This is a genomic window from Pontibacter sp. YIM B11418 (genome assembly GCF_059278805.1).
On the sequence record NZ_JCAEMH010000006.1, the window covers coordinates 115,343 to 229,701 of the forward strand.

Consider the following 114,359-nt stretch of genomic DNA (forward strand, 5'->3'; position numbering starts at 1 on the left):
CGCATTCGTTGGGCGAGGTGCAGGTAACGGCGCATCGCAGCGGCGAATACCTGCAGCGCACCGCGACCACAGCCACCAAAATGGAAGCACCCATCAAATCGGTGCCGCAATCGGTGCAGGTGGTGTCGCGCCGCGCCCTGGACCAACTGCAGGTGCTGCGCCTGGAGGACGCTATGCGCAATGTAAGTGGCGTGAGCATGGAGACAGGCTTTGGTGGTCGTTCTGATGTCTTTCAAATCCGGGGTTTCCGTACCGATATGCAAAGCGTGTTCAAAAACGGTTTCCGCAATACAGTGCGCACCTACCGCGAAAGCGCCAACATCCAGCAGATCGAAGTGATGAAAGGCCCGGCCTCTGTGCTGTACGGCGTGAGCGACCCGGGTGGCATGGTGAACATCTCCACCAAAAAACCAACCGCCCATACCTTCCAGGATATCCAGATCACGTCCAATAATTTCGGCCTGGTAAGACCCGCCATCGACCTGGGTGGTGCCTTCAACGAGAGCAAAACGTTTAAATACAGACTGAACGCCGCTTACGAGCGTGCCGACAGCTACCGCGACTTCGTGAAGACCAAGCGTATTTTCGTGGCCCCGGCCATCACTTACGATTTCTCTGACAAGACATCCCTGACGGTAGAGACCGAGTTCCTGAACCACGACCAGCCATCTGACCGCGGTATCTTCTCTGTTAACAGCCAGATTGCGCCTGTGCCAAGAAGCCGTGTGGTGATTGAGCCTAGTAACACGGGTGAGTTTACTAACCGCATGGCGCAGTACAACCTGCAGCACAAATTCTCGGAGGCGCTGAGCTTCCGTCATGCGTTTAACTACAACTACGCAACCGAAACCCGCGACGTAGTGGAGCAGACCACCGTTCTGAAAGACGGCTCTTTCCGCATCAATCGTCAGCACCAGGACCAGGACACCTACGACCGCAACATCGCTACCCAGAATGAGCTGTACGCCAACTTTAACACGGGCGCACTGATAGAGCACAAGGCCGTGGGAGGTATAGAGATTTCGCGTTCGATATTCGACATCTGGGTGAAACGTGCTCCTTACGACGTGTTCGACATTCTGAATCCACAGTATAACCCCAAACCAAAGGATTATTCGCTGCTCGCTTACTCACAGGACTACCAGGACCGTGTAGATGTGCTGGGCTTCTACCTGCAGGACTTCATCACGATCAACCAGCGCCTGAAGGTGTTGCTCGGCGGTCGCTACGACTTCTGGGAACAGGAGAAAGAGAACCGCATGAAAGAGGAGACAACCAGGCAAAGTAACAAGGCCTTTAACCCAAGACTGGGTGTGCTGTATGAGGTATACGGACCGGTTTCGGTATACGCCAACTACTCCAAGGGCTTCCAGCCAGGTATAGGACAGACGCTGGAGGGCGAAGCCTTTAAACCGATCACTTCAGTGCAGTATGAAGCCGGTACAAAAATCGGTTTGCTGAATGATCGTGTGAACCTGACGGCTGCTTACTTTGATATCACGCGCCAGAATGTGGTGGTGCCCCACCCGACACAGAGCGGCGCCAGTGTGCAGCTAGGCGAGGTGCAGAGCAAAGGTATAGAAACCGATATCACAGGGGAGGTGCTGCCTGGCCTGAATGTGATCGCCACTTATACCTATACCGACGCCCGCGTAACGAAGGATGCGCTGAGTGCAGAAGATCCAAAACGCACCGTAGGACGCCGCTTCAGAGGCGTGGGGTATAACAACAGCAGCCTTTGGACAACCTATGAGTTACAGGATGGCTTTTTGAAGGGTCTGGGCATTGGTGGTGGCTTTACTTATGTGGAAGATCGCCCGGTAGATGACGCCAACAGCTTTATGCTGCCAGGCTACACCCGCTACGATGCGACCATGTTTTACAACAGCAAACGCTTCCATGCGGCCCTGAACGTGAAGAACCTGACCAACGTGAAGTACTACGAAGGCTCACAGTCCGTAACCGTGATTATGCCGGGTGCGCCTACTACAGTGCAGGGTACAGTAGGAGTTAGATTTTAAGAAAGCGAATCAGAGATAAATAGTATCGGCGGCATTGTCCTGACAGGGGCGGTGTCGCCGATTTCAAGTTAAGGTATATGCGCAAAATCCTTCTTCAGTTACACCTCTGGGTCGGCCTGACAGCGGGCGCCGTGCTAGCCTTTATGGGCTTGACGGGCTCACTCTATGTGTTTCAGCCCGAACTGACAGTGGCGCTATACCCTGAGCATTACAAAAGCTCCAATCCGGAAGCTATACCTGTGGAGGTACGCCTTGTCGTAAAGAAAGCTGAAGAGCAGTTCGGGGGCCAGGTGACCAATATCTTTTTTCCGGTGCGCGAACTGGAGAACTACATTGTCAAGGTAAAGGGCAATAAGCAGTTTCAATTTTTCGACGCGGCAACCGGCAACTATATTGGTCAGCTTGAGAAGCGGCGCGGTGCAATGGACACCGTGCTGGACCTGCACCGTCACCTGGCCATGGGCGAGGCCGGCGCAATGATTACACGTATAAGTGCTTTGTTTCTGGCCTTTGTGCTGCTCTCGACGGGGCTATACCTGTGGATGCCACGTAAAACACAGAACCTCAGGGATAAACTGCGCCTCAAGCCCAATGCCTCATTCAAACGACGTAATTTCGACCTGCACAATGTCTTTGGGTTTTACTTTAGCATACCGTTATTTCTGGCCGCCATAACAGGAGCGTATTTTGGCTTTCAGGAGCAGACACAGGCGGTAGTAGATAAGCTGACGCTAGCCAAAGAACCGACACCTTACGTCAAAGCGCTGCGGTCGTCTTATCAGGAGGGAGCGGCGGCGCTCACTGTGTACGAGGCACTCGACCGGATGGACGCGCTATACCCTGGCTACGTCCCGCGCACCCTTGTCATGGCCCCCGATAGTGCGGCAACGCTCAACCTGACCTACCTGGCATCATCCGAACTGGAGGCTGGTCCGCAGTACCGCCCGATGGTATACCTGGACCAGTATACCGGCGACATCGTGTATGATTACAATCCGCACACGGCTCCAATAGGCACAAAGCTGACCCGCAACTGGTTCGTGCCGACGCACTTCGGGGAAATTGGAGGTTGGATGACGCGTATACTCTGGTTCTTTCTGGGCCTGGTGCCCGTCACGTTGTGGGTGACAGGCATTGTAATGTGGTGGGGCAAAAGCAAAAAGAAGAGAAAAGTCCACGTCAAGGTGAAGGAAGGAATAATCGCTGGAAAAATTTAAACGTGCTAACAGCTGATATATCTTTAAATTCTACAAGCAAAAGTGTACTTTTGCGGCGCTATGGTATAGTATGTTCTATGTCGCTTTCGTAAAATGGCGATATAGTACATAAAGCGTCGCAATATTGAACATTAATTGTTTACGATATGTTAGTGGCACAACCGGGTAGATGAGTATCCGGAGGTGTAAATTGTAGCTTACCGTTGATTTAGGAGAGATAAAAAACTAACTATGAAGGAAGCATCCGAAATGCTTGACCTAGTGCTGTTGGTAGATGACGACGATACCACGAATTATCTGAACAAGCGCCTGTTGACCGACATGAAAGTAGCCAGAGAAATTCTGGTACTGAAGAACGGTAGAGAAGCAATCGATTATCTGAGCAAAGCCTGTGGCGAGAAGCCTGACCAGGCTTTTAAATGCCCTGACCTTATTTTTCTGGATATCAAAATGCCCATGATGGATGGCTTTGAGTTTCTGGAGGAATATCAGCGCAAAGGCCTGGATGCCGGCGACCATGTGATCATTCTGATGTTGACCTCCTCAGCAAGCTTTTATGACCTGGAGCGCATCAAAAGCTTCAAGAAAGTGAAAAAACATTTCTCTAAGGCGCTTACCAACCACGATGTAAGAGAGATACTGGCCGAGTTTTTCCAGAAACGAAAAAAATAGTGGAATCCATACGTTAAACAACAAAGCCTGTACGCCGCAAGGTATACAGGCTTTGTTGTTTATTCATTCTCCTCTGATTCGGTTACCACTTCGCTGGCCGGCCACGAAAACACGAAGCGGGCACCACGCCCTTCTGACTCAACCCATACATCACTCCGCTTTTCCTCGAGTATGCGTTTCACGATGGCAAGACCCAGGCCCGAACTGTCGGAGCGTGTCAGGTTGTGGCCCAGCGATTCGTATTTGCTAAAGATCTGCTCCTGGTCTTCGGGGGCTATGCCCGGGCCATTGTCCTGCACTGTAAACAAGATATGGTCAGCTTCGAAGCTATACGCTATTTCAATTACGGCCTCCTCGGGTCTGTCGTGATACTTCACCGCGTTGCCAAGCAGGTTGCTGAAAATCTGGTAAAAGTAGATCTCCTGGGTATAGAGGGTCGGCATATCATCCGGCAGTATTATTCTGAAAGACGCCGGTATAAAGAGCGACTCCAGCACTTTTTGCAGTACAACCCGCACGGATACGATCTGCCGGTGCAGACTGTGGTGACCGGCAAGCGAATAGGCCAGTATACCTGTAATCAATTTGTCCATCTTGCTGGCCTGCTCCCGCAACATCGGTAGGAGAGAAGCTGCGTCTTCGTTATTTCCGGTTTGCAGACTGTTCTCCAGAAAATTGATAATGCCGCCGATGTTTTGCAGGGGCGACCGCAGATCGTGCGAAACGGTATGCGCAAAGGCGTCCAGGTCTGCGTTCACTTTCTGGAGCTCCAGGTTGCGGCGTTCCCGTTCTTCTGAAAGCGTCTGTATCTCGAAGTTGGAATGCTGGAGTTGCAGGTTCAGCCTCCTGATTTCCTGTAGTTGCTGCTCTGCCTCCAGGTTGCGCAGCCGCAGCTTTTCGAGCAGTTCGAGCTGCTGCATGTTCTGCTTTTTGATCTCCGCATACGGCGATATACCTTCTTCATCGTTAAATTCCTGCAACCAGACTTCTTTCAGACTCTTGGTCACGACAGGCGACTGTGTAGGTATACGCTTGCGGAGGGTCACGGCAGTGCCCTGTTCATGCTCGGTCTTTATCTCAAAAAAGTCGACGAGCTTGCGGGAGTTGACGATGCCCATGCCACGGGTTGCGGTGCTACTGGCATACCTGGCCCGGTCATAAATCTGGTCAAGGTTTCCGATGCCGCGCCCGCGGTCCGAAACCCTGGCTTCCAGGTAATTGTGGCCGCTCTCCTGCACAATGCCAAACTGAATGGTGCCATTGCCTACATGCTCCACCACGTTGCGGCAGATTTCTGACACGGCCGTTGCAAACTTGGTTTGGTTAGCCTGCGCCATACCTGTTTTTTCAGACAGTTGCATAGCGCGCCTGTAAGCCAGCACCACATCCAGCTCGTTTGCAATGTTTATTTTGAGAAGACTCCTGGGCATGGACTAAGGTTTAGCTTTGCATACAAGTACGAGCGTGTCATCTGTCTGGCGGCTGTGGTCTTTGTAAAGAACAGCCGCGATGGTGGTGGGCGAGTGGCGGTGCAGATTCGGGTAGCGGCTCAGGTCCCAGCGCGATTTCAGTCCGTCGCTGTGCACTATGAGCACCTTGTTACGGTTCCAGTCCAGGCTTTGGTTGTTGAAAGTGCCCGGCACGTTATGGCCGAGTATGCCATTGTAGGAAATCACATTCTTGTAAGACAAACTACCCAGCGAACTTTCCATTGAGAAAAGTTTGCCGGCAATGTTGCCAATGCCACAGTACGTGAATTTGTTTTGCGTGATGTCGATGCTGGCGGCAAAGCCTACTGCGCCCCGGGTACGGCGAATGCCATTGTGGATGACTTGCAATGCCTGAGCCGGATCAGGTATAGGATTTTCACAAAAGGTTTTGACAGCAAGTTGTGCTGCTTCCTGTGCGTGCGTACCATGCCCAAGGCCATCGAGGGCAAGCAGGTAAGCGCCCCGTTCGTGGTGAATGACGGCATAGCCGTCGCCACAGTCCACCTCTTTTGGCTTGGGTACCATGACACTGCCAATTTCGTAGCGTCGTGCCGAAGGTATAGACTTAGCCGACTTGTATACCCGGGTCACGATGACTGTGCCTACCTGCGGCTGTGAGTAAAGATCGAAAACATCCGACTGCCGCCTGATTGCTCCGAGCCCTTCGCCGGCGGAGCCGAAGGTCGATACACCATCTTCCAGCATGCGTTCAGGATCAGCCATACCGGGCCCGTTGTCGAGACTGATGATCTCGATTCCTTTGATGGGTTTTCCGATGGCTTTCACCAGCAGCTCTCCACCCTGTGTTGTATGCTTCTCCAGGTTGGTTAGCATTTCCGAAACAATGATATTCACTTTGCCCACAGCTCCCTCCGACAAGGCGAAGCTCTCGGCAAGGCGCGTAATATCTTTTTTTGTGAGGCTGGCGTAGCTCCGGTCGGGTACTGCGAAGCGGTAATGTTGGTTAACGTCCATTTTTCCAGTGGATGACAGTAACGGTCGTGCCTTCTCCCGGATTACTTTTGAGGTCGAATTCGTTGACTAGTCGCTTGGCGCCGGGCAGACCAAGACCAAGGCTCCTGCCAGTAGAGAAGCCATCGCGCATGGCCATGGCGACATCCGGTATACCTGGGCCTTCGTCTTTGAAGGTTAGTCTTACGCCTGTTTTGGCATTATAGCTGATAATTTCGAGTATTACTTTGCCGCCGCTGGCATACTTGAGCATGTTACGCACGAGTTCGCTGGCTGCCGTAATCAGCTTGGTCTGGTTTACCAGACTCATACCTATACGGGTGCTAAATTCGCGCACGCGGTTGCGGAACGGTACCACATCCTGTTCGCGCACGATCTCCATCGTGTCCTTAGTCATTACGATCATCCTGGTCTTCCTCCTCGTCGTCGTCTAGTTCCAGGTTATCGCCTAGTTTAGTGTTAAGTAATTCCATGCCCTTTTCTACATTCAGAGCAGTGTATACACCTTGCAGCGTCAGGCCGAGCTCCACAAGTGTAATAGCCACAGCGGGCTGCATTCCTACTACCACGGTTTCGGCATCCATAATGCGCGACATAGAGGCAATGTTGCCTAAAATGCGGCCCATAAATGAATCGACGATGCTTACCGTGGAAATATCAATCAGTACGCCCCGTGCCCCGGTCTGACTTACCATGTTGATCAGGTCGTTCTCCAGCGTCAGGGCTAATCTGTCGTAAAGGTCAATCTGAATGGTAACCAGCAGAAAAGGCCCCATTTTTAAAATCGGTATCCTCTCCATCATTCTAGCGCATTAGTTTCGGACCCTTGTGACGCTCTGTGCGACGCACCTCCAGATTAGTCATGCTAAAGGCGAGATGCAGTGCACTGGCCAGGCTGGCCTTGGTTTTGATGTTGGACAGGTCAATGCCCAAATGCACGATTGTTTGTGCAATTTCAGCCCGGATACCGCTGATAATACACTCGGCACCCATCAGGCGGGTAGCGCTTACCGTTTTGATCAGGTGCTGTGCTACCAGTGAGTCCACGGCAGGTACACCAGATATGTCCAGAATAGCAATGTTGCTGCCTGTGTTCACGATCTCTTGCAGCAGGTTTTCCATCACAACCTGGGTGCGGGCACTGTCCAGCGTGCCGATGATAGGAAGGGCAAGTATACCGTCCCACACCCGGATCACCGGCGTAGATATCTCGCTGATCTCATCGGTCTGTCGCAAAATCACTTCTTCACGTCCTTTGATGAAAGTTTCGAAGGTGAGGATGCTCAGGTTGTCGAGCAGGGTGTTGAGCTGCATGATTTCCCGGTAGAGCATGCTTGTGTCGTCTTGTCGTTGCTCAACCAATACCTCAATCACAGACTGCTTCAGGCTCAGTACATACGCGCCGGTTTCGCGCGGGCTGAAACCTTGCCTGGCTCTGGTGATGGAGATGTCTCGGAGTGTATCCGTTACCTGCTCAAAATCAGTGTCATAGATGTTGTCGTAATTGCCTTTGGAAACAGCTCGGAGCAGGCCGTCCAGCATCTCTCTCGATTGACGCTGCAATTCATCAGTTGTCATGAGGTCATCACGGAGCGAGGCGTCAGACAACTGATTTTGCATCCACTTTTCGAGGATGCGCTCTTTGTTTTTTTCTAGTACTTGTGCTGTTGTGTTCATGGTAGGGCAAAACGTAGCTTATGGACGTATGGTTTAGACGCTGCGTAAATTTTACATCGCAGAAAGGATTCTGGTGTAGGATACATGCTAAGTTAGGTATAATAATTGCAATTGAAGCATGCATCCCGTATTACGGCTTACGTATACACAATTATTTTTTGTGAAGACTCAAGGACTTTCGGAAATGAGAAACCTGTTGTTTAGTACTACTTTGTTGTTGCTCTCACTGCTGTCGGCCTGTAGCCCTGCCACGAGTATTCAGTCTGAGCCCGCTCCCGGTTTTACGCTGGCAACCTACCGTCAGTTTGCCTTTATGGAGGTGGATTCTGACGTAGAGAATATGGGCCCGGATTACGAGGGGCATGTGCATTTTCTGAAGCAGGAGCTTGTCCGTCAGTTGGAGCAGCGTGGTCTGAAGCAGGCTCCGTCTGTGGACGAAGCAGATCTGCTGATCAACCTGGGCATTGTGGTGGACAGGAAGGTGCAGACAAGGGAAACGAATATTATAACGGATCCGCCCCGCTACATTGGGCAGCGCCGCTATACCTGGAAGAGCGAAGAAGTGGAAGTGGGGCACTATAGCGTAGGCACGGTGTCGGTGCACCTGGTAGACCCAGTGCAGAACGAGTTGATGTGGCAAGGCACGGCAGAGCGTATCATTTCGGACAAACATGAAAAACTGCGCGAGCAAATAGCGAAAGGTATAGAACGGCTGGTGGAGGAGATGCCGTCGTGAACAAAGTGCCCGCCTTTCATTAAAAAAGGGCCTTTACATTAGTTGGGGAGCGAAGTAAGCGGGGTGCAAAAAAAGCAGCATAGCAGCTGGAAATGCTGTTTATGACAAAAAAAATTGAGATTGAGTTATGCTGAGAATGGCAGTTGAAATTACTTTAATTTTTTTCTAGTTTCATGAAAATGGTTCACCAGTTGAGCTGTCATTGTATCTCTAAATCCAATTTTACAATACACTTCATTCTCCTTATAATTAATTTTATTTATGACTTGATCACGTCTTAGAGATCTGAGAAAACCATTTTCATAAACAGTTACTGATTGGAATGGAGAATCTTTTTCTAATTTCTTCATTGACTCAACTTCTTTTGTCACAAATTCAAGATCGGTCGTGTCATGATTGTATTCGATTTCAATCATATGATTTAGTTTAGCACCTTCTACTACCAATTGGGTACCAAGTGGCATATCTTTTTTCGGTGGAGGGCCTTCTCCCATTTTACCAACTTTAATTAAAGATTTAACATCTTTTAACTGAGGGCTTTCTTTTATTATATCTATTGCTAAGCTAAAATCGTTTGTGCTCCCATAAAGAAATCTTGATGAGCTCTGAACTTGTAAATAATTAAAGAACTCGATATGCTCGTCCTTAAGCAAAATGGGCCTTCCTAATAATTGATCGACTAACTGTGAATTGCTTGAATTCCGATATTCTGCATAATATGACTCACATACAAATCCGATAACAATTCTGCTAGAAATAGGGAAGTATACTTCTATCCCTCTTGATTTTAATCCTCTTTCACCATATGGTATAGTATTGTTAAAGACTACAGGGTTATCTGAAATCCATAAGTCACTTTGCTTAGCTACAAATAAATGAATAACCTTCGATTGCAATGAAGTAATCATGTCATCCACATCTATCATACGCATTAAGCTAATGAGTTTAGCTTCATCACTGCTTGGCTTTGGAAGCTGCTCAGTTGACCATCCTCGCTCTGTAATTTCATCTATCAACTGTTCATGCAGATCAATTATAGATGTGCGCATCATTTTTGTACGACAAATTTGAAAAGCGACTGCTTTGAAGAGCTTTTGAAGCTCTTGTTCATTTAGAATTGTAACAGATTTATTAGATATAATTTTGCTGCAGATATGTTTTAATTGGCTATCATTCTCATCAAAAAAATCTTCAAAATTTAAGCTAAAATCATCTGTTGTTACTGTATTGAAATTATTCTCACAACCAGCATCTACTATAGATGAGAGGTACGATTTGCAATTTAACTTGTCGAAAACATGAATTTGCTTGTACTTTTCTTTATAGCTGAAGTTTCTCAATATTGATTGAGGAACATAATGATGCTTTTTCGACTGGGACATTTTGTAAGATATTATATCTCAATATAGTTTTAATTATTTAAATCTCAACGATCTTAACATTTCTAAGCTTGTTCTGTCTTTTTTTAAGCTCTCATACTTAATGAAATGCGCTTCAGATGAGCAAGCGCATATTCAGGTTGAAGGATGCTTGGGAGTTGATATAAGACACAATAGGGTTTTACTCTATCCGATTTGATGCTTAATGAGAAATATAAAAAAAAGGCCTCTACTTTTACAGTAAAGGCCTTTTCTCAGTCGGAGTGGCGGGATTCGAACCCACGACCTCCAGCACCCCATGCTGGCGCGATACCAGGCTACGCTACACCCCGAAAACTTTCGCAACTTAGCAAAAACGTTGTTTCATAGCAAGACCAGGCCTGCATCTATACCTTAAATTATTTACAGGTATAATGCCCGGTTAGGTTAACTAGTTTAGGACAAATTACTTGTCGTATACCTTATGAAACAGCAACCGCAGCACGAACCCGATCACCAGCAGGCCAAGCCCGGAAAGCATTACCTGAAGCGGTAATGACACCGACATGGCCAGGCAGCCGATAAGGCCCAGCACAGGTATAAGCTTGCCGTAGATCTGCTCCGAGTTTGGTTGCTTTAATGCCGCGATGTTGGTGATGCTGTAGTAGAGCAAAATAGTGAAAGAGGCGGAACGCAGGATAAATTCGAAGGAACCCGCCAGAACAAGCAGCAGAACGATTGCACCCGTTACGAGGATGCCTACATGCGGTACCCTGAAACGCCGGTGTACCTGCTCGAACACAGGCGGCAGATCGTGGCGTCTTCCCATGGCCAGCATCATGCGGCTGATCCCCAAAATTTGACTCAGGAGCACTCCAAGCATGGCGGTAGACGCACCAATCGTGATCACAGTGCGGATAGCGGGCGTGCTCAACGCAGCTGCTACCACCTGCAAAGGCGATCTGCTGTCGGCCATCTGCTCCGTGCCAATCACGCCAACCGCTACGAGCGAAACGGCCGCATACAGCACAATGGCCGAAACGATGGTGATGATGACCGCACGGGGAATCGTTTTATGGGGTTCGCGTACTTCCTCTGCCAGCGTAGCAATACGGGCATACCCGGTAAAAGCGAAAAACAGCAAAGCCGCAGCCTCGGCTATACCTGCCATACCAAAGGGCGCAAAGGGCTGAAAGTTCTCCTGTTTGATAGCAGGTATACCGCTGAACACCAGGTATAGCAGCGAGACAAGCGTAAGCGCTACAATAATGAGATTGAGCATGCCGGCTTTTTTGATGCCGAAGTAATTGGCCACCGTAAGCAAAAGCACAGCCATTACTGAAAGGACCAATGGAGAAAAGACAGGTATAAGCTGGTAGAAGTAGCTCCCGAAACCAATGGCAACCACACCCGCTGCGGAGAGTTTACTGATCAGAAACATCCAGCCCGCCGAGAAGCCGAGCGTGGGATTCAGTAACCGGTAGCCATACTCATAAGTGCCTCCGGAGTGCGGGTATACGGCAGCCAATTGTGCGGACGACAGCGCATTGAAGGCCGCAATCATACCTGCAAATAGTAACCCGATTAAAAAGGCCGGACCCGCCAGACCAGCCGCCACGCCGGTCACGACAAATATGCCTGCCCCGATTATGGCGCCCAGGCCAACGCCCACCGCATCTTTTAAAGTAAGTACACGGAGCAGTTCGTGTTGCTGCGTTTTCGGTCTCTCCATTTTCGTCTATAGTTTTGATACCATCCGGTACTCTGGAGTCATCATCCAAAGATATAGAAATACCGACAAGTCAGGCAGGGAGGAGGAAAATTGCATGAATCAGGGCATAAAAAAAGCCCTACATTGCTGTAAGGCTTCTTGATGTGCACCCGAGAGGATTCGAACCCCTAACCCTCGGAGCCGAAATCCGATATTCTATCCAATTGAACTACGGGTGCTTACCGTGTTGCAAAAATAGAAACAATGCGCTAAAAAGGAAATTTTAGTGGCGATAATTATAATGCTGAAAGGTATAACGAACAGGTATAAATGGATAATGGACTCTTAATTGCTTCATCCCTAAAACAATAAGCAGATTTCGGGAGTTAGTAAATAATATTTCAAATCAAGCAAACGAAATCAGGAAGCTATGGAAAAAGTGTATACGGCAGAGGTTACTGCCACCGGAGGCCGTCGCGGTCATGTAGTGTCATCAGATGGTGTGATTGATATGCCACTCTCGTTGCCCGAAGGATTGGGAGGGGAGAAGGGGAAGTCTAACCCCGAGCAGCTGTTCGCTGCAGGGTATGCCGCCTGTTTTCAGAGTGCACTACTGTTGGTAGCCGGTAAGCAACATATCCGGCTAAATCCGGAGTCTACTGTAAAGGCACATGTGGATCTGCTCAAGTCTGAAAACGGTAAATACGGGTTGGGCGTGAAATTGGAGGTGCACCTGCAGGGACTCGACAAAGAAAAAGCGGAGCAGTTGGTCAATGAAGCGCATGAGGTGTGCCCATACTCCATCGGCACGCGGGGCAACATTAATGTAGAGCTGGAAGTTGTGTAAACCTGCAACAGGTATAAAGCAAAAGGGGCTGCCATCACTGGCAGCCCCTTTTGCTTTTATGATGTGTGCTGGGATTAAGCTCCTACTTCAGCTAATACCTGCTTCACTTTCTCGGCAGCTTCTTTCAGCGCTACGGCAGAGTATACCTTCAGGCCGGACTCGTCGATGATGCGGGCGCCTTCTTCTGCGTTAGTTCCCTGCAGACGAACGATGATCGGCACCTTGATGTCACCGATGTTCTTATAAGCCTCTACCACACCATTGGCAACACGGTCGCAACGAACGATACCGCCGAAGATGTTGATCAGGATAGCCTTCACGTTCGGGTCTTTCAGGATGATGCGGAAACCAGCTTCAACTGTCTGTGCGTTTGCTCCACCCCCTACGTCCAGGAAGTTAGCAGGCTCGCCGCCAGAAAGCTTAATGATGTCCATGGTAGCCATCGCAAGACCGGCACCGTTTACCATACAGCCTACGTTGCCGTCCAGCTTCACGTAGTTCAGGTTCGACGCGCTTGCCTCTACTTCCAACGGATCTTCTTCCGCAGTGTCGCGCAGGGCAGCCAGGTTTTTGTGACGGAACAGGGCGTTGTCGTCCAGATCCACTTTGGCGTCTACTGCCAGAATTTTGTTGTCTGAAGTTTTCAGAACCGGGTTGATCTCGAACATGGAAGAGTCAGTCTCCACATAGGCTCTGTAAAGGTTAGAGATAAACTTCACCATCTCCTTGAAAGCCTCGCCCTGCAGACCGAATGCGAACGCAATTTTGTTCGCCTGAAACGGACGCAGCCCTACAGCCGGGTCGATCCACTCTTTGATGATCTTCTCAGGTGTTTTCTCAGCCACTTCCTCAATGTCCATACCACCTTCAGTAGATGCCATGATCACGTTGCGGCCTTTGGCGCGGTCCAGCAGGATGCTCAGGTAATATTCCTTAGGGTCGGATTCGCCAGGATAGTATACGTCCTGCGCTACCAGTACTTTCTGCACCAGTTTGCCTTCAGGACCAGTCTGGTGCGTTACCAGCGTCATGCCCAGGATGTCGTTAGCGATCTGCTTCACCTGATCCAGGTTTTTAGCCAGCTTCACGCCACCGCCTTTACCACGGCCACCCGCATGAATTTGCGCTTTGATCACGTGCCAGCCTGTGCCGGTTTCTTCGGTCAGTTTCATAGCCGCTTTTACAGCCTGGTCTGGCGTTTCCGCCACGATGCCTTCCTGTATGCGAACGCCGTAGCTTTTCAGAATCTCTTTAGCCTGATATTCGTGTATGTTCATGCTTTCAGTTTTATTGGACGCACGAAAGTAAGCCTTTATCGGCTTAAATTCAAGAAATAGGTTTTTAAAATATTGGCGATTCGCTGCCTGCCGTCTGCCACGGCCAGTGTTTCTTCTCAGATTGGGCATTCGCTCACCAGCGTGCAGGGAAAGTAACTGTAAAACATCGATTGCAGAAAGTGTACGTAATACGTACGTTATAACTGAACTTATAAAAAAGCGGACTATGGCCTCAAAAAGCTCATTTGCCAAACGTGTGGCGCTGGCCGCTTTCATTGTGCTGCTGATTGCCTCTGGGTTTTACCTGCTGGCTGCGGCAGCTTACTTTTTTCTGTTGGTTTTTGCCGGCATCCTCATGGCCGTGCTGTTTTGCGGACTCACCGACTGGGTGGTGCGGCATCTGGGCCTGAAGCGCTGGCTGGCTTTACTGCTGGTAACGCTGCTGGTCTTTGGCCTGCTGATAGGGTCTTTTTTGCTGGTGGCACCTACTATTTATGAACAGGGCGACCAGATGCGCGAAAAGATTCCGCAAGCATTCAGCAGTCTGAAAGAATGGCTGAGTCAGTACAACTGGGGCCAACGGCTGGTAGAGGAGCTGCCTGAAGACTACAAGCGCATGATGCCCGAGCAAAGGGAGATCCTGCAGCGTCTTTCGGGTGCTTTTTCCTCTACGCTCAGTGTTCTGGCCGATTTTTTCATTGTGGTGATCACGGCGCTCTTTTTTGCGGCAAACCCGACGCTTTATACCCACGGCTTCGTGAAGCTGTTCCCTGAACGCCGGCGCACCCGCATGCTGGAAGTGCTGCACGCCTGCTACTATACCTTGAAAATGTGGCTGCTGGGGATGCTGTCGGCCATGGCGATCATTGGTGTCAGCACGGCCATTGCATACAGGATTATCGGCCTGCCACTGGCGCTCGCACTGGGTCTGATCTCCTTTTTCCTGGCCTTTATACCTAACATCGGGCCCTGGCTGGCTGGTATACCTGCCGTACTAATCGGACTGACGGTAAGCCCCGATATGGCGCTACTGGTCATCATTGTCTACGGGGGCATACAAATGGTGGAGACATACGCCATCACACCCATTATCTTCCAGAAAACGGTGGATCTGCCCCCTGCCTTGCTGCTCTTTTTTCAGGTATTGTTGGGTATACTGCAGGGCGGATTAGGCCTGCTGATGTCGGCCCCCATACTGGCTGTACTGATTGTGGTGATTAACGAACTGTATGTAAAAGACGTGCTGGAAAATCAGAAGAGGGCAGAAGACGATATGGGGAAGGAAAGTGTAACTACAGAGGTTGAGAGTTGATCTTGCAGATAAGCGCCCCGGGGCGGGCTTGATTTTTAATCGCTCTTTGTTAGCATGGAGCGTTCGGCAAACAAATCCCTGATCTACACATATTGCTCTCAAGGTAACAACGCTACAAGTCTTTGCGCAGCTACTAAAACCACATTCCCAGTATGGTTTTTTCTTAGGTATAAGATTCCGCGACTTTACCTCAGCTTGCAATGGCTTCACCAAATTAACCAAAAGCTTGATGCTCTAATCGAACAACGATCTCGTACATCTTATAGTGGTAACGATAGAAAGGTTACAGATCTGAAAATGAATGGTTTGTGTTTGAAAATGGAAGGTATATGACAAAACTATAGTTTTAATAACAAGGACATGAAAAGGTACTTCTACTCGTCCAAAAACGTAATATTTACGCTCCTCCTGATATGCATCGCCTGTAACAAAGAAGAAGATTCTGTTTCCCCTGACATTCCAACCCAACTCATCGCCCCAGTTGCACGTGCCGGTAATGATACAACCATGTATCGTCCCTATAAAGAATACATTTTAAACGGCAGTGCCAGTACAGATGCGGATTCTAATATTGTCTCCTATCAATGGCGATTAATGACAGGGCCTTCCGCTGTCAACATCAAGCAACACTTCTCTGATGTCAAGGCGTATGCACGTGAGCTTACGGAAGCTGGCAATTATGATTTTGAGTTGACTGTGACCGATGCCGATAAACTGACTGCAAAAGATACGGTGACTGTTACCATCATTGTTCCGACAGAAGTACCAGCTTGCTCTAATCCAAAAGAATTCATTTTCAAAGATCTTGTCTGGGACTATTCCTGGATCATGGAGATCGATATTTACAATTTCTATTCAAACCTTCCGGCCAACAGCCAGATTCAAAGGATCTACATAAAAAGAGACAGTTCTGAGGAATGGGAACCCGTTGTATACCTGGCTGAGTCATCCGGTTATAGCTTGCACACATGGGATTATGGGAATGGCGTATTCGCTATTTACCCAAGTCAGAATATGGAAGATGATACCCCGGACGTGAAAATTGAGTACTGCAACTAGACACGCCTAACGCCAGGCATTTTTGTTTTAACAGAAGCTACTGAGCCTGGCCCGGAGCTGAGGGAACTGCTAAATTTTGGACGGCAGGTACCTCACTTATACCTTTTGTTTTGTAGCTTTGACACATCATTCATTGTCAAACACATTACCGCCAGATCGTGCTGCAAGTCGTTAACGTTCACAAGAAATACGGTTCATTGGAAGTGCTCAAAGGGATAGACCTGACCATCCATGCCGGCGAAGTTGTTTCCATTGTAGGCGCTTCGGGCGCTGGCAAAAGCACACTGCTGCACATTCTAGGTACGCTTGACTCGGCCGATACCGGCGACGTGCTGTTTGATGATAAGAACATTTCCCGCCTGAATGCGTCTGAACTGGCACGCTTTCGTAATCGGCACATCGGCTTCATTTTCCAGTTCCACAACTTACTGCCTGAGTTCACAGCCCTCGAAAACGCCTGCCTGCCCGGTTTCCTGGCCGGTCGCCCGGAGATTGAGGTAACCGAGCGGGCAGCCGAATTGCTCAGCATGCTCAACCTGGGTCACCGCATGCACCACAAGCCTTCGGAGATGTCGGGTGGAGAACAGCAGCGCACGGCCGTGGCACGCGCCCTGATCAACTCCCCGCGCATCATTTTCGCTGACGAACCCAGCGGTAACCTCGACTCCAAAAATGCCCAGGAACTGCACGAAATCTTCTTCAAGCTGCGCGACGAGTTCAACCAGACCTTCGTGATCGTAACCCACAATGAACAGCTGGCCACCATGGCGGATCGCAAGCTGGTCATGAAAGACGGTCTGATCGTGCAGGAGGTTAGAGCCTAGGCTATACCTATACCTATTGTTCCTTGGCTATACCTGGCCCACTTTTGGCTGGCTATTCAGCTATGTCTGCTTCCGAGGCCTCTTCTTTGTTTCATACCCATACCTCCATTGTAATTTTCACGTACAATATATCCCCCCTTTGCCTTTTTGTGCTAAATGGAAGGCAATTGCGAGGGGAAACATATTTTTCTGAAATTAATTTATAAACATCTGATAATCAGGTATTTATAATGCATATTTTTTGTGATTTTTTGCACCATTTCAGGAGCAGGTATGTTTGATATATGTACTAAAACATGAAAACTAACTAGATATGAGTCAAGTGAATAAAGAGACAAAAGTGGAGAGGAAGCCGAAGGTAGAAAGCTATGATATAGCGAAATCTGATGAGACGCTTCACTTAGCTGTTGACCTGGCTAAGTTTATAAAAGAGAACAGGTTATATCAAAATATACAAGGTAAAGAGTACGTAAACGTGGAAGGCTGGCAGTATGCCGGTTCCCGTCTGGGTATCTTGCCGGTGGTGGAGCATGTGGTCAACATCAGCACCGATGACGAGATCAAATACCAGGCTAAGGTGAACCTGCTCGACCTGCGCAGTCAGCAGGTGGTGGGTGCCGGCTTTGCGATCTGCTCCAACAAAGAGCAGGGCAAGAAGTACTACCAGGAGTTCGCGATCGCCTCCATGGCGCAGACCCGTGCCATTGGTAAGGCGTACCGCAACATTCTGGCCTGGATTATCCGCGCGGCTGGTTACGAGCCAACTCCGGTAGAGGAAATGGACTACGCAGGCAATGATTCGTCTGCCAAGCCAGCTGTTCCTACCGAGAAGAAGGCAACCATGAAGGCTGCCCCTGCCACAGCAGCTGCTGAAGCCGCTGCCGCAGACGCTGAACCTACTCCAGGCGTACGCTACGCATCGGCCAAGCAGAAAGAGGAGATTATCCGTCTGCTGAACAACCCGGTGATCACGCGCCAGGAAAAGACCAAGATGCTGCTCAACATCAACCGATTTGACGAAGAGCGTGCTGCACAGGCGATCGAGAAACTGAAAAAGGTGATCGAGGACCGTGAAGATGGGCAGTCTGCTGCCGCCTAATTAGAACAATCTACCAGTAAAAGCCTGCCTCCTTAGAGGCAGGCTTTTTTGTTTTCCTACACTACTAGTCTCCGGTATCGGATTCGGGATGCCTTATAAAATTCATTTGGAGGGATATGGTAGGTGTTTGAAGCAGTTAATGAAACGTTTTTTTAAAATATAGTTAAATATATATATTTGCCGATATTATTCATTTTAATTTTAAGATCTTATGAAAGCAAAATTACTTTTAACTTTTGCCTGCTGCCTGATGATGCAGTGTGCGTTCGCTCAGAAGAAAGCCTATGAACAGGGCGATCTATTTATTCATGCAGGAACATCGCTGGGCTATTATGGTTATGGGTTTACAGGCAACCGCTCAGGTGCGTTTATCCCGGTGACAGCCTCCATCGAGAAAGGAATTCACGAAAGTATAAGTGTAGGCCCTTACGTTGGCTATGCTAGCTGGAAGTACAGCAACTACGGTTATGACTACAAATGGAACTTCACCTCAGTAGGAGCCAGGGCTACTTACCACGCTGTTCCTCTAATAAACGAAGCCTTGGGGGCGAGTATCAACGAAGAGAAGCTGGACCTGTACGGTACGCTGCTGGTGGGACTCGAATTCAGGACTTTTTCCGGAGACGAGGACTTTCAGGGCTCATATGCTAACTCCACAAACTTTTTTATCGGACCGGTACTGGGCGTAAAGTATAAGTTCAACGAGACAATAGGTGTTTACTTTGAAGGTGGCCGCGGCGCATTCGGCTTTGGTACATTGGGAGTGTCGATAAACCTGTAATTGATTTGCCACAGCAAAAAAGCCTTCCGGAACTGACTCCGGAAGGCTTTTTTATGCCCTCTAGCCTTCGCATTATTCTCCTGCCATCGCTACGCCGGGAGTTTTTCTGATGCACGATTGTCCTTTCCGTCCTTTCAGGCAGGTATAGGATACAGGTCTAGCGCTTAATCAGCTCTTTCGAATTCTTTCCCAAACACCAGATCAGGACTCCTCACTCGCCATGGAAATGAAGGTATGTGGAGCGAAAAATTCTGACTTCTGTCTTCTATACTTTATCTTCGCTATACGAACCCCAAACTCCCTTGCAAGACATCCACCACATATTGCGCACCTATTGGGGCTATGACCAGTTCAGGCCCTTGCAGGAGGATATTATCCAATCTGTGCTGGCGGGGCAGGACACGTTGGCTCTGCTGCCGACGGGTGGGGGTAAGTCGATCTGCTTCCAGGTGCCGGCCATGGCCATGGAGGGGATTTGCCTGGTGATCACACCGCTAATCGCCCTGATGAAGGACCAGGTCGAGCAGCTCAAAAAACGTGGTATACCTGCCGTAGCCATTTTTTCAGGTATGAACCGCCGCGAGATCGATATTGCCATGGACAACTGCGTGTATGGCAACGTCAAGTTCCTATACCTGTCACCGGAGCGGCTGCAGACCGAGTTGTTTCAGGAGCGGGTGAAACGCATGAAAGTGAGTTTGCTGGCCGTAGACGAAGCGCACTGTATCTCGCAATGGGGCTACGATTTCCGTCCGCCATACCTGGAACTGGCTGCCCTGCGCGAAGCACTGCCGGCTATACCTGTACTGGCCCTCACGGCCACAGCCACGGAGCAGGTGCGCATCGATATACAGGAGAAGTTGGCTTTCAAAAAGCAAAACGTCTTTGTCAAAAGCTTTGCCCGGGCTAATCTTTCTTATTCATGCCTCTATACCGAAGACAAAGTGGGCCGCCTGCTTGAGATCCTGAACCGTATGCCGGGACAATCTATTGTGTATGTGCGCAGTCGCCGGCAGACGGTGGAGATAGCCCGTTTCCTGCAGAGCCGGCGTATACCTGCAGCAGCCTACCATGCGGGGCTTAAATTTGAAGAACGCAACAAAACACAGCAGGCCTGGATTGAGGATAAGGTACGAGTGATCGTGGCAACCAATGCCTTCGGGATGGGCATCGACAAGCCCGATGTGCGGCTGGTCGTGCACCTCGATCTGCCCGAAAGTCTGGAAGCTTATTACCAAGAGGCAGGCCGTGCCGGTCGCGATGAAAAGTACGCTTACGCTACCCTGCTTTACGGCCCCAGCGATACCAAAGACCTGCTGCAGAAAGTAAAGGAGGCACATCCACCGCTGGAGCTGATCCGGCGGGTATACCAGTGCCTGGCCAATTACTACCAGATTGCGGTGGGCAGCGGCTTCATGGGCAGCTTCGATTTCGACCTGGCCGCATTTTCAAAGAACTACAAGCTGTCTGCTCTCGAAACCCACCACGCCATCAAACGGCTGGAAGGGGAAGGCTATGTGCAGCTAAACGAAGCCTATTACAGTCCGTCGCGGCTATACCTGTTGCTTGAGAACATGGCGCTTTATGAGTTTCAGGTGGCCAATGCCGAGCACGACGCCCTGTTGCGTCTGATTTTGCGGATGTATGGTGGCGAGGCCTTTACAGGTTTTGTGAAGATATCGGAACGTAAACTGGCTGAGCAACTCAAGAAGCCGGAGCAGGAAGTGCGCCGCAAGCTCGAGTATCTGCACAAGCTGCAGGTGCTGGTATACGAACCACAGCACGACGCACCGCAGCTGGTCTTCACTTCTCCACGTCTGGATGCCGCCAACTTGCCGCTCAACCACAAAAAGCTGGAACAGCTGCGCGACCGTGCCCTGAAGCAAGCCAAAGAAATGGTGCATTACGTCGAGACCACGAACCGTTGCCGTACACAGTTATTGCTGGAGTACTTCGCCGAAATCAGTGACAAAAGTTGCCGCATCTGCGACTACTGTCTGACGCAGCGCAAAAAGGAGCGGGAAGGGCAGGAGCAGAAAGCCTTGCGACAGCAACTGCTACTGGCAGTACAGACCAAAAATCTGTTGCCGAAGGAGCTCGTGCAGCAGTTCGAAGCCAAGCATGTTGAAACCGTGACGGAAATGTTACGCGAACTGGTGGACACCGGCATTGTGAAGTACGCCGAGAGCGGCAAGCTATACCTGGCAAAAGAACAGGTATAACCTACCAGTGTTTTGCGTATGACTCTATATGTGGTTTACAAAAAACATCCTCTTTTTCAGCTCCAGGGTATACGGCCATCAGGACTTTCTCACGAGCAATGCCCTGGAAAGCATAGCAGCCGTTACCTTGCAAAATATTACAGACTTCGAGCAAGGGCGGCAGCTGGGAAATGAAATAAAGGCCTAAGCTATACCTATACCTATACCTGGTTATACCTTCGCTACAAATCAACCAGCACTTACACGATCAGCTGCATTCTTTAGGCAGACTCGTTCTTTCTGCCTGTAACAGGTCTAAGGTTCTTGCCTGAAGGGGGACACTTCAACTTGTTTTGAACATATTCTAATCCAATAATATCCTGCTTTCCATCAGCTACAGTTTCATGTTAGCTTGCAGATGAATACCCTACATCGCCAGTAGGTATGATTTCACCAAAAACCGGCTTTAAACTTTGACTAAACGATTTAAAAATGATACTTTTTTTGGTGAAATTATGTTGTTGTTAGTAGAGAAACCCTGTAAGTTTCGGGAATGATCAACTCAAGTGGTCATCGGTGATTTCTTGCAGGAGGAGCATCTTTCACATTACGGGCGAGATAGAGATAGACGGTATGTAGGGAAATTTAACAGGAAATTTGTGCCCAGAAATGAAATATTGACCTTTGAAACAATTGCTGCCTTTGAAAGAAAAATAAACCACGATACACGGCCCTATGATCCGGGCCTTCAGCTCCTGCCGGGACGCATGGAGGAGAGGCACCAAAATGTTGATTCAAAGCTGGGGATTCCAGCCTTGCGGAGAAATTTTAACCTGATCTACCTCCTGCTCGACGGCCTGCACGATATCCGGCTTGATGACAAACACCGCTGGCTGATGCCAAATGATCTGGTTATCGTTCCGGCCAACGTACTCTATGCTTCTGCCAATATAAAGGAATGCAAAGGCTACTGTATAGAGTTTACAACGACGTTTCTAGAGCCGGTTGTTCAGGGTGCCTTGTCAGAGCAATTCCCTTTCTTCGACCTGGAAGCCGAGCACGTTATCAGCCTCACCGCCAACGAAAGCAACCTCGTGCAGCGTTCCTTCGAGAACATTCTGGAGGTGCATAGTGGCCACTCCAGGGAGAAAACGCAACTGCTCCGCGACTATGTTCACATTTTACTGTTGCTCATCCGCGATTGCTACAAAGCCAGGTATACCGTTTACATTAAAGAGAAAGCGACCCGTGCCGTGCAATTGACAAGCGCCTACAAGCACCTGGTCGATGAGCACTTCCGCGATATGCACGAGGTGCAGCAGTATGCCAGCCTGCTCAACATCACGCCTAAGCACCTGTCCGATGTTGTGAAGAGCACCACCGGCAAGCCACCCCACGAAATGATCCACAACCGGCTGCTGCAGGAGGCCCGCACACTGCTTAGCAACACAGCAATGAGCATGGCTGAGATTGCCTATACGCTCCATTTTGAGGATCAATCTCACTTCAGTCACTTCATGAAACGCAAGACCGGTCAGACACCATTGGAAATAAGAAAGAGCTTCTAGTCTGTACAAATTATTCCGGAATACATACAATACTTCTTGCAGTAAGTGATTTAATTTTAGGTTGTTATAATCACACTAAACACTTACTACAATGAAAGAGAATACAATTCAACGAAAAAGAGGCCGTCCGGAAAGAGTAGAGGATTTTGCGCACCACGTGCTGGATGACCTGAGTGCTGCAGAGCGGGTGAGAATGTCTTTCCTGGGCAGCCAACTGGGGCTATTTAAAGCAATGGCCAACGCCGGGCCCATGACGGTGGGCCAGATAGCCCGAAACTCCGGAGCCAGCATCAAACTGGTGAAGCATTGGGCCGACAGCCTGGCCGCAGACGGTTACCTGGTGCACGAGGAAGAGGCTGATACCTTCTGCCTCCCCGAACCACACGCCACCGCCATGACCGACCCCACCAGTCCTTACTATGTAGGAAACCGCTTTATGAAAGCAAACGGCAACCAGCTCATCAAACCGATGGAATTGACGCACGTGCTGCCTGCTAACTATGTAAAACTACGAAGCCTGCTGCCTTCCGATGTGTCCGGACGTTTTTTCAGTGAGGAATACCTGTCCAGTCTGCTGCACAGCTGGATACCGGGTATAGAGGGGCTCGCAGCGAAACTTGAATCCGGTATACTGGTAGCAGATCTGGGCAGTGGTCGCCACGGAGCTTCTACGCTGGTAATGGCAGGTCTCTTCCCTAATTCGACCTTCCTTGGATTCGACAGGTATGTTTCCTCTGTGGAGCGGGCCAACCTGCTGGCCAAAGAAAAGCACATACCGAACGCGCACTTTGAATGCGCTACAGATGAGCACGTGTACGCCTACCAATACGACCTGATCACCCTGATCGAGAGCGCGCACCACATGGGGGAAAATTTGCAGGACCTACTGACCGAATGCCGCCAGGTGCTTAAAACGGATGGAGTACTGGTAATTGCAGAAGCAAAAGACGGTAGCATCGTCAGCGAAGAGCAGTACCAGCGCCTGCGCTCTACCAGGGTTGTACCGACAGTGGCAGAGCACGTTTACCGGGTAGAGCGCGGCATTGACGGACACGAGCACGAACTGCAGAAAGCGGCTACTGCAGCTGGCTTTTCAGTTTTCCGCAGAGTGGCCGAAACCTGGTACGACAAGGTATACGAGTTGCGCCCTTAACTTGCGGGGAGGCTACAGTTTCACTTCAACGGTTTCCTGCCGCTTGTCATGGTCCAGGGCCTGGTTGTGCCGGAACACCGTTTCGTACCCGTTGATAGATACGGTTTTAGTGACGTCCAACACAAGCTGATCCTGTTCCCTGTGAATCCCCTGCAGTTGCTTATCCAGCTGCAGGGGGGCACCCCTGAGCGGGAGCTCCTGAAAAGGCGTCCAGCCGAAAGTGGTATCCAGCACGGTCACTTCCTTGGGCAGGTTTGTGCTGATGCGGCGCACTTTAAGGTTCAGTTTCAGTTTAGAATCCTGCCAGCGTGCCTCGCTGTAATCGGTTTCCGTGAAAATCCTGAAAGCGACCTCTTTGTTGTAAACCGGCGAAGCAGGGAGAGGCGATACATCTTCTTTTTCTTTGTCGCAGCCGCTTGTGAGCAGCAACAAAAGCGCCAGAAGGGGCGCAAGGGTGCGTAGAGATAGAACCATGGTATGCGTAAGTAGAAGCTGTTCGGAGGTGGCAACATAAGGCGTTGCTTATATAGCGTTACGCATCCCTGCAGCTTCTGTTTACGCTTCCTGCCTAGTTTTTTTTCGAATTTCCCGGCTCCCGTAAGGGCAGCACCATGTGTTGCGTAGAGGGCGTAAAACCCAGTGACTCCCAGAAGCGGATGCCTCCCGGGTTGTGCACCGATACCTGCAGTTCCAGGTGGTCAGCCCCCTGGTCGCTCAGCCACTTGCGGGCGGCTTCAAACAGCTCTTTGCCAATTCCTTTGCCACGGAACTCGTTCCGTACCACCGTCTCGCCAATGTAGCCTTTGTTGGAAAGCTTGAAGCCCGCAGAGCCGGGCCGCAGACTAGCCACCAGCATACCTGCCCAAATATCATCAATCTCGTACACAAACACCCGCGTGCTTTTGTCCTTGAGGCGGTTGAGCAGCTCCGCTTTTAAGGTCTGTTCACTGCCCGGCCTATACCTGAACACAACGTGATAGGACTGTTGCATATCGAGCAGCAGGCGCCAGAGCTCATACAGCTCATCAATATCATCAGGCTGCGCTTCGAAGATCATAGCGGAGATGTTAGAATAGGGTGGTCAGGTCGCTGATGCGCTCCAGGCGGTGCTCGAATTCATCCACCTCTCTATACCCGTAGCCGGCATGAATAAACGGAACGCCCGCTTTTTGGGCGGCATCCAGGTCTCCGGGGGTATCGCCCACGTAAACCGGAGCCTGCAGGTTATTACGTTCCACAATGGCTTTCAGGTTGATGTCCTTCGAATCGCCGGTGCGGCCGGAGCACTCGAAATCACCGAAATATTTGCCCAGTTCGTGCCGCTCCAGAAAGGCTTCTATGTAGCCATCCTGGCAGTTGCTCACGATAAAAAGGGGGTACTTGGCGTGCAGGTATTCCAGCGTTTCTTCCAGTCCTTCATACAGGTTGCCGCCGTGCTTGCGGATATGGGCCATTTCTTCCTGGCCGCTCACCTCCATTAGTTCCTGGCGCTGTGCCTGGTTCAGCTGCGGGAAGAGCTTGTCGAAGATCAGGTTGTGCTGGGTGCCCGCAATGGAGCGGACCTTTTCGGGGGTGATCTCCTGTATTTCAAAGTTAACTTTCTCCCGGGCAGCCCTCCAGGCTTTGGCCACGGTTTCGGCGGCATCCCACAGGGTGCCGTCCAGGTCGAATATGATGCTGTCTATTTTGTTATTCATGTCAAGGTATAAGCTATGCAGGATAGCGGGTATATTTTACTGGTTGTGAGGCGGAATAAAGGTCACCTCCACGATAAGGCCATCCTTCACGCGGTACACGGCGATGGCGTCGGTACGCGGCTCCCCCTTTTTGCGCTGCACTTTCTCCTGGTCGATCACCACATCGCCTGCCACAATGCGGTTCACGATCTCGCAGTGCAGGTCCGGGGTGCTGGCAAACATGGCCCCGTAGCGCTTGTGCAATTCGTCGCGGCCCTGGTAGGTGAGCACGCCCAGCTGGCGGTATACCTTCACGGTGTCGCTGAAGGCGCTGGCAAACAGGTCGATGTCGCGGCTGTTGTAGCCTTTCAGTTGCAACTCAACCGGTTTAACAACGGCAGGCTTTTCTGGTTTGCTTTGGCTCATGGCGGTGATACTGCTAAATAAAAGTAGGGTAAAGGGTAGCAGAAGTTTGATCATGCGCAAAATTAGGCAATTTTGCGGGTATATACCTTGCGATTTCTGTTGCGTATAAGCGGAGCTATGATAGAAGAACTCATCATTCGCGCACTTTGCGATACTATACCTGAAGAGCCTGTAGACGGCTTGTTTTTGTTTGGACAGACGGAAGACAACCAGCAGGCGGCCTTCCAAACAGCCCACCAGTTTTTGCAGAGCGGCCGTACGGACAAAGTGCTCTGCCTCGGCACCAAAGCCATGAGCGGCTACCCCGGTTTTGAGGTATGGAAAAAGGAGATGAAGAAATTAGGTATAGGAGAAGAGCAGCTTATACCTGTTCCGCCTGTGCCTGCCGATACGGATATGCTACATACCCTGATCGAAGCGACTTCGGCGGTGCGCTATGCGAAGGAGCAAGGCTTCAAAAGTCTGGTCGTGACGGCAGCCCCATTCCAGCAACCCCGTGCTTTTATGACAGCAATTACTGCAGCCCTAAGAGAATATCCGGAGCTATACCTGTACAGTCTGCCCGGCAAGGCGATGCCCTGGCAGAAGGAAGTGACGCATTCGCAGGGCAAGCTAGAAGACACCCGCGCCGGGCTCATTGCCGGAGAAATGGAACGTATACGCAGCTACCACGAGCAAAATGATTTGATCTCTGTACAAGAGGCGCTTAATTATTTGAATAGGAGAGGGTGAATTGTTAGAATCAGGATTTACAGGATTAAAGGATTGACATGGTTCTCAAAATTGATTGTCCCATTTAATTAAATCCTGCAAATTATAAAATTCTGTAAATCCTGATTCTGACAGATAATCGTGCACCAATCATACATGGGAATCGTGCACCCAAAAATTAATAATCAGCAATCAACAATTCAACCATTAACAATTTAACAACCTTCAACCGCGATCATTTGAGTGCTGGAGGCACTCTGGCGCAGGGCTTTGGCTGGGGCGTATTCATCAGAAGAGTGCCAGGCCTTGGCTTGTTCCATGGTAAGGAATTCGAGCACCACGATGCGGGTTGGGCTCCAGTCGCCTTCGAGGTTTTGAGGATTACCGCCTCGAACAATAAACTTGCCGTCGTAAGGTTGCAGCGAGCCTGGCGTCAGTTTTTTGTACTCCTCATAAGTAGCGTTGTCTGTCACGTCTATGTCTAAAATAATGTAAGCTGGCATAAAATTCAGGTATAGGTTATACAATAGGATGGCTGCATATTAGGTATAATCCGCGGATGGTGCAAACAGAAATTATAGAGGTCGTGGCATCATAAGCACTTGAAAAAACCGAGTTAGGTAGACTGTTTACTGTTTGATTGCGTACATCGCTCATATACAAGCCCTTCAACTTATGACACAAACCAAAAACCTCGAAGTCTGGCTGCGTGGACCGCTGCCTGATGTGCCCGCCATGCTGCAACCAGCAGCCCATGCACTGCTACAAGCTCGCGAAGAAGTCGGAAACTTTATGCAGGATTTTCCGGACGAACTGCTCTGGGAGCGACCTGCGGGAGTGGCCTCAGTAGGCTACCACCTGCAACACCTCACTGGCATACTGGAGCGCCTCTTTACCTATGCCCGCGGCGAACAATTAACCGAGCAGCAACTAGCCTCTTTGTATGCCGAGGGCAAGCCGGTAGGGCAGGACAGGCAGTCCGAAACGCTGGTGCAGAAGTTTAACGAGCAGGTGGATAAGGCCTTGGAGCAATTGCGGCAGACAGACGAAAGCAGCCTGACCGAAACCAAAAGGGTAGGACGGGCGCAGGTGGAGTCTACAGTGATGGGCTTGCTCTTTCATGCCGCCGAGCACAGCATGCGCCACGTGGGGCAATTGCTCGTAACAGCACGGGTGCTGCGCGAGCGGGAAATGTCGAATGGGAATATGGTCGACTGAGGCTATACCTGATCAAACAAAGCTCACATGCTCCCGCTCTACTCTAAGGTATACCTTTTCGCCTGTAGCGGCAGGTATAGCCTGTGTTCTGACAGTGACGCTGATGCCTGTTAATTGCACCTGCACATCATAAAAACCGCCATAGAACATCACTTTTTGCACAGTACCCGTCAGAGCCCCGCTAGGATCAATAACAAACTTAAAGTGCTCCGGGCGCACCAATAGGTCGCGACCTTGGTTGTCTATACCTAGACGGGCTGCAAATTCTGAAGTTAAGTCAGCAGGTATGAGGTTGAAGTTGCCGAAAAGACCAGCGGTATAGGAGTCAGCGGGGTGGCGGTATACCTGTTCGGGTGTGCCTTGCTGCACGAGGCGGCCTCCTTCGATTATCAAAATGCGGTCAGCCCAGGAGAGGGTGTCGTGCGGATCGTGGGAGATGAGGATACAGGTGATGGCGAGCCGCTCCGTGATATCGTGGATCACCTCTTTCAGTAACTCCTTGTGGCCTTTGTCAAGATTGGAGTAAGGCTCGTCGAGCAATAGCAGTTCTGGCCAGGTGCTGAGTAATCGGGCCAGAGCAATACGCTGGCGCTCGCCACCCGAAAGCTGGTTGGTTTTGCGCTGCTTCAGGTGACTGATGCGGCATACCTCGTACAGCGTTTCGGCCTCATCGCCCTGCAGTGTATTGGCGTAGCGGAGCACCTGCTCCACCCGCAGGAACTGAGGCAAATCGTAGTGCTGAGACAGGTAGGCAATTCCTTCGTGGCCCGGCACCAGTTTGTCATGCGGACCGATCACGTGCTTGCCCTCAAAAGTAATCTGTCCGGCACTGGGCTGCACCAAACCGGCAATGGCCTGCAACAGGGTGCTTTTGCCGGACCCGGTTTCGCCCGCTATCACCAGTTTCTCATACTCGCCCTGCTGAAAGCTGATGTCGTGCAGCACGGTATGGCCGTCTTCCTGCACCTGTAGGCCGGATACTTCTAGAAAGCTCAAAGCCTAAAACTCGTCTTCGTAAAACTCGATCAGGGCACCGAAGTAAGACTCGTTCCAGCCTTCCACGATGTCATTGTAGGCCTCGTCAGGTATGTTGAGGTGGCGCAGTTCGGCAGAAGTGCCGTGCTTGTGCGGATGCAGCTTGATTGTGACGATGGATTTAACCTCCTGCTCGCCGAAATACCACTCCTGCACCAGCAGCTTGCCTTCCTCAAACTCCAGGTTTTTGCCGACGATGTTCCCTTCAAAGAGCGAGAACTCCGAGCCTGCCTCCGTCGACATCTCAGCCGGATCGCCTGACCAGAGCTGTATCGTGTTGGGGTTGGTAAGGGCCGCGTATACCTCTTCAGGATCGGCCGGCACGATAAAATATTTTTTGTAATCTTTCATGTTTGGTCTATTGAGAGGCCCCTATTTGTTGGCAAACGTTCTGATATACAGCTCTTCCACTTTCTGCCTCGCCCAGGGTGTTTTGCGCAAAAACTTGAGGCTGGAGTTGATACTTGGGTTGATGTTGAAACTGTTGACATTGATCTTATACCCAAGTTCCTCCCAGCCATAGTAGTCTACGAGCTGCACCAGGATGCGCTCGAGCGTTTTGCCATGCAGGGGGTTGTTTTTCTGTTCTTCCATACGCAGGTGTTATGGCTTGCAAGTTCCGCACATTATCGGGAATACGCAATTTAATTAGCGGAGGGCTGCTATACCTGTTGCCGGTCTATATTCCAAGCTCAATCTGAACCCCGGCCGTCCAGTGGTAGTCGTTGTTGACAGATAAATAAGCATTTTGTGAATGATAGGCCACATTTCCCTGTACTTTCAGGCGATGCGCGCGCAGGTATTTGGTCACGCCTGCCACATAGGCCTCTTCAGTATTCTCCAGAGAACGCACCTCACGGTTTGGCGTGATGCGGGAGTACCTGCCGGCCAATTCCACATTGTTCGGGAATATATAACTGAGTTGGTAGTTCTGACCATGACCGGTCAGGACATGACGACGCTCGCCTGCCGCATTCAAAGTGATCGGGTTGTCCGCCTCCCGGGCCATGTACTCAGCATACAAGGCCATACCTCTATACTTGAGGAGTCCGTCAAAAATATAGGTTTGGATATCGGTTTGCTCGTACAGGTCGCGACCAGTTTGCGCGCCGGTGCGGCGGGCATCTTCGTTGTGGCTCATACCTCCGGCCAGCGACAGTTTCGGGGTGGGTTCGCGCTCCAGATCACCTTCAAAGTAGTCGCCTCCGTTGGTAAATTTACCCAAGGGGAGAATCTCCACGCGTCCGGTATAGGCCAGGCCTTTGTCCGTGCTGAACACGTTGCGGCCCTCTCCGGCAGTAAGCGCTCCTTTGAGCAGGTAGTGGAAGTTGCCAATGCCGTTGTTGTATACCGCCTGAAAGCCAAAGTCACGGTCAACGTTAAAACCCACGTTCACGACGGAGCGATCGATAAACTGCTGCTCGCCGGAAGATACCACACGCTGCCGGTTGCCGGGAAGTTTTGTCTGCCCGAAACCGAACTGCCACCTGTTGTTGGGTTTGTAATACACCACGGCATCGCGCACCACGTTAGGGCTGTTGTTGATGTTGGACTGGTCTCGCATGTTCCAGTCCATGTCACCGCGCGAGAAGGAAAGTTGGATGTTATAAGTGAGTTTCGGGGAGTACATAAAACCCTCGAAGCGCAGACGCAGGCGCCGCACCCGCATTTCGTACTCCGACACCCCAAAGTCGTCTTCAGAAATCGAGTTATACATCGCCCGGCTCTGCATGCGGAAGCGCATGTTGACAGAAAAAGAACTATCTGGCGTAACGATGCCAACTCCGCGTTTGAAATTGAAAAGCGGTGGGTTGCCATCCGGCGTCTGTGCCACAACAGCAACAGGGCTTGCCAGCAAAACGGCCAGCAACAAGGTATAGATTTTCATATTAGTCTCCTGCTCTTAAAGAATTTATCCGGTCTTCAGAGCTAAAAAGGACCCGAGTGATCAGGTATAGGTTAGTGTAAAAACTAAGTGGGTGATAGGTAAGGTAATAGCACTATGTGCAGTTTAGTAAAATCCCCCGCTACTGAAGAGCAGCGGGGGATTTGTACCTGGGTTATTCTATAGCGCGAGCGTCCTCGCTCGTGCTTATTATAGGTGGGCCTCCGGCCCTATTGTGAATTGCCTCAGCTTAGCAATAGGGGCCTGAGGCCGCACGCTAGCAAGTCACGAGGGAGGACGCTCGCGCCTTAGCTTCACCAATTAATAATCATCACGCTCAATGGCAGCCACACCTGGCAAGGTCTTACCTTCCATGTACTCAAGCAGCGCACCGCCACCGGTTGACACGTAAGACACACGGTCAGCATATCCCAGTTGGTTTACAGCGGCAGCAGAGTCACCACCACCAATCAGCGAGTAAGCACCACGGCGGGTTGCGTCTACCACGGCTTCGGCAACAGCCTCAGTGCCTACCGAGAAGTTTGACATTTCGAACACACCCATCGGGCCGTTCCACAGGATAGTCTTTGAGTTGCGGATCACGGCGGCATACATTTCGCGGGCGTTAGGTCCGATATCAAGACCCATCCAAAGCGGCTTGATATGGTGGCTGAGGGATGTATCAACGTTGGCATCGTTACTGAACTCGTCGGCGATGATGGAGTCAACCGGGATCATCAGGTTCACGCCTTTTTCTCTGGCCATCGCGATGAGGCGGCCAGCCAGCTCAACTTTATCTTCTTCCACCAGCGAAGAACCGATCTGTCCGCCGTCTGCCTTCACGAAGGTATAGCTCATGCCACCACCAATCAGCAGGTTATCCACGCGGTCCATTAGTTTCTCGATGATCAGGATCTTATCGGAGATTTTGGCACCACCCATGATGGCGGTATACGGGCGTTCGGCATTGTCCATCACGCGGCGGGCATTGTCGAGCTCAGCGTGCATCACATAGCCCATCACTTTATCGTTCGGGAAGTAGCGGGCGATCACAGCTGTAGAAGCGTGTTCGCGGTGAGCGGTTCCGAAGGCGTCGTTCACATACACATCACCCAGCGTGGAGAGTTCTCTTGCAAATTCCGGGTCGCCTTTCTCTTCGGCTTTGTGGAAGCGCAGGTTTTCCAGCAGCAGGATCTCGCCGGGCTTCAGTTCTTGGGCCAATTGTGCCGCTTCAGGGCCTACGCATTCAGTAGCAAACTTAACAGTAGTGTTGAATTCCTGTGAAAGACGGTCCACGAGGTGACGTAGCGAGTATTTCTCTTCCGGACCGGCTTTCGGGCGACCGAGGTGCGACATCAGAATCACAGCGCCGCCATCATTCAATATTTTCTGGATAGTCGGCACGGCCGCACGGATGCGGGTGTCGTCGGTGATGCGGTAGTCAGCATCGAGTGGCACGTTGAAGTCCACCCGGACCAAAGCTTTCTTGCCGGCAAAGTTATACGCGTCTACAGTTTTCATGTACTTGTCTTTTTCGTTAGTCTTACTCGTTTTTCGTTTTTGCGGAGTTTTTGTTTCCGGTAAGCGTAAATGGGTGTACAAATATAGCGAAAAGGGTATGAATTAATCCATCCCAGCCTTCCCCTAAGAACAGGGGAATCTTCGTGCATGATTAACATCCCCCTGCCCCCTTCGAAGGGGGACTTCTGCCATTGCCATTTCATAGGTATAAGTTTTATAGCACAGAACACTGGCAGGTATAGCAAAGGTGATTTGCACGCTCACTACGAAGGTATAGCTTAGCCCGGTGCACTTAAATGACTACCCACTGTTTGAGCGTTCAGCGAGTGGGGGTAGGGGCCCTCGATTTGGGGAGTCTTGACTTTTTTGCTTACTTTTTGTGTCAAGACAAAAAGTGAGTGCCCGCCGCACAGGCGAAGCAATGAAACAACTCAAGTAGCTATACCTGCAACAGCAATTACCACAAAGCAAAATAAGCTATACCTATGCCAGAGGCCCCACCATAGCACACACTAGCGAGGACTCTCGCGCCAAAAGGTATAATCCTCCCAGCTGCCAGTCCGGCAAACCACCTCCCCCTTGGTTAAACATCGAATTTCTACACCACCTCCACCGTTATAGGTATAGCAAGCATCATAAATCCCGATTTTGCTATGTAAATCCAAAAGCATCCTGTATCTTTTGCCCCTTAAAATACTGAGTGTATTTGTTACCTTTGCATACCATGAAAGTAGGAATAATATTTGGCGGACCATCCCGTGAGCGGGAGATTTCATTTGCAGGTGGCCGCACCGTGTACGATAACCTCGATAAAGCCCTTTTTGAAGCCGTTCCGGTGTTTGCCGACAGCCTTGGCAACTTCATTTTGCTGGACTGGCAGTACATTTACAAAGGCACGATCCGCGACTTTTATCCGCCGGTGGAGGCCCTGCCGGAGAGTGAGCACGGACTGCAGATCTACCTGGAGTCGTTAGGTGATATGACCGTAGAGGAGCAGGACCGCATTATTGCGAAAGCTGGGAAGCGCCTGTTGCCGCATGAATTCAAAAATCATTTCGACTTCGCTTTCCTGGCGCTGCACGGACCGTACGGCGAGGACGGCAGCATTCAGGGTTTGCTTGAGTGGTACCACATTCCGTATTCTGGCTCAGGTATACTCCCATCAGCGATAGGTATAGACAAGGCGGCGCAGAAGGAGATGCTCAGGCAGCACGGCTTCCCAACGCCGGATTACCGCAAAGTGCAGTACGCTGAGTGGAAGGATGTTAACAATCGTAAGCAGCTGTTCGAGTCGCTGGTAGCGGATCTGGGTCTGCCGCTGGTACTCAAGGCACCGCATCAGGGCTCTTCTATCGGCGTTTCCATTGTGAAGGAGCATAACTATGACCTGTTTGAGCAGGGCATGGACCGCAGTTTCTTTACCAAGAATATTTACAAGGCACAATGGCAGGCGCTGGGCGAGGAGAAGCAGGTAGCCAGCATGAAACAACTCGTGGATATCCGCGAGGGTATCGGCATGCCGGTGGTGCTGGAAAACGGCACGATCCTTTATCACCCGGAAGAGCTGTTGAATCACATCAACCATACCTTTACTACTACTGATACCGAAACCATCGTGCTAACCAGCGTGGAGCATGAGCAGCAGGTGCTAGTGGAGGCTTTCATCAATGGACGTGAATTCTCTTGCATCGTAGTGCAGGACGAGGCCAGTCAGCCGATTGCTTTGCCACCGACTGAGATTGTGAAAGGCAATGAAGTATTTGATTACCGCTCGAAATACCTGCCAGGTCTGGCACGAAAGATCACGCCGATCAATTTGCCAAGCGAGCAGATTCAGGAGATTCGTAAGGCCTGCAGCAAGCTGTTCGTGGACCTGGGTTTCAACGTGTATGCCCGTCTCGATGGTTTCATCACAGAAGAAGGCAACATCTTCCTGAACGATCCGAACACGACATCAGGTATGCTTCCGTCGTCCTTCTTCTTCCACCAGGCGGCGGAGATCGGCTTGAACCCATCGCAGTTCCTGACTTATATCATCCGTACCTCCGTGGCCGAGCGCCTCAAGTCTGGTAAGGACACGGTGGCACTGACCAAACTGCTGAGCAAACTCGATAATGCGATCCGTGAGGAAAATGCCCACCGCCACGACAAGATCCGGGTGGGGGTGATCATGGGTGGTTATTCATCAGAAAGACACATTTCGGTGGAAAGCGGTCGTAACATCTACGAGAAGCTTTCTTCCTCCACTAAATACGAGCCGCTGCCGATCTTCCTGACAGGTAGCAACGAGGCGCATCGTCTGTACAGTATTCCGATCAACATTATGCTGAAAGACAATGCTGACGACATCAAGGAGAAAATCCATCACTTTGAGGAGGGTGGTAAGCCGCATCCGGTGCTGCAGGAGATCATCAGCGAAGCAGAAGGCATCACGCGCAAGTATACGGGCAAGAGTCTGGATGAACCGAGCCGCCTGACCTATACCCAGTTGCAGAACATGGTCGATGCGGTGTTCATCGCCCTGCATGGTCGTCCGGGTGAGGACGGTGCTTTGCAGCAGGAGCTTGAGAAGCTGTCTATACCTTACAACGGTTCCGGCATCAGCTCTTCGCAGATCACGATCAACAAATACGAAACAAATGAGATTCTTGCCAAGCATGGGGTGCCGGTAGCGCATCACCGCATGGCCTGGAAAGAGGACTGGCTGAAAGATAAAGAAGCTTTCTACCAGAGTCTGGAGACCGAGTTCCGATATCCGTTTATTGCCAAGCCGGCCGACGATGGCTGTAGCTCGGCTGTGAAAAAGATCAAGAACCGCGCGGAACTGGACGCTTTTACAACCCTGATCTTCCGTGAAATGGAGGAGCTAGACACGGAATGCGCCAGAACACTGTCGCTTGGTTTCAAAGAAGAATTCCCGAACAAACAAGGCTACCTGGTGGAAACACTCATCAGCCGAAACGGCGCGAAACACTTCCTGGAAATCACCGGTGGTTTGCTGACCAGGTATGCACCGGATGGCACCGTGAATTACGAAGTGTTCGAAGCGTCGGAAGCTTTGGCTGAAGGCGAAGTACTGTCGCTAGAAGAGAAGTTTCTGGCAGGAGAGGGGCAGAACATCACCCCGGCCCGTTATGCACAAGACCCGGAGCGCCGCCAGAAGATCTCTGACCAGGTAAAAGAAGACCTGAAGCGCGTGGCCCAGATTCTGAACATAGAAGGCTATGCCCGCATCGACGCCTTTGTGCGCGTGCTGGATAACGACGAGGTGGAGACCATCATCATCGAGGTGAACTCCCTGCCAGGTATGACGCCGGCAACCTGTATCTTCCACCAGACCGCCATCAACGGCTACAAGCCTTACGAGTTCATCGACCGCATCCTTACTTTTGGTGTGGAGCGAAACGAACGGGCCAAGGAGCTGGAAGGGTATAAGTCGAGGAATGTGTAAGTTTGGAAGTTAGTGATTGAGTGAACTAGTGATTCAAGGGTTAACTGAGTTTTTGAATATGTAAGTCATCGTTCGACTAACTGTCTGAGTTAAATTTTTATTTTTGAATAACTAAATTCACTAATCATCCAACCACTAAATCACTAAAACAAAAATAAAAAAGTCCCGAAGGGGCAGACAATCAACAATAAATTAAATGTTAAAGACGAATTCATTTGTGGGGGTGCTGGTACATCTGGCTTTGATGGGAGTGATCGTGGCCGGGTTGATCTTCGGATTCTTCTACCTATACCTGCCGTCGGCCACCAACCACGGCGAGACTATTTCGGTACCGAAAATCACGGGCATGCAGCTGCCGGATGCGGAGCCTTTTCTGGAAGAACAGAACCTGCGCTACTTCGTAAACGACTCCAGCTATCACCCAGAGTACAAGCCTTTTGAAATTCTGACGCAAGATCCGTCACCGGGCTCCAAAGTGAAGGAGAACCGCAAGATCTACATCAGCATCAACATGAAAAACCCGCCAATGATCAAGATGCCCAAGCTGATTGACGGGTCGGTGAAGAATGCAGAGCTGATCCTTAAAAGCTACAACCTGCGTCGCGGAAAGATAACCAATGTGCCTGACCTGCAGCATGGTGCTGTGCTGAAGCAGTTTGTGAACGGTAAAGAGATACAGCCGGGCGACCAGGTGCCGAAAGGCGCTGTAGTAGATCTGCACGTGGGCGACGGTTTGGGTAACACCGAGTTTGAAGTGCCTGATGTGGTAGGTATGCCACTCGACGAAGCTTCGGTGCTGCTGGTTGGGCAGAAACTCCAACTGGGCAATATCATTTATGTGGCAGGCAGCGGAAAGCCGGACGGTACGATTGTTCGTCAGCGTCCGATCGCCGATGTGAAAGCCAAGATACGAACAGGTGAGCTGGTGGATCTTTGGGTGGCCGGCGAAGAGCCTGTGCAAGGTATAGACTAATAAATGCGCCCGCTAGTGACTGTGACGGGCGCATTTTATATAAGTTAAGGTATGGGTATAAGACAGTTTCTGTTGACGATGGTACTGCTCTGCTGTGGCTCTTTTGCTTCGGCTCAGAGCGTACTAACGCCCTTGCAGCAGGATCCGCAGCGTATACCTACAAGCAGTACCTATCAACTCCGCACAGAGAACGATCCGCTTTCTCTACCGTTTTTCGATGATTTCTCCGGTGCTATGATCACCCCTGATCCAGCTTACTGGATCAACGGCGGCACTTACGTAAACAACCGCTTCGCACTTCGGCCGGTGACACGGAATGTGGCTACGTTCGACGGACTCAATGCGCAGGGAATTCCCTATGGCAGCAACATCGCTGGTCCGACCGACACGCTTACTTCACAGCCTATCCGATTGGGAGGGTTCACCCCGGCTGACTCGGTATACCTGAGCTTTTACTGGCAGTCTGGTGGGCAGGGGAGTGCGCCGGAACGAAACAATAACAACCCGCGTTTTTTGCGCCTGGAGTTCAAAGATGCCGACAGCACCTGGGTACAGGTATGGCAGCAGACCGCGCCGGGACTGGTTACGGAGTTTGCACAGGCTTGGGTAGCGGTTCGGGAGCAACGCTTTCTGCACGACGAATTTCAGTTCCGTTTCCTCAGCGAAGGCACCCGCAATGCCCTGCGCGACGTCTGGAACCTGGACTACGTGGAGCTGAACCGCAACCGTCGTCGTGGCCAAAACACCACCCGCGACATCGGCATCAGCGAGAGCGTTTCGTCATTGATGGATTATACCGCAGTGCCCGCCCGTCAGTTTCTGGCTAACCCCGAGCTATACCTACGCGATGAGATATCCGCCAGCCTGAATAACTTGGGCGACCTGCCGGGAGCCATTGCCTGGCGTGCCTTTATACAGCAGGTTGGCGCTTCGCCGGTCGATACCTTCCTGCGGGAAGAAGGACTTATACCTGGCCAGGCACGGCAGCGCCCGATAACTGCAACACCGCGCATCAGCAATCTTAACCTCAATCCGGAGAGCTTTGTGTTGGAGCACGGTTTCTGGCTCGATACAAAAGAACAGAACGCCCGGCAGCGCGCCAATGACAGCACCTTACAACCTACCACCTTCAGCGATTACTTTGCCTTGGACGATGGCACAGCCGAGGCCGGTTATAGTAGTCTCTATACCTATGGCAACACGCAGGTTGCGCAGCGCTTCGAAGTGGTTGCTCCGGATCAGGTACGGGCATTCCGGGTGCATTTCCCGCAGGTGGGCGTGCAACATAACAACATCTCCATCGTCTTCCGCATCTGGGCAGACGACAACGGACGTCCGGGGCGCACCTTGCACGAACAATCTTTTAAGGTGCAGCAGAACGAGGGGCTCAACACTTTTTATGAAGTGGAGCTGAACCAGCCGGTTCCGGTAGAGGGTACTTTTTATGTCGGCTTCAGTCAACCTGCCACCTTATACCTGAATATCGGCTTTGACCGCAATGCCGGAACCACCGGACGCCTGTTTTACAACACAGTAGTTGGTGGCTGGCAGCAGGATTCTGTCAACGAAGGTGCTGTTATGCTGCGCCCTGTGATGGCCGGGCAGGCACTGGGTCTGGAAGAAGAAGCGCTCGAGGCAAGTCTGCAGGTATACCCGAATCCCAATACCGGCATTCTGAATTTCTCAGGTCCTTACCGTTCTTTTTCGCTCTACGACGTAACCGGGCGCGAGATTCTGCGTCATAAAGCAACAGTCTGGCAGGAACCAGTACGTCTCCCAAGACTTTCGCCAGGCTTATACACCATCCGAATTGAAACCGACCATCATACATTCACTACCAAACGCATCCTACTAAAATTATGATTACAACAGACATTACGGCTGAGGAACTCAAGGAAAGACTCGCCAGGGGGGAAACGCCCATCATCATTGACGTTCGCGAAGACTGGGAGCACCAGGAAAGCAAAATTGAAGGCGCACAGAACATCCCGCTGGGAGCTTTGCCGCAACGCCTCGATGACATTGAAGACTACAAAGACCTGGAAGTGATCGTGCATTGCAAGTCCGGTATGCGCTCGGCTTCTGCCAAGGCTTTTCTGCAGCAGCAGGGGTTCAAGCAGGTTCGTAACCTGGTTGGAGGAATTACTGGCTACCAGGGGTAAGGATGAGTATGGAGTATGGCGTGAGCGTTCTCGCTCGTGTCTGCTTTAGAAGGGGCCTTTGGCCCCTTTTTCTATTAGGTATTACTTGCTCATGCTAAGGTGAATATGGCTTTTGCAGGTATAGCAATGGGTACGTTGTAGCAACAGCTTTAGCTTTAGCAACTAGTTTTGTTTTATAGCTTCGCCTGTGCGGCGGGTACCTACTTTTTTCCTTGATGAAAAAATCGAGGGCCCCTACCCCCAGTAAGCAAAAAAGTCAAGACCCTCCAAATCGAGGGCCCCTACCCCCACTCGCTGAACGCTCAAACAGTGGAGTGTCGTAAAGGTGAACCGGGCTCAGGAGATTTGTTACATAGCTCAAGGGGCAAGTTACTCTTGCTATACCTGCCAGTGGCGCGTGACAGTAACGGCAACGCTTATACCTATTAATTGGTAGCGGCAAAAGTCCCCCTTCGAAGGGGGCAGGGGGATGTTAATCGTGCACAAGAAACCGCAGTTGTAACGCTTATACCTGTCAGATAGCAGCTACAGACTCCTTCCCCTGTTTTTAGCGGAAGGCTGGGATGGGGTGAAAGTTCCCCCTCCTGATTTTAGGAGGGGCAAGGGGGAGGTTACTCAATCACAAAAGGCGTCGGACTAAAGCAAAGCAGGAAAATCACGAAAGCCAATATCCCCAACACCTTCCTACCACGCGTTAACTGTGCTTCATTCGGGCAGGAGGGGTGGAAGATGCCCATCAGTCGTGAGAGCAGCAGACCGAAAACCAGCCAACCGCTATAGCCGTCGGCTGTAGGGTATAGCCAGGAAATTGCAACCTGCACGACCAAGACGATCAATACTAAATAAGTGGTAAAGCGCAGTTTCGGGGTGGCGGGCTCCAGCACAAAGAACAGATAGAGCACATACAGCGGCCATACCCAAATGTAACCTGCCACTTCCGGGAAGGTCTCAGCCAGGCTGTACTGCGCCAGCAGCATTCCAAACGCCGCCATCAGGCCATGCCGGTTGTCGTGCAGAATGCCCCGGAAGGCAAAAAACACGAAAGGAGCCAGTACTACCAAAAGGCTGTCATCCCAAAGCGGCTCCTGGTGCGGGGAGATCATCCCCATTCCGGCATACAGGATAAACAAACTGAAGAAAATAGGGGAGAGCTGGTTGAAGCGCTTATACCCGATCAGGCCGTAGAGTACGTGACCGCCGTCCAGCTGACCGATGGGCAGCAGGTTGAGGGCCGTGAAGAACAAAGCCAGGTAGCCCGCAAAGAGCAGCGGATAATGGATCACTTCATAGGCATTGGGCACCAGCGCCGGGTCTGCCACATACCTTTCGAAGAACAGAAAGAGCAGGTTCTTGCCGAGCGAGAAATTACCATCACCCTGGTATACATACTGGGCATAGTCGAGACCGAATTGCTGGTACTCCGGATGGATCGTAAAGATAAAATCCGGGTCGGGCAGATGTGTGAAGCCATACCATAGCAGCGGGATCGCCACTGCAAAACCCGCCAGCGGACCGGCTATACCGATGTCGAAGAATTGCTGCCGGGAGAAGATGCGGCTCCTGATCCGGATGAAAGCCCCCATGGTGCCGATGGTAGACGTGATGCCAAACCACAGTGGAATGTAATAAGGCAATGATACGTCGGCCCGGTAGCGCTTCGCGGTGAAGTAATGCCCGAACTCGTGTACCGTGAGCACGCCCAGGAAAGGTATAGAGAAGTATAACCCGGCTGCCAGTTCGGCCCAATTAAAAGTACCCGTCCACGAAAAGCCCTCCGGCCCCCAGAAGAACAACTTGCCAGAACGCCACTCGGCCCCGGCAATGGTTGTCGTGATCAGGGTGAGCACAAAGAGCAGCAGGTGCAGGCTATACCTGTTTTGCTGCTTAGGAAACCGCATCCCTGAACACCTGGTTGATAGTGAGCGGCGGCTCTAAGAAGAGTGTCTGCAAGCCCACTTTTCGGGCACTCTCGATGTGCTGGATGCTGTCGTCGATAAAGAGCGTTTCTTCACGCTTCAGGTCGTTCTGTTCCAGTATCTGCTCAAACACAATGGCGTCGGGCTTGCGCTGACCGATCAGGTGCGAGTAGTAGGCCTGCTCAAACAGCGAGTCGAGACTCGGCATGGTGAAGCTGTGTTCCACCATCTCGTTGAAACGCTTCATATGGATGGCGTTGGTATTGCTGAGCAGGAAAATGCGGTATTTTTTGCCCAGCTCACGTACCAGCTCAATTCTTTCAGCCGGAATGTCGAGCAACATGGCATTCCAGGCATCGTCTATCTGCTGGTCGGTGGCGTCGAGGTGGTAGGCTTCGCGCAGGTGCTGACGAAACTCTCCGGGGCTGCTGTTGCCGGTCTCGAAGAGGTCAAACAGGTGAGACTGTGCGCGTTGGCTGTACTCGATGGTATGGCCTTCGGTGCAATACTGCTCCAGTTCGCGTATGCTTTTATGGTAATCTATGTTAATGATGACCCCGCCAAGGTCGAAGATGATGTTTTTAACAGTAGTCAGGTCCACGAAATTTTTTGGTCTGGTATTTGAAATTGTCCCTACAAATATGTAGAATTGCACTCCCAAATCAAAGGAAGCACCTTCTTTTAAGGGAACGGGCCTATAGCTCATTCGGTTAGAGCAACTGACTCATAATCAGTAGGTGGCTGGTTCGATTCCAGCTGGGCCCACAGAAAATCAAGCACTTATCTCGCAGAGAGGTAGGTGCTTTTCTGTTTGTAACCATTCCCTAGGATATATATGTTAGAGTTAGGTTAATATCCGAAAAGCTGCAAAACTTGGTTACTTTTCTCTAACTGCAACGTTTTTCTTCTGCTCTAATTCTCTGATAAAATGGATATCTACCTCAGTAATTAATGCACTGACATGACATCATAGTCTTGATCTCGACTCCGAATAATACCCCATCCCCTAGCAAAACAAACGCCGCCTCCTTTAGGAGAGCGGCGTTTGCTAAACACTCAACTAAACAAACTTCTTACTTATCCCACCACACACGGCCATACAGGTTATCCTGTCCGCCGAACTGGCGCTGTACTGCCTCGTTGTAGCTGGCAGCGTTATTAAAGGATTCTGTGGCCGGGTAGCTGTTGCGGAGGGGCACCGCTTTGCCGTCAGGCTCCACCAGGTTGGCAGGGTAGCCGGTGCGGCGCCATTCAGCCCAGGCTTCGTAGCCGTGCATGAACAGGTGTATCCAGCGCTGCGTCGCGATCTGCTCGATGGCGTTGCCCGGATCGTATGCAACACCTTCCTGGCTGAGTAAATCTGAAGCGCCAGCTGCGCTGCCCGTCCACTGCACCAGCGACTGCTCAATAGCTTTGTTGTAATTTATTTCAGCTTCTGCATCGCCACCGGCAATCCAGCCACGCTTGGCGGCCTCTGCTTTGGCAAACAGGGCTTGTGCGTAAGTAACCAGCTGTATGTGTGCGTCCTGCTTCCAGATGGCTGGGCCCATTAGCGAGTAGTTGGTTACGTTTGGCAGACCTTCCATTGTGCCAAAAGGCAAGCCTCTGTATTCACCTGAGGTGCGGGCCGGCGTGCCGTAAACCTCCAGTCTTGGGTCATCTACTGGCTTCAGCTCGTTCACAAGCGTTTCGGTCAATGCCCACCACTCCCGGTTCTGGTTCGATACCTGCCCGTACCAGTAGCTCTGGTTGTTGGCATCGGCCAGGTGACGGAACACCAGGTTGTCTGCATTGGAGGTCATGATACCGGCCTCCAGGGCTTTGTTGAACTCAGCGGCACCCTTGGTAGGGTCCACTTCCGACAGGCGCAGGGCCATTAGCATACGTATGGTGTTACCAAGGCGCTTCCACTTGTTAATATCGCCGTTGTACACGATGTCGTTGGAGATATTACCGGTCGTGATCTCGCTATTGGCCTGGTCAAGCAAGGTGAACAGGCTGGTGTAGATCGATTCCTGGGTGTCGTACTGCGGCGTGAAATTTTCGGCGCCTCGCAGGGCCTCACTGTAAGGTACATCTCCCCAGCGATCTGTCATGTGCCAGAAATAGTAAGCTTTCAGGATCTTGGCCACTGCCAGCTGGTTATTCACAGGCCCTTCGGTCGCGCTCAGATTAGAAGTCGTCAGCACTGTTTCCAGGTTTATGAGTGGCCCCTGGTAAATCCAGTAAAAACTGGTACCACCATCCGGGTATAGGGACGCGCCCGGGTACTGTGTCTCGGACAGATACTGAGCATGAAACTGGGCAGAAGGCGTGGCACTCAGGCTCGACAGCGAAAGCGCCGCATTGGCAATCAGCTGCGTACCCGAGGAAGTGCTCGGCTGATTCGGGTTAGTATTAATGTCCTCGTCAAACTTATCGCAGCTCGCCAGCAAAAAGCACGACAAAAGAACTGCATATATTTTCTTCATTCTCATCTTCCTTATAAAGTAATGTTTAGGTTAATGCCGTAAGAGCGTACTGAGTTGGTCATACCTGACTCGTACCAGCTGATGGACTGGGAGCCGGTTGAAATCTCGGATGGGTCGATGCCTTCCGGAGCTTTCTGCCACAGTTGAGCCACGTTACGGGAGATCAGGGCAACACTCACTGTCTGGAACGGCAGACGGCCCAGCATAGACTTGTCGAGGGTATAGCCTAGGCGTAGTTCGCGCAGCTTGATGTAAGAAGCGTCGTAGAGCCACTCTTCGTACACGCGACGTCCCACTATGGTGTTGTAGTATGACTGCGCGCTCACGTAGTTAGAGGCCGGCTGACCGCTCACATCTACACCACCCACTGTCGTGCCCGGAGCGTAGATACCTTCTACTTTCACACCGCCACCTGCTTCCAGCGGATCGCGTACATTGGCGCCGCGGTCGTTGGTAGCCACCGTGAGTGGGTCTTGCCCGGTACGCACGGCCAGCATTTTAGAACGGCTGAAGAACTGGCCGCCAAACTGGTAGTCGATCATAGCAGAGAGGTCGAACTTCCAGATCTTAAAAATGTTCTGCCAGCCACCTGTCGCATCAGGCTGCACTGTACCGAAGTTGTGGGTAGCATCGGTATAGAGCGGCATGCCGTTGGAACCAATCAGCTTCTGGCCGGTAGCAGGGTCACGCTGGTAAGCCTGGCCTATAAGGCTACCATAAGGCTGGCCTTCGTAGGAGTTGAGATAGGAGGTAACAGAGGAGTAAGTGGTAGAGTAATGCGTCAGCACGTCAATTTCCGGGTGAAGCTCAACCACCATGTTACGGTTGCGGCCTGCATTGAAAATACTGTTCCAGGTAAAGTTTCTCGACTGAACCGGCGTACCGGACAAAGCCACTTCTATACCTTTGTTTTCAATCAGACCTGCATTAATTGTTGTGGAGCTATACCCGCTCGTACCGGATACCGGCAGGCGCAGGATCTGGTTTCTGTTTTTCTGCTGATAGAGCGTCAGGTCCAAACCTAAGCGGCCATTAAGGAAGCGCACGTCCAAACCAGCTTCATACGAATGTGCGAATGATGGCTCTACAAACGGGTTATTCAGGTTATCCGGCACCGACAGCGTGTTCACGCTGGTGGCTCCTGCATAGACAGTGCCCACGGAATAGAACGGAGAGATTTCGTAAGGACCAAGGTCAGAGCCTGCCTGTGCGTAGCTGGCGCGGATTTTACCGAAAGAAAGCGGCGACCAGTCGATCAGCTCACTGAATACCACGCTACCTGATACAGATGGATACCAGTACGAATTGTTGTCTGGTGGCAGGGCAGAGGAGATGTCGTTACGCAATGATGCGTCGATGAAGTACGTGTCTTTATACCCCACAGAAGCCATACCGAACATACTGCGGATTTGCTTGCGACGCAGATACTGGTTCGTGCTCGGACGGTCAATGGAGCCATCGATGTGGTAGAAGCCCGGTGTAGCCAGTCCGCCCACCGATGCCATAGAAAGGTAGGTATAGCGGGTGTCGAAAATGTTGCCACCGGCATTTACGTTAAGCGAGAAGTCGCCGAACTCTTTGTTGTATTGTGCCAGCAACTCGTAGTTAGTATCGCGACCCTGGTACTTACCAGTTGTGAAAGCCGGTACTCTTCTGCCACCAAAAGCCTGGCGGGTTTCAATGTTCTGGGTATAGCTGTCGTTGCGTACAAAACCGCTCACTTTCAGCGAAGGCAGGATCTGGTAGGTCAGGCCTACGTCGCCGAACACACGCTCGCGGTTATCGTTGCTGATGTTCTCGTATGCCTCGAAGTAAGGGTTGTTCCAGTACAGAGCATTGAAGTTAGTAACCTCACCAGTGGCTGTGCTCGGTCTGCGCAGGTTCCAGTTCAGGAAAGTACCGTCATCGTATTTGTAGTTCTTCATGCGCTTCATGTCCACGTTGCGCTGGAACCACTGCACCATGTAGCGGGCGCCGTACTCCGAGCCCTGCGAAGGACGCTGGGCATTGTTGCGGGCGTAGTTGATGTTGGTAGACACCGTCATCTTTTTAGAAAGGTCCAGGCTGCCGCTTAGGCCCACGTTGTTTCGGTTTAGGAAGGTGTTTGGTTCTACACCTTCTACGCGGGTGTCGTTCACGCTCAGGCGGAAGGTACTGTTCTCGTTACCACCTGTTACAGTCACACCATTATTCAGATTATAGCCTGTCTCGTAGTAGTCCTGAATGTTATCAGGATGCGGTACGAAAGGCGTCAATTGGCCGTACTCCGGATCCTGTGGGTAGAAGCTGTATACCTGACGAACGGGTGTGCCGTCCATCTTAGGTCCCCAGCTTTCATCTACAGAGAAGTCCACATATTTGTCGCCGTTTGGCAGGGTACGCCAGGTCTGGCTGGAGCCGCCACCATACATGTTCTGCAGCGGCATAAAGTTCACAGCTTTTTCTACTGAGAAAGCAGAGTTGATCTGTACACCAACTTTTTTCGCGCCTTTCTGGCCTTTCTTGGTCGTGATCATGATCACACCATACTGACCGCGTATACCATACAAGGCAGAGGCAGCAGGGCCTTTCAGCACGTTGATCGACTCGATGTCTTCCGGGTTAATGTCCTGCGCCAGGTTACCGTAGTCAGCCTGGTCGGCACCGGCAAAGTTGGCGTTGGAAATCGGGGTGCCATCCACCACTATCAGGGGCTGGTCGCCACCATTGAGGGAGTTTACGCCCCGGATTTTAATTTTTTGAGTACCGCCCATGCTGGCGCCGGAAGAACCTGTTACCTGCACGCCTGCCACTTTACCGGACAACGAGCCCAGCACGTTCTGCTCTTTGGTCAAAGTCAGGTTTTCGCCCTGCACTTGCTGCGTAGCATAGCCCAGGGAGCGCTCGCTACGCTCAATGCCTAGCGCCGTTACAACTACTTCGTCGAGTTGCCGGGCATCGGTTTGTAGACTGACATTGATGGTGCTTTGGTTGCCAACCGCTACCTCCTGGGTAGTATAGCCCAGAAAGCGGAAAACAAGTGTAGCATTGGCTTCGGGCACGCGAAGTTGGTAATTGCCCTGCGCATCGGTGGCGATGCCAATTGTTGTGCCTTTAACGGCAACACTTACCCCAGGCAGGCCATTGCCCGTCGAGGCTTCTGTCACCCTACCGCTTACTGCCCTGTCCTGGGCAAAGGCGCTGGCGGACCAGAGTACCATAAGCGGCAAAATGATGGAAAGTAGTTTTTTCCCCATAATTCAATAATTTGTTTTAAAAATAGTAAGGTTAGATCCGTTGAATATAGGGTATATTTAATTAATATAAAAGTAATATTGTCTTAACATAGTGCGTATTTGTGCAGGTATAAAAAAACACCCCGCATCAGGCCGTAGCCAATGCGGGGTGTTTTTAGCTGTTAAAGGCTTATTTAGCTTATAGCGAGTCGATCCATTTCTTCAGATCACCTTTTGCTTTGCCGGTCCTCTGCTGGAGTTTGCCGAGCCATTCGTCTTGCTGTCCTTCCTGGTAAGTCAGGTCATCTTCGGTCAGGTCAGCGTAAGATTTTTTGATCTTACCTTTCAGTTCATTCCAGTTTCCTCTGGTTCTATATTCTGCTTCGTGCATTTTATTCTTAGCTTAAAATTAAACAAACTTATACCTTAATATACGAGTGAAACAGGACAGTCGTTCGAAAAGCGGCTAGATCCACTTCTTGAGCAGACCGATCAGGTCGCTTTGCTCAAATGGCTTGCAGAGGTAATCGTTCATGCCGGAAGCCAGACTATTCTCGATGTCGCTGCTGTAAGCGCTGGCTGAAAATGCAATGATCGGGATGCCGTAGTTCTCCTGCCGCAGGGTGCGCGCCGCCTCCAAACCACTGATGCCGGGCATCTGCACATCCATGAAAATCAGATCAAACTGCTGCGCACGCACCAGGTCAATGGCTTCCTGTCCGCTAAAGGCTGAAGTCACCTGCGCACCAAAGTTCTCAAGCACCGTTTCGAGCAGCATCACGTTGATCTCGTTGTCATCCACCACCAGCAGGTGCTTGCCTTCGGGCACTGTGTAATGGCCGTCATCTACTGCCTCCTGCTGCGGTGCTTGCTGGGTCTGCATGCGCATCAGCCGAATGGTGAACCAGAACAGAGAGCCTTTCTGCTGCCCGGGCAATGGGCTGATGACCTGCAGGTCGCCCTGCAGTAGCCTGACCAGCTTCTTGCTGATGGCCAGCCCAAGTCCTGAGCCGCCGTATTTGCGCGAAGTGGACTGGTCGGATTGCGTAAAGGATTCAAACACCATCTGCTGCTTCTCGGCAGGTATACCTATACCTGTGTCGCTGACGGAGCAGTAAAGCAGCAGCTCGCCGTCGGGCAACTGATCTGCTTTGAACAGCACCTCAATGCTGCCCGCTTCTGTAAACTTGATGGCATTGCTCACTAAATTGACTACCACCTGGCTGATGCGGGTAGGGTCACCGATTGCCCATTGCGGTACAGAAGCATCAAACGAGTAGGAAAACGTAAGTCCTTTGCCTTCGGCCAGGTGCCGATAGGGGCTTAAACTGGCTTCCAGGCTTTCACGCAACTCAAACGGAATCGCCTCGAGATGAATCTTGTTCTGCTCCACCCGGTGCAGGTCCAGTATGTCGTTGAGCAGTTTGGTGAGCGTGGTGCCCGACGATTTGATCAGGTTGATGTATTGTTTCTGGGTGTCATTCAGCCCGGTGCCTTGCAGCAGGTCCGTGAAGCCCATGATGCCGTTGAGCGGCGTCCGGATCTCGTGACTCATGCTGGATAGGAAATTGCTTTTGGCTTCGTTCGCCTCCTCGGCTTTGCGTTTGGCCTTGCGCAGCGCTTTTTCGTTTTGCTTCAGCTCGGTGATGTCTTTGGCAACGATCAGCACACCATCCACTTCTTTGTAACTGTTGCGGAGATGTGAGAACGAACAGGAAACGGGGATTTCCTGGTTTTGTTTCGTCCTGAAGAGCAGTTCCTTGTTCAGGCACTTGCTATGAGAGCGGCATTGCTCCATCAGCGAGACCAGCGTGGGTACATGGGCTTTGGGGAGTAGCACAGACAGGTGTTTGCCCTGCAGCTCATGCTCCTTGTAGCCGAGCGCCTCCTCCAATGATTCGTTGACTGATCTGATCGTAAAGTCAGTATTCAAAATAAGGAGCATGTCCACTACGCCGCGGTAAATGCTCTGCATAAAGTCCCGGGATACGGTAGAGCTTTTGAGCTCTTGCCCCAGCATGTTTATACCAGCAATGACGGCATCCATTTCGTCACCCGTTTCGGAAGTGTCGATCTGGTAATCGAAATTTCCGTTGGCAACTTCGGTGATCAGTGTCATGATCTCCTCTATTCTTTCTTTCAGTACTTTCACTTGTTCTAGTTTTGAACCGCTTGCGGCGGTGCGGTGCTATTCTTTTTCTACGGCAAAAGTGGCCCCCATCATTTCCAGTACAAAGTTATCTTTACTCTGGTAATAACCGACTTTAGGGTAAGGTGTTGCGCCGACTTTCTTTTTTTCGAGGGTGGCAGATATCCCCATGTTCACCTGGGTGCATTGTAAGGCATTGGCGCGCTTTATCACCTGGTAAAGCGTCTGCCTGTACACGCCGTAGGTCATCAGGTATTCGTAGTCCATCCCGATCAACATAAAGCTGTACACATTTGCGGCATTCTTATGGCAGAATGCTACCGCTACCGGCTTACGGTTGATCGAGTACTCTTCTTTAATATAGAGTACGATAAACTCCCAGGACTCGCTCTCATTGAGCAGCTGAAACATCTTCTCTGGGAACAGAAAGTTGTTGATGGCAAAGTTGTTGGCCTTCACATTGCGGAACAAGGCCATGGCGTGCTGTAGCTCCTCGCTGCCCAGCTGGTTCTTAATGACCACATCGTAAAAGTGCTCGTTGCGCTTGATTTTCTGGACAAAGTTCTCGCGCCCTTTCTTGGAAAGCGTTTTTCTGAAGCTTCCCTCGTCTGTCCAGTTCAGGTTCTCTACCACGCATGATTCCGGCAAGTGCATTTTCACGAAATCCTGCTCCACCATAAACTCATCCAGTTCCGGGTCATTGTCGTCGAGGTCGCGCAGCAGGATGCTGCTGGCCTGGTGGGCTTCCTGCTCTTTGCTTAACGCTGTGAGCAATGCCTTTAGCGCCATTTTCCAGTGAGGGCTGTTGCGGTCCAGGTATAGGTGGTTGCCCTCGGTAAACAAACTGCCCAGCACGATGCCGGTTGTGGTGAGGTAGTAGGGGTTGGCCTCCCGCTCCCGCTCCAGCGCTTTGGAGATAGACGCCTGCGAGAACATGTCCTCTTTCAGCAGGGAAATGGCCGCAAAGGTCATCAGCACGACTTTCCCTTGCTGGTCCTGTACGGTATAGTAACGGAATGTCCAGTTATTTTCATTCTCTGGGTTGTTGCTGAACGAATTTTCCAGGAAGCGCATGCCTTCCCAGTCAAACATACCCCGGTAACCGAGGTGTTCGTTCCAGAGCGCTGCCTCGATCTGGGTGATAGAGGTATAGGACTGCAGGCTGATACCAGAGGAAGCTGCTGGTGCTGTAGGCTGCACAGCAGGTTGATCCAACGCCGGCATTTTAAAGGCTTTCCGGATGTTTTCCTGGCTCTGGTTTGTGGCAGCCAGGGCCAGGTGAAAATGCAGCTGCAGCTTGCGCACCAGCTCTTCTATGTCTTCATCGGCGTTCGTGAGCGAAATAGTGATCCGCACCCCAATATTTTTGGCCGGTACTGCCGGGAAAGTAGCCAGATTCACGTACACGCCGTCTTGCAGCAGGGCCTGCACCAGGTGGTTGCCCATCTCCATGGTGCCCGTGCCGATATAGAAGATCGGGCTCTCGCTTTCGTGCACTAGGGGCAGGTCGGTTTGCCTGAGCAGGGAGTTGAAGTAAGCGATTTTGCGTTGCAACTCTTCCTGGTAGGTATAGATCTCGTCGCTCAGGTGAATTTTGGCGGAGGCAATGGCCGCTCCCAGCGTGGCGGGCTCTATCTGCACCGAGAAAGTGAGGGGGCCCCCGAAGTTGTTGACTCTGTTATACCACTGCTCATTCGGAAAAAGCGACAGACCGCCGCAGGCCCCGAAGGCCTTGCCTAAGTTGGCGGTCAGGATCATTTTACGGTACAGGCCTTCAGGCATTTGGCTCATGGCGTAGCCTGCGCCGTTTTTGCCTGCCCAGCTTGCGCCATGCGCGTCGTCCACATATAGGTATAGCTGCTCGTACTTTTCAGCCAGCGCTATCAGTTCCTTGATCGGGGCAAAGTCGCCGTACATGGAGTACACGCTGTCGGCCATGTACCAGATGCGCTCAAATTTGCCACGCTGCTTTTTAATGCGGTCTTCGAGCATTTCGAGGTTGTTGTGGCGCACCATCTCCACATTCACCCCCTGGCTCAGCAATTTCTTAACCGCCTCCTGCACGCTGGCATGCACTTGGTGGTCCAGTATAACGAGGTCCGCCTGGCGGATGATGCTAGGTATAACGGTGAGGTGCGAAAGTGTACAATTTTTAGAGATAACAACCGGAGCATCATACATTTGCCTGATCAGCGCCTCCAGTTCGCTATACAACGGGTTGGAGATGTAGGTGCGCGACATCGGGAACTGCGTGCCGTAGCGCTCGATCGCCTCAATGGCCCCGCGCTTTACCTGCGGGTGGTGTTCCAGCCCCAGATAGCCACAGGTACCGAAGTGTAGTACCCGTTTCCCATGCAGTGTTAAGTGCTGACCACTAAGTGTTTGGTCCTCAGCATGCAGGTGGATGATTCCCTTTTTTTTAGAAACAGAAAGTACGGAGTCAACCGTATCAATGATGTTATTATGTCGTATCTTTGCCATGTGTTTTGCTATGTCCGCATTGTCGGTATGGCCTAACAAGCAAACGATAAATCCAATTCAAATCTGAATGGCAAATTTCGAAAAAGAATACGAAAAGAGTCCAATTAAAACAGATTGCCTCGAACTTTATTTGAAGGGGGGAATCTTGTATTGTATTTATAATGAGGTAAAAGAGCTCAATCTTGAAAAAGCCCGTGTATGTGTGCAGGACCGTCTGAAGTACATTGGCGAGCAGGTATACCCCAGCTTGTTCGACATCACGCGTGTGAAGCATTCCACGAAAGATGCGCGCGACTATCTAGCCGACGAAGGCAATGCAGGTGTCTCAGCCAGTGCTATTTTGGTGAGCTCACCGATGGTTAAGATGGCAGCCAATATTTATATACATGTGAACAGGCCTAAAAACCCCACGTTGATGTTCACGAACCAGGCAGAGGCGGTTGCTTGGCTGGAGCAATTCAAAAGATAGTCAGACGAAGTTGCGATTCATGTGGAATTGCCATTGCTAAGAAAACAAAAAACCCTCCTTAGCGGAGGGCCTTTTGCTGGTTAAGGGTTATAGGGTAAAATTTTAGTTCATGCCATTGCCGTCGCCTTGCTTGGCGTCGTCGTTGCGGATGCTCTTCTTGCGCTTAGGCGCGCGCTGCTGGTCCATCTTGCCGAATCGGTAATCGAAGCTCACACGGAATCCGCGGTTGAAGTTGTTGATGCGGATCTCCTGGCTATAGGCTCTAGGATTGGTCGGCGATTCCTCTACACGCACATCGTTGCGCATGCGCATGCTCTCTCTGAAAGGGTTGTCCAGGCCCAGGCTGATGCCGCCCTTTTTGTCGAACAGCTCCTTCTTGATGGCGATGGTATGGTAAGAGAAGGCAGCGAACTCACCCAGCAACTGGATGCGGCGGGAGTTGAAGCCACCGTTAAACTGTGCAGTGATGCCCTTTCCGAAGGTATAAGACGAGTTGGCGTTGATGTTGTACATCCAACCACTGTTGCTGGCATACTTTCCGTTCAGGTCTACAAAATAGAAATTAGAGCTACCGCCGATCGTCCAGTTGTTGGTCGGTTTGGTGTTTCCGAACAAGCTCACGCCATAGGTTTTGTTTTTGGCGATGTTGTCGAACGAAAGGGTTGTCACATCCACAGGCAGACCGCTCGCATCTGTTTCCCGATCAATTGTCGCTACCGTCTCGATAGCGTTGTCAGTATGGCGCACGTAGCCGGTCACGTTGATCGAAGTGGTCTTGAAGAAGGTACTGTAGCCCAGTTCAAATAAATCAGTTAGTTCTGCATCGAGTCTAGGGTTACCCTGCACACGGGTGTTGGAAGTCTGCTCCTGCACGTATGGGTTAAGGTAGAACAACGACGGACGCTGGATACGCTGTGTGAAGTTGGCACGGAAGGTATGCTTCTGCTTCAGGTTGTACGACAAGGCCACGCTAGGTATAAAGTTGTCATAGTCCAGGCTGTAGTCATTGTCACCCTGCAGGTCGGCATGGATGTCTGTGAACTCGTAGCGACCACCCATTTTCACGTTCAGTTTTTTCTTTAGCATGAAGCCGTACGTCATATAAGTAGAGTACACATCCTGCTCATAAAAGAAGGCATCGGTGCGGCGGGTTTCGTCTCCGGAGCTGAGAATGTCGCGGTACAGGGCGTCACTTTCCACGTCGCGGAAAATGGACTTGGCACCCAGTTCTAGCAAGGACTTGTTGGCGAACGGATGGGTATAGTCCGCCTGGAAAGTCAGTTCTTTGTTAGCGCCTTCATTCAGGTTGCGCTTCAGCAGATAAGGATCGTTGCCCTCGTTCAGATAGTCCTGGCGGATGTCGTTGTCGGTGTTGGTTACCGAGTAAAGCGATAGGAGCGCAAGTTCCTGTCCCTGCTTGCTGAACGTGCGGGTGTAGTCGAGGTTATAGTCCGTACCGATGCGCTGGTTGCGGTTGCGGATCTCGTTTCGGAAGTCCTGGATCAGGTTGTCGCCTTCTCGGCTGGTCACTTCCTGGTCGTTTTCCATCCGGAAAGTACCACCGTTGCTGCGGATGCTGCCCGATATGTTGTTCTTCGGCGTGAGGTCGTAGTCAAAGCCTACCAGTGCATTCATGAACTTGCCATTGATGCGGGTTTTGCCAAACTGGTTGCTGGTTGTGTTGCCAGCGAAGATGGTGTTAGTCATGTTGCCGTGGTTGTAGAACATGTTGCCACCGAAGGTGCCGTTGATGCCAAGTTTGCCGCGACGAATGTTGAGACTGGCGTTGGCGTTGCTGCCGCGTGTACCGGCCGTGGCTGCCACCGAGCCGGTCACGCCTTGCAGACCACCGTCTTTTTTGGTGATGATGTTGATGATACCGGCTGTACCTTCTGCATCATACTTGGCAGATGGGCTGGTGATCACTTCCACCGACTTGATCTGATCGGCAGGGATCTGCTTAAGGGCATCGGCCACACTACCCGCCATGATAGCCGAAGGCTTGTTGTTGATAAGCACGCGCACGTTCGAGCTGCCCCGAAGCTGCACGTTACCGTCGTTGTCGAGCGCCAGGGAAGGCACTTTCTGCAGTACATCGGCTGCGTTGCCGCCCGAGTTGGTGATGTCCTTCTCGGCGTTGTACACCGTGCGGTCGATTTTCTCTTCTACCAGCGGCTTCTCACCTGTGATAACCACCTCGCTCAGCTTTTTGGCGTCAGAGGCAATGGCCACCGCGCCCACGTTTACGCTGGCGTTGTCAGACGATATGGTGACATCCTCTACCAGCTTTTGCTGATAGCCCAGGAAGCTTACCTGCAGCCGGTATTTGCCCACGCCTACCTTGCTGATCGTAAAACGTCCCTTGTCATCAGCCATCGCGCCGTCGATCGGTTTGCCCGTCGCCAGGCTGATCAGGGCGACAGTGGCGAACTCCACTGGCTTTTTGGTGTCAGCGTCCTGCACAATGCCGACGATGGTAGCGTTTCCACGCGGCGCGGCCATACCTGCTGCGGCATTTTGCGGAGCAGCCTGCGGTGCCTGCGCGAGAGCCGGTACAGTGCTCAGTCCCAATAGGGCAAGCAGCAGGCTCTTTTTCATAGTTTTTTCTAGTTGGCGTAAATGTGTTCTATTCATATCTCCGGTCTTCCGTAATAATTGCTTTAGTAAAGGAAAAGCTAGTTTTTGAGTCCTGAAAACAGAATATACCAAGGCACCGCTTTTCTATATGAATAGCCTAATATAGCCTATTAGCCCTTCGTCGGGAAATAGGGGAGGTTGGTGGAGGGAAAGGGGATTGTAGGTATAGCTGCTGCCATTGCAGGGATAGCAAAGCGCAACTTGTAGTTGTGCATGGAGCAAGTTTGCAGCTGGCGTAGCTTACGTTTGCAGGTATAGCGAACTGAATTGCTTTGTAGCTTGCCCTGGCCGGGCGGGCCCTACTTTTTGTCTTGACACAAAAATCGAGGGGCCCTACCCCCAGTAGGCAAAAAAGTCAAGACTCCCCAAATCGAGGGCCCCTACCCCCACTCGCTGAGCGCTCGAACAGTGGGTAGTCATTTAGGTGCACCTGGTACAGGTGATCTGTTTCATAGCTGCAGGGGCAAGTTTGTCTTGCTATGCCTGCCAATGGTCATCTGCTATAGAACTTTAAAATAGCAGCTACAGAAAAGTCCCCCTTCGAAGGGGGCAGGGGGATGTTAATCGTGCACACGAAACCGCAGCTACAACACTTATACCTGAAATTGAGTGGCTTCAGGAAATCCCCTCTTGAGAGGGGTGTGTTATAGCAACTGGTTAACCTCCCTTCAACCAAGATCCTTTCAGGATGACAGAGAGGAACTGGTATAGCCAAATCACCTTCCCCTGTTTTGGGGGCAGGGGCCCTCGACAAAAGGGGAAGGCTGGGATGAGGTAACTAAAAGAGGCAGCTACCTGCCTAACTACACAACCTCAAAAGAATGCGTGATCGTGGCAGTTTTATAAAGAATAGCCGCTACAGAGCAGTATTTCTCCAACGAAAGCTCAATCGCACGACGCACCTTGTCCTCGTCCAACTGTCCGCCTAGCTTGAAATGAATGTGGATGGTGCTGAAAAGGTTGAACTCCTGTACCTTCTGGCGCTCGGCCTTTATATTGATGTCGAAGCTATCGATCGGCTGGCGCTGCTTTTTGAGGATGCTGATGATATCAATGGCGCTGCAGCCGCCCAGGCCCATGAGCATGAGCTCCATTGGGCGGGCACCCTGGTTGTGGCCGCCGATCTCGGGGTTGGCGTCTATGTTAATGGCTACGTTGGCTGCGCCTCTGGCTTCAAAATGATAGTCCTGGTCTACGCGGGTGAGGTTGATCTCCATATTGGTATTTTCGTTTTCTAAGACCCGAAGGTATACATTTATACCTTTTACACAAAGTCAGGCGGCCAGGCGTGTCACGTACTTCACCAGCGAACGCTTGGCGATGGGCAACAGCGCGCTGTCGAGCGGACAGGGTACTTTGGCGACCACCACAAAGGTGGCGGGGTTGGGCAGTTCCTGGTTTTCTCTGACCAGCTCTACCTTCAGGTTTTCGTACGTCTGAGCCAGGCCGCGGCGCACCGTGCGCAGTAGTTGGGTGTTGATGCCCCGGTACTTCTCGTAGGTGTTTTCGAAAACAGTGATGCGGTACACGTATACCTGTGTTTCCTTGCCCGGAAAGGCGTCCAGGAAAAGGTAGCCCTCGTTGAAGTACATCGGCGTGATGCCCACAGGATTGATCTCGAGGTGGCGTTCGATGAAGTCATACAGCTCCTTGCCCTCGCTCACGGCCTCCGTGAAAAGCGGTGCGGCATACTGGATCACCTCCTCGATCTGGGCCATGGTTTCGTCATCCTGCACGATCTTCTCATACACCAGTTCCAGTTTTTCAAAATCGGCGCGGGTGATTTGCTGCGGAAAGGACTCGTACACCAGTTTCTTGTGCTCCTGCACTTGTTTTAGGTGGCGGTAGTGCATGATCAGGTCCGAAAAAACGGGGTAAAGGCGCTGTTGTCCGAACTCTGAGCGAACTGCCTGCAGGTAGGCCAGCAAACGATATTTCTTGTATTCAAAGTCAAGCAATCCTTCTGTCAGCCAGTTGATAGGTAAGTTTTGCATAACGGTTAGCATTGGGTGAATATGCATAAAAACGAGCCGGACGGATGCTATGTTGCTTCCACCGACGGGTTTGCCCGGGTAAACTTTAATGCCTTGCCTCCGTTTAAATTCAGCATTGGGATGCCACTTAAAAGGCTTCCTGCATTCAGAAAATACACTTAAGACAGAACATGAACTATACAGAGAATTTCGAAGGAATCAAGATTGATGTACAGGCGGTAGACATTTCGATCTCGGACGACGTGCAGCAGCATATCCGCAATACCATTACCAAACTAAAGCGCCACGCCAAGAAGATCGACTCAGTGGACGTGTACTTTAAAGAAGAGGCCAACCACGCCACTGACTCCAAAAAGCTGAGCATGCGCGTAGGTATACCGGGCAACGATGCTTTCGCCGAGGACGACGGCGACAACTGGTACGAACTGCTCAAAAACGTAGAAGAAAAACTCAAGCGTCAGCTCGAGAAAAGATAAGCCGACAGGCACCGCAAAGCAGACCCGCTGCCAGGTTAGGTATAGCACCAACCGGCAGCGGGTTTGCTGTTAGGTATAGGCAGGCATCAGATCATCAAAGAAATATGGCCACAGGGGATTACAAAGACAAAGTAGTGCTGATTACCGGCGGCGCGCAAGGTATAGGCTTAGGTATAGCGCAGGCCTTTGGGCAGGCGGGGGCCCGGGTCGTGCTGACGGATGCTGACGAGGAAGCAGGTCGCGAAGCCTTGAAGCGCTTGCAGGACCTGAAGCTGAAGGCTACCTTTATACCTGGCGACGTAAGCGCCGAGCACGAGGTAGCTTCCCTGATGGAAAAAGTACAACAGAAACATGGCCGCCTGGATGTGTTGGTGAACAATGCAGGTATAGCCGATCCCTTTGCGGGCAAGCTGGATGAACTGCTAATGTCGGAGTTTGACCGGATACTGGCGGTGAACCTGCGCGGACCGATGCTCTGCGCTAAATACGCGCTGCCCCTGTTGCGCAAAGCAAAACATCCGGCCATCCTCAACATCACGAGCACGCGCGCATTCATGTCGGAGCCCGATACCTTTGCCTATTCAGCCTCCAAAGGCGGACTCGAGGCGCTCACGCATTCCCTGGCCGTCAGCCTGGCACCGGATCGCATCCGGGTGAATGCCATTGCGCCGGGCTGGATTGAGACCGGTCCCTGGCAGAAAGAGCGGGAACGCTATGAGCCCCAGCATACCCGCGAGGATAAAGCGCAGCACCCGGTCGGTCGGGTAGGGGAGCCGCAGGACATTGCCGAAGCAGCGCTTTTTCTGTGCTCCGAGAAAGCCGGTTTTATTACGGGGCAGCATTTGGTGGTAGACGGCGGTATGACCGTAAAGATGATCTATGCCTGAACCTAACCACCTGCATTGGGGTACAACCTCTAAGGAAACGTCGAATATGCCTATGGTCAACAGTCCTTATAACCCGGTCTTGCTGTATGTAACCGACCCGATGTGCGCCTGGTGCTACGGCTTCACGCATGTGATCCGCCGTTTGCGTGCCCTCTGGCACGGACGGCTGACGGTGGAGGTGATCGCCGCTGGGCTGAACCCGTATGCCCGGGAGCCCATTTCGCGGGAGCAAAAGGAGCGACTGGCCGTGAGTTGGCACCGGGTGCAGGAGCGCACCAGCCTCCCCTTCAACTATGGCCTTTTCCTGCAGGAGGATTTTGTGTACGACACAGAGCCCGCCTGTCGCGCCCTGCACGTGGTGCGCCGGCTAAGGCCCGCCCTCACACTCGAAGTACTCCGGGCGCTGCACTCCGCCTTCTACGCCGATGGCCTTAACCTGGCAGATCCGCAGGTGCTGGCCCATGTGGTGCGTCCTTTTGGCATCCAGGAAAACCTGTTCTATACCTTGTTCGAGGCCGATGAGATCATCGACGCGGCTGAGAAAGAGTTTGAGTTTGTGGAGATGCTGGGCGTCACGAACCTGCCAAGCGTATACCTGGAGGGCGGCATGGGACCTGAGTTGCTCGCCAGTGGATTTTGCCAGCTCGACGAACTCGAGGGAAGGCTGCTGCAGCACCTCGAAATGGTGTAAACCCTGCCCAGGGTATAAGTGTTTGTGAACGATAAGCTTAAGCGCCTGACAGTAGCCGGAAACAGGTATAGGTATTCAGAAACCCCTAAACCGCAACAGCATATTTTTTGCTTCAATATTAAAAGATATGTATATTTAGCTGTAAATTAACGGCTCTGGCCGCTAAGGCCAATACATACCCTGTATGAGAAGCAAGATATCTACCAACCAGGTCGATGAGTACATCGACAAATTATCACCTGAGAAACAGCTGTTAGCGCAGGCAGTACGCCAGATCATCAGTCAGACGGCTGCCCACCTGGAGGAGTGTGTGCGCTGGGAAAATCCCTGCTATTTCTTTTACGGACCTGTATGCTACTTCGCCTCTTCCCGCAGCGGACTGCACTTCGGTTTCTTCCGAGGGAAAGAGCTTTCGGATCCGCACAGGCGTCTGGTGAGCCGCAACGGCCAACTGCCACACATCAAACTGCGCACGCCCGAGGATATAGACGAAGAGTATTTCAGTGACCTGGTTCGCCAGGCGGTGCAGCTTAACCAGAACTAGTCAGATCGGGCGTGCAGTGCTCCTGGCTGCATTCCTGCCCAGGCATTTCCAACTCTACCGTAACGTGGTCTATCTGCGCGTCCTGCATGGTGTCGCGTATGCGCTGTTTCACTTCATGCGCCTCTTCCAGATTCAGGTTCTCTTCCACAACGGCGTGCATGGTCAGCACATGGCTGATGCCGTCCAGGGTCCAGAGGTGCAGGTCGTGCACCGAGCGTATGCCGGGAAGTAACTCCAGGCGGCGGCGTACTTCCTGTAAACTAATATTGGCGGGGGTGCCCTGCAACAGAATCTGAAGCCCTTTGCGCAGGTTGCGCACCACGTTGTAGAGGATAAAACCGGTGATGAGCACCGAAAGCAGCGGATCTATGATAGGCCAATCGAAGAAATAGAGCAGAATACCACCCACCAGCACAGCTGTCCAGCCCAGTACATCCTCCAGCAGGTGCAGCATGGCCACCCGCTCGTTAAGCGAATCACCCTTATTAAGGCGCAGAGCAGCGAATCCATTTACCAGTACACCCAGAATGGCAAAGCCGATCATACCGGGGGCATGCACAGGCTCCGGATTAAACAAACGCGGGACCGATACCCACAGCACTATACCTGAGCCAATCAACAGCACAACTGAGTTGATGACCGCGCCAAGCAGCGAAAAACGTTTGTACCCGTAAGAGAAGTGCTGATCGCTGCCCCTGCTTGATAAGTGGGCAAAATACCAGGCCAGACCCAGTGAAAGGGAGTCGCCGAAGTCGTGCAGCGCATCCGAGAGGATGGCTACGCTGTTGATCCAAAGCCCGCCAAACACTTCGATCACGGTGAAGCCCAGGTTGAGGAAGAAAGCCACCCTGATGTTGTCACCTGCGTGGTGATGGCCGTGGCCTCCATGATGGTGATGATCGTGTGCCATAAACTGCTTTTCTTCTTCTAAAATAGACAGATATTGGCGCAACTGCAAACTAGCTGACGGCTCAGTTCTTCAGAAATCGTATCTTGTGCCGGCAAAAACGTAAATAGTGACAGGACTATGAGAATACTGCTGGTAGAAGACGAACCCAAAGTAGCTTCCTTTATCAAAAAAGGTTTGGAAGAGCAGTCGTATGAAGTGGATCAGGCTTATGACGGCAACTTTGGCCTGAAGATGGCCCTGCAAAACGAATACGACCTGATCATACTGGATATTATACTGCCGCACATGAGCGGGTTGGAGGTATGCCAAGCCGTTCGGAAGAAAAAAACGCAGGTTCCCATCCTGATGCTTACCGCCCTCGGCTCCACCGTCGACAAGATCACCGGACTGGACGCCGGGGCCGACGATTACCTCACCAAGCCCTTTGAGTTCAAGGAACTACTGGCCCGGCTCCGCGCCCTCGCCCGCCGCTCAGGCGACAACGGGGGAGGGGAAAAACTCTCGATCGCTGACCTTGAAATGGACCTGGGAAGCAAGACCGTAACCCGTGGCGGGAAACCCATTAACCTGACAGCACGGGAGTTCGCACTGCTGCACTACCTGCTGCGCAACAGGGGACGTGTGGTTTCGCGCGTCGATATTACGGAGAGTGTGTGGGAAACCTCCTTCGACACCGGTAGCAATGTGATTGATGTATACATCAATTTCCTGCGCAAGAAAATAGACAAAGGCTTTCCTGGTAAGCTGATTCATACCCTGGTAGGTATGGGCTATGTGCTCAAGGAGGAAGACGCATGACCATCCGCAACAAGCTGACCCTGCAGTTTGCAGGCATATTTGCCCTCATCCTGATCCTGTTCTCGCTGGTGATATACTACTTTACCTCGCTCTACCGGCAAGATGATTTTTACAAGCGCATCGAGGGGCGTGCCTACGACACGGCCGCCCATGTGCTGGAGGCAGACGAGGTAAGTGAGAGAGCCCGTCGCAGCAACCAGATCCGCTACTACCAGGTGCTTCCGTTTGAGAAGGTGAGCATTTACCGCGCGGACGGCAGCTTGTTTTTCGCTGACGGAGACGGGCAACTGGCTGTGCCGACCGACGTGTTAGAGCGTGTGAAGCAGGAAGGTATGGTGCAATACGAGCAGGAAGAGCGCCAGGTGGTGGGCATGCTGTACGAAGACAACGAAGGCGATTTTATCGTATTTTCCTCTTCTGTGGATGCCTACAGTCTGCGCAAGCTCCAGCATCTGAAGATCGTCCTGATCGTTGGTTTTCTGGGCTCGATGGTGGTGGTATTGGTCGCTGGCTGGGTGTTTGCGCGGCAAGCGCTGCGGCCCATTACCAAAGTAGTGGGGGAGGTAGAGAAGATCAGCGCCTCGGACCTGCACCTGCGCCTGAGCAATGCAGGCGGAAAAGACGAACTGTCGCACCTTTCCCAGACCTTCAACAAAATGCTGGACCGCCTGGAAAAAGCGTTTGAAATGCAGAGCACGTTTGTGTCGAATGCCTCCCATGAGCTGCGCACTCCGCTCACTGCCATGATAGGCGAACTGGAAGTGGCCCTGATGAAACCCCGAGAGAAAGAGGAGTACCAACGGGTACTGACCTCCACCTTGGAAGACGCTCGCCTGCTGGCTGAACTGTCAAATGGCCTGCTGCAGATTGCCCAGGCCAGTGTAGATACTTCCAAGATCAAGCTCGCGCATTTGCGCTTCGATGAATTGCTGTGGATGGCGCATGAGCAGGCGTTGAAGCGACACCCGGGCGCGCTGTATGATATCGATTTCGACAACCTCCCCGATGACGAAGACCGCCTGATCGTGAAAGGAAACGATGCCCTTTTGTTGATCGCTATTGTGAACGTGCTGGAAAATGCGGCCAAGTTCTCGCCTAAGGGGGAGTACAGTACCGTGCGGCTTTCAGCGGACCGGCGGGAGGTTGTGTTGCAGGTAACAGATAAGGGCGTGGGCATTGCACCGCAAGACCTGCGGCACGTGTTTGTGCCATTTTTCAGGGCGAATAACGTGCGCAACATCAACGGCCACGGCATTGGTCTGCCGCTGACAGAGAGCATCATAAAACTGCATAAAGGCACTATTTCTATCGACTCCCGTGTGGCAGAGGGAACGATCGTCACATTGCGTTTACCGCAGGCAATCGGACTAATTTCAGCAAAAAACACATTTTAATTTGTTTTTAATCTGGTTTTAATTTTCCCTTAATACCTCGCCCGTACATTTGTGAGCATAAGGTGAGTATCTGACTTATGTTCCTGCTGCCAGCCAAAGGCCGGCGCAGGGATGTGAGTTAGGAAGCCTTCGCTGACAACATTTACTATATGAAAGAAACCCCCTTAAAGACAAACTACATAGCTAGCCTCGGAAAGGATATTCCGGCTGGCCTCGTCGTTTTCCTTGTTGCCCTTCCGCTTTGCTTAGGTATTTCACTTGCCTCTGGCGCCCCACTTTTTGCCGGTATCGTGACTGGTGTGGTAGGCGGTTTGGTTGTATCCTGGCTGAGTGGTTCGCACTTGAGTGTGAGTGGCCCGGCAGCTGGTCTGACCGTAATCGTTCTCAATGGCATTGAAACCCTGCAGTCGTATGAAGCCTTTTTGCTGGCGGTTGTGCTGGCAGGTATACTGCAGGTAGCGCTGGGTTTTCTGAAGGCCGGCGTCATCGGTCTCTATTTCCCCTCCTCGGTTATTAAAGGTATGCTGGCCGCCATCGGTCTGATCCTGATTTTGAAGCAGATTCCGCATTTCATGGGTGCAGATGATGATTTCTTCGGTGAAATGAATTTCTTCCAGCCGGATGGGCGCAATACCTTTTCAGGTATAATCCATGCCTTCAGTGCTATCCAGTTGGGTGCGCTGCTGATTGGTGTCCTCTCTATGGCCGTATTGATCTTGTGGGAGCAGCCTTTTATGAAGCGCATTAAGTTGTTTAAACTGGTGCCGGGTGCGCTGATCGTGGTGGTGGGTTCTGTAGGTATAAACTATCTGTTCATCAATTATTTTCCTGACCTGGCCATAGCCGGTACGCACCTGGTGAAACTTCCGGAGATAACAAGTGTGGGAGCGCTACAGAATGAACTCCGCTTCCCGGCCTTTGATCAACTGACTAACCCGTCGCTTTATGTGGTGGCCTTCACTATCGCTATCATTGCCAGTCTGGAGTCCCTGCTAAGCGTGGAGGCCGTGGATAAGCTCGATCCGCACAAGCGCCGCACGCCCAACAACCGCGAACTGAAGGCTCAGGGGGTAGGTAACATTATTGCAGGTATGCTGGGCGGTATACCGATGACAGCCGTAATCGTGCGAAGCTCTGCCAATATCGCAGCTGGCGGCAAAACGAAGATGTCAGCCTTTATTCATGGTGTGTTCCTGTTGCTGGCTGTGCTTTTCCTGGCGGGCTTCCTGAACCAGGTGCCGCTTTCTGCGCTGGCAGCCGTGCTCCTGATGGTGGGATACAAGCTCACGAAGCCAACCCTTTTTAAAGGGCAGCTTAAACTGGGGCACGAGCAGTTTATTCCGTTTGTGGTAACGATCGTGGCCATCCTGTTCACCGACCTGCTGGTGGGTATCCTGATCGGTCTGGCAGTAGGCATCTTCTTTATCCTGAAGGCAAACTACAAGTCACCTTACTTCTTCCACAAGGAAGATCACCGCGAGAAAGAAACGATCCGCATTAAACTGAGTGAGCACGTATCTTTCCTGAACAAAGCCAGCATTGTGCTGACACTCGAGAGATTGCCGAATGACAGCCATGTGATTATTGACGGGGCTAACTCCGAGTACATAGACTACGATGTGCTGGAAGCCATACAGGCTTTTAAGGAAACAGCCCACGAGCGTGGTATATTTGTAGAAGTTTTGAATATAGAAGAAGTAAAAGTGCTGGATATGCACTAGAAATAAATAAAATTATGGAGAAGATATTTGAGAATAATAAAAAGTGGGTAGAGCGAAAGCTCATTGAAGACAAGGACTACTTCAACAAGCTGGCCATGGGGCAGAAGCCACGTTACCTGTACATAGGTTGCTCAGACAGTCGCATTCCGATAAATGAGGTAACCGGCACAGGTCCGGGCGAGATTTTCGTGCACCGCAATATCGCCAACATGGTGGTGCATACCGATATGAACCTGCTTTCGGTGCTGCAGTATGCCGTGGAGGTGCTGAAAGTAAAAGATATCATCGTATGCGGACACTACGGCTGCGGTGGTGTAGCGGCGGCGGCCAGCAACAAACAGTTTGGCCTGCTCGATAACTGGCTGCGCAACATTAAGGATGTGATACGCCTGCACGAGCAAGAATTGATGAGCATCGAGGATGAGGAACAGCGCCAGCGCCGCCTGGTGGAGCTGAACATTACAGAGCAGGTGCTGAACTTATTTAAGACCCCGATCATACAGAACGCCATGCAAACAGACAATCCGCCCAAGCTTTATGGCCTGGTATACGATCTGAATGAAGGCCTCCTGAAGGACCTGAATGTAATGGAGCAGCAGAATTGTATGAAGCGCTATGAGCACATTTACGGTCTGCTGTAAGATTCCTAAGGATAACAAAGAAACTACTACTACTACTACTACTACCTATACCTACCGATTCACCTGGATCGGACAAAACCCTCGCATTTGTGAGGGTTTTGTGTTTTAGGGCAGGATGAGGAGGGAAAGTACAGGTATAGCCAGTTCATGCTATACCTTATCAAGTGTTTGAAGCAATAAGAAAGCGTGCATCAAGCAGGGGAGTCTGGTTCTGTTTATCTGCCGCTGCCGAAACGCTCGGAAATTGTAATGAAACTTGGCAGAAGGTAGGGTCAATGCCGGGTGCTGCCAAGATACTTTCAGGATGACAAAATAAATAGGTTAAAAAGATGTTGCCCTCAAGAGCATAGTTCTCTCCTAAAAGAAAAAAGCCCTCCGGAAGGGAGGGCTTTAAGGTATAAGGTATAGAGAGTGTTAGCGTCCGCCGAGCAGGTAGCTTACCATGAGGCTGAAGCCCGAGTTGCGTCGTTCGCGGTTAACGAATGCACCTTCGTCATCTATCTTTTTCAGGCCGCCGGTATAGCGCACTTCAAGTCCCAGGCCATTGGTGGCGCGGTAACCCACAGAGCCTACATAAGCAAAGTCGATGGTATAGGGGTTGTCTGAAATGTTATACTTGGTGGTTACGATCTTGTCGCCACTGCTGGAGTGTGCCTCGTGTACGTGGCTAGCGCTGTAGATGAAGGACACCTGTGGTCCCAAATCGAAGTACATACCACTGGCCGAAACATGGAATAGCACCGGAATGTCGATGTAGTTGAGCTTGAACACCTCGGCTGTCTGCAGATTGCTACCAGAGTATATCTCGCGGCGGGCACCTTTGGAGGTATAGAGGGCTTCCAGTTGCACGCCCATCAGGTTGTTGAGGTGCTTTTGCAGAAATATACCGCCTGTATACCCAACCCTGTACTTGTAACCGTCGGTGTCGGCGCCGTTAAAGGTTGTATAGGTAGGGCCGCCTTTAAAGCCCAGCTGTTGGGCAAAACCGGTGCCTGACATAAGCGCCACGCAGCAGAGAACCAGTAAGAGTCGTTTCATAGGAAATACCTGTTTTTAGGGGTTGGTTTAATCGGGGTGAAATTACTGAGAAGCAGCAGACAGGTCAATGGAGGAAATATATAAATTGTGCTATTTTTCTCATGCAAAAAGCCCGGCCAATACTGGCCGGGCTTTTCGTATCCTTAAAAAGGTTTAAATTAGTTGATCGGCTCAAAAGCCATCAGCCTGTTTTTTACCATTCGTAGTCTCTGCGGGAAGATGAACCATAGGAATACGGAGGTCCACTGTAGGTGTTGCCGTAACTGGTATGCGTTCTGGAGCGGCTGCTGTAGTCGCTGTCATGCTCTCTGTCGCGCATTTCGTCCATTCTTCTTCTACGCTCTGCTTCTTCGTCACCGAACCACGATCTTACTTCGTCGCCAGCGCGGTCAAAGAAACCTCTCTCGTTGTCTCTGTCTCTATCGCGGTCCCAGTCGCTTGAGCTGCGGCTGCTTCCATAGTTGGATGAACCATAGCTGCTTCCACTTCCGCTTCCGTAGCCGGAACCATAGCTTGATGAACCTGATCCGTAGTTAGAAGAACCGGAACCATAATGGCTTGATCCGGTGCCATAGTTTGAAGAAAGGCCTGAACCATAGTTAGACGATCCTGATCCGTAGTTGCCCGAAGAGCCATAGCCCGATCCATAATTAGACGAACCGGAACCGTAGTTCGAGCTCGAGCCATACCCAGAGCCGCCGTAGTTAGACGAACCGCTGTAGCCACGGTTAGAGCGATAGCTGTCGCTGCCACGGTCGCGCATGTCGTCCATTCTTCTTCTGCGCTCTGCGTCATCGTCGCCGAACCATGATTTTACCTCGTCAGAACCACGGTCCCAGGTGTCGCGATCGCTGCCGTAGCGGCGGCCAGAGCCTGATCCATAATTAGATGAGCCGGAACCATAGTTTGAGCCGGAGCCATAACCCGAGCCGTAAGATGAGCCTGAACCGTAGTTCGAGCCAGTTGAACGGCCGTAAGTGGAAGTGCCACCATAACCTGAAGAAGAGTAGCTGTCACGACCACTGCCGAAATCGCCACCGCTTCTGCCTGAAGAACCTCTCATACGGTTGGTTGGATCATACTCTCCCGAATAATAATTTCTACCTGAGCCTCTGCTCTCAGTCCTGAAGTTGTCATTGAATGGGTTTGAACCCGAATTTTCATAGCTTCTCATAGCTTTAATTAAATTTTTAGGTTTAAAAAAAAGAACAAATTAGAGGCATGCCTAAAAAGGTGCGCCGGTAATTTTTACGGCTGTAGGGCTTATAAGTTATTTAAGGAACAGTTAGGAGCACGGGGACGCTGACACAAGGGGTATAACATAGCATACGAGCGGAATAATCACAATTATAAATTGTAATAAAATATTTATAAAAGAAGATTAGGTATATAGGGAGAATTGAATTATATAAAGCAGCTGGTTTTAGAGATGATAAGCTGGTTTATTTTATATGTCTGAAAATTATGTAATTAGGTGTGTTTATGCTCGGTTTGTATTAGCGCGCTTTAGTTTTAAGGATTGTATATTTTGCATTTTTTTATTTTTATAAATTACACTGATTTAGTAAATTGCGGGTCTTTAGTTTTTTCTCTAGTAGATATCTTATGAAATTTACAAAATTGCTGGCCTCAGCGGTGATGGTTGTCTCATTGACAGCCTGCGAAGATGTGTTTGAGGAGGGGAGCCTGCAGCCAGATGGTTCAAAGCCTGCTCTGACGATCCGGAACCCAACGAAAAATCAGGTGCTTGTTAAGTCCTCAGGGCTTCGTGTGAAATTGACAGCCTCTGACAAAGACAAAGTGAAGGAGTTGCATGTACGGGTGCGGGCTGTTAACGGCGATGCGGATTACATCAACTTCACTACCATGCCTGATAAGAAGATTCTAGAATTCGATACGCTGCTTAGCGCAAACGAGCTTCCACAGGGCAACTATACCTTGACGATCAACGCCACAGACTACCGAACGAATGTTTCGTTTGGTGAAGTGCTCTTCTCGGTAAAGTAAGACCTATACCTACCGGCTATACCTTGTAGCCGACTGGCATGTTAGTTCAGCAGGTATACGACTTGCCAGTTGTCATTGATGGCCAGGGCCGCATCGAAACTGTTGCCGGTCTTGGCCGACGTAAAGCCTTTTATTTTACCGGTTTTACCTTTGGTGAGCAAAGTGCCGATCTGTTTATCGGTGAGTTGCTTGCCGCCCATCTCAAAAGGTACTACAAACTGACAGCCTTCCCGGAAGCGACTGCAGCCATATGCTTTGGAGCCTTTGAGCATACTGCCTTGATTGCACCGTGGGCAGGTCGCGAAAGGATCCACCTCCGGCGTTTTCTCCGCTTTCTCCAGTACCACCTGCTTATTGCCATCCAGCTTCAGGCTGGCGTCAAAACTATTGCCCTGTTCGTCTTTAAAACCTTTGATAACGGGCGTCTTTCCTTTGCCGAGTAGGGCTATAATCTGTTTATCAGTCAGGGTTTTGCCCTGCTGCTCGATCGGGATAAGAAAGCGGCAGCCTTCTTTATAGCGGATACAACCATAAGCTTTGGCGCCCTTCAGGATGTGGCCTTCGCCGCAGGCGGGGCAGGAGCCAAGTCCTTTACCAGGTATAGCTTCGGTAGTAGATTTGGGTTTTTTAGCGGCAGCTTTTTCTTTTCCGGCTTTTGCAGATCCTCCTTTGGCAGGCACAGGCTCGGGTTGGGCCTCCATGGTGACGGTAGACTTGTCGTATTTCACTTCCTGCACCAGACTCACTACAAACTCCTGCAATTCCTGCAGAAAAGCCTCCGCCTTAAAAGAACCACCTTCGATCTGACGCAGCTTGCGTTCCCACTGGCCGGTCATCTCCGCCGACTTCAGAGTTTGGTTGCGGATCACGCCGATCAGGTCGATGCCCATCTGGGTAGGTATAATCTTCTTTTTGTCTTTGCGGATGTACTGGCGCTTGAACAGTGTTTCGATGATGGCGGCACGGGTAGAAGGTCGGCCGATGCCGTTTTCTTTCAGCGCCTCTTTTAGTTCCTCATCGTCGATCTGGCGACCGGCTGTTTCCATTGCACGCAACAGGGTCGCCTCAGTATACTCTTTTGGTGGATTGGTCCATTTCTTATCCAGCAACGGCGCGTGCGGACCGTGTTCGCCTTTCTCGAAATTGGGCAGGATGCCGGCTGTTTCTTCCTCTTCTTTGTTGTCCTTGCCGGTGCTTTCTATTTTGATGTCTTCAGCACCATATAGCACACGCCAGCCAGGCTCCAGAATTTGCTTGCCGCGCACCCGGAAGGTATAGCCCGCCGATTCTGCCGAAACCGTGGTGTTGCTCACAATACAGTCGGGGTACAAAGCAGCCAGGAAGCGCCGCGTGATAATGTCGTATACATCGGCCTCACGTCCGTACAAACTGGCTTGTGCACCGGTAGGTATAATGGCGTGGTGATCGGTTACTTTGTTGTTGTTGAATACCTTTTTGCTTTTCCGGATCTTACTCTGCAGCAAAGGCGCTACTTCGCTCTGATAATTGGTAAGACCCTGCAGAATGCCCGGTATTTTCGGGTATATATCATCCGGAAGAAACACGGTATCCACACGCGGGTAGGACACCACCTTTTTTTCGTAGAGGCTCTGAATGGTTTTGAGTGTTTCGTCGGCCGACATGCTCAGCTTGTTGTTGCACTCGATCTGCAGTGAGGTCAGGTCAAACAGCTTAGGCGGACTCTCAGTACCTTTCTTGGTTTCAATGTCGGTGATGGTGAGATCATCCTGCTGGATGGCAGCTAGGATCTGCTGGCCTTCTTCCTCTTTGTGAAAGCGACCGTTGGTGCTCGAAAAAGTCGTGTCGCGGTATACGGTTTTGAGTTCCCAGTAAGCCTGCGGCACAAAGTTGGCGATCTCGTGGTGGCGGTTCACGATCATGGCGAGGGTAGGGGTCTGCACCCGCCCGATGGAAAGCGTCTGCCGGCCCTGCGCATACTTGAGTGTGAAAAGCCGCGTGGCGTTCAGTCCAAGAAGCCAGTCGCCGATGGCGCGGCTTTTACCGGCCTGGTAGAGCGAGTCGAATTCGGACCCTTCGCGCAGCCGGGCAAATCCCTGGCGGATGGCGTCTTCGGTGAGCGAGGAAATCCAGAGGCGCTTGAAAGGCTTGCGGTAGTTAGCCTCGGTGAGTACCCAGCGCTGAATCACTTCCCCCTCTTGTCCGGCGTCACCACAGTTAATCACTTCTTCGGCGTTATCAAGGAGCTTTTTGATGATGTTGAACTGCTGCACCACGCCCTTGTCCTGCATCAATTTGATGCCATACCTCTCCGGCAGCATCGGCAGGTCGTAGAGGCTCCAGCGCTTCCACTCGGGGCGGTAGTCGTCGGGCTCACGCAGCGTGCAGAAGTGGCCGAAAGTCCAGGTGACCTGGTAGCCGTTGCCCTCGTAGTAGCCATCCTTTCTGGTTTTGGCACCAATCACGTTGGCTATTTCACGCGCGACACTCGGTTTCTCAGCAATGCAGACTTTCAAGGTATAGGGGGTATTTTACGTTGACTCTAACATTCAAATTTACGCTTTTAAGGTATAAATCCCTACACTTGCATTGCCGTAAATACAGGCGTTGAACCCTAAGATACTGAAACCATGCAGCCACTCGGAAAATACATTGTGATAGTAGGTATAGCCATTGTCGTGATTGGCCTGGTCATTTGGCTGGCTGGCGACAAACTGGGCTGGTTTGGCAATCTGCCCGGCGATATTCGGGTGGAGCGGGAGAATTTCAAGTTCTACATGCCCATCACGAGTATGATTCTGGTCAGCATTCTGCTCTCGCTTTTGCTTTGGTTGTTCCAGCGGTTCTTTTAAGGTATAGCCTTTCAGGGATGCAGCTGCTTTTATACCTTTGCGGCTTCTGCTATACCTGAAATCCTATGTTTTTTGTGCTCTCCAAGCTGCTGCAATATTTCCTGATGCCCATCATCTGGATCGCGGTACTTCTTTTGCTGGCCATTTTCCTGCGATCAGCGAAATGGCGGCGTGTTATGCTGATTTCGGCTACCGTGCTATTGCTGGTTTTTTCAAATCCATTCCTGGCGAACGTGACCATGCGCGCCTGGGAACTGGAAGCTGTACCGCTGGAGCAGGTGGAGAATTACGACGTTGCCATCATCCTGACAGGTGTGACGCAGGCGATTGGCTTTGCGGATGACCGGGTGCATACAAACAAAGGGGCCGACCGCTTCCTGCATCCGCTCAAGCTCTACCGCATGGGCAAAGTAGACAAATTCCTGATCACTGGAGGTATAGGCACCATCGCTATGGACCGGAGACCGGAGGCCGAAATGCTGCAGGAGATTCTGCTGCTGGCCGGCGTGCCGCAGAACGATATCCTGATCGAGACCCGCAGCGATAACACCTACCAGAATGCCATCTTTACTGGCGATGTGCTGCAGAAGCACCCTGAATTGAAGCGCCGCCTGCTTGTAACTTCTGCCTTTCACATGCGCCGTTCCAAAGCCTGTTTCGATAAAGCAGGTATAGCCACCGACATTTTTCCAACCGACTTCTATACCTCCGAAATCCGCTATACTCCCGACGAATTGCTTATACCTAACCCCGACGCCTTCCGGCTCTGGCATCGCCTTATTCACGAAGTAACGGGTTTTGTGGTTTATAAGGTGGTTGGATATGCGTGATTGTTAGTGATTGAGTGAATGATGGATTGAATTGTTAAAATATTTGGTGCACAATTGTACAAATCATGACCTATTGAATAGTAGAAATTTGAAAAAATGTCATCTCGAATGAAATGAGAGATCTGGATTATTTTAGATTTCTCTCTAAGATTGAAATGACAAAAATGACTTAAGCTTGCGACAATGAATCGTGTGTCGAAAATCACCTAAATGTCACTCTCTACAATCATCGATTCCCACAATTAACAATCCAACAATTTAACGATTCACTCAATCACTCATTCACCAATTCACCAACTACCCTACCCAAATACTCTTCTGGTTCGTGAATTCGCGGATGCCTATGTAGGAAAGCTCACGGCCGTAGCCTGATTTTTTGATGCCGCCGAACGGCATTTCGGGAGTGGAGGCGACCATGGCGTTCACGAACATGGCACCGGTTTCTACCTGTCGGGCCACTCGTAAGCCGTGTTCTTTGTCGCCAGTGAACACGGTGCCTGCCAGTCCATACCTGTGGTCATTGGCTATCCGGATAGCTTCTGCTTCGTCTTTCACCACGAATACGATCGCTACCGGTCCGAACAGCTCGTCTTCGTAGGCGGGCGATCCGGGTTTAGGGTTTTGAATGATCATCGGTTTGAAGTAGGCGGAGTCATTGCCTTCACGGCCGCCCTCCAGCACTACTTTAGCGCCTTTCTCCACCGATTCTTGTACCTGCTGCTCCAGTTCCTCGGCCAGGTCTTTGCGGGCCAACGGTCCGTAGTCGCAATCATCGGTGAGCGGGTTGCCAGTCTTAAGGGCCTGCATCTTCTCCTTCATTTTTTCCAGAAAGGCGTCGGCTATACCTTCGAGCACAATAAAACGCTTGGCTGCAATGCAGCTCTGTCCAGTGTTTACCATGCGCGACTTGACCGCCACGGAAGAAGCCTCCTCCACGTCTGCATCCTCCAAAATGATAAAAGGGTCGCTGCCACCTAACTCTAACACCGTCTTTTTGATCTCACTGCCTGCTTTTTCGGCTACTTTGGAGCCTGCTCCTTCGCTGCCGGTCAGGGTTATAGCCTTTACGATGGGGTTCTCGATGATCGCATCTACAGCCTTTGACTCTACCAGCAAGGTATGGAAGACGTCTTTCGGGAAGCCGGCTTTGTGGATGATTTCCTCGATAGCCAGGGCACATTGGGGAACGTTGGAAGCATGTTTGAGCACGCCCACATTGCCGGCCATCAGGGCAGGGGCCAGAAAACGGAAGACCTGCCAAAACGGGAAGTTCCAGGGCATGACGGCGAGCACAACACCCAGCGGTTCGTAGGCGATCAGGCTGCGGCTGGCTCCTGACTCCACCTCTTCATCCTTTAGGAAATCAGCGGCATTTTCTGCGTAGTAGCGGCAAACCTTGGCGCACTTCTGTACTTCGGCAACGGAGTCCCTGACGGGCTTACCCATTTCCAGGGTAATGATACGCCCATACTTTTCAGCTTCCTGCTCCAGAATCTCAGCGCAGCGATTCATCAGGCGCGCCCTTTCCTCGAAACCGATGTTTTTCCATTGCTGGAAAGCTTTATCGGCCGCTTTCAATTTCTGTTCTATCTGGTCAGGCGTATGGGCCTGAAATGTTTTGATGACTTCGTTCGTCGCGGGGTTTATAGTCTGTATAGCCATTTTTAAATCTGGGATGTGCTGTAAATATACGGAAGCCGGGCCATTTGTGCCGCCGCAGGAAATGATCTTATAAATAGATGGTTAAATAAAGTGTCGATAAAGTTCTATTTGCGGTATTTTGCGGATATTGTTACTTCTTTCGCAATTATTCCCTTTTATATAGCCGGTTTCTTATTAAATTGCCTCTCATTAGAGCAACGAAAGGTTTTTAGGCTGATCGGAAAACGCTCTGATTTTAACTCTTCCTTCTTGGATACGCCTCAACACGATACCGTCATTTTACTGTTTGCCCAGACTCCTGAGCAACAGGTCCGCTATAAAACGTTCACAGAGGAGCAGGGTCCCGAACTGAACCAGCAGGCGGCCGATCTGCTGTTGCAGCATACCTTGTTTGTGGCCAAGGGCTCGGGTATTCCGCTAGTGGTCATTTACCCGGAACGGCAGGAGGGGAGTAATTTCGGAGAGCGCCTGGCCAATGCCTTTCAGGAAGTGTTTTCCATGGGTTACCAGCGCGTTATCTGTATCGGCGCCGACTGTGTGGACCTAACCTCAAAGGAACTCGTACTGGCACAGGAGGCACTCAGCACCGGCCGCATGGTGGTTGGGCCGGGAACAAAAGGGGGTGCTTACCTGGTAGGCCTGCACATCGACAGCTTCGACCCGGAGGCGCTGGCCATGCTCAACTGGCAAACCGACGAACTGCTGAACGAACTGGTGCTTTACGGCTACCGCATGCAAGCGAGCATGGGCAGCCTGACGGTGCTCGACGAAAAGACCGAAGCAGGAAGCGGAGCCGACCTTTCCCATCAACTAAACATCCTCCCCGTTTACCATCATCTGCACAGGCAACTCAGCGCTATTCTGAGCTAATCAAACAGGAGTACCTGGATTCTTGTTACCTTTAAGGGTAAATAAGACTTTATACTTCTATGGAAAATACGTATTACAATCCGGCAGACCTGAAGAAATTCGGGAACATAAGCGAGCTGCAGCCCGAGATGGGCCGCAAGTTTTTCGATTACTACGGTGAGGTTTTCAAAGAAGGCGCCCTGACCGAGCGCGAGAAAGCCCTGATCGCCCTGGCTGTGTCACATGCCGTGCAGTGCCCTTACTGCATTGATGCCTATACCTCCGGCTGCCTCGAAAAAGGTGCCGACGAAAACCAGATGATGGAAGCCGTGCATGTGGCCGCCGCTATTAAAGGTGGCGCTGCGTTGGTACACGGCGTGCAGATGATGAACAAGATCAAGGACCTGACCATGTAACTATGCCTATACCTGTTAAATCGCTGAAGGCGCAGCAGCACCAGTTTGCCAACCCGGCTTTTCAACTGGAGGTGTTGCAGCATGCGGGAACGGAGGAAGGCGATTTCCCACTCTTCGGAGCCAAATTGCAACAGCACCAGCTATACCCTTTGCAACCCACGGGCACTACCATTCTGCAGGTGAATGTGGGCAAGATGTGCAACCAAACCTGCCGCCACTGCCACGTAGACGCCGGTCCGGACCGCAAAGAGATCATGACCCGCGACACGATGCAGCTTTGCCTCGATGCCCTGGCCAAATACCCGCAACTCACTACTGTTGACCTGACGGGCGGTGCGCCGGAAATGAACCCGGATTTCCGTTGGTTTGTGGAGCAGTTGTCCGCTTTGGGTCGGCAAGTCATTGTGCGTTGCAATCTCACGATCATTCTGGCTAATCCAAAGTACCACGACCTGCCGGAGTTTTTCAAAGCGCACCGGGTACAGGTAGTCTCCTCGCTGCCTTATTTTTCGGCTTCCCGCACCGATGCCCAGCGCGGCGACGGAGTGTTCGAGAAATCCATCAAAGCGCTCCAGATGCTCAACAAAGTGGGCTACGGACAGGAGGGAAGTGGGCTGGAATTGGACCTGGTCTACAATCCGTCGGGTGCTTTTCTGCCTGCCAGTCAGAAATCGTTGGAGGCGGAGTTTAAGCGTCGGCTGCTGAGTGGTTACGACATTGTGTTCAACAACCTGTTCTGCATCACCAACCTGCCCATCAGCCGCTACCTCGACTACCTGGTGGAAAGCGGAAACTACAGCAGCTACATGGAAAAATTGGTGTCGGCCTTTAACCCAGTGGCGGCCGCCAATGTGATGTGCCGCAATACCATTTCGGTGGGTTGGGACGGTGCCCTCTACGATTGTGACTTTAACCAGATGCTCGAGTTGAAGGTGCAGCCCGGTACGCCGCAGCACATCCGCGACTTCGACCTGGCCCAGCTTGACAGGCGGCAGATCGTGCTCAACCAGCATTGCTACGGCTGCACCGCCGGTGCCGGCTCCAGTTGCGGTGGCTCCACTACCTGATCTGCCTATGCGCTCTACCTGGCATCATCGGCTATACCTGACTTTATCGTTCTGTCTGCTGCTGTCAGCCTGCAAACAACCTTCCGATGCAACTTACCACCTGATGCTCCGGCAGCTCTACAGCCACAACGTGGATACGATCTCAGCAGCGCAAGTGCAACAGCAACTCAGGCAAGGTATAGCACCTCTGTTGCTCGACACTCGCAGCAAAAGTGAGTACGAGGTAAGTCACCTTTCCGGTGCCAGATATGTGGGCTATGCAGACTTTGACCTTTCTGACCTGAAAGACGTACCCCAAAATACACCCCTCGTGGTATACTGTGCTGTCGGCTACCGCAGCGAAAAAATAGGGGAGCAGTTACAGGCAGCAGGGTATACCAACGTGCGGAATTTGCATGGCGGCTTGTTTGAGTGGGTGAACCACGGGCTGCCTGTATACAACGAGCAAGGCCAAACTACAAAAGTGCATGGCTATACCCGCGCCTGGGGTATATGGCTGCGCGAAGGAGAGAAAGTATATGACTGAGAAAAACCTCTTGATGCTCTTCGTTCGAAATCCGGAGTTAGGCAAGGTGAAAACCCGCCTGGCAGCCAGTGTAGGACCCGAAAAGGCACTCGACATTTACCTGCACCTTCTACGCCATACCCGCGACATCACCCGGCACCTGCCCCTTGACAAAGTGGTGTACTATTCTGAAAAAGTAGAGCAGGACGACCTCTGGCCCGCGCCACATTACCACAAAAAGCTTCAGCACCCCGAAGGCGACCTGGGTGAGAAGATGAAAAAGGCTTTTGAAGCGGCTTTTGCAGAGGGCTATACCTCGGTGGTTATCATCGGGAGCGACTGTCCTCAGCTTACTTCCGAGATCATCAACCAAGCATTTAAGGCACTGAAGACACACGAAGTAGTGGTTGGTCCGGCTTTGGACGGAGGCTACTACCTGCTCGGCATGAAACGCCTATACCGAGATTTTTTTCAGGACAAACGCTGGAGTACGGAGCACGTCTTTCCTGACACGATTGCCGATATAGAACGCCTGCACCTGAGCCATACCTTATTGCCATACCTTTCGGATGTGGATGAGTTGGAGGACCTGCAGGAAAACTGGCCGGAACTGGGCTAGTACTTACTGTCCCAGCCGCGCTTCCTCCACTTTGTCGTACCCATAGATATCTTCCCGAAACTGGATGACTGAAAACTCATCGGCCCATGCCGTCAAGTACACGATGATCAGGGGCACAGGCTTTTTGAGCCGGATGAATTGCTCGTCCTTGCCAGAGGCCAGCACCTTTTCAATGCGCTTGTCCGATAAGCCGCTCCGCTCTTGCAGCAGGTATAGCGCCAGGTCCTCGGGGTTTTGTAAACGGATGCAGCCATGGCTCAAGGCCCGCCGCTCGAGTGCGAACAGCTGCCTGTCCTTGGTGTCGTGCAGGTACTGACTCACGCGGGTGTCGAAGAGGAACTTTATGTGTCCCAGTTCGTTATGCGGCCCAGTAACCTGCACGATCCGGTAATTGAAATTAGTGGCCGTCACAGTGCTCCAGTCCACGCTCCAGGGGCTTATCTTTTGCCACCCGCCCAGCGGCTTAGGCCGGAAAAGCTCCATGTCCCGTTTGGCCAGGTAGCCGGGGTCTCGTTTGAGGATGGGCAAGATCTCTTTGGAGGCAATAGAGTTTGGGATGTACCAATAAGGGTTGAAAACGATGGTATGCAGCTTGGTATGGTTGACGATGGTTGGGACGTTCGGCTTGCCCACAATAGTGCGCATGTTTAGTAAGACACTGTTCCGGTCGATCAGCCGCAAGGTATAGTCCGGTATGTTCACGATGAGGTAGGGCTGTGGCAGGTCGCGGCTGAAAGCTTCCCAGCGGTACAGGCTATTCTGCAGCTGGTGCAGTCGCTGGAGGGGCGGGATGTTGAGCGCAGCCACGGTGCGTGGCCCCACAATACTGTCGGCTTTGAGCGCGTGCCGTGCCTGAAACCGCACGATGGCTGTTGCCAGCTGGCGGGTATAATACGTTGTGCTTTCAGTGGTATCAGCACTGGCCAGGTCGCCGGTTAGCAGCAGGTTGGCGCGAAGATGGGGAGTATAACGGCTGGTGTCGCCGGGGCGGAGGAGCAGCTTGCCAGGGAAGGTATACCAGGTGCTGTCTTTCAGCCCCTCGTACTGCAAAATGGCCTGGCGGAGTTGCTGTTTCTGATCCGGCACGAACAGCCATACCTCCGTAGAATCGCTGGCTATACCTGGAAATGCGTATAGGAACAGCAGGATCGGAAGGAACAGGCGTGCCATGAGCGTTAGAATTGGGGTGGTATTTGGATGTACGCAGTCAGCTGAAAGAAGACGTATTCCTATCAGGAAAACATCTGTGTCTGACAATTGGTTTGCTCAGCGCAAAGGTATAAATTGTCTTCTCTGGCAAGGCCACAAACAAAGCCGCCTGGCAGATAGTATAAAGCCCAACATACCGCTATAAGCACGACGAGATCAGCCCATGGCAACAACGATAGACAAAAACACACTGGCCTTTCTGGCCGATCTGACACAGAACAATAACCGCGAGTGGTTTCAGGAAAACAAGAAGCGCTACGATGCTGCCCGCCAAAACTACCTGGATTTTCTGGATGAAATGCTTGATGAGATGGCCCTTTTTGAGCCTGTGGCCATCGGGCAGAAAGGCAAGGACCTGGTGTTTCGTATTTACCGCGATGTGCGCTTCTCCAACGACAAGCGACCTTACAAAGACCACTTCGGGGCCTATGTAGCCGAGGGAGGGCGCAAGTCTACTTTGCCGGGCTACTACCTGCACCTGGCCGCCAATAACAATTCCTTCTTGGCCGGCGGACTGTGGATGCCCCCCGCTGACTATCTCAAAGCTGTGCGACAGGAGATCGACTACAACCTCGATGGCTTGGAGCGTATCATTCAGGCACCTGACTTCAAAAACCGTTTTGGTGGCATACAGGGAGAGCAACTCAAAACCACACCAAAAGGCTACGACAAAGACAACCCCGCCATCGAATACCTCCGCTTCAAAAGCTGGAACGCCACCATGCCGCTACTTGACAAAATCGTGCTTAGCAAAGATTTCATGAACACTCTATTGGATGGATTTAAAGCCGTGAAACCGTTTAATGATTTTCTGACAGAGCCGTTAAGGGATATTGGGGAGGAGTAAAAGGCCTTGTAAAGGCAATAGCTGAGGCTGAACCGAATTTATTGCTTGAGCCTCTATGGGTTCAGTGTTTTTTATCTGGAGAACTTATCGTTCTGTTTGGTCTAAAAGCAGGTGATAAAGCTTTTTCCTTCTCAAGACAATCGTTTTAAGCTTCTGACTTGAACCGTCCTGGAGTTGCAGTACAATACCGTTCGGCACAATCCCAAAGGTATTTGTCCTTCTCACCGCAGCTATTTCATTTAGAGGAATCTCTGTGATGCTCACATGCTTGCGAAGAAATGTCTTGATAGGCGTAAAAATGAGTTTGGACTCAGTCGCGGTGATGATTCCACCGGGTGCTAAAAACTCACTCTCCTCTACAAAAGCACCATACCTCGACAGCAGAATACTTTCCTTTTGGTTTTTACCTTCCTTCGTGCCTACGCCTGCTGGCTGACAATTGGCTGTGTTTATCAGGAGAAGTGCAGTTGCTGAGATCAAGCTTATAGTTTTCGTAGGCATCTTTCAATAGGAGATGAGTATCAAATTGAAATACGAAAGCTGTCATGCTTTGGCTATTATGAAACGGCTTGTATAAAAGGCGAACGAGGCGTAGCCGAAGATTTACTTATGTACTAGGTTTATCTGCTTTAATTTCTCTTTCAATCTCTTGAAAACGTTGTATGAGTTCCTCTACTTTCTTTTTATTACAGTTCGGGCAGAAGGTTCTTCTTTTCAAGTCAATTCCGCTAAATTCAAACTTATAAGCGCCGCATTTGGTACACTTAAAATATTCGATTTCTCTTATCCGATACGCTTTTGCATACTCACATTCAATGTCTGGTCTACAAACGTTCAACTCTGCGAAGTCGTGAGTGGTAAAGGTGTTATTGGTGACAACTTTCTTTAAATTCTTTGATCCTAAAATTGGTCTAAATCCTGATTCAGCTACTATAATATCTAACAATCGAAGCTCAATTAAGCTATGTAATCCTCCCAGTGGCTCAAGTGTTCTATACTCAATCTTTTTTCCTGAGCCGTCCCAGCCAACAGGCGTTTGTATTGCCAGCTCTTCTAAACCGCTTAAATTTTTTAAATCCTCTAATTCATTGTCCGTAACTACGTTCTCTAAAGTAAGCTTTTTCAAATTGGGTAATGCCTTGAGGAATGACAGATTTCTGCCTTTAAATGCTCTGATTTTTAACTCTTGAAGATTATAGAATTCAGACAAAATAGACAAGTCATTATTTTTATCACATTTTACATCAACCTTGATGCTTTTTCTATTAAGTGATTTTAACTCTGCTGACTCAATCTTCATTCTTTTTTTAACTCTTATTGCAGATAACGGTGTACGTATAGCAAGTGCCGCAGCGTCAGCAAGCCTTTGTGCTATACCTTGTTAGGGGTTAGGTATTCTTCCGTCACTGCTGCTGATGATTTCTTCATTAAACTATAGTCTACTTTCCTGTTGAGGTAGCTTGTGGTACAGAATAAAATAAGTGACACGGCCAGAACAAAAAGTATAAAGTCAGTTAGTGTAAGTGAATTAAGCACCCTAGCAAAGAACAAAGCGAGTACCAACAAAATAGCTATCACTAAACTGCTTAGCGCTCCTAAGCTGATAAACAGTATAGGATTCACAAGCTCTTTTATGCCAGCTAGCTCAAGAATCAGCCAAAAGGCCCCTACAAAGATTAGCAGAACAGAGAGAGTCTTGAGTATACTCTTTTTTTTCTTTCTATCTCTATCATCAACTGATGAGAGAAAAATCGGCAACTCTGATAAGAGGTCAAGAATCCCCATTAATGTCTTTTAGTTTTTCTATTAATTACTACTTCCCCCTAACTAATGTATAGCAGGAGTACCTACTCCCACTATCTGTACTATGAATGGCATTACTGGACACATCCCATCCTCAATCATCTTGCAATGGATTGGACGAAAATCATCCAGTCAATTTAGCATTGTTTCAGACTTCATCCAAACGCTTTTACCGGGTTAGGCTCTTAAAATTACTGTGGTTGCGCCACACTCTGCCGGGGTAGGTTGGCGTGCTTCTTCTGCTGGCGGTACAGGTATAGCTCGGCCACTAGCCAAAGCCCCACCAGGGTATACTCCAGCGCCACGAGCCACAGGTTCTCGGTATAGGCGCTGGTGCGGTAGGCAGCATAGCTGAAAATACCCAGGCAGCTCCAGACTATAGCGTAACGAAAATGGCTCAAGGTGGTGAGCGCCACCAGCGTGGTGATATACCAGGGATGCACCGTGGTGGCCAGCAGCAGGTATACCGTTAGGGCCGCTGCCATGTAGCCGGCCAGTCTGCGCACGGAGCCTAGCTTCTTCACCGCCGCCATCGACAAAATAACGACCAATGCTGCCAGCGAGAGCAGCGGGCCGATCACTGCAATCTGGTTGTAGCCCGTCAAGCGGTAGCCCAGCCAGCGGAGCAGGTAATAGATGCTGGCATTGAACTCAAATCGTTGAAAATACAGGTCTATGCTTTGCCAGATATTGCGCAGCACCTCTAGCGAAAGCAGCGGCATAAAAAGCAGCAATAAAACAACAGCCATCACCACTCCAAAGCCAACAAAGCGCTTCAGGCCAAGCTTGCGCCACACAAAAGGCAGGAACATCAGCGGCAACAGTTTACTGGCAATGGCCAAAGCAAACGGCACCGCTGCAATAAGATATCGCTGGAAATGTAATTGATAGAGAGTGAGCAGCAGGAAAAAAATCAATAGCGCCTCCATGTGCAGATTGCCGGTCAACTCGAGAATCACCAACGGATTGAGGGCGTAAATATGCACGTAGCGGTCGGGAAGGGCCATGCGGCGCAGGAGGCGCAGCAAAAGCAGGATGGAGCCAGTCTCGGCAAGCAGAATAATGACCCGCATCACGAGCATACTCCCCGTGAGGCTTTCAGGGGAAAGCGCTGCTGCCAGCCAGAACATACCTTGCAGTACCGGCGGGTATAAGGTATAGTAGTTCGGAGAGTTGAGTTGCGCAAACAATTCAGCCGTGAGGCCAGGTATAGCCATTGCCTCTTCGCCCACAAACTGCGAAGGCAGGTATAGGAAGGGGTTTTCACCGGCCAGCAACAGTCGCCCGTCCCACACAAAACGGAAGTAATCGTCGGACAGCGCAGGTATAGCAAACAAAAATAATAACCTGAAAAACAGACCGGCCCCTATGCCATGCCATACGTTTAGTTTCTGGTTCGTGACGTAGGCGTAGATGCCGAAAGCCAGCAAAGTGAGCAGAAGCAACTGTGTAAAATTCTCGCGGGGCGTCGCGTAGCCCAGTGCCAGGTATACCAGGGCCGATATTCCCAGCAAGGTATAAGTTACTATGTGCTTTCGGGCGAGGCTCATGCGCGGCGGCTGTGGTTGAGCGAGTATACGAAAACGGAGCCAAAACCGAGCATCAGCATTACATGGAACGGCATCAGACCATAATCCTGCAACTGGAAACCTACCACGATGCCGTATCCGAAATAAAGCGTGAGCAGCCCCTCCAGCAAGGTAAGCGGTTGGAGGCTCGTGATGGTGTAGGCGTGCTGGCGCCAGGAGTCGCGGCGGTGCTGCAGGTTGTGCTTGGGTGTTCGGATAAAGGGTGTTTTGCGGCCCAGATAGCCTTCCAGCACTGCTACCGTGTTGTGCAGCGACATCCCCATCGAAAGCGACAGAAACAGGAAAAACTCAGGTATAAAGCGCCGGGTGGTGAGCCATGCCGAACCCGTTTGCTGATAACGGGATGTCCAGTAAAAAACCAGCAAAGCCAGCAGGCTAACGATCAGCAGGGAGCCGAGTGCAAAAAGCAGTTCAAGTCCTGGCACGCTGTGCTTCAGGTATAGCATGGGTATGCTGAGCAGGGCCGTGAGCAACACGCAGACAAAAATACCGCTGTTGAGCAGGTGAAAAATAGCGTGTAGTCGGGTAGGAAAAGACATAGGCGAATGAAGCACTTTGCCTAAATGTTTGCGGGCGGTTTCGGCAGCGCCTTTGGTCCAGCGGTATTGCTGCGACTTAAGCGCGCCCATGGCGGCAGGCAGTTCGGCAGGGGCTTTGACATCCTGCAGGTAACGGAAATGCCAACCCCGCAACTGGGCGCGGTAGCTCAGGTCCAGGTCTTCGGTTAGTGTGTCGGACTGCCAGCCACCGGCGTCCACAATGCAGCTTTTGCGCCATACCCCGGCCGTGCCATTGAAGTTGATAAAGTGTCCGCCGCTGTTGCGACCAACCTGTTCTATCGTAAAGTGGGCATCCAGCCCGAAAGCCTGCAGGCGGGTGAGCAGCGAGTAGTCCTGGTTCAGGTGACCCCAGCGGGTTTGCACCACGCCCACCTGTTCATGATCAAAAGCAGGTATAGTCCGTTTCAGAAAGTCAGGGTTTGGGACGAAGTCGGCGTCGAAAATGGCAATAAACTCTCCCGTGGCTTGCTGCAAACCATACTGCAGGGCACCCGCTTTATAGCCGCTGCGGTCAGGACGACGCACGTGCTCCAGGCGCAGGCCGGTGCTGGCATACCTATCAATCTTTTGCCGGATCAGCTCGCTTGTATCATCAGTCGAGTCGTCGAGCAGCTGGATCTGTAGCAAATGGCGGGGGTAGTCGAGGGCGGCCACAGCGTCGATCAGGCGCTCTACCACATAGCGTTCATTATAAAGCGGGAGTTGTACCGTTACAGCAGGCCAGGTATAGCTTTCGTCAGGTATAGCCTCCGGAGCAGGCATCTTTTCCCGGCGGGTCCAGTAGAGGTAAGTGAGGTGCAACTGCACCAGGCTGTAGCAGAAGATGAAGGCCAGACAAAGACCATACACGGCAACAAGTAGAAGCTGAGGGATTGTCATGTGGTGGCGCTGGTTAAGGCTACAGGAGCTTAAATATAGTCAATAAAATTTTATACCCGGCCAGCACAGAGCCCTTGACCGTACCCGATACTTTGGACACGCCGATGCGCTTACGGTAGTTTACGGGTACTTCCGCATACCTGATTTTTTGCTTTGCCGCCCGCACCTGCATCTCCACCGTCCAGCCATAATTTCGGTCGCGCATGCCTAGCTGCTGCAGGGTGCTGAACCGGATGGCCCGGAAAGGACCCAGATCGGTATAACGGACGCCATAGAGCCAACGCAGCAACGTCGTAGACAGCCAGTTGCCGAAAATCTGCTGCGGCATCAGGGCACCTGCTTCCCGCTGTCCCAACACCCGCGAACCAATTACCAGATCGGCTTTTCCGTCCAAAATAGGCTGCACCACCTGCGGCAGTTCATCGGGGTAGTCAGAGTAGTCGCCGTCCAGAAAAACGATGATGTCGGGTTGCTCCTGTGCATGCTTGGCTGCGGCGTAGGCTATACCTTTCAAGCAGGCGTTGCCATACCCGGGACGAGGCTCATCGAGCACGGTGGCGCCCGCTGCCCGGGCCACTTCAGAGGTGTTGTCCGATGAATTGTTGTTCACCACGATCACTTCCTGCACCATATTTGCAGGTATGTCCTTGATAACGTGTGCGATAGATTTTTCTTCGTTGTAGGCAGGTATAATAACGCTGATTCGGGGCATGCTGCAAATTTGGGCAAAAAAAATATGCTAAGCTATGAAGGATCAGGTATAGCTTTTGTGGGAATAAGAATATTACCTTTGCGGATTGAACCTTTCGGCAATCGGAAGGCTTTTAGAGATTAGCACTTTTTTTTATTATGGGTAAAGATGTAGTTAAGATTGGAGATAAAGCCCCTGATTTTGAATTGCAGCGATTGGATGGTGGTTTTTTCCGACTTTACGAGTTGTTGAAAAAGAAGAATGTGGTGCTGTACTTCTACCCGAAGGACAGTTCAACCGATTGTACCAAACAAGCCTGTGAGTTCAGGGATCACTATGATACGTTCCAGGACCTGGAGACAGAGATCGTGTGCATCAGCTATGACAAAGCCGACTCCCACAAACGCTTCGAGCGGATGTACCGTCTGCCTTTTACGCTGTTGAGCGATTGCGATGCCCAGATCCGGAATCTGTACGGGGTGCCGCGCAAGTTCGGTATCATGCCGGGCCGTTCCATCTATGTGATCGACAAAAAAGGGGAAGTGCAGTATGTGTTCAACTCGCTGTCAAAGCCAGCCGAGCACGTGCAGCAGGTACTGGATGTATTGTACGACATCAACCACGATAGCGTAGCCCAGTACGCCTAAGATTTGTAAAACCTTATAAAATGAAAAGGCCCGGTGTTTTTCGCACCGGGCCTTTGCTATGGTATATCTTTTTTATAGGTATAGCTTCTTATTCGAAGATCAGCTCCAGTTTCTTGTCATTGTAAAACTCTACACTCAGGAAGCCGCTCTGCTTGTTAAATAGAATGCGCTTCACGTTTGTCACCTTACTGGCATCGTTGTTTGTCAATTCGTACACGTCGTTATAGAGCACATCATTTACCTCAACAGAGGGGTAGGTAGGCTGGGCAAGATTTAACTTGTACTCACCCCGTTCATCCACGGCCACCGACACTTCCAGGCTGTTTTCGCGCTTCAGGAAATAGGTGGCAAGACCTGGGTTTTTGGATGTGCTGGCGCTGTTTCTGGCCACATCTTCCATCACACTGTAAGCCTGTATATCAAAATGGCCGATGCAGTTGTCAGAAATGTTGTAGCCTTCGCCTGGTACCTGCTCGGCTATCAGTGCCGTGTTGGTATACGCGACGGTGTCACCTACCTCGTTCAGAAAGCGGACAGTGTCTCCCCGATCATAAACAAGCCATTCCACATCTTTTTCGTCAAATTGAGTGGTTGTGGTTTCGCAATCTTTGCAAGAGGTAAAAAGCAGGGTTGCCAGAATAAATGCGCCTGCCAGTTTAATACGGTGTGTCATTGAGGTGAAATTTGAATGTAATGGTGAATTGTTCCTTTGTATTAGGTATAGCTATACCTACTGGTAAGAGTCGTTTTGGAGGCAAAGCGTTGCAAGCAGTTATAAAAATAAATGTTGCAACTCTTTTCAGAGACTTAGGGAGTGGGAGGAACCCGTGTAAGTGTTCGCTTATTTAAATAAGCAACCTGCAGAAAGCCAAACTCGCGGTTGAACAGGATGCGGCTCACACCAGTCGCGCTACTGTCCGGGTTCACGACATCGTACACATCCTGATAAGTGATGCCTCCTACGGCAAGGGAGGCATGATCCGGCGTGTCGGTATTTTGGATAGGAAGCTCTGCTTTGCCGGCTACTACCAGGCTTACGCGAATTGAGTCGGGCATGCGCAAAGCTATCACTGTTAAGGCCGGAAAACGTCGGCCGCTATGCTGCATTACGCTGGTGCGGCGGGTATAGTACTGCTCAATGCACACATCAGCCGGACCAAAACCATCGCCAGGTATAGGATCGGAGTTAACACGGGTATTCACAAACACGCGGATAGTATCGGGTGTTCTACTGTCAACCATAAGAAGAGAATCGCCGGCGTTGTACACGGTCCAGCTGCTATCGCCGTTCTCAAACTGGGCCACTGTAGTTTCGCAGTCGTTGCAGGAACTGAGCCATAAGGAGGCACTGAACAGCGACAGGTATAGGAATAAGCGAATTGATTTCATACGTTCATCAGGCTATACTGCAAATTAACGAACTTAATTTGGTTGATAGTCTAAAAAACGCAGATTAGCGACTTAAGGTAGGTGTAAAATAAAAACAGCCGGATAAAAACCCGGCTGCTCTGTTTAACTATCATCGTCACATCACTTACTCGCGCATCCTCACCATTACTGGCACTGGCTTCAACTCCGGTCTGAACACCAGCCAGAGCACTACGCCCAGCAGGGTACCCGTCAGAAAAGTCGGAATAATTACCAGCCATCCCATCACACCGCGGCTTTCTGCATCGTGGTAGGTCCATACCAGCATAAAGATCACCAGCAAAGAATAAACAGTAAAAGTTAGAAAAAAGAACAAACTAGCTATATCTGGCAAATACGTTTCCATTATCGAAGATTTAAGTAACACAAAATGAGAACTATAAGCCCCATGTTATTTAAACCCGGATAGCTGCTGTTTTGTTTATAACAATTTCAATACAATGATATGAATATGAGTTATATGGAAGTGGTATATTGTATTTATCTGGTTGATCAGGTATAAAAAGAAGAAAATGCCAGTATCAGGTATATACCTTTCTGCTTGTGAAAGACCAATTACTAAGGCTGCTGAAGCTTGTATTGTTGTATGATCCTGCTCAGAATATCTGTGAGGTAGCTTCCGCTATGCGGCCCGTAAAAATTCATGGACCGGGTTTCATACTTCTTCATTTGATAGTGCTGGTCAGGTGTGATATACCCGATGTACCCGCCATTGAACCCGGTCACGACCACAGGTAAATCCCGTCGCTCAAGCAGAGGCAATAGCTCGCCCGAATAATCAGCCGGAACGCCCAAAAGCACCGCCTCGCCCAACTGCATACTATTGATATAAGCAGGATATTTGCCGAACAGCCGGTTAAACAGGAAAGGGGCAAAGCGATAGTTGGTATGCAGGCGCCACTGTGGCTTGGGGAGCAGCAATGAATGCCTGGCATAGCCAAGGCGGGCCGTGTGGGTCAGTTCAACTGCCGGGAGCTTCTCCAATATGGCTGCCGCCAGTTCCTGCCCCACGGCAGCTGTGCTCTCATACGTATCGCCATGCGGTGCCATCACAGCCTGACTACCCACCGCACCAGCCGCAAAAGCAGCAAAGTCCACACTTTTTTCCAGCTGGTCTACCAATTCTCCCGGATAGTCACGCGAAAGCACCGCATCCATGGAAGGAAGAATGGTGGGGTGTGCTGCAAAAGTAGCCAGGACGGCCGTTTTACAGGAATCCTGTTCTATTTTGAAGAAGCGGATGGTTGTATCTCTACCAGTTAAGGAGCCCGTCAGACGATTGCGAACTAAGTGAGGGGCATAGGCTTTACTATAACCGATTTGGGAGGGCTGCTTGTTTTGCCGGGCCAGCTGTATACTCTGTACGATATGAGCGGTGGTCTGCTGCACCAGCTGCTTGCTATACCTGCCTGCCATTAGTTTTCCCACCAACTTCTGTCCCCAGCCCCCGAAACTGCTATGCGTGTGGGTTGCACTCAGGTATACCTGCCCGGGACTCAAGCCTAAGGCTGCATATTCCTTCTCCAATGCAGCAGCGACTGTCATGGGAGCAATGAGCATATCGAGTGCGACGAAAATAACTTCTGTCTGGCCGTTGTCAAACGCGAATGTGCGCACCCACACCAAGTCGTGCACGGCGCTATACCTGAGCCCTTTGCGTTTGCCATAGCCCGCCAACGGACTACCAACAGGTGGGGTGATGTTCACTTTAGCCCAGCCAACCCGCAGCGAATCGTTTTTACTCGCAACTGGAGGTTGCTTTTCGAGCTCCTGCAGGGTATGGTGGTAGTAGTCGGTCTGTGCATACGGCGTGTGGTCGATGCGCTGCACTACACAGCTCTGCATCGTGCAAAGCAGCAGACTGAGCAGCACCCACAGGCGGAATGTATTATGTATCGGGAATCTCAAGCCTGCGAAGGTATAAAAATATTTAGCAAACAGTGTGACAGCCAATTAGGGTCTCAGGTCAATTTACAAGCGTCAGATGTTTCGCTTTCAGGCAATATCGTTTAAATTTGACGTTCCTTAGGCAAACAGGTATACCTCGAGACCGGGGAAATGTGCGGGAGAATCAGGAAGGGCTGAGTTTATACCTTCCGCTGTGCTTTTTTCCGCCTTACAGTCAGATTATTCTTTACCCAAATACATGGAATTAAACGTTGACCATTTAATCAAGATTGCCACCGAGCTTTCCATCACCATTAAGCAGGTGGAAGCCACGGCAACCTTGCTGGACGAAGGCGCCACTGTGCCTTTCATTTCCCGTTACCGAAAAGAAGCCACCGGCTCGCTCGACGAAGTACAGGTTGCCGCCGTGCGCGATCGTCTGGAACAGTTGCGTGAGCTCGACAAGCGCCGCGAAAGCATCCTTAAATCTATAAGAGATCAGGAAAAGCTGACGCCGGAGCTGGAAGCGCGCATCATGGCTGCTGAGACCATGGCAGTGCTCGAAGACATCTACCTGCCCTACAAACCGAAGCGCCGTACCCGTGCCACTATCGCCCGCGAAAAAGGACTGGAGCCACTGGCGCAGCGTCTGTTTGAGCAGGAAAACATAGACGTGACTGCTGAGGCCGCTCAATACATATCCGAAGAGAAAGAGGTAAAAGATGCCGAGGAAGCCTTAGCCGGTGCCCGCGATATTATGGCCGAATGGATGAACGAGAATGCTGAGGCTCGTGCCACCATGCGCCAGCTTTTCGAGAAGAAAGGCACTTTCAAGAGCCGTGTGATGATGGGCAAGGAAGAAGAAGGACAGAAGTTCAAAGACTATTTTGAGTGGGAAGAACCGATCGAGAAAGCTCCTTCGCACCGCATATTGGCAATGCGCCGCGGCGAAACCGAAATGGTACTGCTGCTCAGTGCCCAGCCAGACGAAGAAGAAGCCCTTGAGCGACTGGAGCGCATGTTCGTGAAAGGCAACAATGCCGCTGCGCAACAAGTGAAGCTAGCTGCTAAAGATTGCTATAAGCGCATGCTCAAGCTGAGCATGGAAACGGAAGTGCGCCTGACCTCAAAGAAACGTGCCGATGAAGAAGCGATCCGTGTATTTGCCGACAACCTGCGCCAACTGCTCCTCTCTTCGCCGCTTGGTCAAAAAACCGTGCTGGCGCTTGATCCGGGCTTCAGAACCGGCGTAAAATCGGTGGTGCTGGATAAGCAGGGCAAGCTGCTGCACAACGAAACGATCTACCCGCACACCGGTCAGCATAAGGAAAGTGAAGCGGCACAGGCCGTCAGGTATATGGTGACCCGTTTTGAGGTAGAAGCCATTGCCATTGGCAACGGTACCGCCAGCCGCGAAACAGAGGCCTTCGTGAAAAGTCTGAAACTGCCGGCTTCGGTGCAGGTAGTGATGGTGAACGAAAGCGGCGCTTCTATTTATTCTGCCTCTGATGTTGCCCGTGAGGAATTCCCGGACCAGGACGTGACCGTGCGTGGTGCCGTTTCCATTGGTCGTCGCCTGATGGACCCGTTGGCTGAACTTGTGAAGATCGATCCGAAATCCATCGGCGTTGGCCAGTACCAGCACGACGTAGACCAGACTGCCCTGAAGCATTCGCTCGACGACGTAGTGATGAGCTGCGTGAACGCCGTAGGTGTGGAAGTGAATACCGCCAGCAAGCAGTTGCTGACCTACGTGTCGGGCCTGGGACCATCGCTGGCACAGAACATTGTGGAGTACCGCAACCAGAACGGACCGTTCAAAACCAGAACCGAGCTAAAGAAAGTAGCCCGTCTGGGCGACAAAGCCTTTGAACAGGCAGCGGGCTTCTTAAGAATCCGGGATGCGAAGAACCCACTGGACGCCTCGGCGGTGCACCCGGAAAGCTACCCGATCGTGGAGCAGATGGCTAAAGACCTGGGTGTAACCGTGCAGGATCTGATGCAGAAAGATGAACTGCGCAAGCAGATCAACCTGAAAAACTACGTGACGGATACCGTAGGTTTGCCAACCCTGCAGGATATCATCAGTGAATTGGCCAAACCAGGTCGTGACCCACGCCAGACCTTCGAGGCGTTCAGCTTTACTGAAGGCATCAACGAAATGAAGGACCTGCGTGAGGGCATGAAACTGCCGGGCCTCGTAACGAACATTACTGCTTTCGGTGCCTTCGTGGACATTGGGGTGCATCAGGACGGACTGGTACACGTTAGCCACCTGTCAGACCGCTTCGTAACGAACCCGCATGATGTGGTGAAGGTAGGGCAGAAGGTAGACGTAACGGTGCTGGAAGTGGATGTACCGCGCAAGCGTATCTCTCTAAGCATGAAAGGCGATCCGGCCGCAGCAAGACCTGCTGGAGGTGGCAGCAAGAAAGGCGGCGCCAAGCGCGAAGAGGAGCCAGCCAACGATTTCGCGGCAAAACTCGCTATGCTGAAAGGCAAGTTTAAGTAAGCTATACCTAGTACATTAATTTAAAAGCCCCGGTAAACGCCGGGGCTTTTTTGTTTTCTGTTGAAGAGATTGCTGCAAGGACTAAATTAAAGCACCGCCAGCCGCTGCGTAAATGACGCTCCTTTGAACTCAATCCGAACATAGTAGATGCCCCGGCCAAAATCACTCAGGTCCAGTGTCAGGTCGCGGTACCTTCCGGAAAAGGTATGCTGTACAACGGGGTGCCCCATGGCATTGTGCACGGTGAGGTGAACGGAGAATGGAAATGGAGGGAAACTGACGGTAAACCGGCCATCCGAACTTGGGTTAGGGTATATTTTAATCGGGCCAACCGTAATAGGCTTGTCAACAGGCTTCTTCTCCTCCGCTACTTGCACCGTCATGCGCTGCAGCGCCATCATCCCGTTCTCGTTGGAGGCCCTGAGGGTAATGGTGTAGGTCCCCGGTTGGCTGTAGGTATGGCTCGGTGAGGTCTCGTTGCTCACACTGCCATCCCCAAAGGTCCAGTAGTAAAGCCAGGCCCCTTCGGTCCGATTAGTCAGATGAACCGTCAGCCCCTTAGTCGAACTTCGGAAACGGATCTCAGGCGCCTGTCCAGTCAATGGCAGGTTGACGACAGGGGCATCATAGATTTGACGGAGTGAAATATCCTGATAGAAGAAAGGGTTGCTCCAAAGTGCGTTGCGCTCCACTGTGAGTAGCCCCCACGGACTCTCCCATTCAGGTGCCTTGTCGGGGTAGTTCCAGTGTGTTTGCATAACGCTATGGGAGGCCGCTTCGCGAGTGGCCTCTATTTCCTCGGGGTGGGGTAAACCAAAGGCATGGCCTAACTCATGCGCCATGGTGCCGTGTGGTACGCAGGGCCACATATTGCCATCGGGGTCGGTAGGGCATCTGCCAAAGTCATTGAACTCCGGAAAGTTCTCTACCGCAGTGATGGCCACTCCGCAGTAGCCGTCGCACCATTGAGCACCTCCTCCCAGGCCTTCGGGGCGGCCGGATTTAATCCAAAGGCTTACCACGAAACCAGGTTCCCAGATCGGGTGGCCCAGCTGATCCATTTCTGCAAGCAACAGGCCCCACCAATCCTCGCGGTAGTAGCTGGTGCTTTCCTTCGCCTGGTAGAAGATCACGGTGTCTGCATAGGCAAAGGTATAAGTGAGGCCGCCCGTGTTCACCTGAAACCAGGCTTGGATCTCCCGGGTGGCTTTCTTTATCGCATCGTATTCAGCCTGGCTATAGGACTCATCGTTTGCCACAACATAATAGACTGCCACTTTATTCTCAGCTAAGGCAGTCTGCATCTGTACACTGCGCTGCCCGGATGGACTGGGCTGTCGCTGGCAATCGGCTAGCATGTTATTGCGTTGCGACTGCGCCGGAAAGTAAAATACAAAGAAGGAGATAAGAAGTAATGCTGTTTTCATGAGATAAGATTAAGAAGCTGATTGAAGCTGAGGCAGAAAATAAATGCAATAGCACTGAACAGGAACCAGATCTACTCAGAAGATCCTATAGGGAAGGTATCAAAGGTATACGATTTTAGAATTCCTTATTATGGAAAGAGTAAAAAAAATCAGTGCATGTTTATATTGAGGAGGTAAAGTGCCTTTATTGGGGGATAAGATGAGTTCTTAATCTGCCGCAAGTGAAAGCGCAGCAACTATAATAGCCCCAACGCACGTATCCATTAAAACGAAATAGAACAAAACCAATAAGCTATGGATACATACAATGCCAATTACTCTAAAATGCTCCAGACGGAGCATATATTTCCGCCGGCCTCCGGGTCGAGCCACATCAACGTAAGCCGTCCGGAGCGGGTGCTTTCCGCTGTGGGAGGCGCTGCCATGGTCCTGGTAGGGCTTCGCCAATCCGGCACTTCCGGTATCCTCACGGCCCTGGCAGGCGGTGCTTTGATTTTTAGAGGCTTTACCGGCTTTTGCCCAGTCAACCAGATGATTGGCCGCGATACGGCAGAGAACGAAGACATATCAGTAGACATCATCAAGACCATTACGGTAGAGCGGCCCCGCACGGAGGTATACCAGTTCTGGCGCATGCTCGAGAATCTGCCGAAGTTTATGGAGCACCTTGAAAGCGTGCAGTCCAATGGCCCGCAGCGTTCGCGCTGGGTAGCCAAGATTCCGGGAGGTATAGGCACCGTTTCCTGGGATGCGGATATCATCCAAGAAAAAGAAAACGAGCTGATTGCCTGGCGTTCGCTGCCAAACTCCGATATTGACAATGCCGGGGAGGTGCGCTTTTCTGATTCTCCGGATGGTCACGGCACCATTGTGCAGGCTGTTATTTCTTACAGTCCGCCAGCGGGTTCTGTCGGAGGCTTAGCTGCCAAAATGCTCAACCCGATGCTCAAGACGATGGTGGAAAAAGACCTGCGCTACTTTAAGCGCTACATGGAAACGGGCGAGGAGAAGCACAAACACCACCAGCCGCTCGGCGCTACATGATCGGGCGGTAGGTATACAGCAACATTAAAGATGAAAAGAAGCAGGTATGGCTCGGGCTATACCTGCTTCTTTTTGTGCCATACCTGAATTACTTATTGCGAACTATTGCTTTATTTGCATATCAGAATGTGTGATAATGACCTGAAGATGAATAAAGTATGTAACGTTGCTCTGTCGCTGGCTCTAATGCTGGTCGGTCTGTCCTGCAAGCAGGCACAGGATATCAAGGCATTTACGGAAGCCAGGTATAGTCTGCAAAGCATAAAGGATATCAAGCTCAACGGAATTGACGTAGAGGAGCGCATACAGCAACGACGCGGCTTCACGCATGAGGAGGGTGACAGCTTGCTGGCCTCCGTGACCAGCAACTCGCTGGAGCTAAGCGCCACCCTGGCACTGCATGTTGCCCTGCAGAACCAAAGCGAAGAAAAACGAAACCTGACCATCACCCGCCTGAAATGGCTGCTGGAAGTGGAAGGAGAGGATGCACTGACCGGCACCATCGAGGAGACCATGGTGCTGCACGAGGGACTGAACCGGCTGTCGATCGCTACGCCTGTGGGGCTGGCCACAGACGGCAACATGCCCAATTATACAGGTCTCTCGAGGCTGATCACGCTGCTGGGGCAACGGGTGGACATACGCCAACACCTCACCCTTAAGATCAAGCCCACAGTTAAAACCCCAGTAGGCAATATTGAGTCTCCGGCCTTTATCACGGTTAGTAAACCGAGCAGTTTAGTGGCTTTCTTCCGATAGGGTATAGGTGCCCGCGCTGGGAGAACGAAAAGTACAAATCTGGCAAAGTACTTGCATAGCAAGCTATACCAGCCTCCACTTATTTTTCGTTTTGGATATGCTGTGTTTATCCATCTACAGAAAGGACATCCTATGAATCGATTGAACATCATTTGCCTGGCCCTGCTGCTGGCCCTGACTCCGCTTTTTGTGGCAAGGGCAGAAGCAGTTCCTAGCCCGGCACCCTATACAGCCGCCAAAGCCGCCCCCCGCGACGTGATCAGTGAGATCATTGACGTGATCGGACTGAAACCGCGCTTTGAGGTACGGTCTGCCAATATCGAAAATGCCGCTGCTGTGATCTACAACGGCAAACGGTATATCCTCTACAACGAACATTTCCTGGACGCCATCAACAACGCGGTGCATACCGACTGGGCTGGCGTGAGCATACTGGCGCACGAGATCGGGCATCACCTGAACGGCCATACCTTGTCCGGTCAGGGTAGCAACCACGCCGATGAACTGGAGGCTGATGAATTTTCGGGCTTTGTACTCCGCAAGATGGGGGCCAGTTTGGAGGAGGCACAGGCTGCCATGCAGGTGCTCTCCGATGAAAGAAGCTCGGCCACGCATCCGGGGCGCAGTTACCGGCTTGCGGCCATCAGCAAAGGCTGGGGCAACGCCGACGCCCAACTAATGGCCAGCGTAAATGGACAGCAGCAACAACCGATGGCAAGCAGGAGCCGACCGCCACAGCAGGCAAGGGAGCAAATGCAGCAGCCAACCAGAGCCAATACGGTCGCTCAGGGACTGGACAGCCGGCTGGTGCTGCGCAAGGTGGTGTTCAACAATGCGCCCGACGAGCAGTTTTTCCTGACCACGCGTCTGCAACTGGTGCACATGACCGAACGGGGCGCCCGCATCATTGGCAAGCTGGCCCGCACCAATAACCGCGATTATCCTTTCTACTTCGAGAGCGACTACCTGCAGGGCTTGTTTGTGACAGACAGCGGCGTGCTTGTGAACCAGCGTGGGCAAAGAGTAGGGCATTTCAGCTAAAAATTAGTGATGGCATTAAATTATTGAGTGGACAGAACATGCAGTTTTATGCAGCTGCAGCAGGTTTATCTAACTTGCAATTCTAATTAAGCTGCATAAAACTATGAAATCTACTAATTTTGGGCGGTGGATGCTCCTGCTTATCCTGCCTGTACTGCTGCTTACCTCCTGCGACGATGAGGATTGTATCCGGGGAAGAGGCGACGTGGAAACCCGGGAGTACAACCTGGATGCGGTCAGCGGACTGCGCGTGAACGGGGATACCCGCGTTTTTGTTAGACGGGGAGCCACGCAGCGGATCGAAGTACGGGCGCAGCCGAATGTGCTGGATGCGATCAGCACCAATGTGTCGAACGGCGTATGGGATCTCAGTTTTGACAGGTGCCTGCGCAGCCACAAGACGGTGGAGGTGCAGATGACTGTTACAGAGCTGAGCAGTGCCGAATTGATCGGGTCAGGGCGTATAGAGCTGCTGGATGAATTTGAAGCAAATGACTTCCGGGTCGTGCTCGATGGTTCCGGCTATCTCCGCATAAATGCCCTGGCTGACAGGCTAGCGAGCAGACTGACCGGTTCCGGCAGCATCGACCTAGTAGGGGAGGCTGGCGCACAGGATATCAGCCTGTCCGGCTCAGGCAACGTAAAGTCTTTTGGGATGCGTAGTGAAAGTGCCGGCGTTACGCTAAGTGGCTCAGGAAATGTGGAAGTAAACGCTGCCAATGAACTGGCTGTTACGATCTCCGGCAGCGGAAACGTGTACTACCAGGGAAACCCAACTATTAACTCAACTATTTCAGGCTCAGGCAAAGTAATCAAGCGCTGAGCAGTATAAAGCAAATGATCAAAAAGACAAATCTCCTATCTTTCGCCCTGTTACTGGGCATCGCCTTATTCGCATTTTCGTGCGGCACCAAGAGCGACGTTGATGCTTTTAAGGAAGCGAAGTATAGCCTGTCAGGTATAAATGAAGTGAAGCTGAACGGCGTGAATGTGCTGAACAAAAAGCGGCCCGAGGATTTCTCTTTCAGCGAGGCGGCGCTGCTGCTTTCGGCCTTTTCGGACAACAATCTATCCGCCTACTCTAGCCTGGGGCTGAACGTAGAACTGGACGAGGGCAGCCAGGATCGCAGCATGACCGTGACCAAGCTGAAATGGCAGTTGCTGCTGGATGGCAAGCAGACGCTGAGTGGCATCGTGGACGAGCCGGTGGAATTGCGCCACGGTTTGAACACCATTAACGTGCGCACTCCTATCAAACTGGCGGAGGAAAACGGCGGTTCCGGACTTAATAACCTGTTGCGACTTGTGGCGATGCTTTCCGAGAAAGAAGGTGGCAGCCGACCGGATATTTTACTACAGATCAAACCCACTATTCAAACCTCGGTGGGTCCGATAGAACTGCCTGCCTTTATTGATGTCAAGAAAATGTAAAAAACTAGAATACAATTAGTTGCTATACCTGAACGGACCGGTCTGCAGACCGGCCCGTTCAGTTTCCAGGGCTTTGAATAGCATCCGGAGGCATCTGGTAGGGGTTCTGTAATTTGTTTTAAAATAATTGTAACATTTAGAATCGTTGAACGTAAGTGGCACGCTCCTTGTTTAAATCACATCTGACAACCATTTGTAAGACCACTAAAACAGGAACGAACATGGAATTCGACGTAATCGAAGCAAAAGACCTACAGGCACTCGTAAGCAGAGTTCAGGACTACGTAAAAACAGGATGGGTGCTGAAAGGCGAGGTTTTTGAGAAAGACGGCAGCTATACCCAGGAAGTAGAGCGCCGTGTGGCGGAGCAGCAGAAAAAAGCTTCAACTCGCCAGAAAAGCTGGGTAGCCTGGCCTGTTCTGAACAACTAATCTTTTATAAGGGCGTGCTGGCGATTTTATAGTAAATTCGCCCAAAATATAGCCTATGAAACGCCACCTCTCCTTTGTATTCTTACTCATCTGTACGCTGCAGCTTTCTGCACTCGCTCAGAAAAGGGTGCTCGATCCGCAGGTGCTGCTGCGCGACGTGCAGGTACTGTCCGCCGACTCAATGGCGGGCCGGTTGAGCGGCACGGAAGGCAACCGGATGGCGCAGGAGTACATCGAAAAGCGTTTCAGCGAGATCGGGCTGCAGACCTATAACAACAGCTACCGCCATACCTTCCGTCTGGAAAGTAGAGGCGTTGTAGTGGAGGAGGCCATCAACCTGATCGGCTTTATACCTGGCAAAACCGACAAAGCCCTCGTCCTGACGGCGCACTACGACCATGTGGGCGAGAGCAAGGGAGAGATCTACAACGGAGCCGATGACAATGCCTCTGGCGTGGGTGCGCTGTTGGCTGCTGCTGCCTATTTTAAGAAAAACAAACCTTACTATACCTTGGTCTTTGCCGCGCTTGATGGCGAAGAATTGGGTCTGCAGGGTGCCAATGCCTTTCTGGAGAATCCTCCGCTTACCCTGGAACTGATCCAACTGAATGTGAACATGGACATGCTCAGCCTGAACGACAAGGGCGAGCTATACGCCAGTGGGTCTTATCATTATCCGGCCATGTTGCCACTGCTGCATCAGGTCAAGCCAAGGCCGCAGGCTAGGTTGCTAACAGGCCACGACCGGCCTGAGCAGGGTAAGAATGACTGGACCCGACAGTCCGATCATTATCAATTCCACAAGCGCCAGATTCCGTTCATCTACTTCGGGGTGGAAGACCATCCGCATTACCACAAACCGACGGATGTGTACGAAAATATCAATCCCACCTTTTATCCGGATGCGGCCTCACTCGTCATCGATTTTGTTCAGCTGCTGAACAAGAAACGCCCGTCCCTTCGTGCAACTGCTTCAACCACTGAGTCTTAATAACAAAGGTTATTATCTGCCAAATCAGCCCTGCAACAAAAGAAGGTATAGTACTGATTATATCATCATAGCTATATTATAATGTATTCATAAATTTTAATGATCCTTTCTTTTGGCCTTGCGTAGATAGGGGAAGCAGGCCCACTACAGCCAATACCTGGTCTGCGAACCACACAAACCTTAAAGAGAAACCTGTCTGAAGCATGAACAGGAGCAGCTACTTCCTTCTATCACTATTTTTGATCGCCCTTACAGTTTGCACTACCGCCCAGGCGCAGGATAATGTCATTCGCCGCATGGGGGTGAGTAAGATCCCCGAGCGCGGGCTGGTTATACAAGCCGGCGCTGGTCTGGCCGCTGTGAAAAGCGACATATGCGGCAGCTTTGATTGCAATGACATCGGCCCCGCTTTCAGCATCGGTGCCCTGTTCAAGTATAACTCCTTCTGGTCCCTCAGCGGTGAGGTGGAGTACATTAAACTAGGCGCGTCCGAGAAAACCTTTCAGGATAACATCACTTTTGAGTCAAGGGTAATTGAGGTGTCCGGGATGCTGGTGTACAACCTGTTGGACAGCTACGCAGGGTCAAATAACTACCGCTCTTTGCGTAAGCGCTTTGCCGTGCCTTTTGTAAAGGGCGGGGCAGGCTTTGTGTACTATACCCCCAGCTCTTACCCTACCAACCGGACTCCTAATTCTGACATCACTTACGACCGCTTGCGATCATATCCGGCCATTGCCGGGGTAATTCCTTTTGGCGGCGGTATACGCTTCCGTTTTTCTGATCAGTTCAGCGTTGCGCCTGAGGTTGTGTACCACATCACTACCACAGACTACCTTGACAACGTTACCCGCGTGGAGAACACCAAAGATCACTACGGCGTGGTATCGGTGAAACTGCTGTATACCCCGATGCCTAAAAACGAGGTATTTACCAGCAAGCGACAAGGTATAAAGCCTTTCAAGAAGAAAAAGTAAGCCGCGCTATACCTGCTCGTTTCCGGTTCACGAACCTACATCACTTACCTTCCCGTAGACAAAAAGCCGGATCAGCTGTCAGTATGCTGCTTCTGGCTATACCTGTTATACCTACAATTCTATGAAAACAGAACAGAAAAGAAACCTGTGGTGGCTGGCAGCCGGAGCAGGCGCTTTGCTTGCAGCCCGTGCCATCAACCGTAAACTCAATGCCTACAGCTTCCGAAACAAAACGGTGCTGATAACCGGTGGCGCCCGTGGACTGGGCTTTGTGATGGCGCGTCAACTGGCTAAAGAAGGAGCCCGGCTGGTGCTGTGCTCCCGCGACGAAATGCAGCTGGAGGATGCGCGCATGGAACTGGCAGGCAACGGAGCCGATGTGATGGTCGTTCCCTGCGATGTTACCCAACAGGCGCAGGTAGCGCAGATGATCGAACGGGTGCAGCAGGAATTCGGGCAGATCGACGTGCTGATCAACAATGCGGGCATCATCACGGCAGGGCCGCTGGAGGAGATGACCGTAAAAGATTTTGAGGAAGCGATGCAGACGCACTTCTGGGGACCGCTTTACACCACGCTGGCCGTGTTGCCTTCCATGAAGGCCCGCGGAGGCGGACGCATCCTAAACATTGCCTCGATCGGTGGAAAACTGGGCGTACCACACCTAGTGCCCTACAGTGCGAGCAAATTCGCCCTGGTGGGTCTATCCGAAGGCCTGCGTGCTGAGTTGAAGCAGTACAATATAACCGTTACCTGCGCCTCACCGGGCCTGATGCAGACTGGCAGTCCGCGGCACGCAAACGTCAAGGGGCAGCACGAAGAAGAATATACGCTGTTTAAAATTGTCGACTCGAGCCCGCTCACTTCCATCAGCGCTGAGGATTCGGCCAAATCGATACTGGATGCCTGCCGACACGGAGATGCCGAAGTAGTCACGTCTATACCTGCCAAGATTGGCGCTTTCATTCATGGGCTCTCACCAGAAACCACGACCGATGTGTTTGCTGTGCTCAACCGGATGCTGCCCGGGCCAACTGGCGAGCAGCGGGCCAAGAAAGGCTACGAGAGTGAAACACCGCTTTCCATGTCCGGCCTGACGGAGCGTACGCAGAAAGCAGCCTTCCACAACAACGAACTGTAACCCGAACTTTAACCTATACCTGATGGCAGGCTATACCCTGGCTTTGCCTATATTCGCCCTTATGGAAATCAAAAAGAGAGAAACGGCCTACGATGGCTACTTCAAGATCTATAAACTGACGGTAGCGCAGAACGGCCATACCTTTACGCGGGAGCAATTTGACCGTGGCACGGCAGTAGCTGCCATGGTATACGACACCGAAAAGCAACGCTACATCCTGACCCGGCAGTTTCGGGTAGGTTCTGAATCGGAGCTGCTGGAAGTCGTGGCAGGTATGGTGGACGAGGGCGAGAGCCCGGAAACCAGCATTGCCCGCGAAATAGAAGAGGAGATCGGCTACAGCGTAGACAATCTGCAGCACCTGCATACCTTTTACTCTTCGCCGGGCGGCACGACGGAGAAAGTGCTGTTGTACTATGCTGAAGTGTCGCACCAGCATGCCGAGGGCGGTGGGAAGGACGATGAACACGAGCACATTGAACTGGTGAGCTATACCCGGGAAGAACTTCTGAAGGAGAACTTTGCCGATGCCAAGACCATCATTGCCCAGCAATGGGTGCAGCTGCAGGGGTAATTCCTATTGTAGTGGAATAAAAAAGCGTCAGCCATCCTTTTGGGTAGCTGACGCTTTTTATTTTGTACTGACTTATCTGGCCGCTCCGGGCTTCAGTTTGTCTGCAAACACTTTTCTGAACTTATCCACTTTTGGCCGGATCACAAAGCTGCAATAAGGCTCGTGGCCGTGAGTGTTGAAGTAATTCTGATGATAGTCTTCGGCCGGGTAGAACTCTTGCAGCGGCTCTACTGTCGTCACGATCGGGGCATCAAAGGCACCGGACGCATCAAGTTCTTTCAGGTATTTTTCGGCTTTCTCGCGCTGCTCTTCATTGTGGTAGAGCACGATGGAGCGGTACTGCGGCCCGATGTCGTTGCCCTGCCTGTTCAGCGTGGTCGGGTCGTGGGTTTCCCAAAAAACTTCCAAGAGCTCGTCGTAGCTGATGATTTCAGGGTCGTAGGTGATCTGCAGGACCTCGGCATGACCGGTAGTACCCGAAGTGACTTGCTTATAAGTTGGGTTCTCCATGTGCCCGCCTGCGTAGCCTGATTCTACTTTCTGTACGCCGGCCAGCTCCTGAAACACTGCTTCGGTACACCAGAAGCATCCTCCTCCAAATGTCGCTTTTTCCATTTTTTTCGCTTTAATGTAGGTATAGGCCGTCAGCCAAAAGCCATTGGCTATACCTGTGCAAAGGTATAGGGACTAAACCAAAAAGTCCTCCAATTGTTTAATTACGCATGTTGCGCATTGTGCTTTGGGCGTCGGCGGCTCCTTCTAAAGTTAGGTACTCAGCTTGCAAAGCTCTGATTTTTAGCTTATCAGTGTTAGAGATTTGGTTCTCTACCTGGCCGCGACGATGGTTCAACTGCCCGTATACATTATCCACGTAGTCCCAGTCATGTTGCGTCCAGTTGCGGCGCTTGGCCCGGATCACGCCCATAAAGGTGAGGTACGCCTCTCGCATGTCCTGTGGCGCTATGTTTTCGATCTCCTTAAATTCGCGAAGCAGCTGCTCTTCCCATTGGTCCAGTTCTGCGCGGTCGAGCGGCGTGTTCAGTCGTCTTTCCTGTCGGTTCTCCCAGCGTTCGTAGCGCTCCTTCAGGCGGGCGTATTCCGCTTTTGATTCGGCGGAAAGGCTGTCCAGGTTCTGCTCAATTTCGGCGGATCGCACCCGGAAATCTTCTTTTATCCCCGGCATTTCACGCTGTATAGCCGTGTCGCCACGTTCCACTTTTTCGTTCATCCAGCCACGCAATGACTCTAGCCGCTCGCCTACGGTGCGGCCCGTTCGCTCCACTCGGGCAGTGTCGGCGGGTACATCCACGGTTATTTCTTCGGTCTCCTGTGCGGTGCGGTTGCCTTCGCAGCTCCAGAGGAGCATAGCTGTTAGGAAGCCAAGCAGGTATGTTGTTCTAATGTTAAGCATTTATTTTTCAAAGTTTTAGGGTTGCTGTTCTTAGGCGATGCCCATACTTGCCATCATACGCAAAGCAATCTTACAAGATACTTATTTAAGGGCTCACAGCCAGTAATGGTTTGTCTTTGCTGATGCCATGGCCGTACTGGTAGTGCTCGTTTACAGTAACGGGCAGCTTGCCGCGGGCAGGTATTTTGCCGAACAAGAGTTTGGCCGCCGCCACCTGCGCATGCATGTGGGCCTGATAAGCCAGTATCAGCACACGGCTCTTGTGGATGTCCGGGAACTGGTTCAAGGTATAAGGGTTGTCAAAGAGCGTCATAATGGACCTGTCCGAGCGCGCCAGGTCAGTCACCAAGCCGACTGCCTCTTTGGAGTAGCCCAGCCGGTTGCTTGGCGTGACAGCTGGCCCGTACAGGCCCACCAGCACCAGGTCGTAGCCTTTGAGCTTCTGCTTCATTTGATTTACTTCTTTGGCATTGGCCTTCCGGGATAGCACAAAATTGGCCTCGATGCGGGTATACTTGTTTATTTCGCGCTGGAATATGCTGGGGCGCACCACACCAAAAGATAGTGTGGCGATGCGCCTTCGCTTTTTTTGGCGGATGGGTAGAAAATTCTTTTTGTTATTAAGAAGAGTCATGGCTGCTTCGGCCAGCGCGTGGTTGGTGCTGTCGGCTATACCTGGGTTCAGGTCTTCGTACAGATTCTCCAACTCAATGGGCTTATACCTGTCCAGGCCCACCCAGGCTTTGGCGGCCAGCATCTTTTTACAGCGATGGTCAATCTCTTCCTGCGTGATATAACCCAGGGCAATCGCCTGCTCTATGGCCTGAATGGCTTTGGGGACACTGTTGAGGCGCTCCAGCACATCGTTACCCGCGATCAGGGCGCGTGCCTCCGCCTCTCCGGGAGGGAAGTACTTGGTTACGCCCTTCATGACCATGGCATCCGTGAAGACCAGGCCCTTGAATTCCAGCTTTTTCTTGAGCAGGTTGGTCACGATGGGCTTGGATAGGGTGGAGGGCAGGTTCATGGTCGTATCGAGCTCGGGCATGTGCATGTGCGCCACCATAATCCCCCCGATGCCATGCTTGATCAGTTCGCGGAAAGGATATAGCTCCAGCGAGTCGAGCCGGTCGCGGTCATGCGGAATGATGGGCAGATCATAGTGAGAGTCTACATCCGTGTCACCGTGGCCGGGGAAGTGCTTGGCTACTGCAATGATGCCGTTCTCTTGCATGCCGCGCATGTAGGCCAGGCTTTTGGCGGTCACATCCAGCTTGTCTTCCCCAAAAGCGCGGTAACCGATAATGGGGTTCTGCGGATTGTTGTTGATGTCGGCCACCGGGGCGAAGTTTACGTGCATGCCCAGTCGCTTGAATTCCTCGGCCACCTCGGCCCCCATGCGATAAATCAGGCCGTTGTCTTCGATGGCGCCCATCATCATCTGAAATGGATATTGCACGGTACTGTCCAATCGCATACCCACACCGGTTTCAGCGTCCATCGAGATCAGAAGGGGCACTTTGGAGGCGGCCTGTAGTCGGTTGTTCAGGACAGCCTGCCGCACGGGCCCTCCCTGAAAGTAGATGATACCGCCCACTTTATACCTTTTGACCAGGTTCATCACATCAGCCTCGTATTTTGGGCCTTTATTGGAAAATGCCTCTATGATGATCAGCTGTGCAATGCGCTCTTTGGGGCTCAGTGTCCGGAAGACAGAGTCTACCCAGGGCGAGGGGTTTTCGATCGCTTCTATCAGAGAGCCTGGGCGTGTGTAGGCGACTTCTTCCGGGAAGAATTCACGCTGCCCCTCTTCATCACGGGCGTAGGCAGCCCCGCTTGTGTCGGTGCTCTCGCAGGAGCTCAGCAGCAGGCAGCACAGGAGAACAAGGTATAGTGCTGGCAGGCGGATGGCAATCGGGTGAAAAGGGTTGGCTTGCATGCTACGCGTGATGAAATCACCTTTATTACTTATCAATATTGAATTTGGTTTGTGGCTATAGGCCTTATACGCTTCAGGATATGGCCGAAATGGAACTGTTACGGTATAGAACGTGAAAAGTACGGATAACGCATACGAATTTTGGCTGACAGCCCGTATCTTGCTGCAGTGCAGATATAATGAGTGCAAGTCTAGTCGGCACCCCTGTACGTATAGCCTGACCACACCACAAGGAGAAATGTATACCTTCTCCAGACCTTTATCTATGACGCAAGCAACTCCTATACAGCGCCCCCAGGACTTGAAAGCCGAACACGAGCGCTTTGCCTACAGTTTTCTGCCGGGTACGCTGTTTGTAGGGCTCATCTGGCTGGTGGCGCTGCTCTCATACCTCAATGAGGTGAATCTGGCTTGGCTCGGCATCCATCCACGCGACTTTCTGGGCCTGGTTGGCGTGTTCCTGGGGCCGCTTATACACTCGGGGCTCTTCCACCTGCTATCCAATTCATTTCCGCTGGTGCTGCTTTCTGGCTTTATCCTGTTTCTGCATCGCCCGGTTGCGCTACGGGTCTTTGTGCTGGTTTACGTGTTAAGCGGACTGTGTACCTGGTTTATCGGCCGGGACGCCTACCACGTGGGGGCAAGCGGCGTGGTATATGGCTTGGCTGGCTATCTACTGTTCAACGGGATTATGCGACGCGACAGGGCCGGTTTGGCTATTTCTCTGGCTATTTTGTTTCTGTACAGCGGTTTGTTTTATGGCTTGTTCCCTTCTGAGGAACGCATCTCATGGGAGGGCCACCTGGGCGGACTGCTGGCAGGCCTTGTAGCTGCCGTCCTCTATGGTGAGCATGTCGACAGAAAGCAACCGGCTATACCTGCAGCGCCGCCGCTCAGTCAGCGAGAGCTGTCGGCGCAGCAAAGCCATCAGAGCAGCACGCTCGCTGGGCCGCCGCATACCTGGCGCTATACCTTGGCGAGCGACGAACCAACCAAAAAATATGAGCAGAAAGCCCGGCTTAACACCAAAACAGGTATGCTGGAAACCTAACCCAAAGAGTTTAACCTGCGTCTAAACACATAAACAAGCACTTATGTCGCAAAACACAGCTACAACACAGGAAGACGTAAAACAAAGCAAATGGTCTTTGGCTGTAACGGCAGGAATTATCGCGCTGCTGATCCTCTCTTATTTCATCTTCCCTGGTTTTCAGGCCGCTGTCAAAGAAGGCTGGGACGTGCTGACGAGCGGGGACGAGGGACGCATTTCGAATTGGGTGGAGCAGTTTGGTTTTTGGGGGCCGATCTTTATCATTCTCGCCATGGTAGCGCAGATGTTCCTGGTGGTGGTGAATGTGGTGGCCTTAATGCTGGTGGCCATCATCGCTTACGGCCCCTTCTGGGGTTCATTGATCGCAATTACTGCTGTGCTGGTGGCTTCTACAATTGGTTATTTTATTGGCCGGGGACTTGGTGAGGCCGGCGTGAGCAAGATTATCGGGCGCAAAGCCGAAGAGAAGGTCCACGGCTTCGTGGAGGACTATGGGATTTGGGCTGTGATAGTCGCCCGTATTTCTCCCTTCTTGTCAAATGACGCGGTCAGCTTTGTGGCTGGCATCACTAAAATGAGCTATTTCAAATTTATTGGGGCTACCATGGCAGGTATAGCACCGCTCACCGTGTTGCTGGCTTGGCTCGGTGAAAATAATGACCGCCTCATGAACGGATTGATTTGGGTAGGAGGGGTGAGTTTGGTGCTCTTTATCGCTTATGTGGTTTATGACAGATACCAAAAGAAACGGAATCACCAAAACTAAACAATTGCAGTTAAAACGGGGTCAATAAACCAGCTTTGTAAATTACAATTCCAAGGACACTGGGTAGATAAAGAGGTATGATTTACAAGACACATTAATGCAATATTTTTAATTAATTCTATGAATTTTTAGTGATAATTTTAATTTTAAAGTAAACATAATTTCACCACTCAGAACTTTAAATTTCGAATCTGTTGCCTGTATATAGGGCTTTTTATGATTTAAATTAACAGACTTTAACTGTCCTAAACGCATCCGTCTCATAAAACTTAATTTGTAAACCCGCCGTTTAAGCGGTTTATTATTATAGAAATGATGTTTCACGAAATGGACTGAATATGTTTAGGGTCAAAATACTCGCAGTAGTGATTTCCATTTTTGTAACTTTTTCTGATGAAATGGCTATCCTGGAACCAGAAGATTCAAACCCTCCGAGCGAGGTAAAGGAACAAGAACTGATATCACCCCGACTTATAGAAAAAGTACAAGAATACCCCGATTATCCTGAGTACCCGGAAACTTTTACCGTAACGGCCACCGTCTATTATCCCGAGAAAGGCCAGACCGACGGAAACCCCCTCATCACAGCCGACGGCTCCCGCATCAACCCCAAAAACCCTAAAAAACACCGCTGGATTGCCCTCTCACGCGACATGCTGACACGCTGGGGCGGTGATATACATTATGGCGATACTGTTTGGGTGCGCGGTGTCTCAGACGAATTGGACGGGCAGTACATTGTCCGGGATACCATGAACCGCCGCTTCCGCAACCGTATCGATATTCTGGTAGGCCGCAAAGACAACATTTACGGCAGGTGGGAAAACGTCAAAATTGCCAAAGCCGAATTTCCTGATGATAGTGAAATTGACTTCCAGCCAAGTTACTACGGTTTTGCGATGAAGGATTAAACTTGTCTGATGTGCAGGTATAGACTGAATTTACTACATTCGGTTCGTTAAAGCCCGTACTACCTATGACAAGACAAGAAGCCCGCACCATACTGGAGCAAATGACAACCAGCGAAAGCCTGCTGCGCCATGCTCGTACCGTGGAACTGGTAATGGAGGCCTACGCCAATAAACTGGAAGAGAGCAGCGAAGAGTGGGCCATTGCCGGCCTGCTGCACGACGCCGACTACCAGGCCTACCCGGACAAGCACCCGAACGTAATCGTGGACCTGCTGCGCGGGAAAGGAGAGGAGCGCATCGCCCACGCCATCTCAGCGCACTATACCCACTGGGGCGTTGCTTACGAAACCACCCTCGACAAGGCTCTGATTGCCTGCGACGAGATAACCGGCTTTATCGTAGCATGCGCGCAGGTGCGGCCGCAGCGGTTGGAAGGGCTGGAGGCAAAGTCAGTGATAAAGAAGCTGAAGACCAGCGGATTTGCCGCCTCCGTGGATCGGGAAGAAGTACGTAAGGGCGCTGAACTATTCGGTGTGGACCTCAAAGAACACATCGAATTCATCATCAGCGTGCTGCAAAAGCACCAGGCTGAGTTGCAACTCGAGCCTACTGCGCAAAACGGAGCCTAAAATCTACTCTAAAAATGCTATAAGCCGTGCCGGTGCCATTGCTGCGCCGGCTCGGCTTTTTTTTACGCCAGATAGTACCGCAATGCCTCCAGGCCTTTGGCATTATCTTCCGCCTCTACCACCTCGTCTATCACAAACTGAATCTCCTGTTCGCTCCAGTTCTCCTTCTCGGCAGATTTCACAAACAAGTCGATGGCGGCATAGCGTCCGATGCCGGCAGGTATATTCATTCTTACTTTCTTACGGATGTTCATGTCGCTTAACCTTTTGGCAAGATTACGCAGTGTTTTCCATAAAATCAATGCTAGAGGTGGTTCTTTGGGTGCCTCTTAAGGACATAATAGCCAGATCGTTTAGACAGATAAATAGGATAATGTTGATATTATTTTGCTTAACCCTTTGTGAGAGACGCCGTTACTAAAGGCTATACCTCTGCCCTAACTTGATAGCTTATGGAGAAGGAAGTCTTTACAATGGAGCAAATCGCTGAGCTGGATAACCTGACCATCCTGCACCTGGCAGCACCTGTCATTGTGGTTTCCGTCTTGTTAGAGTGGTATGTGGGCGTCAGTAAGAAGCGGCATTATTATGAAAAGAGGGACTTCATGGCTGCCCTTTGGATTGGAGCGGGCAGCGCCATTGTGGGAGCGAGCATCAAGATCGTGCTTTTCACTACCTCGATTATGATCTACAACGCGGTGCCTTGGGCGATACCCAGGTCGTGGTGGGGTTTTCTGGTCGGGTTTGTAGCAGTTGACTTTTTCAGGTACTGGGCCCATCGTATATCGCACGAGCAGCGGCTCTGGTGGGCAACGCATGTGACGCACCACTCATCCGAGAAAATGAATTTCGCGATTTCCCTGCGCACCGGTTGGACATCTCCCCTCAAGTTCCTGTTTTTCCTGCCAGTGCCTTTTCTGGGCTTTGATCCCTTCACATTCTTTGTGTGTCACCAGTTGGCGGTGCTTTACCAGTTTTGGGTACACACCGAACTGATCCGAAAGTTGCCCGCGCCGGTCGAGTACATTTTCGTAACGCCCTCACATCACCGCGTACACCATGGCTCTAACCCCCAATACATCGACAAGAACTATGGTTCTACTTTCATCATCTGGGACAGGATGTTCGGCACTTTTCAACAAGAAGAAGAAAGGCCAACCTACGGACTCACAACTCCGGTTTCCTCCTACAACCCTTTCTATCTGGTTTTTCACGAATGGATGGATATCTACAAAGACCTGCAGCATGTCCGGTCACTTAGGGAAGGATGGGACATCCTGTTCAAGCCACCGGGTGCCGTCGTGACGGCCTACCAGCGGGAGCAGGAAGTACAGGTTGTACCAGAAGCACCTGCCATGCAATTGGCCAAGTCTATACCTGACGATATGGATTTGGAAGAGCAGATGAGCCAGCCAGAAAGCCGGCAGGTAGGATGAAAAAAAAACATGGCGGAAGCCATGTTTTTCTGATTATGTTCTTTCTCGAATAGTTTAGTAGTTGTTGTCGTATTGTTGCCCCTGGCCCTGGCTAGGGTTGCTTCTGGCCTCACGCGGCACACCCATCTTCTCTTCGCGGCGCGACTGGTACTGGGCAAACTGCTGCTCGGTGAGGATGTCTTTGATCTGCGAAAGTCTTGTCTGGCTGATCATGTCCATTTGCTGAGCCAGTTTGGGCGGATTATCGCGGTACTTTTTGCGGGCTGTCTCCGCGAACTTCATGCTGCTGCGGTTGACGTCTTTCAACTCGGCAGCTTGCTTCGGACTGAGGCGCAGGTTCTTCACCATACCGGCCGTTATCTCATCGGCGCGCTGTTCCAATGTGGTAGGGGCGCTTTGCGTAGTGGTAGCCTTTTGAGCGGGCGCTTGTGCAAATACAGCAGTGGCGGCAAAAGCAAAAAGTAAGGAGGCAAGAACTGATTTTTTCATATCTCTTTTAAAGCTGATCATAGGTGCTTTCTTCTCTATCAAATACTGTTCCGGTATTTAAGTGCACGCTTCTCTGCAACAAGGACCGTTCAGGTATAGTTTCTATACCTGTCTGCCTGGCAAATAACGCTATGACTCGGAGTGAAAGTATACCTTGTAGAAATGCATGCCGCGCTCCTGGTCGAAGCCGCGCTCCACGTACTGCTCACTTTGCTCCGGGTTATACCCACTGAACTTGATCTCGATCTGGGTGTCGAGTTTGATGAAATTGCGGAACTTGCGCTTCATGTTCTTCACCGTGTTCTTGTTGATGGCAAAGTCCGTGAAGCCCTCGATATCGCGCTCCTCGGCAAAGGCCTGGGTATAGTTCTTGAAGCGCTCCGCCGTTTCGGGCTGGTCTATTACGCTGCTCGTGAACTCCTCCAGATCAAAGGTTTCGCTTTTAGAAAAATAGTCCACGGAGCGGCTGATGAAGTCGACCTGCGCCTTTTTGCTGTCGGTCTGGGCGAACACTTCCTCCGAGAAATCCTTGCAGAGGTTAAGCGCTGTTTTGGTGTTGAAGTTGGTGTCCTTGAGCTCGGTTACGTTCAGGAAGTCTTCTTTCCAGAACACGGCGTCAGTGCTGTTGGCGTCCACAATCTTTACCCGGAATCCGTCTTCGGCCTCGGTGTTGAAAATCAAACAGCCTTTGTCCACGCTCTTGATGTTCACCCCGAAGTGGTAGTTCATGCTCAGGTCATCGTCGTCTTCCTGAAAGGTCAGAAAGGTGTCCTTGTTCTCCGACTTGAAAATGCCGATCGCGTCCACAATATCGTCTTCCATCAGGCAGCCCGACAAATGCACTACGTACAGCTCCCCACTCTTCACTTTGGGATGGTCTGACTGCTCGTAGAGGTGGTTGAGCACATGCACCGAGTACTCCAGGAACTTCTGCGGCTCCGTGAACATCAGGGCCGAGTAGGCGAACATCTCGTTCAAAACCAGGTCAGAGGTATGGTGGAAGCGGAAAAACTCCTCCTGCTTAAAGGGAGCCAGAAAGTAGTTGGTCAGCAGATCCGTGAGCTGCTCATCGCGCAAATCAACCAGCTCCTTCGAAACGATCACGCCTTCTTCCTTCGCCTTGTTGCCTACCCGGTGCACGGCCAGTCTGTTGAGCCGCACCTGTCTTTTATCATTCATCTGCCTATACCTTATACCTGGCCTGACTATGGGCCAGGGGGCTGCAAAGGTAAGGTGCAAAAAGGCCTATAGCAAAATGAATAGCACGATTTAGCTTGACCCGTTTTAGGCTGTTTTTTGATCATAAAAAATAATTTTAAATCTTAATTATCTGATTTTAAATTATTTATACCTATTTGTGAACCATTTTCAACTTACCCTATCGCAATTTGGCACGGTTCTTTCATTCCATTCATCAAGCAGCGCAGCTTAGAGTTTTTGTTTTCAAAATTTAAGGATAGGTGAGATGAAAAAGGTATTTCTACTACTGGCCGTCGTTCTGGGAATGGCGGTAACTCAGGCAAATGCGCAGCAAAAAAGTCCCGTGCGCATCGGTATTAAAGCGGGTGTGAACATGGCCGAATGGCAGGGACAAACCATTAACAGTGCTCAGGACCTGATGGATATGACCAATGGCTCCCTGAACCGCCAAATGCGCGAAGGATTCCATGTGGGTGGTGTGGTGTCTATACCTGTCGCGCCGGGTTTCGAGATTGAACCAGGCCTTCTATACTCTCAGAAAGGGATGCGCCTGGTGGGCAAGATTCCGATGGAGCAGTTTGATTTCCTGAACGCCAGTGTTACCGTGACCAACAAGGCGGAATATATTGATATGCCGATTCTGGCAAAGATTTTCATTGGCGAAGGCTTCCACATTTTTGCAGGTCCACAGTTCTCATACCTGCTCTCAAACAAGGTGCAGGTACAGGCAGGCGCGTTGGGCTTCAACGCTCTAAACCAGGAGTGGGACGTGAACAACGGCTTCCGTGAGCTGGACGTGGCGGCAACCGGAGGTATAGGCTACCGCTTTGCCAGTGGCTTTAACCTAAGCGCCGGCTACGACTACGGCCTGACCACCGTGGACGCTAACCGCAACTTCGACACCTTCAACCGGGTGATCAAGGCCTCAGTAGGATTTACTTTCTAAGAAAAGAGTTTGAACTGTTTGTAATAGTGTTTTGGTGAGATGTGCAGGCCGTTTCCATTGGAAGCGGCCTGCATTTTTTTAGCGGTCTCAAAAAAAATCCCTGCAGCGTATACCTGCGGGATTTTTTAAATTTACGGAGAAGCTTAGTATTTCAGATAACTACCAGTTTTTGCTACGAGAAAACTATGAAGTGTAAAATGATCTTATGGTTAAGCCGGAAGTAAGTTTTGCACAAGGCAGGGAATTAGAGCATCACCCCGTTATGGGCGCATAGTCTGTAGCCCTGCCCGTGTATGTTGATGATCTCCACAGCGGGGTCGTGGCGGAGGTATTTGCGGAGTTTGGCAATGTACACATCCATGCTGCGGCCGGTAAAGTAGCTGTCTTCGTGCCAGATGCGCAGCAATGCCTCTTCGCGGGGTACCACATCATTCAGGTGCTGACAGAGCAGGCGCAGCAACTCCGTCTCTTTCGGCGAAAGCTTCTGTATGTCGCCATTGTAGTGCAACAGGCGCAGTTTGTACTGGAAACGATACTGGCCGATGTTATACTCCGTCACCTCCTGCTTCTCTGGAACTGGGTTGCCACCCTTGCGTTGCATGATCGCCTTTATTTTGTAGAGCAGCACTTCCGAGTCAAAAGGTTTGGTGATGTAGTCGTCGGCACCAATCTTAAATCCTTCGAGCATATCCTCCCGCATCGCCTTGGCCGTCAGGAAAATCAGGGGCATGTCAGGCTGCAGCTTTTTGATCTCGCGGGCCAGCGTGAAGCCGTCCTTGCCTGGCATCATCACGTCGAGGATGCACAGGTCAAAGTTGCCCTTCCGAAAAGCTGTGATGGCCTGACAGCCGTCGGGGGAGAGCGCCACCTCATAGTCATGCAACTCCAGGTAGTCTTTCAGCACAATCCCAAAATTGGGGTCATCTTCGGCAAGCAGTATGTTCAGTCCTTTGTCGCTCATGTGGTGGCGGATTTAGGTGTAGACTTTTGTTTAAAGATGCCGGGTCGGGCGCTTTGGTTGCACGGTGCGTCACTTTCAGGCACTGGCCGGTATAAAAACCTCGAAACGACTGCCTTTGCCCGGCTCGCTTTGCAGTTTTATGGTACCGTTGTGGGCTCTCACAATGGCTTTCACATAGCTGAGGCCCAGTCCGAAGCCCTTCACATTGTGCAGGTTTCCTGTCGGAACCCGGTAAAACTTGTCAAACACCCGTAACTGTGCGTCACGAGTCATGCCCATGCCTTTGTCCTCTACAGCCAGCAGGATGCCGCCGGCTGTGTCGTATGTTCGGATGCGTATGGCGGGGCGGTCTGGCGAGTATTTGTTGGCGTTGTCCAACAGGTTGCAGATAACGTTGTAGAAGTGCACTTCGTCCAGTTCAAGGTCAGGAGAAGTGGCCTGCAGTTCGGTTGTGATGGTGCCCTGGCGCTCCTCCACCTGCAGGTGGATGCTCTCAATGGCTTTTAGCACCAGGGCATGCAGGTCCGTCCTGGCCAGGGTCATCTGGTAGTCCTCCTTTTCAAGTCGGGCGATCTGCAGCACGTTCTCCACCTGGGCGTTCATGCGCTTGTTTTCCTGCCGGATGATGCCGGTGTAGTACTGCACCTTTTCAGGGCGGGCGTATACCTTGGGGTTGGAGATAGCGTCAGTGGCAAGCGAAATGGTGGCGATCGGCGTCTTGAACTCGTGCGTCATGTTGTTGATGAAGTCATTCTTCATGTCGGAGAGCTTCTTCTGCCTGAAAATGATGTGGATGGTGGTGCCAAACGTGGCCACCATGATCAGGGTAAAGAGCGCCGAGAAGGCCAGCATCATCCAGAGCGACCTGATGGCGTAGGCCCGGCTGTCAGGAAAATATACGGCAAGGTAATCGGACTTGTCAAAGATGTCGTTGGGGAACAGGCTGGCTTTGTAGGTGGCAAAGTTGCGTGTGCTGTTGCTTGGCAGGTGGGCCGCTGTAATGGTGTCTTGCTGATTTGAAAGCACCCAGTAACCAAAGTCCAGGCAAATGCCTTTGTTCTGCAGTTCGCTTTGCAGCAATGGTTTAATTTCCTGCAGGTTTAGTCGCTGCTCCAAAGGGACATCCTTGGCTACATACTCTACCACCATCTTTTCCACCACCTCATTCAGGCGCTCTTTGCGGGCCTCCACCCGAACCGGGTCAGGTCGAGTGGGTGCAACCGCCGCTTTAACTGGTGTTTGCTGTGCTTTAGCGGCTTGTTCAGGTATAGAAGTAGTACCGGCAACCTTGGTTGAAGGAGTATGAGCCAGCATCTCAGATGCACGGACATAGACACGGGCGGATGGCTTCGGTTCTTCCCTGCGCTTTTCCTGTGGCCTGTCTGTACTCCGGAAAATGACCCGACCTGCTGTGTGATTTCTTAGTTCGTTGATGTTTTCCCGCTTTCTCTGGCTGTTTTTGAAGATAAAGATGCTGTCGGTCTGCACGTTTATAGCGGAGATCATGGCAGGATCGATCATGTGGTTCAGGTAGCCATGACGGCGCAGGCTGTCAAGGTGCGTGGCAATGTACTGGAGGGTATCCACCGATATGCGGAAGTTGCGGCCGTTCAACTGCTGGGTAAGGGCATTTTCTGCTATGCTGCGCAGCCGTTCACCATCAAGTCCGCTCAAGCGAATAGAACGGGCCTCCATAAGTTCAGTCTGCACCTTCAATTGTTTGAGCACGGCAGCATGTTCGGCCGGGAAGTTGTACACCCGCACGGTGGGAGAAAGCAACCGCTGCATCAGCGAATCGGAAGGGAAGAAGAGCCTTGGCGCCATACCCCGGCTGTCCGTTGTATAGCTTTCCTGCCAGGCGATACTGGTGCTGGCGTCTGCACCCGATTTAGCGGGCTTCTTTTTTTTGGCTATACCTGTATTGGCAGGCGCTGGCGGCGCGGGAGGTTCAGGATGCGGGGCAGGCTCATATTTCACGCTGATGGGGCGTGCCTGTGCACTGGGCTGCTGTTCAGGCTGCTTTTGCTCCAGTTCTTCCACCTGAACAGGCGCTGCCTGCAGGGTGGCCATCCCGCTTGCCACCGCCGACACGGCTTCCTGCGTCTCCAGTTTTTCTACGACACGGGCCAGGGCTTCGTGCACGCTGCGGTCGAACTGCTCCTGCTTCACCTGTATGGCATCCGATATCCAATACAGCTGAAGGCCGACCATACCGAGTAACGATATGCTCATCAGCACGATAACACCTATGATAGTCAGCTTGCTCACATAACAAATTTACGTATTTCGCCGGGCTTGTCCATTACTTTAACTTTTCCTTAACAGACTTTAACCTGGCTTTAACGCTTAGGCCTCCCGTGGTAGCGTACATTTGTAGAAACGAATCGCTAACCATTTATACCTCATCACTATGAACCTCTTTATCAACCTGCAGACTTTACTCAGACTGGCCCCTGCCTTTCTGATGGGGTTATTGCCCCTGTATGCTGCACTGGCGCAGG

110 protein-coding genes and 3 tRNA genes (2 of these 113 running past the window's edge) are annotated in these 114,359 nt (G+C 51.3%); 58 read left to right on the top strand and 55 right to left on the bottom strand.

Annotated features, from left to right (window positions below):
* From AC4QZR_RS15505 to AC4QZR_RS15515, 3 genes are all read left to right on the top strand, one after another.
* Positions 1–2,021 carry the 3' portion of a TonB-dependent siderophore receptor gene (locus tag AC4QZR_RS15505; RefSeq protein WP_494481739.1) on the top strand. Its footprint begins 310 nt before the window's first position, so the window shows 2,021 of its 2,331 coding nt (coding positions 311–2,331); the start codon falls outside the window, past its left edge; its stop codon occupies positions 2,019–2,021.
* 77 nt (positions 2,022–2,098) lie between these two features.
* A complete protein-coding gene (locus AC4QZR_RS15510; protein WP_494481740.1) occupies positions 2,099–3,238 on the top strand; it encodes a PepSY-associated TM helix domain-containing protein in 1,140 nt (379 codons plus the stop codon).
* Positions 3,239–3,469: 231 nt separating this feature from the next.
* On the top strand, positions 3,470–3,910 hold the full coding sequence (locus tag AC4QZR_RS15515) for a response regulator (protein WP_253405200.1): 441 nt from the start codon (positions 3,470–3,472) through the stop codon (positions 3,908–3,910).
* 59 nt (positions 3,911–3,969) lie between these two features.
* Here the strand turns inward: AC4QZR_RS15515 and AC4QZR_RS15520 are convergent, their stop codons facing one another.
* Genes AC4QZR_RS15520 through AC4QZR_RS15540 form a run of 5 tightly spaced genes read right to left on the bottom strand, consistent with a single transcriptional unit; the run spans position 3,970 to position 8,049 of the window.
* Positions 3,970–5,340, bottom strand: coding sequence for a sensor histidine kinase (locus AC4QZR_RS15520; RefSeq protein WP_253405201.1), 1,371 nt, complete (start codon positions 5,338–5,340; stop codon positions 3,970–3,972).
* Between the two features lie 3 nt (positions 5,341–5,343).
* The gene (locus AC4QZR_RS15525; protein WP_494481741.1) at positions 5,344–6,375 is read right to left on the bottom strand and encodes an ATP-binding protein; all 1,032 of its coding nucleotides are present in this window, start codon (positions 6,373–6,375) and stop codon (positions 5,344–5,346) included.
* Positions 6,365–6,769, bottom strand: a complete 405-nt coding sequence (locus AC4QZR_RS15530; RefSeq protein WP_253405653.1) for an anti-sigma regulatory factor — start codon at positions 6,767–6,769, stop codon at positions 6,365–6,367. Before AC4QZR_RS15530 ends, AC4QZR_RS15525 begins: the two co-directional genes overlap by 11 nt.
* Positions 6,762–7,172 carry an STAS domain-containing protein gene (locus tag AC4QZR_RS15535; protein WP_188500231.1) on the bottom strand — a complete coding sequence of 137 codons (411 nt, stop codon included), beginning with the start codon at positions 7,170–7,172 and terminating at the stop codon, positions 6,762–6,764. Before AC4QZR_RS15535 ends, AC4QZR_RS15530 begins: the two co-directional genes overlap by 8 nt.
* Positions 7,173–7,176: 4 nt before the next feature.
* Positions 7,177–8,049, bottom strand: a complete 873-nt coding sequence (locus tag AC4QZR_RS15540; protein WP_494481742.1) for an STAS domain-containing protein — start codon at positions 8,047–8,049, stop codon at positions 7,177–7,179.
* A 184-nt stretch (positions 8,050–8,233) separates the two neighbouring features.
* Between AC4QZR_RS15540 and AC4QZR_RS15545 the strand changes: the two genes are divergently transcribed.
* Positions 8,234–8,785 (top strand): DUF4136 domain-containing protein, encoded by a 552-nt coding sequence (locus AC4QZR_RS15545; RefSeq protein WP_494481743.1) that lies wholly within the window; start codon positions 8,234–8,236, stop codon positions 8,783–8,785.
* Between the two features lie 149 nt (positions 8,786–8,934).
* Here the strand turns inward: AC4QZR_RS15545 and AC4QZR_RS15550 are convergent, their stop codons facing one another.
* From AC4QZR_RS15550 to AC4QZR_RS15565, 4 genes are all read right to left on the bottom strand, one after another.
* The gene (locus tag AC4QZR_RS15550; RefSeq protein ID WP_494481744.1) at positions 8,935–10,167 is read right to left on the bottom strand and encodes a DUF4238 domain-containing protein; all 1,233 of its coding nucleotides are present in this window, start codon (positions 10,165–10,167) and stop codon (positions 8,935–8,937) included.
* Between the two features lie 255 nt (positions 10,168–10,422).
* Positions 10,423–10,496 (bottom strand) — tRNA-Pro (locus AC4QZR_RS15555).
* A 113-nt stretch (positions 10,497–10,609) separates the two neighbouring features.
* Positions 10,610–11,875: an APC family permease gene (locus AC4QZR_RS15560; RefSeq protein WP_494481745.1), complete on the bottom strand. Its 1,266-nt coding sequence runs from the start codon at positions 11,873–11,875 to the stop codon at positions 10,610–10,612.
* A 144-nt stretch (positions 11,876–12,019) separates the two neighbouring features.
* Positions 12,020–12,093: transfer RNA gene (locus AC4QZR_RS15565), tRNA-Arg, on the bottom strand.
* A 191-nt stretch (positions 12,094–12,284) separates the two neighbouring features.
* Here AC4QZR_RS15565 and AC4QZR_RS15570 point away from each other — a divergent pair.
* Entirely contained in the window at positions 12,285–12,701 is a 417-nt protein-coding gene (locus AC4QZR_RS15570; protein WP_253405214.1) for an organic hydroperoxide resistance protein, read from the top strand.
* A 74-nt stretch (positions 12,702–12,775) separates the two neighbouring features.
* Here the strand turns inward: AC4QZR_RS15570 and sucC are convergent, their stop codons facing one another.
* On the bottom strand, positions 12,776–13,978 hold the full coding sequence (sucC, locus tag AC4QZR_RS15575; protein ID WP_253405219.1) for an ADP-forming succinate--CoA ligase subunit beta: 1,203 nt from the start codon (positions 13,976–13,978) through the stop codon (positions 12,776–12,778).
* Positions 13,979–14,204: 226 nt separating this feature from the next.
* Here sucC and AC4QZR_RS15580 point away from each other — a divergent pair, with 226 nt between their 5' ends.
* The 9 genes from AC4QZR_RS15580 (at position 14,205) to AC4QZR_RS15620 (ending at position 23,975) form a co-directional block, all read left to right on the top strand.
* Positions 14,205–15,290 carry an AI-2E family transporter gene (locus tag AC4QZR_RS15580; protein WP_494481746.1) on the top strand — a complete coding sequence of 362 codons (1,086 nt, stop codon included), beginning with the start codon at positions 14,205–14,207 and terminating at the stop codon, positions 15,288–15,290.
* A gap of 360 nt (positions 15,291–15,650) precedes the next feature.
* Entirely contained in the window at positions 15,651–16,349 is a 699-nt protein-coding gene (locus AC4QZR_RS15585; protein ID WP_494481747.1) for a PKD domain-containing protein, read from the top strand.
* A 158-nt stretch (positions 16,350–16,507) separates the two neighbouring features.
* Positions 16,508–17,173 carry an ABC transporter ATP-binding protein gene (locus tag AC4QZR_RS15590; RefSeq protein WP_303409951.1) on the top strand — a complete coding sequence of 222 codons (666 nt, stop codon included), beginning with the start codon at positions 16,508–16,510 and terminating at the stop codon, positions 17,171–17,173.
* A 313-nt stretch (positions 17,174–17,486) separates the two neighbouring features.
* Positions 17,487–18,272: a hypothetical protein gene (locus tag AC4QZR_RS15595; RefSeq protein ID WP_494481748.1), complete on the top strand. Its 786-nt coding sequence runs from the start codon at positions 17,487–17,489 to the stop codon at positions 18,270–18,272.
* A 211-nt stretch (positions 18,273–18,483) separates the two neighbouring features.
* Entirely contained in the window at positions 18,484–19,053 is a 570-nt protein-coding gene (locus AC4QZR_RS15600) for a hypothetical protein (protein WP_494481749.1), read from the top strand.
* Positions 19,054–19,355: 302 nt separating this feature from the next.
* Positions 19,356–21,275 carry a RecQ family ATP-dependent DNA helicase gene (locus AC4QZR_RS15605; RefSeq protein ID WP_494481750.1) on the top strand — a complete coding sequence of 640 codons (1,920 nt, stop codon included), beginning with the start codon at positions 19,356–19,358 and terminating at the stop codon, positions 21,273–21,275.
* 28 nt (positions 21,276–21,303) lie between these two features.
* Positions 21,304–21,462, top strand: coding sequence for a hypothetical protein (locus AC4QZR_RS15610; protein ID WP_494481751.1), 159 nt, complete (start codon positions 21,304–21,306; stop codon positions 21,460–21,462).
* A gap of 607 nt (positions 21,463–22,069) precedes the next feature.
* Entirely contained in the window at positions 22,070–22,822 is a 753-nt protein-coding gene (locus AC4QZR_RS15615) for a helix-turn-helix domain-containing protein (protein WP_494481752.1), read from the top strand.
* 91 nt (positions 22,823–22,913) lie between these two features.
* Positions 22,914–23,975 carry a class I SAM-dependent methyltransferase gene (locus AC4QZR_RS15620; protein WP_494481753.1) on the top strand — a complete coding sequence of 354 codons (1,062 nt, stop codon included), beginning with the start codon at positions 22,914–22,916 and terminating at the stop codon, positions 23,973–23,975.
* A gap of 12 nt (positions 23,976–23,987) precedes the next feature.
* Here AC4QZR_RS15620 and AC4QZR_RS15625 read toward each other — a convergent pair whose 3' ends face one another.
* The 4 genes from AC4QZR_RS15625 to AC4QZR_RS15640 form a co-directional block, all read right to left on the bottom strand.
* Positions 23,988–24,449, bottom strand: coding sequence for a hypothetical protein (locus AC4QZR_RS15625; RefSeq protein ID WP_494481754.1), 462 nt, complete (start codon positions 24,447–24,449; stop codon positions 23,988–23,990).
* 94 nt (positions 24,450–24,543) lie between these two features.
* A complete protein-coding gene (locus tag AC4QZR_RS15630; RefSeq protein ID WP_253405237.1) occupies positions 24,544–25,032 on the bottom strand; it encodes a GNAT family N-acetyltransferase in 489 nt (162 codons plus the stop codon).
* A 10-nt stretch (positions 25,033–25,042) separates the two neighbouring features.
* Positions 25,043–25,672, bottom strand: a complete 630-nt coding sequence (locus AC4QZR_RS15635; protein ID WP_494481755.1) for an HAD family hydrolase — start codon at positions 25,670–25,672, stop codon at positions 25,043–25,045.
* Between the two features lie 36 nt (positions 25,673–25,708).
* Entirely contained in the window at positions 25,709–26,131 is a 423-nt protein-coding gene (locus AC4QZR_RS15640; protein WP_494481756.1) for a nuclear transport factor 2 family protein, read from the bottom strand.
* 63 nt (positions 26,132–26,194) lie between these two features.
* On the opposite strand from AC4QZR_RS15640, the gene AC4QZR_RS15645 reads away from it, so the two are divergent.
* Positions 26,195–26,809, top strand: coding sequence for a YdcF family protein (locus AC4QZR_RS15645; protein ID WP_494481757.1), 615 nt, complete (start codon positions 26,195–26,197; stop codon positions 26,807–26,809).
* Positions 26,810–27,003: 194 nt separating this feature from the next.
* Here the strand turns inward: AC4QZR_RS15645 and AC4QZR_RS15650 are convergent, their stop codons facing one another.
* Positions 27,004–27,291, bottom strand: a complete 288-nt coding sequence (locus tag AC4QZR_RS15650; protein WP_494481758.1) for a DUF1330 domain-containing protein — start codon at positions 27,289–27,291, stop codon at positions 27,004–27,006.
* Between the two features lie 172 nt (positions 27,292–27,463).
* Here AC4QZR_RS15650 and AC4QZR_RS15655 point away from each other — a divergent pair, with 172 nt between their 5' ends.
* Positions 27,464–28,006 carry a DinB family protein gene (locus AC4QZR_RS15655; protein ID WP_494481759.1) on the top strand — a complete coding sequence of 181 codons (543 nt, stop codon included), beginning with the start codon at positions 27,464–27,466 and terminating at the stop codon, positions 28,004–28,006.
* Between the two features lie 12 nt (positions 28,007–28,018).
* Here the strand turns inward: AC4QZR_RS15655 and AC4QZR_RS15660 are convergent, their stop codons facing one another.
* The 5 genes from AC4QZR_RS15660 to AC4QZR_RS15680 all read right to left on the bottom strand — a co-directional run bounded on the left by AC4QZR_RS15660 (position 28,019) and on the right by AC4QZR_RS15680 (position 32,447).
* Positions 28,019–29,002 (bottom strand): ABC transporter ATP-binding protein, encoded by a 984-nt coding sequence (locus AC4QZR_RS15660; RefSeq protein WP_494481760.1) that lies wholly within the window; start codon positions 29,000–29,002, stop codon positions 28,019–28,021.
* Positions 29,003–29,005: 3 nt separating this feature from the next.
* On the bottom strand, positions 29,006–29,392 hold the full coding sequence (locus AC4QZR_RS15665) for an SRPBCC domain-containing protein (RefSeq protein WP_494481761.1): 387 nt from the start codon (positions 29,390–29,392) through the stop codon (positions 29,006–29,008).
* Between the two features lie 21 nt (positions 29,393–29,413).
* The gene (locus AC4QZR_RS15670) at positions 29,414–29,635 is read right to left on the bottom strand and encodes a VF530 family protein (protein WP_494481762.1); all 222 of its coding nucleotides are present in this window, start codon (positions 29,633–29,635) and stop codon (positions 29,414–29,416) included.
* A gap of 85 nt (positions 29,636–29,720) precedes the next feature.
* Complete coding sequence (locus AC4QZR_RS15675; RefSeq protein ID WP_494481763.1) at positions 29,721–30,929, bottom strand: porin; 1,209 nt, start codon at positions 30,927–30,929, stop codon at positions 29,721–29,723.
* 318 nt (positions 30,930–31,247) lie between these two features.
* Entirely contained in the window at positions 31,248–32,447 is a 1,200-nt protein-coding gene (locus tag AC4QZR_RS15680) for a phosphoglycerate kinase (RefSeq protein ID WP_494481764.1), read from the bottom strand.
* A gap of 724 nt (positions 32,448–33,171) precedes the next feature.
* Here AC4QZR_RS15680 and AC4QZR_RS15685 point away from each other — a divergent pair.
* The 4 genes from AC4QZR_RS15685 (at position 33,172) to AC4QZR_RS15700 (ending at position 39,033) form a co-directional block, all read left to right on the top strand.
* Entirely contained in the window at positions 33,172–35,898 is a 2,727-nt protein-coding gene (locus tag AC4QZR_RS15685; protein WP_494481765.1) for a D-alanine--D-alanine ligase family protein, read from the top strand.
* Positions 35,899–36,094: 196 nt separating this feature from the next.
* Positions 36,095–36,871, top strand: coding sequence for a PASTA domain-containing protein (locus AC4QZR_RS15690; RefSeq protein ID WP_253405260.1), 777 nt, complete (start codon positions 36,095–36,097; stop codon positions 36,869–36,871).
* Between the two features lie 51 nt (positions 36,872–36,922).
* On the top strand, positions 36,923–38,734 hold the full coding sequence (locus tag AC4QZR_RS15695) for a T9SS type A sorting domain-containing protein (RefSeq protein WP_494481766.1): 1,812 nt from the start codon (positions 36,923–36,925) through the stop codon (positions 38,732–38,734).
* Positions 38,731–39,033 (top strand): rhodanese-like domain-containing protein, encoded by a 303-nt coding sequence (locus tag AC4QZR_RS15700; protein WP_494481767.1) that lies wholly within the window; start codon positions 38,731–38,733, stop codon positions 39,031–39,033. Before AC4QZR_RS15695 ends, AC4QZR_RS15700 begins: the two co-directional genes overlap by 4 nt.
* 611 nt (positions 39,034–39,644) lie before the next feature.
* Here AC4QZR_RS15700 and AC4QZR_RS15705 read toward each other — a convergent pair.
* Together AC4QZR_RS15705 and AC4QZR_RS15710 are read right to left on the bottom strand one after the other, a co-directional pair.
* Positions 39,645–40,931 carry a site-2 protease family protein gene (locus AC4QZR_RS15705; RefSeq protein ID WP_494481768.1) on the bottom strand — a complete coding sequence of 429 codons (1,287 nt, stop codon included), beginning with the start codon at positions 40,929–40,931 and terminating at the stop codon, positions 39,645–39,647.
* Positions 40,918–41,550 (bottom strand): HAD family hydrolase, encoded by a 633-nt coding sequence (locus AC4QZR_RS15710; RefSeq protein ID WP_494481769.1) that lies wholly within the window; start codon positions 41,548–41,550, stop codon positions 40,918–40,920. Before AC4QZR_RS15710 ends, AC4QZR_RS15705 begins: the two co-directional genes overlap by 14 nt.
* A gap of 90 nt (positions 41,551–41,640) precedes the next feature.
* Here AC4QZR_RS15710 and AC4QZR_RS15715 point away from each other — a divergent pair.
* Positions 41,641–41,714 (top strand) — tRNA-Ile (locus tag AC4QZR_RS15715).
* Positions 41,715–42,022: 308 nt separating this feature from the next.
* Here the strand turns inward: AC4QZR_RS15715 and AC4QZR_RS15720 are convergent.
* From AC4QZR_RS15720 to AC4QZR_RS15740, 5 genes are all read right to left on the bottom strand, one after another.
* Positions 42,023–43,420, bottom strand: coding sequence for a SusD/RagB family nutrient-binding outer membrane lipoprotein (locus tag AC4QZR_RS15720; protein WP_494481770.1), 1,398 nt, complete (start codon positions 43,418–43,420; stop codon positions 42,023–42,025).
* A gap of 11 nt (positions 43,421–43,431) precedes the next feature.
* The gene (locus tag AC4QZR_RS15725) at positions 43,432–46,656 is read right to left on the bottom strand and encodes a SusC/RagA family TonB-linked outer membrane protein (protein WP_494481771.1); all 3,225 of its coding nucleotides are present in this window, start codon (positions 46,654–46,656) and stop codon (positions 43,432–43,434) included.
* A 178-nt stretch (positions 46,657–46,834) separates the two neighbouring features.
* The gene (locus AC4QZR_RS15730) at positions 46,835–47,026 is read right to left on the bottom strand and encodes a CsbD family protein (protein ID WP_253405301.1); all 192 of its coding nucleotides are present in this window, start codon (positions 47,024–47,026) and stop codon (positions 46,835–46,837) included.
* Between the two features lie 75 nt (positions 47,027–47,101).
* On the bottom strand, positions 47,102–48,787 hold the full coding sequence (locus AC4QZR_RS15735) for a PAS domain-containing hybrid sensor histidine kinase/response regulator (RefSeq protein ID WP_494481772.1): 1,686 nt from the start codon (positions 48,785–48,787) through the stop codon (positions 47,102–47,104).
* 36 nt (positions 48,788–48,823) lie between these two features.
* Positions 48,824–51,265 (bottom strand): aminotransferase class I/II-fold pyridoxal phosphate-dependent enzyme, encoded by a 2,442-nt coding sequence (locus tag AC4QZR_RS15740; RefSeq protein ID WP_494481773.1) that lies wholly within the window; start codon positions 51,263–51,265, stop codon positions 48,824–48,826.
* Positions 51,266–51,332: 67 nt separating this feature from the next.
* Here AC4QZR_RS15740 and AC4QZR_RS15745 point away from each other — a divergent pair, with 67 nt between their 5' ends.
* A complete protein-coding gene (locus AC4QZR_RS15745; protein ID WP_494481774.1) occupies positions 51,333–51,734 on the top strand; it encodes a DUF7793 family protein in 402 nt (133 codons plus the stop codon).
* Between the two features lie 102 nt (positions 51,735–51,836).
* On the opposite strand, the gene AC4QZR_RS15750 is transcribed toward AC4QZR_RS15745, so the two are convergent.
* The 3 genes from AC4QZR_RS15750 to AC4QZR_RS15760 form a co-directional block, all read right to left on the bottom strand.
* Positions 51,837–54,332 (bottom strand): TonB-dependent receptor, encoded by a 2,496-nt coding sequence (locus AC4QZR_RS15750; RefSeq protein WP_494481775.1) that lies wholly within the window; start codon positions 54,330–54,332, stop codon positions 51,837–51,839.
* An 842-nt stretch (positions 54,333–55,174) separates the two neighbouring features.
* Positions 55,175–55,588 carry an OsmC family protein gene (locus AC4QZR_RS15755; protein WP_494481776.1) on the bottom strand — a complete coding sequence of 138 codons (414 nt, stop codon included), beginning with the start codon at positions 55,586–55,588 and terminating at the stop codon, positions 55,175–55,177.
* Positions 55,589–55,645: 57 nt separating this feature from the next.
* Positions 55,646–56,365 carry a hypothetical protein gene (locus tag AC4QZR_RS15760; protein ID WP_494481777.1) on the bottom strand — a complete coding sequence of 240 codons (720 nt, stop codon included), beginning with the start codon at positions 56,363–56,365 and terminating at the stop codon, positions 55,646–55,648.
* Between the two features lie 170 nt (positions 56,366–56,535).
* On the opposite strand from AC4QZR_RS15760, the gene hpf reads away from it, so the two are divergent.
* The 4 genes from hpf to AC4QZR_RS15780 all read left to right on the top strand — a co-directional run bounded on the left by hpf (position 56,536) and on the right by AC4QZR_RS15780 (position 58,963).
* Positions 56,536–56,841: a ribosome hibernation-promoting factor, HPF/YfiA family gene (gene hpf, locus AC4QZR_RS15765; protein ID WP_188500183.1), complete on the top strand. Its 306-nt coding sequence runs from the start codon at positions 56,536–56,538 to the stop codon at positions 56,839–56,841.
* 104 nt (positions 56,842–56,945) lie between these two features.
* Positions 56,946–57,728, top strand: a complete 783-nt coding sequence (locus tag AC4QZR_RS15770; RefSeq protein ID WP_494481778.1) for a glucose 1-dehydrogenase — start codon at positions 56,946–56,948, stop codon at positions 57,726–57,728.
* Positions 57,721–58,419, top strand: a complete 699-nt coding sequence (locus tag AC4QZR_RS15775) for a DsbA family protein (RefSeq protein ID WP_494481779.1) — start codon at positions 57,721–57,723, stop codon at positions 58,417–58,419. Before AC4QZR_RS15770 ends, AC4QZR_RS15775 begins: the two co-directional genes overlap by 8 nt.
* Before the next feature lie 184 nt (positions 58,420–58,603).
* Entirely contained in the window at positions 58,604–58,963 is a 360-nt protein-coding gene (locus tag AC4QZR_RS15780) for a DUF1801 domain-containing protein (protein WP_188500180.1), read from the top strand.
* On the opposite strand, the gene AC4QZR_RS15785 is transcribed toward AC4QZR_RS15780, so the two are convergent.
* Positions 58,950–59,873: a cation diffusion facilitator family transporter gene (locus AC4QZR_RS15785; RefSeq protein WP_494481780.1), complete on the bottom strand. Its 924-nt coding sequence runs from the start codon at positions 59,871–59,873 to the stop codon at positions 58,950–58,952. The genes AC4QZR_RS15780 and AC4QZR_RS15785 overlap by 14 nt on opposite strands.
* Before the next feature lie 117 nt (positions 59,874–59,990).
* Here AC4QZR_RS15785 and AC4QZR_RS15790 point away from each other — a divergent pair, with 117 nt between their 5' ends.
* From AC4QZR_RS15790 to AC4QZR_RS15805, 4 genes are all read left to right on the top strand, one after another.
* Positions 59,991–60,671, top strand: a complete 681-nt coding sequence (locus tag AC4QZR_RS15790) for a response regulator (protein WP_494481781.1) — start codon at positions 59,991–59,993, stop codon at positions 60,669–60,671.
* On the top strand, positions 60,668–62,065 hold the full coding sequence (locus AC4QZR_RS15795) for a HAMP domain-containing sensor histidine kinase (protein WP_494481782.1): 1,398 nt from the start codon (positions 60,668–60,670) through the stop codon (positions 62,063–62,065). Before AC4QZR_RS15790 ends, AC4QZR_RS15795 begins: the two co-directional genes overlap by 4 nt.
* A 149-nt stretch (positions 62,066–62,214) precedes the next feature.
* A complete protein-coding gene (locus tag AC4QZR_RS15800; protein WP_494481783.1) occupies positions 62,215–63,786 on the top strand; it encodes a SulP family inorganic anion transporter in 1,572 nt (523 codons plus the stop codon).
* A gap of 14 nt (positions 63,787–63,800) precedes the next feature.
* Entirely contained in the window at positions 63,801–64,427 is a 627-nt protein-coding gene (locus AC4QZR_RS15805) for a carbonic anhydrase (RefSeq protein ID WP_253405320.1), read from the top strand.
* Between the two features lie 414 nt (positions 64,428–64,841).
* Here AC4QZR_RS15805 and AC4QZR_RS15810 read toward each other — a convergent pair whose 3' ends face one another.
* Both AC4QZR_RS15810 and AC4QZR_RS15815 read right to left on the bottom strand, forming a co-directional pair.
* Positions 64,842–65,465, bottom strand: a complete 624-nt coding sequence (locus AC4QZR_RS15810; protein WP_494481784.1) for a porin family protein — start codon at positions 65,463–65,465, stop codon at positions 64,842–64,844.
* Positions 65,466–65,658: 193 nt separating this feature from the next.
* Complete coding sequence (locus tag AC4QZR_RS15815; protein WP_494481785.1) at positions 65,659–66,639, bottom strand: SWFGD domain-containing protein; 981 nt, start codon at positions 66,637–66,639, stop codon at positions 65,659–65,661.
* A gap of 431 nt (positions 66,640–67,070) precedes the next feature.
* Here AC4QZR_RS15815 and AC4QZR_RS15820 point away from each other — a divergent pair, with 431 nt between their 5' ends.
* Positions 67,071–67,472, top strand: coding sequence for a hypothetical protein (locus AC4QZR_RS15820; RefSeq protein WP_494481786.1), 402 nt, complete (start codon positions 67,071–67,073; stop codon positions 67,470–67,472).
* Positions 67,473–67,513: 41 nt separating this feature from the next.
* Here the strand turns inward: AC4QZR_RS15820 and AC4QZR_RS15825 are convergent, their stop codons facing one another.
* Positions 67,514–69,967 carry a type IA DNA topoisomerase gene (locus AC4QZR_RS15825; RefSeq protein ID WP_494481787.1) on the bottom strand — a complete coding sequence of 818 codons (2,454 nt, stop codon included), beginning with the start codon at positions 69,965–69,967 and terminating at the stop codon, positions 67,514–67,516.
* A 114-nt stretch (positions 69,968–70,081) separates the two neighbouring features.
* Between AC4QZR_RS15825 and AC4QZR_RS15830 the strand changes: the two genes are divergently transcribed.
* Both AC4QZR_RS15830 and AC4QZR_RS15835 read left to right on the top strand, forming a co-directional pair.
* Positions 70,082–70,303 carry a DUF2905 domain-containing protein gene (locus AC4QZR_RS15830; protein ID WP_494481788.1) on the top strand — a complete coding sequence of 74 codons (222 nt, stop codon included), beginning with the start codon at positions 70,082–70,084 and terminating at the stop codon, positions 70,301–70,303.
* A 65-nt stretch (positions 70,304–70,368) separates the two neighbouring features.
* On the top strand, positions 70,369–71,133 hold the full coding sequence (locus AC4QZR_RS15835; RefSeq protein WP_494481789.1) for a YdcF family protein: 765 nt from the start codon (positions 70,369–70,371) through the stop codon (positions 71,131–71,133).
* A 297-nt stretch (positions 71,134–71,430) separates the two neighbouring features.
* Here the strand turns inward: AC4QZR_RS15835 and AC4QZR_RS15840 are convergent, their stop codons facing one another.
* Positions 71,431–72,795 carry an NAD-dependent succinate-semialdehyde dehydrogenase gene (locus tag AC4QZR_RS15840; RefSeq protein WP_494481790.1) on the bottom strand — a complete coding sequence of 455 codons (1,365 nt, stop codon included), beginning with the start codon at positions 72,793–72,795 and terminating at the stop codon, positions 71,431–71,433.
* Between the two features lie 249 nt (positions 72,796–73,044).
* Between AC4QZR_RS15840 and AC4QZR_RS15845 the strand changes: the two genes are divergently transcribed.
* From AC4QZR_RS15845 to AC4QZR_RS15865, 5 genes are read left to right on the top strand one after another with little or no spacing between them, the layout of a single operon-like run.
* Positions 73,045–73,665 (top strand): TIGR04282 family arsenosugar biosynthesis glycosyltransferase, encoded by a 621-nt coding sequence (locus tag AC4QZR_RS15845; protein ID WP_253405331.1) that lies wholly within the window; start codon positions 73,045–73,047, stop codon positions 73,663–73,665.
* A gap of 59 nt (positions 73,666–73,724) precedes the next feature.
* Positions 73,725–74,060 (top strand): arsenosugar biosynthesis-associated peroxidase-like protein, encoded by a 336-nt coding sequence (locus tag AC4QZR_RS15850; RefSeq protein WP_494481791.1) that lies wholly within the window; start codon positions 73,725–73,727, stop codon positions 74,058–74,060.
* Between the two features lie 2 nt (positions 74,061–74,062).
* The gene (arsS, locus tag AC4QZR_RS15855; protein ID WP_494481792.1) at positions 74,063–75,127 is read left to right on the top strand and encodes an arsenosugar biosynthesis radical SAM (seleno)protein ArsS; all 1,065 of its coding nucleotides are present in this window, start codon (positions 74,063–74,065) and stop codon (positions 75,125–75,127) included.
* Between the two features lie 7 nt (positions 75,128–75,134).
* Positions 75,135–75,653: a rhodanese-like domain-containing protein gene (locus tag AC4QZR_RS15860; RefSeq protein ID WP_494481793.1), complete on the top strand. Its 519-nt coding sequence runs from the start codon at positions 75,135–75,137 to the stop codon at positions 75,651–75,653.
* Positions 75,646–76,251, top strand: coding sequence for a TIGR04282 family arsenosugar biosynthesis glycosyltransferase (locus AC4QZR_RS15865; protein ID WP_494481794.1), 606 nt, complete (start codon positions 75,646–75,648; stop codon positions 76,249–76,251). Before AC4QZR_RS15860 ends, AC4QZR_RS15865 begins: the two co-directional genes overlap by 8 nt.
* 3 nt (positions 76,252–76,254) lie before the next feature.
* On the opposite strand, the gene AC4QZR_RS15870 is transcribed toward AC4QZR_RS15865, so the two are convergent.
* On the bottom strand, positions 76,255–77,421 hold the full coding sequence (locus AC4QZR_RS15870; protein ID WP_494481795.1) for a L,D-transpeptidase family protein: 1,167 nt from the start codon (positions 77,419–77,421) through the stop codon (positions 76,255–76,257).
* A gap of 202 nt (positions 77,422–77,623) precedes the next feature.
* Between AC4QZR_RS15870 and AC4QZR_RS15875 the strand changes: the two genes are divergently transcribed.
* Positions 77,624–78,307 (top strand): DUF2461 domain-containing protein, encoded by a 684-nt coding sequence (locus AC4QZR_RS15875; protein WP_494481796.1) that lies wholly within the window; start codon positions 77,624–77,626, stop codon positions 78,305–78,307.
* A gap of 84 nt (positions 78,308–78,391) precedes the next feature.
* Here AC4QZR_RS15875 and AC4QZR_RS15880 read toward each other — a convergent pair whose 3' ends face one another.
* From AC4QZR_RS15880 to AC4QZR_RS15905, 6 genes are all read right to left on the bottom strand, one after another.
* On the bottom strand, positions 78,392–78,808 hold the full coding sequence (locus tag AC4QZR_RS15880; RefSeq protein ID WP_494481797.1) for a hypothetical protein: 417 nt from the start codon (positions 78,806–78,808) through the stop codon (positions 78,392–78,394).
* 106 nt (positions 78,809–78,914) lie between these two features.
* Positions 78,915–79,682: an FmdB family zinc ribbon protein gene (locus AC4QZR_RS15885; protein ID WP_494481953.1), complete on the bottom strand. Its 768-nt coding sequence runs from the start codon at positions 79,680–79,682 to the stop codon at positions 78,915–78,917.
* Positions 79,679–80,092, bottom strand: a complete 414-nt coding sequence (locus AC4QZR_RS15890) for a hypothetical protein (protein WP_494481798.1) — start codon at positions 80,090–80,092, stop codon at positions 79,679–79,681. The genes AC4QZR_RS15885 and AC4QZR_RS15890 overlap by 4 nt, the downstream gene beginning before the upstream one ends.
* A gap of 209 nt (positions 80,093–80,301) precedes the next feature.
* Positions 80,302–81,660: an MptA/MptB family glycosyltransferase gene (locus tag AC4QZR_RS15895; RefSeq protein ID WP_494481799.1), complete on the bottom strand. Its 1,359-nt coding sequence runs from the start codon at positions 81,658–81,660 to the stop codon at positions 80,302–80,304.
* Positions 81,657–83,138, bottom strand: coding sequence for a cellulose synthase family protein (locus AC4QZR_RS15900; RefSeq protein ID WP_494481800.1), 1,482 nt, complete (start codon positions 83,136–83,138; stop codon positions 81,657–81,659). The genes AC4QZR_RS15895 and AC4QZR_RS15900 overlap by 4 nt, the downstream gene beginning before the upstream one ends.
* Positions 83,139–83,157: 19 nt before the next feature.
* The gene (locus tag AC4QZR_RS15905; RefSeq protein ID WP_494481801.1) at positions 83,158–83,850 is read right to left on the bottom strand and encodes a glycosyltransferase family 2 protein; all 693 of its coding nucleotides are present in this window, start codon (positions 83,848–83,850) and stop codon (positions 83,158–83,160) included.
* A gap of 137 nt (positions 83,851–83,987) precedes the next feature.
* Between AC4QZR_RS15905 and AC4QZR_RS15910 the strand changes: the two genes are divergently transcribed.
* On the top strand, positions 83,988–84,476 hold the full coding sequence (locus AC4QZR_RS15910) for a peroxiredoxin (protein WP_494481802.1): 489 nt from the start codon (positions 83,988–83,990) through the stop codon (positions 84,474–84,476).
* Positions 84,477–84,564: 88 nt separating this feature from the next.
* Here the strand turns inward: AC4QZR_RS15910 and AC4QZR_RS15915 are convergent, their stop codons facing one another.
* The 4 genes from AC4QZR_RS15915 to AC4QZR_RS15930 form a co-directional block, all read right to left on the bottom strand.
* A complete protein-coding gene (locus AC4QZR_RS15915) occupies positions 84,565–85,149 on the bottom strand; it encodes a hypothetical protein (protein WP_494481803.1) in 585 nt (194 codons plus the stop codon).
* A 134-nt stretch (positions 85,150–85,283) separates the two neighbouring features.
* Positions 85,284–85,865, bottom strand: coding sequence for a hypothetical protein (locus AC4QZR_RS15920; protein WP_494481804.1), 582 nt, complete (start codon positions 85,863–85,865; stop codon positions 85,284–85,286).
* 145 nt (positions 85,866–86,010) lie between these two features.
* Positions 86,011–86,250, bottom strand: coding sequence for a hypothetical protein (locus tag AC4QZR_RS15925; protein ID WP_494481805.1), 240 nt, complete (start codon positions 86,248–86,250; stop codon positions 86,011–86,013).
* A gap of 212 nt (positions 86,251–86,462) precedes the next feature.
* On the bottom strand, positions 86,463–87,812 hold the full coding sequence (locus AC4QZR_RS15930; protein ID WP_494481806.1) for a neutral/alkaline non-lysosomal ceramidase N-terminal domain-containing protein: 1,350 nt from the start codon (positions 87,810–87,812) through the stop codon (positions 86,463–86,465).
* Between the two features lie 238 nt (positions 87,813–88,050).
* On the opposite strand from AC4QZR_RS15930, the gene AC4QZR_RS15935 reads away from it, so the two are divergent.
* A complete protein-coding gene (locus AC4QZR_RS15935; RefSeq protein ID WP_494481807.1) occupies positions 88,051–90,303 on the top strand; it encodes a Tex family protein in 2,253 nt (750 codons plus the stop codon).
* Between the two features lie 86 nt (positions 90,304–90,389).
* Here AC4QZR_RS15935 and AC4QZR_RS15940 read toward each other — a convergent pair whose 3' ends face one another.
* Positions 90,390–91,730, bottom strand: coding sequence for a PKD domain-containing protein (locus AC4QZR_RS15940; protein ID WP_494481808.1), 1,341 nt, complete (start codon positions 91,728–91,730; stop codon positions 90,390–90,392).
* 294 nt (positions 91,731–92,024) lie between these two features.
* On the opposite strand from AC4QZR_RS15940, the gene AC4QZR_RS15945 reads away from it, so the two are divergent.
* From AC4QZR_RS15945 to AC4QZR_RS15990, 10 genes are all read left to right on the top strand, one after another.
* Positions 92,025–92,774, top strand: a complete 750-nt coding sequence (locus AC4QZR_RS15945) for a YgaP-like transmembrane domain (RefSeq protein ID WP_494481809.1) — start codon at positions 92,025–92,027, stop codon at positions 92,772–92,774.
* A 147-nt stretch (positions 92,775–92,921) separates the two neighbouring features.
* Positions 92,922–93,533 (top strand): hypothetical protein, encoded by a 612-nt coding sequence (locus AC4QZR_RS15950; RefSeq protein WP_494481810.1) that lies wholly within the window; start codon positions 92,922–92,924, stop codon positions 93,531–93,533.
* Positions 93,534–93,665: 132 nt separating this feature from the next.
* Complete coding sequence (locus AC4QZR_RS15955; RefSeq protein ID WP_494481811.1) at positions 93,666–94,574, top strand: M48 family metalloprotease; 909 nt, start codon at positions 93,666–93,668, stop codon at positions 94,572–94,574.
* A 103-nt stretch (positions 94,575–94,677) separates the two neighbouring features.
* Entirely contained in the window at positions 94,678–95,397 is a 720-nt protein-coding gene (locus AC4QZR_RS15960) for a head GIN domain-containing protein (RefSeq protein WP_494481812.1), read from the top strand.
* A gap of 14 nt (positions 95,398–95,411) precedes the next feature.
* Positions 95,412–96,005 carry a hypothetical protein gene (locus tag AC4QZR_RS15965; RefSeq protein WP_494481813.1) on the top strand — a complete coding sequence of 198 codons (594 nt, stop codon included), beginning with the start codon at positions 95,412–95,414 and terminating at the stop codon, positions 96,003–96,005.
* 221 nt (positions 96,006–96,226) lie between these two features.
* Entirely contained in the window at positions 96,227–96,436 is a 210-nt protein-coding gene (locus tag AC4QZR_RS15970; RefSeq protein ID WP_494481814.1) for a hypothetical protein, read from the top strand.
* 55 nt (positions 96,437–96,491) lie between these two features.
* Positions 96,492–97,427, top strand: coding sequence for a M28 family peptidase (locus AC4QZR_RS15975; protein WP_494481815.1), 936 nt, complete (start codon positions 96,492–96,494; stop codon positions 97,425–97,427).
* Between the two features lie 203 nt (positions 97,428–97,630).
* Entirely contained in the window at positions 97,631–98,404 is a 774-nt protein-coding gene (locus tag AC4QZR_RS15980) for an outer membrane beta-barrel protein (protein ID WP_494481816.1), read from the top strand.
* 121 nt (positions 98,405–98,525) lie between these two features.
* Positions 98,526–99,545, top strand: coding sequence for an SDR family NAD(P)-dependent oxidoreductase (locus AC4QZR_RS15985; protein WP_494481817.1), 1,020 nt, complete (start codon positions 98,526–98,528; stop codon positions 99,543–99,545).
* 22 nt (positions 99,546–99,567) lie between these two features.
* A complete protein-coding gene (locus AC4QZR_RS15990; protein ID WP_494481818.1) occupies positions 99,568–100,119 on the top strand; it encodes an NUDIX domain-containing protein in 552 nt (183 codons plus the stop codon).
* A 72-nt stretch (positions 100,120–100,191) separates the two neighbouring features.
* Here the strand turns inward: AC4QZR_RS15990 and msrA are convergent, their stop codons facing one another.
* From msrA to AC4QZR_RS16005, 3 genes are all read right to left on the bottom strand, one after another.
* The gene (gene msrA / locus AC4QZR_RS15995; RefSeq protein WP_494481819.1) at positions 100,192–100,734 is read right to left on the bottom strand and encodes a peptide-methionine (S)-S-oxide reductase MsrA; all 543 of its coding nucleotides are present in this window, start codon (positions 100,732–100,734) and stop codon (positions 100,192–100,194) included.
* A gap of 97 nt (positions 100,735–100,831) precedes the next feature.
* Entirely contained in the window at positions 100,832–101,530 is a 699-nt protein-coding gene (locus AC4QZR_RS16000) for a DUF6565 domain-containing protein (protein WP_494481820.1), read from the bottom strand.
* Between the two features lie 85 nt (positions 101,531–101,615).
* Positions 101,616–103,505 carry a glycoside hydrolase family 3 protein gene (locus AC4QZR_RS16005; protein ID WP_494481821.1) on the bottom strand — a complete coding sequence of 630 codons (1,890 nt, stop codon included), beginning with the start codon at positions 103,503–103,505 and terminating at the stop codon, positions 101,616–101,618.
* A gap of 229 nt (positions 103,506–103,734) precedes the next feature.
* Between AC4QZR_RS16005 and AC4QZR_RS16010 the strand changes: the two genes are divergently transcribed.
* From AC4QZR_RS16010 to AC4QZR_RS16025, 4 genes are all read left to right on the top strand, one after another.
* On the top strand, positions 103,735–104,520 hold the full coding sequence (locus AC4QZR_RS16010; protein ID WP_494481822.1) for a rhomboid family intramembrane serine protease: 786 nt from the start codon (positions 103,735–103,737) through the stop codon (positions 104,518–104,520).
* Positions 104,521–104,563: 43 nt separating this feature from the next.
* On the top strand, positions 104,564–105,286 hold the full coding sequence (locus AC4QZR_RS16015; RefSeq protein WP_494481823.1) for a TVP38/TMEM64 family protein: 723 nt from the start codon (positions 104,564–104,566) through the stop codon (positions 105,284–105,286).
* Positions 105,287–105,684: 398 nt separating this feature from the next.
* Positions 105,685–106,197, top strand: coding sequence for a hypothetical protein (locus AC4QZR_RS16020; RefSeq protein ID WP_494481824.1), 513 nt, complete (start codon positions 105,685–105,687; stop codon positions 106,195–106,197).
* 65 nt (positions 106,198–106,262) lie between these two features.
* Entirely contained in the window at positions 106,263–106,826 is a 564-nt protein-coding gene (locus AC4QZR_RS16025) for an HD domain-containing protein (protein ID WP_494481825.1), read from the top strand.
* Between the two features lie 62 nt (positions 106,827–106,888).
* On the opposite strand, the gene AC4QZR_RS16030 is transcribed toward AC4QZR_RS16025, so the two are convergent.
* A complete protein-coding gene (locus AC4QZR_RS16030; protein WP_494481826.1) occupies positions 106,889–107,080 on the bottom strand; it encodes a hypothetical protein in 192 nt (63 codons plus the stop codon).
* 198 nt (positions 107,081–107,278) lie between these two features.
* Here AC4QZR_RS16030 and AC4QZR_RS16035 point away from each other — a divergent pair, with 198 nt between their 5' ends.
* Positions 107,279–108,262: a sterol desaturase family protein gene (locus AC4QZR_RS16035; RefSeq protein ID WP_494481827.1), complete on the top strand. Its 984-nt coding sequence runs from the start codon at positions 107,279–107,281 to the stop codon at positions 108,260–108,262.
* Positions 108,263–108,316: 54 nt separating this feature from the next.
* Here AC4QZR_RS16035 and AC4QZR_RS16040 read toward each other — a convergent pair whose 3' ends face one another.
* Together AC4QZR_RS16040 and AC4QZR_RS16045 are read right to left on the bottom strand one after the other, a co-directional pair.
* On the bottom strand, positions 108,317–108,751 hold the full coding sequence (locus AC4QZR_RS16040; RefSeq protein WP_494481828.1) for a DUF4890 domain-containing protein: 435 nt from the start codon (positions 108,749–108,751) through the stop codon (positions 108,317–108,319).
* Between the two features lie 129 nt (positions 108,752–108,880).
* Positions 108,881–109,930: a nucleoid-associated protein gene (locus tag AC4QZR_RS16045; RefSeq protein ID WP_494481829.1), complete on the bottom strand. Its 1,050-nt coding sequence runs from the start codon at positions 109,928–109,930 to the stop codon at positions 108,881–108,883.
* 286 nt (positions 109,931–110,216) lie between these two features.
* Between AC4QZR_RS16045 and AC4QZR_RS16050 the strand changes: the two genes are divergently transcribed.
* Positions 110,217–110,897 carry a porin family protein gene (locus AC4QZR_RS16050; RefSeq protein ID WP_494481830.1) on the top strand — a complete coding sequence of 227 codons (681 nt, stop codon included), beginning with the start codon at positions 110,217–110,219 and terminating at the stop codon, positions 110,895–110,897.
* 244 nt (positions 110,898–111,141) lie between these two features.
* Here the strand turns inward: AC4QZR_RS16050 and AC4QZR_RS16055 are convergent, their stop codons facing one another.
* Positions 111,142–111,858, bottom strand: coding sequence for a response regulator transcription factor (locus AC4QZR_RS16055; RefSeq protein WP_494481831.1), 717 nt, complete (start codon positions 111,856–111,858; stop codon positions 111,142–111,144).
* Positions 111,859–111,933: 75 nt separating this feature from the next.
* Positions 111,934–114,126 (bottom strand): sensor histidine kinase, encoded by a 2,193-nt coding sequence (locus tag AC4QZR_RS16060; protein WP_494481832.1) that lies wholly within the window; start codon positions 114,124–114,126, stop codon positions 111,934–111,936.
* Positions 114,127–114,268: 142 nt separating this feature from the next.
* Between AC4QZR_RS16060 and AC4QZR_RS16065 the strand changes: the two genes are divergently transcribed.
* Positions 114,269–114,359 carry the start of a T9SS type A sorting domain-containing protein gene (locus tag AC4QZR_RS16065; protein ID WP_494481833.1) on the top strand. Its footprint extends 1,004 nt past the window's final position, so 91 of the gene's 1,095 nt are visible here — the first part of the coding sequence; the start codon lies at positions 114,269–114,271; the stop codon falls past the right edge of the window.

Bases quoted from the DNA above. Each gene is read 5' to 3' on its own strand.
- sucC (WP_253405219.1), bottom strand. From the start codon at position 13,978: ATGAACATACACGAATATCAGGCTAAAGAGATTCTGAAAAGCTACGGC.
- AC4QZR_RS15970 (WP_494481814.1), top strand. From the start codon at position 96,227: ATGGAATTCGACGTAATCGAAGCAAAAGACCTACAGGCACTCGTAAGC.
- AC4QZR_RS15890 (WP_494481798.1), bottom strand. From the start codon at position 80,092: ATGGGGATTCTTGACCTCTTATCAGAGTTGCCGATTTTTCTCTCATCA.
- AC4QZR_RS15540 (WP_494481742.1), bottom strand. From the start codon at position 8,049: ATGAACACAACAGCACAAGTACTAGAAAAAAACAAAGAGCGCATCCTC.
- AC4QZR_RS15535 (WP_188500231.1), bottom strand. From the start codon at position 7,172: ATGGAGAGGATACCGATTTTAAAAATGGGGCCTTTTCTGCTGGTTACC.
- AC4QZR_RS15625 (WP_494481754.1), bottom strand. From the start codon at position 24,449: ATGGTTCTATCTCTACGCACCCTTGCGCCCCTTCTGGCGCTTTTGTTG.
- AC4QZR_RS15705 (WP_494481768.1), bottom strand. From the start codon at position 40,931: ATGCGGTTTCCTAAGCAGCAAAACAGGTATAGCCTGCACCTGCTGCTC.
- AC4QZR_RS15880 (WP_494481797.1), bottom strand. From the start codon at position 78,808: ATGCCTACGAAAACTATAAGCTTGATCTCAGCAACTGCACTTCTCCTG.
- AC4QZR_RS16035 (WP_494481827.1), top strand. From the start codon at position 107,279: ATGGAGAAGGAAGTCTTTACAATGGAGCAAATCGCTGAGCTGGATAAC.
- AC4QZR_RS15635 (WP_494481755.1), bottom strand. From the start codon at position 25,672: ATGAATAACAAAATAGACAGCATCATATTCGACCTGGACGGCACCCTG.
- AC4QZR_RS15670 (WP_494481762.1), bottom strand. From the start codon at position 29,635: ATGGAAGAACAGAAAAACAACCCCCTGCATGGCAAAACGCTCGAGCGC.
- AC4QZR_RS15945 (WP_494481809.1), top strand. From the start codon at position 92,025: ATGGATACATACAATGCCAATTACTCTAAAATGCTCCAGACGGAGCAT.
- AC4QZR_RS15675 (WP_494481763.1), bottom strand. From the start codon at position 30,929: ATGAAAATCTATACCTTGTTGCTGGCCGTTTTGCTGGCAAGCCCTGTT.
- AC4QZR_RS15580 (WP_494481746.1), top strand. From the start codon at position 14,205: ATGGCCTCAAAAAGCTCATTTGCCAAACGTGTGGCGCTGGCCGCTTTC.
- AC4QZR_RS15810 (WP_494481784.1), bottom strand. From the start codon at position 65,465: ATGAAACGACTCTTACTGGTTCTCTGCTGCGTGGCGCTTATGTCAGGC.
- AC4QZR_RS15640 (WP_494481756.1), bottom strand. From the start codon at position 26,131: ATGATCAAACTTCTGCTACCCTTTACCCTACTTTTATTTAGCAGTATC.
- AC4QZR_RS15980 (WP_494481816.1), top strand. From the start codon at position 97,631: ATGAACAGGAGCAGCTACTTCCTTCTATCACTATTTTTGATCGCCCTT.
- AC4QZR_RS15610 (WP_494481751.1), top strand. From the start codon at position 21,304: ATGTGGTTTACAAAAAACATCCTCTTTTTCAGCTCCAGGGTATACGGC.
- AC4QZR_RS16020 (WP_494481824.1), top strand. From the start codon at position 105,685: ATGGCTATCCTGGAACCAGAAGATTCAAACCCTCCGAGCGAGGTAAAG.
- AC4QZR_RS15830 (WP_494481788.1), top strand. From the start codon at position 70,082: ATGCAGCCACTCGGAAAATACATTGTGATAGTAGGTATAGCCATTGTC.
- AC4QZR_RS15875 (WP_494481796.1), top strand. From the start codon at position 77,624: ATGGCAACAACGATAGACAAAAACACACTGGCCTTTCTGGCCGATCTG.
- AC4QZR_RS15780 (WP_188500180.1), top strand. From the start codon at position 58,604: ATGAGAAGCAAGATATCTACCAACCAGGTCGATGAGTACATCGACAAA.
- AC4QZR_RS15820 (WP_494481786.1), top strand. From the start codon at position 67,071: ATGAAATTTACAAAATTGCTGGCCTCAGCGGTGATGGTTGTCTCATTG.
- AC4QZR_RS15960 (WP_494481812.1), top strand. From the start codon at position 94,678: ATGAAATCTACTAATTTTGGGCGGTGGATGCTCCTGCTTATCCTGCCT.
- AC4QZR_RS15785 (WP_494481780.1), bottom strand. From the start codon at position 59,873: ATGGCACACGATCATCACCATCATGGAGGCCACGGCCATCACCACGCA.
- msrA (WP_494481819.1), bottom strand. From the start codon at position 100,734: ATGGAAAAAGCGACATTTGGAGGAGGATGCTTCTGGTGTACCGAAGCA.
- AC4QZR_RS15985 (WP_494481817.1), top strand. From the start codon at position 98,526: ATGAAAACAGAACAGAAAAGAAACCTGTGGTGGCTGGCAGCCGGAGCA.
- AC4QZR_RS15550 (WP_494481744.1), bottom strand. From the start codon at position 10,167: ATGTCCCAGTCGAAAAAGCATCATTATGTTCCTCAATCAATATTGAGA.
- AC4QZR_RS16030 (WP_494481826.1), bottom strand. From the start codon at position 107,080: ATGAACATCCGTAAGAAAGTAAGAATGAATATACCTGCCGGCATCGGA.
- AC4QZR_RS15700 (WP_494481767.1), top strand. From the start codon at position 38,731: ATGATTACAACAGACATTACGGCTGAGGAACTCAAGGAAAGACTCGCC.
- AC4QZR_RS15740 (WP_494481773.1), bottom strand. From the start codon at position 51,265: ATGGCAAAGATACGACATAATAACATCATTGATACGGTTGACTCCGTA.
- AC4QZR_RS16045 (WP_494481829.1), bottom strand. From the start codon at position 109,930: ATGAATGATAAAAGACAGGTGCGGCTCAACAGACTGGCCGTGCACCGG.
- AC4QZR_RS15920 (WP_494481804.1), bottom strand. From the start codon at position 85,865: ATGAAATCAATTCGCTTATTCCTATACCTGTCGCTGTTCAGTGCCTCC.
- AC4QZR_RS15515 (WP_253405200.1), top strand. From the start codon at position 3,470: ATGAAGGAAGCATCCGAAATGCTTGACCTAGTGCTGTTGGTAGATGAC.
- AC4QZR_RS15870 (WP_494481795.1), bottom strand. From the start codon at position 77,421: ATGGCACGCCTGTTCCTTCCGATCCTGCTGTTCCTATACGCATTTCCA.
- AC4QZR_RS15905 (WP_494481801.1), bottom strand. From the start codon at position 83,850: ATGCCCCGAATCAGCGTTATTATACCTGCCTACAACGAAGAAAAATCT.
- AC4QZR_RS15840 (WP_494481790.1), bottom strand. From the start codon at position 72,795: ATGGCTATACAGACTATAAACCCCGCGACGAACGAAGTCATCAAAACA.
- hpf (WP_188500183.1), top strand. From the start codon at position 56,536: ATGAACTATACAGAGAATTTCGAAGGAATCAAGATTGATGTACAGGCG.
- AC4QZR_RS15770 (WP_494481778.1), top strand. From the start codon at position 56,946: ATGGCCACAGGGGATTACAAAGACAAAGTAGTGCTGATTACCGGCGGC.
- AC4QZR_RS15850 (WP_494481791.1), top strand. From the start codon at position 73,725: ATGGAAAATACGTATTACAATCCGGCAGACCTGAAGAAATTCGGGAAC.
- AC4QZR_RS15650 (WP_494481758.1), bottom strand. From the start codon at position 27,291: ATGCCAGCTTACATTATTTTAGACATAGACGTGACAGACAACGCTACT.
- AC4QZR_RS15745 (WP_494481774.1), top strand. From the start codon at position 51,333: ATGGCAAATTTCGAAAAAGAATACGAAAAGAGTCCAATTAAAACAGAT.
- AC4QZR_RS15935 (WP_494481807.1), top strand. From the start codon at position 88,051: ATGGAATTAAACGTTGACCATTTAATCAAGATTGCCACCGAGCTTTCC.
- AC4QZR_RS15760 (WP_494481777.1), bottom strand. From the start codon at position 56,365: ATGCAAAACTTACCTATCAACTGGCTGACAGAAGGATTGCTTGACTTT.
- AC4QZR_RS15910 (WP_494481802.1), top strand. From the start codon at position 83,988: ATGGGTAAAGATGTAGTTAAGATTGGAGATAAAGCCCCTGATTTTGAA.
- arsS (WP_494481792.1), top strand. From the start codon at position 74,063: ATGCCTATACCTGTTAAATCGCTGAAGGCGCAGCAGCACCAGTTTGCC.
- AC4QZR_RS16010 (WP_494481822.1), top strand. From the start codon at position 103,735: ATGACGCAAGCAACTCCTATACAGCGCCCCCAGGACTTGAAAGCCGAA.
- AC4QZR_RS15510 (WP_494481740.1), top strand. From the start codon at position 2,099: ATGCGCAAAATCCTTCTTCAGTTACACCTCTGGGTCGGCCTGACAGCG.
- AC4QZR_RS15860 (WP_494481793.1), top strand. From the start codon at position 75,135: ATGCGCTCTACCTGGCATCATCGGCTATACCTGACTTTATCGTTCTGT.
- AC4QZR_RS15685 (WP_494481765.1), top strand. From the start codon at position 33,172: ATGAAAGTAGGAATAATATTTGGCGGACCATCCCGTGAGCGGGAGATT.
- AC4QZR_RS16000 (WP_494481820.1), bottom strand. From the start codon at position 101,530: ATGCTTAACATTAGAACAACATACCTGCTTGGCTTCCTAACAGCTATG.
- AC4QZR_RS15530 (WP_253405653.1), bottom strand. From the start codon at position 6,769: ATGACTAAGGACACGATGGAGATCGTGCGCGAACAGGATGTGGTACCG.
- AC4QZR_RS15665 (WP_494481761.1), bottom strand. From the start codon at position 29,392: ATGAAAGATTACAAAAAATATTTTATCGTGCCGGCCGATCCTGAAGAG.
- AC4QZR_RS15655 (WP_494481759.1), top strand. From the start codon at position 27,464: ATGACACAAACCAAAAACCTCGAAGTCTGGCTGCGTGGACCGCTGCCT.
- AC4QZR_RS15680 (WP_494481764.1), bottom strand. From the start codon at position 32,447: ATGAAAACTGTAGACGCGTATAACTTTGCCGGCAAGAAAGCTTTGGTC.
- AC4QZR_RS15990 (WP_494481818.1), top strand. From the start codon at position 99,568: ATGGCAGGCTATACCCTGGCTTTGCCTATATTCGCCCTTATGGAAATC.
- AC4QZR_RS15805 (WP_253405320.1), top strand. From the start codon at position 63,801: ATGGAGAAGATATTTGAGAATAATAAAAAGTGGGTAGAGCGAAAGCTC.
- AC4QZR_RS16050 (WP_494481830.1), top strand. From the start codon at position 110,217: ATGAAAAAGGTATTTCTACTACTGGCCGTCGTTCTGGGAATGGCGGTA.
- AC4QZR_RS15620 (WP_494481753.1), top strand. From the start codon at position 22,914: ATGAAAGAGAATACAATTCAACGAAAAAGAGGCCGTCCGGAAAGAGTA.
- AC4QZR_RS16015 (WP_494481823.1), top strand. From the start codon at position 104,564: ATGTCGCAAAACACAGCTACAACACAGGAAGACGTAAAACAAAGCAAA.
- AC4QZR_RS15800 (WP_494481783.1), top strand. From the start codon at position 62,215: ATGAAAGAAACCCCCTTAAAGACAAACTACATAGCTAGCCTCGGAAAG.
- AC4QZR_RS15725 (WP_494481771.1), bottom strand. From the start codon at position 46,656: ATGGGGAAAAAACTACTTTCCATCATTTTGCCGCTTATGGTACTCTGG.
- AC4QZR_RS15520 (WP_253405201.1), bottom strand. From the start codon at position 5,340: ATGCCCAGGAGTCTTCTCAAAATAAACATTGCAAACGAGCTGGATGTG.
- AC4QZR_RS15720 (WP_494481770.1), bottom strand. From the start codon at position 43,420: ATGAAGAAAATATATGCAGTTCTTTTGTCGTGCTTTTTGCTGGCGAGC.
- AC4QZR_RS15585 (WP_494481747.1), top strand. From the start codon at position 15,651: ATGAAAAGGTACTTCTACTCGTCCAAAAACGTAATATTTACGCTCCTC.
- AC4QZR_RS15570 (WP_253405214.1), top strand. From the start codon at position 12,285: ATGGAAAAAGTGTATACGGCAGAGGTTACTGCCACCGGAGGCCGTCGC.
- AC4QZR_RS15940 (WP_494481808.1), bottom strand. From the start codon at position 91,730: ATGAAAACAGCATTACTTCTTATCTCCTTCTTTGTATTTTACTTTCCG.
- AC4QZR_RS15795 (WP_494481782.1), top strand. From the start codon at position 60,668: ATGACCATCCGCAACAAGCTGACCCTGCAGTTTGCAGGCATATTTGCC.
- AC4QZR_RS15695 (WP_494481766.1), top strand. From the start codon at position 36,923: ATGGGTATAAGACAGTTTCTGTTGACGATGGTACTGCTCTGCTGTGGC.
- AC4QZR_RS15690 (WP_253405260.1), top strand. From the start codon at position 36,095: ATGTTAAAGACGAATTCATTTGTGGGGGTGCTGGTACATCTGGCTTTG.
- AC4QZR_RS15525 (WP_494481741.1), bottom strand. From the start codon at position 6,375: ATGGACGTTAACCAACATTACCGCTTCGCAGTACCCGACCGGAGCTAC.
- AC4QZR_RS15630 (WP_253405237.1), bottom strand. From the start codon at position 25,032: ATGATCTTCGAAGCGCAGCCTGATGATATTGATGAGCTGTATGAGCTC.
- AC4QZR_RS15915 (WP_494481803.1), bottom strand. From the start codon at position 85,149: ATGACACACCGTATTAAACTGGCAGGCGCATTTATTCTGGCAACCCTG.
- AC4QZR_RS15925 (WP_494481805.1), bottom strand. From the start codon at position 86,250: ATGGAAACGTATTTGCCAGATATAGCTAGTTTGTTCTTTTTTCTAACT.
- AC4QZR_RS15790 (WP_494481781.1), top strand. From the start codon at position 59,991: ATGAGAATACTGCTGGTAGAAGACGAACCCAAAGTAGCTTCCTTTATC.
- AC4QZR_RS15900 (WP_494481800.1), bottom strand. From the start codon at position 83,138: ATGACAATCCCTCAGCTTCTACTTGTTGCCGTGTATGGTCTTTGTCTG.
- AC4QZR_RS15955 (WP_494481811.1), top strand. From the start codon at position 93,666: ATGAATCGATTGAACATCATTTGCCTGGCCCTGCTGCTGGCCCTGACT.
- AC4QZR_RS15755 (WP_494481776.1), bottom strand. From the start codon at position 55,588: ATGGAGATCAACCTCACCCGCGTAGACCAGGACTATCATTTTGAAGCC.
- AC4QZR_RS15600 (WP_494481749.1), top strand. From the start codon at position 18,484: ATGAAAGCAAAATTACTTTTAACTTTTGCCTGCTGCCTGATGATGCAG.
- AC4QZR_RS15545 (WP_494481743.1), top strand. From the start codon at position 8,234: ATGAGAAACCTGTTGTTTAGTACTACTTTGTTGTTGCTCTCACTGCTG.
- AC4QZR_RS15950 (WP_494481810.1), top strand. From the start codon at position 92,922: ATGAATAAAGTATGTAACGTTGCTCTGTCGCTGGCTCTAATGCTGGTC.
- AC4QZR_RS15560 (WP_494481745.1), bottom strand. From the start codon at position 11,875: ATGGAGAGACCGAAAACGCAGCAACACGAACTGCTCCGTGTACTTACT.
- AC4QZR_RS15965 (WP_494481813.1), top strand. From the start codon at position 95,412: ATGATCAAAAAGACAAATCTCCTATCTTTCGCCCTGTTACTGGGCATC.
- AC4QZR_RS15835 (WP_494481789.1), top strand. From the start codon at position 70,369: ATGTTTTTTGTGCTCTCCAAGCTGCTGCAATATTTCCTGATGCCCATC.
- AC4QZR_RS15595 (WP_494481748.1), top strand. From the start codon at position 17,487: ATGAGTCAAGTGAATAAAGAGACAAAAGTGGAGAGGAAGCCGAAGGTA.
- AC4QZR_RS15645 (WP_494481757.1), top strand. From the start codon at position 26,195: ATGATAGAAGAACTCATCATTCGCGCACTTTGCGATACTATACCTGAA.
- AC4QZR_RS16025 (WP_494481825.1), top strand. From the start codon at position 106,263: ATGACAAGACAAGAAGCCCGCACCATACTGGAGCAAATGACAACCAGC.
- AC4QZR_RS15865 (WP_494481794.1), top strand. From the start codon at position 75,646: ATGACTGAGAAAAACCTCTTGATGCTCTTCGTTCGAAATCCGGAGTTA.
- AC4QZR_RS15730 (WP_253405301.1), bottom strand. From the start codon at position 47,026: ATGCACGAAGCAGAATATAGAACCAGAGGAAACTGGAATGAACTGAAA.
- AC4QZR_RS15815 (WP_494481785.1), bottom strand. From the start codon at position 66,639: ATGAGAAGCTATGAAAATTCGGGTTCAAACCCATTCAATGACAACTTC.
- AC4QZR_RS15895 (WP_494481799.1), bottom strand. From the start codon at position 81,660: ATGAGCCTCGCCCGAAAGCACATAGTAACTTATACCTTGCTGGGAATA.
- AC4QZR_RS15775 (WP_494481779.1), top strand. From the start codon at position 57,721: ATGCCTGAACCTAACCACCTGCATTGGGGTACAACCTCTAAGGAAACG.
- AC4QZR_RS15750 (WP_494481775.1), bottom strand. From the start codon at position 54,332: ATGAAAAAGAGCCTGCTGCTTGCCCTATTGGGACTGAGCACTGTACCG.
- AC4QZR_RS16040 (WP_494481828.1), bottom strand. From the start codon at position 108,751: ATGAAAAAATCAGTTCTTGCCTCCTTACTTTTTGCTTTTGCCGCCACT.
- AC4QZR_RS16055 (WP_494481831.1), bottom strand. From the start codon at position 111,858: ATGAGCGACAAAGGACTGAACATACTGCTTGCCGAAGATGACCCCAAT.
- AC4QZR_RS15975 (WP_494481815.1), top strand. From the start codon at position 96,492: ATGAAACGCCACCTCTCCTTTGTATTCTTACTCATCTGTACGCTGCAG.